The sequence below is a fragment of the Sphingopyxis witflariensis genome (genome assembly GCF_002205635.1).
Taxonomy (GTDB): Bacteria; Pseudomonadota; Alphaproteobacteria; order Sphingomonadales; family Sphingomonadaceae; genus Sphingopyxis; species Sphingopyxis witflariensis.
On the sequence record NZ_NISJ01000008.1, the window covers coordinates 82,672 to 186,320 of the forward strand.

The 103,649-nt window shown below is 64.1% G+C and carries 113 protein-coding genes and 1 tRNA gene (1 of these 114 running past the window's edge); 55 read left to right on the forward strand and 59 right to left on the reverse strand.

Annotated features, from left to right (window positions below; all coding sequences use genetic code 11):
- The 5 genes from CDQ91_RS14505 to CDQ91_RS14525 form a co-directional block, all read left to right on the forward strand.
- Positions 1-1,090: the 3' end of a phage tail length tape measure family protein gene (locus CDQ91_RS14505; protein WP_088473446.1), read on the forward strand. It extends 1,373 nt beyond the left edge of the window; the window shows 1,090 of its 2,463 coding nt (coding positions 1,374-2,463); its start codon lies off the left edge, out of view; its stop codon occupies positions 1,088-1,090.
- Positions 1,087-1,614 carry an HK97-gp10 family putative phage morphogenesis protein gene (locus tag CDQ91_RS14510; RefSeq protein ID WP_088473447.1) on the forward strand — a complete coding sequence of 176 codons (528 nt, stop codon included), beginning with the start codon at positions 1,087-1,089 and terminating at the stop codon, positions 1,612-1,614. The genes CDQ91_RS14505 and CDQ91_RS14510 overlap by 4 nt, the downstream gene beginning before the upstream one ends.
- Positions 1,615-1,618: 4 nt before the next feature.
- The gene (locus CDQ91_RS14515) at positions 1,619-1,933 is read left to right on the forward strand and encodes a hypothetical protein (RefSeq protein ID WP_088473448.1); all 315 of its coding nucleotides are present in this window, start codon (positions 1,619-1,621) and stop codon (positions 1,931-1,933) included.
- A 69-nt stretch (positions 1,934-2,002) separates the two neighbouring features.
- Complete coding sequence (locus CDQ91_RS14520) at positions 2,003-2,311, forward strand: TM2 domain-containing protein (protein ID WP_201791904.1); 309 nt, start codon at positions 2,003-2,005, stop codon at positions 2,309-2,311.
- Positions 2,312-2,624: 313 nt separating this feature from the next.
- A complete protein-coding gene (locus tag CDQ91_RS14525; protein WP_088473450.1) occupies positions 2,625-3,179 on the forward strand; it encodes a hypothetical protein in 555 nt (184 codons plus the stop codon).
- 509 nt (positions 3,180-3,688) lie between these two features.
- Here the strand turns inward: CDQ91_RS14525 and CDQ91_RS14530 are convergent.
- Complete coding sequence (locus CDQ91_RS14530; protein ID WP_088473451.1) at positions 3,689-4,336, reverse strand: outer membrane protein; 648 nt, start codon at positions 4,334-4,336, stop codon at positions 3,689-3,691.
- A 230-nt stretch (positions 4,337-4,566) separates the two neighbouring features.
- Here CDQ91_RS14530 and CDQ91_RS14535 point away from each other — a divergent pair, with 230 nt between their 5' ends.
- From CDQ91_RS14535 to CDQ91_RS14545, 3 genes are read left to right on the forward strand one after another with little or no spacing between them, the layout of a single operon-like run.
- Positions 4,567-4,839 (forward strand): hypothetical protein, encoded by a 273-nt coding sequence (locus CDQ91_RS14535; RefSeq protein ID WP_088473452.1) that lies wholly within the window; start codon positions 4,567-4,569, stop codon positions 4,837-4,839.
- A complete protein-coding gene (locus CDQ91_RS14540; protein ID WP_088473453.1) occupies positions 4,836-5,138 on the forward strand; it encodes a helix-turn-helix transcriptional regulator in 303 nt (100 codons plus the stop codon). The genes CDQ91_RS14535 and CDQ91_RS14540 overlap by 4 nt, the downstream gene beginning before the upstream one ends.
- A gap of 39 nt (positions 5,139-5,177) precedes the next feature.
- Positions 5,178-5,549 (forward strand): helix-turn-helix domain-containing protein, encoded by a 372-nt coding sequence (locus tag CDQ91_RS14545; RefSeq protein WP_088473454.1) that lies wholly within the window; start codon positions 5,178-5,180, stop codon positions 5,547-5,549.
- A 129-nt stretch (positions 5,550-5,678) separates the two neighbouring features.
- Here the strand turns inward: CDQ91_RS14545 and CDQ91_RS14550 are convergent.
- The 4 genes from CDQ91_RS14550 to CDQ91_RS14565 all read right to left on the reverse strand — a co-directional run bounded on the left by CDQ91_RS14550 (position 5,679) and on the right by CDQ91_RS14565 (position 7,407).
- Positions 5,679-5,755 (reverse strand) — tRNA-Arg (locus tag CDQ91_RS14550).
- A 35-nt stretch (positions 5,756-5,790) separates the two neighbouring features.
- Positions 5,791-6,270: a DUF1178 family protein gene (locus CDQ91_RS14555; protein WP_088473455.1), complete on the reverse strand. Its 480-nt coding sequence runs from the start codon at positions 6,268-6,270 to the stop codon at positions 5,791-5,793.
- A 2-nt stretch (positions 6,271-6,272) separates the two neighbouring features.
- Entirely contained in the window at positions 6,273-6,533 is a 261-nt protein-coding gene (grxC, locus tag CDQ91_RS14560; RefSeq protein ID WP_088473456.1) for a glutaredoxin 3, read from the reverse strand.
- A gap of 4 nt (positions 6,534-6,537) precedes the next feature.
- On the reverse strand, positions 6,538-7,407 hold the full coding sequence (locus CDQ91_RS14565) for a ComF family protein (RefSeq protein ID WP_088473457.1): 870 nt from the start codon (positions 7,405-7,407) through the stop codon (positions 6,538-6,540).
- Positions 7,408-7,416: 9 nt separating this feature from the next.
- On the opposite strand from CDQ91_RS14565, the gene CDQ91_RS14570 reads away from it, so the two are divergent.
- Positions 7,417-8,301, forward strand: a complete 885-nt coding sequence (locus CDQ91_RS14570) for a class I SAM-dependent methyltransferase (RefSeq protein WP_237245994.1) — start codon at positions 7,417-7,419, stop codon at positions 8,299-8,301.
- Between the two features lie 31 nt (positions 8,302-8,332).
- On the opposite strand, the gene CDQ91_RS14575 is transcribed toward CDQ91_RS14570, so the two are convergent.
- The gene (locus CDQ91_RS14575) at positions 8,333-8,734 is read right to left on the reverse strand and encodes a (deoxy)nucleoside triphosphate pyrophosphohydrolase (protein WP_088473458.1); all 402 of its coding nucleotides are present in this window, start codon (positions 8,732-8,734) and stop codon (positions 8,333-8,335) included.
- Between the two features lie 193 nt (positions 8,735-8,927).
- Between CDQ91_RS14575 and CDQ91_RS14580 the strand changes: the two genes are divergently transcribed.
- A complete protein-coding gene (locus tag CDQ91_RS14580; protein WP_088473459.1) occupies positions 8,928-9,098 on the forward strand; it encodes a Flp family type IVb pilin in 171 nt (56 codons plus the stop codon).
- Positions 9,099-9,237: 139 nt separating this feature from the next.
- On the forward strand, positions 9,238-9,420 hold the full coding sequence (locus CDQ91_RS14585; RefSeq protein ID WP_088473460.1) for a Flp family type IVb pilin: 183 nt from the start codon (positions 9,238-9,240) through the stop codon (positions 9,418-9,420).
- Positions 9,421-9,503: 83 nt separating this feature from the next.
- Here CDQ91_RS14585 and CDQ91_RS14590 read toward each other — a convergent pair whose 3' ends face one another.
- The 5 genes from CDQ91_RS14590 to CDQ91_RS14610 all read right to left on the reverse strand — a co-directional run bounded on the left by CDQ91_RS14590 (position 9,504) and on the right by CDQ91_RS14610 (position 15,116).
- Positions 9,504-11,015, reverse strand: coding sequence for a M48 family metalloprotease (locus tag CDQ91_RS14590; protein ID WP_088473461.1), 1,512 nt, complete (start codon positions 11,013-11,015; stop codon positions 9,504-9,506).
- A 173-nt stretch (positions 11,016-11,188) separates the two neighbouring features.
- The gene (locus CDQ91_RS14595; protein ID WP_088473462.1) at positions 11,189-12,136 is read right to left on the reverse strand and encodes an acetyl-CoA carboxylase carboxyltransferase subunit alpha; all 948 of its coding nucleotides are present in this window, start codon (positions 12,134-12,136) and stop codon (positions 11,189-11,191) included.
- Between the two features lie 10 nt (positions 12,137-12,146).
- Positions 12,147-13,079: a tyrosine recombinase gene (locus CDQ91_RS14600; RefSeq protein ID WP_088473463.1), complete on the reverse strand. Its 933-nt coding sequence runs from the start codon at positions 13,077-13,079 to the stop codon at positions 12,147-12,149.
- Positions 13,072-14,901, reverse strand: a complete 1,830-nt coding sequence (locus CDQ91_RS14605) for a hypothetical protein (protein ID WP_088473464.1) — start codon at positions 14,899-14,901, stop codon at positions 13,072-13,074. The genes CDQ91_RS14600 and CDQ91_RS14605 overlap by 8 nt, the downstream gene beginning before the upstream one ends.
- The gene (locus CDQ91_RS14610) at positions 14,901-15,116 is read right to left on the reverse strand and encodes a hypothetical protein (RefSeq protein ID WP_088473465.1); all 216 of its coding nucleotides are present in this window, start codon (positions 15,114-15,116) and stop codon (positions 14,901-14,903) included. Before CDQ91_RS14610 ends, CDQ91_RS14605 begins: the two co-directional genes overlap by 1 nt.
- 37 nt (positions 15,117-15,153) lie before the next feature.
- Between CDQ91_RS14610 and CDQ91_RS14615 the strand changes: the two genes are divergently transcribed.
- Positions 15,154-15,717 carry a shikimate kinase gene (locus CDQ91_RS14615; RefSeq protein WP_088473466.1) on the forward strand — a complete coding sequence of 188 codons (564 nt, stop codon included), beginning with the start codon at positions 15,154-15,156 and terminating at the stop codon, positions 15,715-15,717.
- A complete protein-coding gene (gene aroB, locus CDQ91_RS14620; RefSeq protein WP_088473467.1) occupies positions 15,705-16,817 on the forward strand; it encodes a 3-dehydroquinate synthase in 1,113 nt (370 codons plus the stop codon). The genes CDQ91_RS14615 and aroB overlap by 13 nt, the downstream gene beginning before the upstream one ends.
- On the opposite strand, the gene CDQ91_RS14625 is transcribed toward aroB, so the two are convergent.
- From CDQ91_RS14625 to radA, 4 genes are read right to left on the reverse strand one after another with little or no spacing between them, the layout of a single operon-like run.
- Entirely contained in the window at positions 16,803-18,689 is a 1,887-nt protein-coding gene (locus tag CDQ91_RS14625) for a cation:proton antiporter domain-containing protein (protein ID WP_088473551.1), read from the reverse strand. The genes aroB and CDQ91_RS14625 overlap by 15 nt on opposite strands.
- Before the next feature lie 2 nt (positions 18,690-18,691).
- Positions 18,692-19,123 carry an iron-sulfur cluster assembly scaffold protein gene (locus tag CDQ91_RS14630; RefSeq protein WP_088473468.1) on the reverse strand — a complete coding sequence of 144 codons (432 nt, stop codon included), beginning with the start codon at positions 19,121-19,123 and terminating at the stop codon, positions 18,692-18,694.
- Entirely contained in the window at positions 19,120-19,671 is a 552-nt protein-coding gene (locus CDQ91_RS14635) for a CvpA family protein (protein WP_088473469.1), read from the reverse strand. Before CDQ91_RS14635 ends, CDQ91_RS14630 begins: the two co-directional genes overlap by 4 nt.
- Positions 19,672-19,681: 10 nt before the next feature.
- Positions 19,682-21,043, reverse strand: coding sequence for a DNA repair protein RadA (radA, locus tag CDQ91_RS14640; RefSeq protein WP_088473470.1), 1,362 nt, complete (start codon positions 21,041-21,043; stop codon positions 19,682-19,684).
- Positions 21,044-21,238: 195 nt separating this feature from the next.
- Between radA and fsa the strand changes: the two genes are divergently transcribed.
- From fsa to CDQ91_RS14655, 3 genes are all read left to right on the forward strand, one after another.
- On the forward strand, positions 21,239-21,889 hold the full coding sequence (fsa, locus tag CDQ91_RS14645; RefSeq protein ID WP_088473471.1) for a fructose-6-phosphate aldolase: 651 nt from the start codon (positions 21,239-21,241) through the stop codon (positions 21,887-21,889).
- 219 nt (positions 21,890-22,108) lie between these two features.
- Positions 22,109-22,912 (forward strand): enoyl-CoA hydratase-related protein, encoded by an 804-nt coding sequence (locus tag CDQ91_RS14650; protein ID WP_088473472.1) that lies wholly within the window; start codon positions 22,109-22,111, stop codon positions 22,910-22,912.
- An 8-nt stretch (positions 22,913-22,920) separates the two neighbouring features.
- Positions 22,921-24,423 carry an acetyl-CoA acetyltransferase gene (locus CDQ91_RS14655; RefSeq protein ID WP_088473552.1) on the forward strand — a complete coding sequence of 501 codons (1,503 nt, stop codon included), beginning with the start codon at positions 22,921-22,923 and terminating at the stop codon, positions 24,421-24,423.
- Positions 24,424-24,537: 114 nt separating this feature from the next.
- Here CDQ91_RS14655 and amaB read toward each other — a convergent pair whose 3' ends face one another.
- Positions 24,538-26,037, reverse strand: a complete 1,500-nt coding sequence (amaB, locus tag CDQ91_RS14660; RefSeq protein ID WP_201791906.1) for an L-piperidine-6-carboxylate dehydrogenase — start codon at positions 26,035-26,037, stop codon at positions 24,538-24,540.
- 141 nt (positions 26,038-26,178) lie between these two features.
- Between amaB and acs the strand changes: the two genes are divergently transcribed.
- Positions 26,179-28,116 carry an acetate--CoA ligase gene (gene acs, locus CDQ91_RS14665; RefSeq protein WP_164499263.1) on the forward strand — a complete coding sequence of 646 codons (1,938 nt, stop codon included), beginning with the start codon at positions 26,179-26,181 and terminating at the stop codon, positions 28,114-28,116.
- Between the two features lie 105 nt (positions 28,117-28,221).
- Here the strand turns inward: acs and CDQ91_RS14670 are convergent, their stop codons facing one another.
- From CDQ91_RS14670 to CDQ91_RS14700, 7 genes are all read right to left on the reverse strand, one after another.
- Entirely contained in the window at positions 28,222-28,953 is a 732-nt protein-coding gene (locus CDQ91_RS14670) for a proteasome-type protease (RefSeq protein WP_088473474.1), read from the reverse strand.
- 35 nt (positions 28,954-28,988) lie between these two features.
- Positions 28,989-29,792 carry a transglutaminase family protein gene (locus CDQ91_RS14675; protein ID WP_088473475.1) on the reverse strand — a complete coding sequence of 268 codons (804 nt, stop codon included), beginning with the start codon at positions 29,790-29,792 and terminating at the stop codon, positions 28,989-28,991.
- A gap of 9 nt (positions 29,793-29,801) precedes the next feature.
- Positions 29,802-30,743, reverse strand: coding sequence for an alpha-E domain-containing protein (locus CDQ91_RS14680; RefSeq protein ID WP_088473476.1), 942 nt, complete (start codon positions 30,741-30,743; stop codon positions 29,802-29,804).
- Between the two features lie 220 nt (positions 30,744-30,963).
- Positions 30,964-32,406 carry a circularly permuted type 2 ATP-grasp protein gene (locus CDQ91_RS14685; protein ID WP_088473554.1) on the reverse strand — a complete coding sequence of 481 codons (1,443 nt, stop codon included), beginning with the start codon at positions 32,404-32,406 and terminating at the stop codon, positions 30,964-30,966.
- Positions 32,407-32,676: 270 nt separating this feature from the next.
- Positions 32,677-35,412: a preprotein translocase subunit SecA gene (gene secA, locus CDQ91_RS14690; RefSeq protein ID WP_088473477.1), complete on the reverse strand. Its 2,736-nt coding sequence runs from the start codon at positions 35,410-35,412 to the stop codon at positions 32,677-32,679.
- Positions 35,413-35,523: 111 nt separating this feature from the next.
- Positions 35,524-35,793 (reverse strand): hypothetical protein, encoded by a 270-nt coding sequence (locus tag CDQ91_RS14695; RefSeq protein WP_088473478.1) that lies wholly within the window; start codon positions 35,791-35,793, stop codon positions 35,524-35,526.
- A 92-nt stretch (positions 35,794-35,885) separates the two neighbouring features.
- Positions 35,886-36,578, reverse strand: coding sequence for an energy transducer TonB (locus CDQ91_RS14700; RefSeq protein ID WP_088473479.1), 693 nt, complete (start codon positions 36,576-36,578; stop codon positions 35,886-35,888).
- 120 nt (positions 36,579-36,698) lie between these two features.
- Here CDQ91_RS14700 and CDQ91_RS14705 point away from each other — a divergent pair, with 120 nt between their 5' ends.
- On the forward strand, positions 36,699-37,505 hold the full coding sequence (locus tag CDQ91_RS14705) for an SDR family oxidoreductase (protein ID WP_088473480.1): 807 nt from the start codon (positions 36,699-36,701) through the stop codon (positions 37,503-37,505).
- Between the two features lie 123 nt (positions 37,506-37,628).
- On the opposite strand, the gene CDQ91_RS14710 is transcribed toward CDQ91_RS14705, so the two are convergent.
- Together CDQ91_RS14710 and CDQ91_RS14715 are read right to left on the reverse strand one after the other, a co-directional pair.
- A complete protein-coding gene (locus CDQ91_RS14710) occupies positions 37,629-38,339 on the reverse strand; it encodes a head GIN domain-containing protein (RefSeq protein WP_088473481.1) in 711 nt (236 codons plus the stop codon).
- 43 nt (positions 38,340-38,382) lie between these two features.
- Positions 38,383-39,141 (reverse strand): head GIN domain-containing protein, encoded by a 759-nt coding sequence (locus CDQ91_RS14715; RefSeq protein ID WP_088473482.1) that lies wholly within the window; start codon positions 39,139-39,141, stop codon positions 38,383-38,385.
- Positions 39,142-39,266: 125 nt separating this feature from the next.
- Here CDQ91_RS14715 and CDQ91_RS14720 point away from each other — a divergent pair, with 125 nt between their 5' ends.
- The 5 genes from CDQ91_RS14720 to CDQ91_RS14740 all read left to right on the forward strand — a co-directional run bounded on the left by CDQ91_RS14720 (position 39,267) and on the right by CDQ91_RS14740 (position 44,134).
- A complete protein-coding gene (locus CDQ91_RS14720) occupies positions 39,267-39,743 on the forward strand; it encodes a GreA/GreB family elongation factor (protein WP_088473483.1) in 477 nt (158 codons plus the stop codon).
- Entirely contained in the window at positions 39,740-39,919 is a 180-nt protein-coding gene (locus CDQ91_RS14725; protein WP_088473484.1) for a hypothetical protein, read from the forward strand. The genes CDQ91_RS14720 and CDQ91_RS14725 overlap by 4 nt, the downstream gene beginning before the upstream one ends.
- 7 nt (positions 39,920-39,926) lie before the next feature.
- The gene (locus tag CDQ91_RS14730; RefSeq protein ID WP_088473485.1) at positions 39,927-41,105 is read left to right on the forward strand and encodes a BaiN/RdsA family NAD(P)/FAD-dependent oxidoreductase; all 1,179 of its coding nucleotides are present in this window, start codon (positions 39,927-39,929) and stop codon (positions 41,103-41,105) included.
- Between the two features lie 66 nt (positions 41,106-41,171).
- Positions 41,172-43,058 (forward strand): DEAD/DEAH box helicase, encoded by a 1,887-nt coding sequence (locus CDQ91_RS14735; protein ID WP_088473486.1) that lies wholly within the window; start codon positions 41,172-41,174, stop codon positions 43,056-43,058.
- Positions 43,059-43,156: 98 nt separating this feature from the next.
- Positions 43,157-44,134, forward strand: coding sequence for a quinone oxidoreductase family protein (locus CDQ91_RS14740; protein ID WP_088473487.1), 978 nt, complete (start codon positions 43,157-43,159; stop codon positions 44,132-44,134).
- Positions 44,135-44,283: 149 nt separating this feature from the next.
- On the opposite strand, the gene fghA is transcribed toward CDQ91_RS14740, so the two are convergent.
- The 9 genes from fghA to CDQ91_RS21885 form a co-directional block, all read right to left on the reverse strand.
- Positions 44,284-45,132, reverse strand: coding sequence for an S-formylglutathione hydrolase (gene fghA, locus CDQ91_RS14745; RefSeq protein WP_088473488.1), 849 nt, complete (start codon positions 45,130-45,132; stop codon positions 44,284-44,286).
- Positions 45,129-45,635 (reverse strand): prolyl-tRNA synthetase associated domain-containing protein, encoded by a 507-nt coding sequence (locus CDQ91_RS14750; RefSeq protein WP_336579974.1) that lies wholly within the window; start codon positions 45,633-45,635, stop codon positions 45,129-45,131. Before CDQ91_RS14750 ends, fghA begins: the two co-directional genes overlap by 4 nt.
- A gap of 3 nt (positions 45,636-45,638) precedes the next feature.
- A complete protein-coding gene (locus tag CDQ91_RS14755; RefSeq protein ID WP_088473489.1) occupies positions 45,639-46,019 on the reverse strand; it encodes a VOC family protein in 381 nt (126 codons plus the stop codon).
- Positions 46,020-46,069: 50 nt separating this feature from the next.
- Positions 46,070-46,939 (reverse strand): formyltetrahydrofolate deformylase, encoded by an 870-nt coding sequence (purU, locus tag CDQ91_RS14760; RefSeq protein WP_088473490.1) that lies wholly within the window; start codon positions 46,937-46,939, stop codon positions 46,070-46,072.
- On the reverse strand, positions 46,939-47,322 hold the full coding sequence (locus tag CDQ91_RS14765; protein ID WP_088473491.1) for a VOC family protein: 384 nt from the start codon (positions 47,320-47,322) through the stop codon (positions 46,939-46,941). The genes purU and CDQ91_RS14765 overlap by 1 nt, the downstream gene beginning before the upstream one ends.
- A 7-nt stretch (positions 47,323-47,329) precedes the next feature.
- Positions 47,330-48,442, reverse strand: a complete 1,113-nt coding sequence (locus CDQ91_RS14770; protein WP_088473492.1) for an S-(hydroxymethyl)glutathione dehydrogenase/class III alcohol dehydrogenase — start codon at positions 48,440-48,442, stop codon at positions 47,330-47,332.
- Positions 48,443-48,557: 115 nt separating this feature from the next.
- Positions 48,558-49,937, reverse strand: a complete 1,380-nt coding sequence (locus tag CDQ91_RS14775) for an L-serine ammonia-lyase (RefSeq protein ID WP_088473493.1) — start codon at positions 49,935-49,937, stop codon at positions 48,558-48,560.
- Positions 49,938-50,191: 254 nt separating this feature from the next.
- A complete protein-coding gene (locus CDQ91_RS14780) occupies positions 50,192-50,806 on the reverse strand; it encodes a superoxide dismutase (protein WP_088473494.1) in 615 nt (204 codons plus the stop codon).
- A 147-nt stretch (positions 50,807-50,953) separates the two neighbouring features.
- Positions 50,954-52,492: a sensor histidine kinase gene (locus CDQ91_RS21885; RefSeq protein WP_088473495.1), complete on the reverse strand. Its 1,539-nt coding sequence runs from the start codon at positions 52,490-52,492 to the stop codon at positions 50,954-50,956.
- A 182-nt stretch (positions 52,493-52,674) separates the two neighbouring features.
- Between CDQ91_RS21885 and CDQ91_RS14790 the strand changes: the two genes are divergently transcribed.
- The gene (locus tag CDQ91_RS14790) at positions 52,675-53,469 is read left to right on the forward strand and encodes a response regulator (RefSeq protein ID WP_088473496.1); all 795 of its coding nucleotides are present in this window, start codon (positions 52,675-52,677) and stop codon (positions 53,467-53,469) included.
- A 58-nt stretch (positions 53,470-53,527) separates the two neighbouring features.
- On the opposite strand, the gene CDQ91_RS14795 is transcribed toward CDQ91_RS14790, so the two are convergent.
- Complete coding sequence (locus CDQ91_RS14795; protein WP_088473497.1) at positions 53,528-54,082, reverse strand: sigma-70 family RNA polymerase sigma factor; 555 nt, start codon at positions 54,080-54,082, stop codon at positions 53,528-53,530.
- A gap of 243 nt (positions 54,083-54,325) precedes the next feature.
- Between CDQ91_RS14795 and CDQ91_RS14800 the strand changes: the two genes are divergently transcribed.
- From CDQ91_RS14800 to CDQ91_RS14815, 4 genes are all read left to right on the forward strand, one after another.
- Positions 54,326-54,580: a NepR family anti-sigma factor gene (locus tag CDQ91_RS14800; RefSeq protein ID WP_088473498.1), complete on the forward strand. Its 255-nt coding sequence runs from the start codon at positions 54,326-54,328 to the stop codon at positions 54,578-54,580.
- Entirely contained in the window at positions 54,580-55,215 is a 636-nt protein-coding gene (locus tag CDQ91_RS14805; protein ID WP_088473499.1) for a sigma-70 family RNA polymerase sigma factor, read from the forward strand. Before CDQ91_RS14800 ends, CDQ91_RS14805 begins: the two co-directional genes overlap by 1 nt.
- A gap of 82 nt (positions 55,216-55,297) precedes the next feature.
- Positions 55,298-56,476, forward strand: coding sequence for a PQQ-dependent sugar dehydrogenase (locus tag CDQ91_RS14810; RefSeq protein WP_088473500.1), 1,179 nt, complete (start codon positions 55,298-55,300; stop codon positions 56,474-56,476).
- On the forward strand, positions 56,473-57,222 hold the full coding sequence (locus CDQ91_RS14815) for an esterase/lipase family protein (RefSeq protein WP_088473501.1): 750 nt from the start codon (positions 56,473-56,475) through the stop codon (positions 57,220-57,222). The genes CDQ91_RS14810 and CDQ91_RS14815 overlap by 4 nt, the downstream gene beginning before the upstream one ends.
- A 3-nt stretch (positions 57,223-57,225) precedes the next feature.
- On the opposite strand, the gene CDQ91_RS14820 is transcribed toward CDQ91_RS14815, so the two are convergent.
- From CDQ91_RS14820 to CDQ91_RS14835, 4 genes are all read right to left on the reverse strand, one after another.
- Entirely contained in the window at positions 57,226-57,741 is a 516-nt protein-coding gene (locus tag CDQ91_RS14820) for a GNAT family N-acetyltransferase (RefSeq protein WP_088473502.1), read from the reverse strand.
- 255 nt (positions 57,742-57,996) lie between these two features.
- Positions 57,997-58,476, reverse strand: coding sequence for a GNAT family N-acetyltransferase (locus CDQ91_RS14825; protein WP_088473503.1), 480 nt, complete (start codon positions 58,474-58,476; stop codon positions 57,997-57,999).
- Positions 58,473-58,874: an acyl-CoA thioesterase gene (locus tag CDQ91_RS14830; protein ID WP_088473504.1), complete on the reverse strand. Its 402-nt coding sequence runs from the start codon at positions 58,872-58,874 to the stop codon at positions 58,473-58,475. The genes CDQ91_RS14825 and CDQ91_RS14830 overlap by 4 nt, the downstream gene beginning before the upstream one ends.
- 154 nt (positions 58,875-59,028) lie before the next feature.
- Entirely contained in the window at positions 59,029-60,279 is a 1,251-nt protein-coding gene (locus CDQ91_RS14835; RefSeq protein ID WP_088473505.1) for a threonine ammonia-lyase, read from the reverse strand.
- A gap of 59 nt (positions 60,280-60,338) precedes the next feature.
- On the opposite strand from CDQ91_RS14835, the gene CDQ91_RS14840 reads away from it, so the two are divergent.
- The 4 genes from CDQ91_RS14840 (at position 60,339) to CDQ91_RS14855 (ending at position 65,471) form a co-directional block, all read left to right on the forward strand.
- Positions 60,339-61,217: an NAD(P)-dependent oxidoreductase gene (locus tag CDQ91_RS14840; RefSeq protein WP_088473506.1), complete on the forward strand. Its 879-nt coding sequence runs from the start codon at positions 60,339-60,341 to the stop codon at positions 61,215-61,217.
- 182 nt (positions 61,218-61,399) lie between these two features.
- Positions 61,400-63,037 (forward strand): amidohydrolase, encoded by a 1,638-nt coding sequence (locus tag CDQ91_RS14845; RefSeq protein ID WP_088473556.1) that lies wholly within the window; start codon positions 61,400-61,402, stop codon positions 63,035-63,037.
- Between the two features lie 4 nt (positions 63,038-63,041).
- Positions 63,042-64,304, forward strand: coding sequence for an NAD(P)/FAD-dependent oxidoreductase (locus CDQ91_RS14850; RefSeq protein ID WP_088473507.1), 1,263 nt, complete (start codon positions 63,042-63,044; stop codon positions 64,302-64,304).
- An 18-nt stretch (positions 64,305-64,322) separates the two neighbouring features.
- Positions 64,323-65,471, forward strand: coding sequence for an alpha-hydroxy acid oxidase (locus CDQ91_RS14855; protein WP_088473508.1), 1,149 nt, complete (start codon positions 64,323-64,325; stop codon positions 65,469-65,471).
- Between the two features lie 113 nt (positions 65,472-65,584).
- On the opposite strand, the gene CDQ91_RS14860 is transcribed toward CDQ91_RS14855, so the two are convergent.
- Positions 65,585-66,343, reverse strand: coding sequence for a TorF family putative porin (locus CDQ91_RS14860; RefSeq protein WP_088473509.1), 759 nt, complete (start codon positions 66,341-66,343; stop codon positions 65,585-65,587).
- 256 nt (positions 66,344-66,599) lie between these two features.
- Here CDQ91_RS14860 and ispG point away from each other — a divergent pair, with 256 nt between their 5' ends.
- A complete protein-coding gene (ispG, locus tag CDQ91_RS14865; protein ID WP_088473510.1) occupies positions 66,600-67,751 on the forward strand; it encodes a flavodoxin-dependent (E)-4-hydroxy-3-methylbut-2-enyl-diphosphate synthase in 1,152 nt (383 codons plus the stop codon).
- Positions 67,752-68,177: 426 nt separating this feature from the next.
- Positions 68,178-68,609 carry a hypothetical protein gene (locus CDQ91_RS14870; protein WP_201791905.1) on the forward strand — a complete coding sequence of 144 codons (432 nt, stop codon included), beginning with the start codon at positions 68,178-68,180 and terminating at the stop codon, positions 68,607-68,609.
- Between the two features lie 15 nt (positions 68,610-68,624).
- On the opposite strand, the gene CDQ91_RS14875 is transcribed toward CDQ91_RS14870, so the two are convergent.
- The gene (locus CDQ91_RS14875; protein ID WP_088473511.1) at positions 68,625-69,521 is read right to left on the reverse strand and encodes a beta-1,6-N-acetylglucosaminyltransferase; all 897 of its coding nucleotides are present in this window, start codon (positions 69,519-69,521) and stop codon (positions 68,625-68,627) included.
- 265 nt (positions 69,522-69,786) lie between these two features.
- On the opposite strand from CDQ91_RS14875, the gene CDQ91_RS14880 reads away from it, so the two are divergent.
- Positions 69,787-70,269 carry a GNAT family N-acetyltransferase gene (locus tag CDQ91_RS14880; RefSeq protein WP_088473512.1) on the forward strand — a complete coding sequence of 161 codons (483 nt, stop codon included), beginning with the start codon at positions 69,787-69,789 and terminating at the stop codon, positions 70,267-70,269.
- Between the two features lie 9 nt (positions 70,270-70,278).
- Here the strand turns inward: CDQ91_RS14880 and CDQ91_RS14885 are convergent, their stop codons facing one another.
- The 3 genes from CDQ91_RS14885 to CDQ91_RS14895 form a co-directional block, all read right to left on the reverse strand.
- On the reverse strand, positions 70,279-70,476 hold the full coding sequence (locus CDQ91_RS14885) for a hypothetical protein (protein WP_088473513.1): 198 nt from the start codon (positions 70,474-70,476) through the stop codon (positions 70,279-70,281).
- Positions 70,477-70,488: 12 nt separating this feature from the next.
- Positions 70,489-71,622: an acyltransferase family protein gene (locus CDQ91_RS14890; protein WP_237245996.1), complete on the reverse strand. Its 1,134-nt coding sequence runs from the start codon at positions 71,620-71,622 to the stop codon at positions 70,489-70,491.
- A gap of 239 nt (positions 71,623-71,861) precedes the next feature.
- The gene (locus tag CDQ91_RS14895) at positions 71,862-73,379 is read right to left on the reverse strand and encodes an acyl-CoA carboxylase subunit beta (protein WP_088473515.1); all 1,518 of its coding nucleotides are present in this window, start codon (positions 73,377-73,379) and stop codon (positions 71,862-71,864) included.
- Positions 73,380-73,457: 78 nt separating this feature from the next.
- Here CDQ91_RS14895 and CDQ91_RS14900 point away from each other — a divergent pair, with 78 nt between their 5' ends.
- The 3 genes from CDQ91_RS14900 to CDQ91_RS14910 all read left to right on the forward strand — a co-directional run bounded on the left by CDQ91_RS14900 (position 73,458) and on the right by CDQ91_RS14910 (position 75,840).
- Complete coding sequence (locus CDQ91_RS14900) at positions 73,458-73,958, forward strand: thioredoxin family protein (RefSeq protein WP_144036785.1); 501 nt, start codon at positions 73,458-73,460, stop codon at positions 73,956-73,958.
- Positions 73,959-73,968: 10 nt separating this feature from the next.
- Positions 73,969-74,748 carry an SDR family NAD(P)-dependent oxidoreductase gene (locus tag CDQ91_RS14905; RefSeq protein WP_088473517.1) on the forward strand — a complete coding sequence of 260 codons (780 nt, stop codon included), beginning with the start codon at positions 73,969-73,971 and terminating at the stop codon, positions 74,746-74,748.
- A gap of 189 nt (positions 74,749-74,937) precedes the next feature.
- Positions 74,938-75,840, forward strand: a complete 903-nt coding sequence (locus tag CDQ91_RS14910; RefSeq protein ID WP_088473518.1) for a DMT family transporter — start codon at positions 74,938-74,940, stop codon at positions 75,838-75,840.
- 145 nt (positions 75,841-75,985) lie between these two features.
- On the opposite strand, the gene CDQ91_RS14915 is transcribed toward CDQ91_RS14910, so the two are convergent.
- Positions 75,986-76,942, reverse strand: a complete 957-nt coding sequence (locus CDQ91_RS14915; protein WP_088473519.1) for an L-threonylcarbamoyladenylate synthase — start codon at positions 76,940-76,942, stop codon at positions 75,986-75,988.
- Between the two features lie 53 nt (positions 76,943-76,995).
- On the opposite strand from CDQ91_RS14915, the gene CDQ91_RS14920 reads away from it, so the two are divergent.
- From CDQ91_RS14920 to CDQ91_RS14950, 7 genes are all read left to right on the forward strand, one after another.
- Positions 76,996-78,738 (forward strand): acyl-CoA dehydrogenase family protein, encoded by a 1,743-nt coding sequence (locus CDQ91_RS14920; RefSeq protein WP_088473520.1) that lies wholly within the window; start codon positions 76,996-76,998, stop codon positions 78,736-78,738.
- A gap of 109 nt (positions 78,739-78,847) precedes the next feature.
- Positions 78,848-81,136, forward strand: coding sequence for an EAL domain-containing protein (locus tag CDQ91_RS14925; protein ID WP_237245997.1), 2,289 nt, complete (start codon positions 78,848-78,850; stop codon positions 81,134-81,136).
- A 712-nt stretch (positions 81,137-81,848) separates the two neighbouring features.
- Complete coding sequence (locus tag CDQ91_RS14930) at positions 81,849-83,789, forward strand: ribonucleoside-diphosphate reductase subunit alpha (RefSeq protein ID WP_088473522.1); 1,941 nt, start codon at positions 81,849-81,851, stop codon at positions 83,787-83,789.
- A gap of 122 nt (positions 83,790-83,911) precedes the next feature.
- Positions 83,912-84,976 (forward strand): ribonucleotide-diphosphate reductase subunit beta, encoded by a 1,065-nt coding sequence (locus tag CDQ91_RS14935; RefSeq protein WP_088473523.1) that lies wholly within the window; start codon positions 83,912-83,914, stop codon positions 84,974-84,976.
- A gap of 187 nt (positions 84,977-85,163) precedes the next feature.
- Complete coding sequence (locus CDQ91_RS14940) at positions 85,164-85,388, forward strand: hypothetical protein (RefSeq protein ID WP_088473524.1); 225 nt, start codon at positions 85,164-85,166, stop codon at positions 85,386-85,388.
- A gap of 111 nt (positions 85,389-85,499) precedes the next feature.
- Positions 85,500-86,510 carry a hypothetical protein gene (locus CDQ91_RS14945; protein ID WP_144036786.1) on the forward strand — a complete coding sequence of 337 codons (1,011 nt, stop codon included), beginning with the start codon at positions 85,500-85,502 and terminating at the stop codon, positions 86,508-86,510.
- Between the two features lie 141 nt (positions 86,511-86,651).
- A complete protein-coding gene (locus CDQ91_RS14950) occupies positions 86,652-86,966 on the forward strand; it encodes a GIY-YIG nuclease family protein (RefSeq protein ID WP_088473526.1) in 315 nt (104 codons plus the stop codon).
- 51 nt (positions 86,967-87,017) lie between these two features.
- Here CDQ91_RS14950 and CDQ91_RS14955 read toward each other — a convergent pair whose 3' ends face one another.
- Positions 87,018-88,013: an IS30 family transposase gene (locus CDQ91_RS14955; protein ID WP_088472978.1), complete on the reverse strand. Its 996-nt coding sequence runs from the start codon at positions 88,011-88,013 to the stop codon at positions 87,018-87,020.
- 74 nt (positions 88,014-88,087) lie between these two features.
- On the opposite strand from CDQ91_RS14955, the gene CDQ91_RS14960 reads away from it, so the two are divergent.
- Together CDQ91_RS14960 and CDQ91_RS14965 are read left to right on the forward strand one after the other, a co-directional pair.
- A complete protein-coding gene (locus CDQ91_RS14960; RefSeq protein WP_088473527.1) occupies positions 88,088-88,402 on the forward strand; it encodes a GIY-YIG nuclease family protein in 315 nt (104 codons plus the stop codon).
- Between the two features lie 249 nt (positions 88,403-88,651).
- Complete coding sequence (locus tag CDQ91_RS14965) at positions 88,652-89,371, forward strand: hypothetical protein (RefSeq protein WP_088473528.1); 720 nt, start codon at positions 88,652-88,654, stop codon at positions 89,369-89,371.
- Positions 89,372-89,402: 31 nt separating this feature from the next.
- Here the strand turns inward: CDQ91_RS14965 and CDQ91_RS14970 are convergent, their stop codons facing one another.
- On the reverse strand, positions 89,403-89,888 hold the full coding sequence (locus tag CDQ91_RS14970) for a hypothetical protein (protein WP_237245998.1): 486 nt from the start codon (positions 89,886-89,888) through the stop codon (positions 89,403-89,405).
- A 175-nt stretch (positions 89,889-90,063) separates the two neighbouring features.
- Between CDQ91_RS14970 and CDQ91_RS14975 the strand changes: the two genes are divergently transcribed.
- Positions 90,064-90,582: a DUF4440 domain-containing protein gene (locus tag CDQ91_RS14975; RefSeq protein WP_088473529.1), complete on the forward strand. Its 519-nt coding sequence runs from the start codon at positions 90,064-90,066 to the stop codon at positions 90,580-90,582.
- Positions 90,583-90,684: 102 nt separating this feature from the next.
- Positions 90,685-90,834, forward strand: coding sequence for a hypothetical protein (locus CDQ91_RS21475; RefSeq protein ID WP_164499260.1), 150 nt, complete (start codon positions 90,685-90,687; stop codon positions 90,832-90,834).
- A gap of 99 nt (positions 90,835-90,933) precedes the next feature.
- Here the strand turns inward: CDQ91_RS21475 and CDQ91_RS14980 are convergent, their stop codons facing one another.
- A complete protein-coding gene (locus tag CDQ91_RS14980) occupies positions 90,934-91,191 on the reverse strand; it encodes a DUF2171 domain-containing protein (RefSeq protein WP_088473530.1) in 258 nt (85 codons plus the stop codon).
- Positions 91,192-91,343: 152 nt separating this feature from the next.
- Here CDQ91_RS14980 and CDQ91_RS14985 point away from each other — a divergent pair, with 152 nt between their 5' ends.
- Both CDQ91_RS14985 and CDQ91_RS14990 read left to right on the forward strand, forming a co-directional pair.
- On the forward strand, positions 91,344-92,069 hold the full coding sequence (locus CDQ91_RS14985; protein ID WP_088473531.1) for a hypothetical protein: 726 nt from the start codon (positions 91,344-91,346) through the stop codon (positions 92,067-92,069).
- Positions 92,050-92,238, forward strand: a complete 189-nt coding sequence (locus CDQ91_RS14990; protein WP_088473532.1) for a hypothetical protein — start codon at positions 92,050-92,052, stop codon at positions 92,236-92,238. The genes CDQ91_RS14985 and CDQ91_RS14990 overlap by 20 nt, the downstream gene beginning before the upstream one ends.
- Here the strand turns inward: CDQ91_RS14990 and CDQ91_RS14995 are convergent.
- The 4 genes from CDQ91_RS14995 to mnmA all read right to left on the reverse strand — a co-directional run bounded on the left by CDQ91_RS14995 (position 92,235) and on the right by mnmA (position 95,710).
- Positions 92,235-92,708 carry a thermonuclease family protein gene (locus tag CDQ91_RS14995; RefSeq protein ID WP_144036787.1) on the reverse strand — a complete coding sequence of 158 codons (474 nt, stop codon included), beginning with the start codon at positions 92,706-92,708 and terminating at the stop codon, positions 92,235-92,237. The two genes, CDQ91_RS14990 and CDQ91_RS14995, sit on opposite strands and share 4 nt — an antisense overlap.
- 362 nt (positions 92,709-93,070) lie before the next feature.
- Positions 93,071-93,763: a DsbA family oxidoreductase gene (locus tag CDQ91_RS15000; protein ID WP_088473533.1), complete on the reverse strand. Its 693-nt coding sequence runs from the start codon at positions 93,761-93,763 to the stop codon at positions 93,071-93,073.
- A gap of 305 nt (positions 93,764-94,068) precedes the next feature.
- On the reverse strand, positions 94,069-94,497 hold the full coding sequence (locus CDQ91_RS15005) for a hypothetical protein (RefSeq protein WP_088473534.1): 429 nt from the start codon (positions 94,495-94,497) through the stop codon (positions 94,069-94,071).
- Between the two features lie 73 nt (positions 94,498-94,570).
- The gene (gene mnmA / locus CDQ91_RS15010; RefSeq protein ID WP_237245999.1) at positions 94,571-95,710 is read right to left on the reverse strand and encodes a tRNA 2-thiouridine(34) synthase MnmA; all 1,140 of its coding nucleotides are present in this window, start codon (positions 95,708-95,710) and stop codon (positions 94,571-94,573) included.
- 144 nt (positions 95,711-95,854) lie between these two features.
- Here mnmA and CDQ91_RS15015 point away from each other — a divergent pair, with 144 nt between their 5' ends.
- The 3 genes from CDQ91_RS15015 (at position 95,855) to CDQ91_RS15025 (ending at position 97,015) form a co-directional block, all read left to right on the forward strand.
- A complete protein-coding gene (locus CDQ91_RS15015) occupies positions 95,855-96,238 on the forward strand; it encodes a hypothetical protein (RefSeq protein WP_088473536.1) in 384 nt (127 codons plus the stop codon).
- A gap of 2 nt (positions 96,239-96,240) precedes the next feature.
- Positions 96,241-96,540, forward strand: coding sequence for a CtrA inhibitor SciP (sciP, locus tag CDQ91_RS15020; RefSeq protein WP_088473560.1), 300 nt, complete (start codon positions 96,241-96,243; stop codon positions 96,538-96,540).
- A 184-nt stretch (positions 96,541-96,724) separates the two neighbouring features.
- Positions 96,725-97,015, forward strand: coding sequence for a hypothetical protein (locus CDQ91_RS15025; RefSeq protein ID WP_088473537.1), 291 nt, complete (start codon positions 96,725-96,727; stop codon positions 97,013-97,015).
- A gap of 210 nt (positions 97,016-97,225) precedes the next feature.
- Here CDQ91_RS15025 and CDQ91_RS15030 read toward each other — a convergent pair whose 3' ends face one another.
- The 6 genes from CDQ91_RS15030 to CDQ91_RS15055 form a co-directional block, all read right to left on the reverse strand.
- Positions 97,226-97,870: a GNAT family N-acetyltransferase gene (locus CDQ91_RS15030; RefSeq protein WP_237246000.1), complete on the reverse strand. Its 645-nt coding sequence runs from the start codon at positions 97,868-97,870 to the stop codon at positions 97,226-97,228.
- A 191-nt stretch (positions 97,871-98,061) separates the two neighbouring features.
- Positions 98,062-98,703: a nickel uptake transporter family protein gene (locus CDQ91_RS15035; protein ID WP_088473538.1), complete on the reverse strand. Its 642-nt coding sequence runs from the start codon at positions 98,701-98,703 to the stop codon at positions 98,062-98,064.
- The gene (locus CDQ91_RS15040; protein WP_088473539.1) at positions 98,703-99,026 is read right to left on the reverse strand and encodes a DUF3325 domain-containing protein; all 324 of its coding nucleotides are present in this window, start codon (positions 99,024-99,026) and stop codon (positions 98,703-98,705) included. The genes CDQ91_RS15035 and CDQ91_RS15040 overlap by 1 nt, the downstream gene beginning before the upstream one ends.
- Positions 99,023-100,588: a PepSY-associated TM helix domain-containing protein gene (locus CDQ91_RS15045; protein WP_088473540.1), complete on the reverse strand. Its 1,566-nt coding sequence runs from the start codon at positions 100,586-100,588 to the stop codon at positions 99,023-99,025. Before CDQ91_RS15045 ends, CDQ91_RS15040 begins: the two co-directional genes overlap by 4 nt.
- Entirely contained in the window at positions 100,585-100,893 is a 309-nt protein-coding gene (locus CDQ91_RS15050; RefSeq protein WP_088473541.1) for a hypothetical protein, read from the reverse strand. The genes CDQ91_RS15045 and CDQ91_RS15050 overlap by 4 nt, the downstream gene beginning before the upstream one ends.
- Before the next feature lie 3 nt (positions 100,894-100,896).
- The gene (locus tag CDQ91_RS15055; RefSeq protein WP_158213690.1) at positions 100,897-102,918 is read right to left on the reverse strand and encodes a TonB-dependent siderophore receptor; all 2,022 of its coding nucleotides are present in this window, start codon (positions 102,916-102,918) and stop codon (positions 100,897-100,899) included.
- Between the two features lie 208 nt (positions 102,919-103,126).
- Between CDQ91_RS15055 and CDQ91_RS21040 the strand changes: the two genes are divergently transcribed.
- Positions 103,127-103,453, forward strand: a complete 327-nt coding sequence (locus CDQ91_RS21040; protein WP_144036788.1) for a hypothetical protein — start codon at positions 103,127-103,129, stop codon at positions 103,451-103,453.
- Between the two features lie 103 nt (positions 103,454-103,556).
- Here CDQ91_RS21040 and CDQ91_RS21045 read toward each other — a convergent pair.
- Positions 103,557-103,649, reverse strand: a 93-nt coding sequence (locus CDQ91_RS21045) for an integrase catalytic subunit (protein ID WP_144036679.1), incomplete at its 5' end; no start/stop codon positions are given.

Sequence of the window (103,649 nt, forward strand, 5' to 3'; positions counted from 1 at the left end):
GCATCTGGGCAGCGCGATAAACAGCCTCTTCGGCGGATTGCCCGCGAAGGTGATCGGCTGGATCGGCCAAATGGTGCAGGGCATCGGGTCGTGGATGGGCGCCAAGCTCAACGCCATCTGGGAGGGCGTCAAAGCGAAGGTCGAAGCCGTCAAGGGCTGGTTCTATGGCTTGTATGACGCGGTTGTCGGCCACAGCTACATTCCCGACATGGTCGACCAGATCGGCCAGCACATGCAGCGCCTCGACGCCGAGATGGTCAAGCCGGTCAAAGCTGCGACCAGCAAAGCGGCCGAAGCGTTCCGTGAGCTTCAGCAGACGGTCGCCGGAATTCTGGCACGGCTATTCCCCGAGCAGGCACTCCGCATCGATTTCGAGAATGAGCGGGCTGCGCTGGATGCCTATCACAAAGCCGGGAAGCTCTCGGCCGATGAACATGCCGCCGCCGTCCGCGCCCTCAATCGCGAATATGCGGGCCTGCATCGCGACCGGCCCGGCGGCGTTGACGACGATCCGACCGCAATAACCCTGTCGCGGGGCTCAACATCGATCGAGGACACTTCGGCGCAGATCAGCGATCGTTTCGGCGAGGACATGGAGCGGATCAACGACGCGATCCAGAAGATTGACCTGAGCCCGCTGCAACAGGTCGGGGTTCGCGCTCTCGACACATTGACCGAGACGCTGGTCACCGCCGGCATTGAGTTCGGGAACCTCCGCGAACTGGCCCACCGGGCGATCCAGTCCATCCTCGCGGACCTCCTTCGGCTGGCGATCCAGAAGCTCATCACTCGCCCCCTCGCCATCGCAATGGGCCTCCCGATCGACGGGGCGCTTGCCAGCGGCGGCCCCGCAATGTCGGGCCGCACATATCTGGTTGGCGAAAAGGGTCCGGAGCTGTTCACACCACGCCAATCGGGACAGGTCATCCCTAACCATGCGTTGCGAGACGCGCCGGATCGCGGCGCCAGAGATGGCGGCCGCAGCAACACCTTCGTCTGGAACGTGACGACACCCAACGCAGACAGTTTTCGGAAGAGCCAGAGCCAGATGCAGCGCGATGCACGGCGACTGCTTTCGGCAAAGCCATGAGCACCGGGTCATCACGCTTCAAATTCGAAGGCGGCAAAGAGCTTGAGAAAGCATTGCGCGAGATCGGCAAGACGGCGACTGCCCGGAATATCGCCACCCGCGCCCTCAAGGTCGCTGCCGAGCCGATCGCCGAGGAAGCCCGGCGCCTGGCACCCGAGGACAAGGGCAACCTGCGCGAGGCCATCAAGATCGGCACGAAGGCCAACATGGGCCGGGGCCGCTCGCTGCGGAGCAAGGACGACACCGTCTATACATTCATTGGCATCGACGGATCGGTCCTGCCCCCCAAGGAATCGAAGACCCGGCGCAACAAGCGCAAAACGCGCTTCCTGCAGAACAGCGGCGGCGTTGCGGCATACTCGATCTTCGTGGAATATGGGACGGAGAGCATGGCGCCCCAGCCCTTCATGCGACCCGCGTTCGAACGGGAAAAGCACAAGGCCGTCGAACGCATGGCACCAGCACTATGGGACGAAATCGCCAAGGCCGCAGCCCGGGCGGCGAAGAAATCAGCGAAAGGATGACGATATGACGAACAAGACGATCATCGATCCGGAAGGACTGAAGAAACTCAGCGAAACGATGGGCGCCTTGCACGACCATCTTGTCCAGGCCGGTCTCGCACCGGACCCGGAAGGGCTATCCGAATTGAGCCGCGCGATGGCCAAACTTGTCGAACGCATGTTCCCGAATGGATTGCCCGCCGGTCTTCCCAGCATCAATATCGGCTCTCCCCAGCTCGTCGAGCAGCCCTATCGGGGGCAAGGCATCATCGAAGCCGAACTTAAGCGATCGGGGCTGCTCGACGAGGGGGAGCCGATCGAGGCCGCCAACGACGATTGATTACTTGCGATCTTCAGCAATAGCTGTGAGGTTGAGCCATTAGACATCGGGGGATGTCATGGGAGGGAAATGATGGCGCTTTCAACTGGTCAATTACAGCTTATCGAACAGCGAGTGACAAATGACGGCCCAAGCACTGCAATTGCCTATCTGCTCTGGCTGTTCCTCTGGTTTGTGAGTGGCCATCGGTTTTATTTGGGGCGCCCCGCCAGCGCGATTCTACAGATTTTATCTTACTTCATCTTGGTCGGTTTCATTTGGGTTCTTATCGACGCGTTCCTGATTCCCGACATGTTGCGCAAGAAACGCGCCGAGATGCGCCAAGGCCTTATGGTCGAAATGATGGCCATGAACGGCGCGGAACCGGCGCTAGCATGAGCGCGGAGTTTTGGGCCATAATTGGTGTCGGCGCCGTCCTTTGGTTGACGCTGATCGCAACTAATCGCCACCTGGAGGAAACGAACCGCCGCCTCCAGACATTCTGGGAGGAATGGCTTTTTCCGACCCGCAAGCCCTAGCTCTACCTCTCTTGTGACCGGGGAGGGCGGATTCGGAAGCTAGTTCCATTCACAGGTCGTCCATGGGTGGTGGAGCGCCGGCCTGTGCATAACTTGGTCAGAATAATTCTTTTCGGTATCTCGATATTGACTCAGTTCCTTTCGTCGGGCAGCCCGACCAACGGGGAGGGAATATGGATCATCATTTAGAAAAGTTGTTGGTTTCAACAGGAACATGGGGCCTGTTTGAGACGGACTGGCGCGCTCAATGTGAGGCGTTCGGTGAAGATTTCGATCAGTATGCTGTTGGGTCCCTACCGGTTTTGCGCGCTATCGCAACGGAATCGCCCAAAGACGCTGGCGTTTTTGCTCTCCGCGGTGATGACGGTAGCTATGCAGCGATCGCACAAGTGAACAGTACACTTCTGCCTGGCTATGAGGGTAAGGTTTTGCGCGTGCGACATCTCCTTCTGTCCCCGACGCTTGATTACGGCGAACTCTCCCTCGAAGATTATGCGAACATCATGGGGCGAATGTTCTCGCGCACAGTTTACCTTGCTGCATCCGAGATGCCTTCCGCGCATGTGAAATTCCATCTACGTAGTCCTGCGGATCGACAATTTTTTTCGTCCGCTTTATCCATGCTTAAGGACTTCGCTATATTCAGCAGCGTTGCAATGCGCGGCGCATGGTTATATCTAACCCTCAACATTGCGCCGACGAAGGGTGCTAACGGAGAAGTGGGATGAACGTCAAAGCTATGGACACGGCCTTTGTGGCCGTATTTGCGCATGCGATTAGGTCACAAGGGCTGTCGTCGCTGAAGCGCACTTCCATGTTTGGATCCAATGATAAGCCGGTCGAAATGAAGAAGGCCGCATAAGCACAATTCCAGATTTAGCCGCCAACCCACCCCGTCGAGCCCCGCGCCCGGCGGGGTTTTTCACGCCCGTCACTTGCATGTAACAATCCGTCTGCTTAGAGGCGCCAACCTGTCCCGCAGTTCCTTGCGGGCTGGGCCCTTTTTTCTGATACCTCTCCCCCTTGCCCCGCCCTTACCGGCGGGGCTTTTTGTGAGTCCCGCATTGAACCAGCGCCGCCTTCATCCGAATTGACTCCCACTCCATTTGCTATCATCGCAGAGAACCCGTCGGTCCCTGCGACCCAAAGATCGGCGGGGCGAGATTGCCTCTGTGGGTTGTAATACGCGCATGAGGCCGGAAGGGCCCCGCCTGTCCACTGGCGGGGCCTTTCTGATTTAGAAGCGGACGCCGACGCCCACGACGCCTTGGTGGCGGCTGAACCCGAGCGCGAGGCTTTCGGTCCCGTCGGCCAGCTTATAGTCCTTGTAATCGCTGTAGCGATATTCGGCCTTCGCGAAGATGTTGCCGCTCAGCCGGTGTTCGATGCCAGCGCTCAGCCGGTAACCGTCGCGCGCATCCGAATCGGAAATGTTGTTCGATGCGTCGAGCTCATCGGTGTAGCTGACCCGCGCTTTGCCGTTCACATATGCGGCGCCGACATAGAACAGGGTCGACTTCGCGACCGCAGTACCGATGCGAACGCCCGCAGCCAGGTTGCGCTTGAGCGAGAAGCAAGCCGCATCATCGCCGAACACTTCTTCGCACCGCTTGTTGTCGGCGAAGTCGGCCGACACCTCGAAGCCGAGATAGATGCTGTCCGACATTTTGGCATCGTACCCAATGGTCCCGCCATAGGTCACGCCACTTGTCGATTCACCGACTGAGAAGTCATCTTCAGGTGCGGCCGTGTCTTTATAGGAAAGCTTCCCCCGCGTGCTGTCGAAACCGACGTTGGCCTCAACACGAAGGCCCGGAAAATCTTGCGCCTGTGCTGGCGCGATGCTGACAGCGACGACGGCCGCAGCAATTGCATACTTGAACATATATTCCCCCCACTTCGTTGATGGTGCGAGGGCGGATAGTCCTATTCTAACCCGCGGGAAAGCTGAGATTGGAACGAAAGCATTCAAAATGGCAGCAATGCACAGATGAGTTCGCGGTTGTCGCTTGTGGCGCCCCGTCTCAAAACCGGGGTGTCAGCTGGCCGGACATCTCGATAGCATCGCTCCAAATTGAGGGTCACGATTCGGATGGCCCCAGATTGAGAGGCCCCATGCCCCATACCACCCGCATCGAGCGCATCCCGAACTGGCCGGCGATGATGACCCGCAAGCTGGCGGCCGATTATTGCTGCCTGAGCGAGGCGCAATTCGAGCGCGAGATTATCGCCGGTCGCCTGCCGGTCCCCGTCATCCTTGGCGGGCGCGATCATTGGCACAAGCCGACGCTCGACAAGCACCTTGAGCGCATCGTCAACGGCGATCCATATGATTGGCGCGCCGACAGTCCACTCTATGCCGATGATCCGAAATATAGGCGGAAATGATGATCGAGCTTTTGACCGAAAAGGAAGCCGCCGCACGGCTGAGGATCAGCGAAAGAACGCTGCGCGACATCCGAGGCCGCGGCGAAATCGCCTATGTCAGGATAAGCGCGCGCAAGATCCTTTATCGCCTTGAGGATTGCGACAACTACATCGCGTCGCGCGTCCGCCAGAACACTCCGTTGCAACCCACCGAAAGGCGAACCTCGAGGAAGCGGGCCGACGGGATCATTCCCTTCTCGCAGCTAATGCGCGAAAAAAAGGAGCGTGGCCGTGGCGAAAGACCTCAAGGAAGTGAGTGAAGCCCGTATCGCACAGCGTGCCGAACAGTTGCGCCGCCGATGAGCGACCAGAGCCATATCCTACCCGAGCATGACGTCCGGCCATATTCCGTCGCCCAACTCGCCGATCGGTGGGGATGCAGCGGCAATGTCGTCCGCAAGCTGATCAACCAGGGTGAGCTGCAATGCTTCCGTATTGGCAGCCTCATCCGCATTCCTGCGGCCGAGGTCCAGCGATTCGAGACGATCGCGCCAGCACCGGAACCGGTCATCGATATTGCGCCCACCGACACTATCGCGCCCACCCCGAACGCTCCGAAGAGGCGAAATATCCCACGCGCGCCACGCGCCAAAATTCGCCCAAAGAGGATCGGTTCGACCAGCGTGGAAGAGGCGCGAGCATATCTGCTCGGATTTCTCGAAAAGAAGTAGCCGCCATGTTCCATCCATGTTGCATCGAGTCACCGAAACGCACTGAAAATCAGCGAAAATCGTTGAAACTCCGTGTTACATGGAGAAAGTCAGAAGAGGGGCGATTTAATCGCTAAGTCATTGAAAATATGGTGCACCCGGCGGGATTCGAACCCACGGCCCCCAGATTAGGAATCTGATGCTCTATCCTGCTGAGCTACGGGTGCGCCGGGGTCCGTGTAGCGGCAGGGCGCTGGCAGCGTCAATTGGCGAGATCGGGTGGAATGATCGGGACGAGCAACGGCATCGCCGCAATGCCGTCGTCGCGCAGCGCCTCGGCCTCTTCGGGTGAGGCCTGTCCGTGAATTAGGTCCTCGGCCGCGCGGCCCTCGTGCATCGCGCGCGCCGCATTGGCGAAATCGCGCCCGACCCAGCGCGACTGGGGCAGCATCTCGGCCTGCTTGGCCGCAATCTCTGCCATCAGCTGACGCACCAGTTCGGGTGAGAACCCACCAGCCGGCTCCTGCGCCGGGCCGCTGCCAGATTTCGCGGGCACGCTGACCTGCCGGTTCGACTTGGCGCCGACGCGCGGCGCCATCACCGCCTTTTTGACTTTGCTGTCACCGCAGACCGGGCAGGAAATCAGCCCGCGTGCCTGCTGGTCGGCGAAGCTGTCGCTGCTCGCGAACCATGCCTCGAACCGGTGATCGCCGGCGGCGCAGCAAAGGTCGAAGACGATCAAGGTCAGGCCATCCCGAGCAAGGGATCGAGACCGCCGCGCGCATCGAGCGCCGCCAGATCGTCGCTGCCACCGATATGTTTTCCGTCGATAAATATCTGCGGCACGGTACGGCCACCGCGCGCGCGATCAACCATCTTATCGAAACCTGCGCGGTCCATCGTCACGTCAATCTCTTCATATTCGGCGCCCTTGCGGTCGAACAATGCCTTGGCCCGCGTGCAATAGGGGCAGAGGAATTTGGTATAGATTTCTATCTTTGCCATGCGGCTATCCTGTCATCCTTTCGTCATCGATATCGGAATCCAACGACGCAAAGTCAAATATGTTGCTTGTCATCAGCGCATCGGGAACGACGCGGGCCCAGGTGAGCGCCGATACGCGCGCCGCGCCGCCGCGCCGTAGCACGCGCGCTGCCGCGCGCAAGGTCGCCCCGCTCGCGTGAACATCGTCGATCAGCACCAGATGCCGTCCGGCCACCCGATCTTTCGCCTCCGCCGCCAGCGCGAAAGCCCCGGCAACGATGCGCTCGCGCTCGCGGCGGCCCTTGCCGCGCAGCACCGCCGTCGCCTTGGTTCGCAGCAGCAGATGATGATCATGCGCTACGCCAGTCGCCTTCGTCAGCGCATCCGCGACCAGCGCCGCCTGGTTGAACCCGCGCGACCACAGCCGCCAGCGATGGAGCGGCACGGGGACGAGCAGCATCGCCTCTGGCGCACCCAATGCGACGACGCGCCGCGCCATCAACTGCGCCATCAGGCGGGCATGACCGAGCCGGCGGCCATATTTGAACCGCAGCGCGACGGTGCGCGCCACCGGTCCATAGGCGACCGCCGCCGGTGCGCCATCGAAGGGCGGCGGGCTGGCAAGGCAGGCGCCGCACGCGATCGCCACGTCCGGCAAGGCCGTCGGCAGCGGGATCGAGCAATGCGAACAGGCCGGGCCATCGAGAAAATAGAGCGATGACCAACAGGTCAGGCAAAATTGCCGGTCTTCGCCAACAATGACGCCGCAGCCGGGGCAACGCGGCGGCAGGGCATAATCGACGACAGCGCGTGCCGCCTTGCGCAGAGCGCGCAACAGCCCCTCTCCAGCCCTCGCCGGCACATCGATTTCGGCGTCCCCCGTTTGCGTCGCCATGACGGACTTGTGAAGCATCGCCCGGGGCGGCACAAGCGCGGCATGTCGCAGTCCCAAAGCCCGCTCTTTTCTCCCCTCCGCACCCGCGCCCAGCGCGACCGTATGGCGCGTCAGCCCGCCGGAGCCAATTTCCTCGCACCGATCATCGCCGACACCCTGCTCGACCGGCTGACGATGGTGACTCGCGAATTTTCACGGTGCTTGCTTGTCGGCGCGCATGATCCGTCGCTGATCGCGCATCTGAACGGCACCGGCACCGAACTGACGATAGCCGAGGCAGGCCCGAGACTGGCCGCGGAAAATGGCGCATTGGCGGTCGAGGCCGATGCCATCGACCTGCCGTTCGGCAGCTTCGATCTGATCCTATGGCCCGGCGGGCTCGACAGCATCAACGATGTGCCCGGCGCGCTCGTCCGCCTGCGCGCGCTGCTCGCGCCCGACGGGCTGCTGCTCGGCGCATTCGTTGGCGACGGCAGCCTGCCCCGGCTGCGCCGCGCCGTGATGGCCGACGGCGTGCGTTCGATCGCGCGGATGCATCCGCAGATCGACCTCGCCGCAATGGGCAATTTGCTCCAGCGGGTCGGCTTCGCGCTGCCTGTGGTCGATGTCGAAGCGTTGACGGTGCGTTATGGAAACATGTTCGCGCTGGTTCGCGACCTGCGCGCGGGCGGCCTGTCGAGTCGGCTGTCCCCGGCCCCGGCCCCGTTGACGCGCGAAGAGGCCGCGCGAATCGCCGCTGCCTTCGCGGCCGAGGCCGACCCCGACGGCCGCATCGGCGAACAGTTTCGCCTCGTCCATTTCAGCGGCTGGGCGCCGCATCCCGACCAACCGCAACCTGCACGGCGCGGCAGCGGCACCGCGTCGCTGAGCGAAGCGCTGAAACCGCAGAAATGAACGTCACCCTTCGCAGGGACGAAGGGTCAGATCAAACCAGTGCCTCGAGCAAGCCGATCAGCGGCTCGTCGGCCGGCGGCATGGCAAGGCCATGGAGTTCGACCGGACGCACCCAGCGCAGCGCGCTTGCATGCTGCGCCACCGGCGTCCCACGCCATTTGCGGCAGACATAGAGGAGCAGGAGCAAATGCTTGTCGCCCAGCGGCTCGCTGGCGAAACAGGCGGGAGCGAGGCAGGCGTGATCGACGTCAATCGCCAGCTCTTCCTCCAATTCGCGAATCAGCGCCTGTTCGGGCGTTTCGCCGGGTTCGATCTTACCGCCGGGAAATTCCCATAATCCGGCCATCGACAGGCCTTCGGGGCGCTGCTGCACCAACAGGCGACCATCGCGGTCGACCAGCGCCGCCGCAACCACAATGAGACAATTTTCCAACGACTTTCCCTGCTGCGAAACCGACAAATTATTAACCCTCCTGTGCGACGACGGGCACGATCGGGAACTCTAGGGCCAGAATCCCCGGATTGCACGGCTGAGGTTTCAGGCGATCGGGACCAGACCGATCGAAGCCAGGCGAGCGCCGTGCTGTCCAGGAATGCTGCGCCCGGTTCGAGACAGGGGCGGAACGATGAAGATATTTGCCGGGATGATGCGGTCGACCAAGGCCGCGACAGCGATCGAATATGGCCTGATCATCGCGCTGATTTTTATCGCTGCGATGGCGACCATCGCGGCTGTCGGCGAAGAGACGGGCAAGATGTGGCGCCATGTGGGATCGGAGATTGATGCCGCAATGTAGGCCGCTAGGCGGACAGACATCCGCCCGATGCATCGACATGCGACCAAGTTAAGAATTTCAAAACCTATTCGACCTAGACCGGCAGCGTTGACCACGACCAGACCGTCAACAGGGTAAGTGACTTGTCAGGAGACCAGACATGAAGTTCATTAAAAAGTTCGGGCGCGACACCAAGGCCGCGACCGCCATCGAATACGGCCTGATCGCCGCTCTGATCGCCGTTGGTTTGATCACCACGCTTGGCCTCGTTGGCGGCGAAGTGAACACGACCTTTGACAAGGTCAAGACCGGCCTGAGCGCCGCCAATACCAAGGCTCCGTAAAGCCAGGCAGATTCAGCGCCTGCCTCGGCAGGCCAAAAAAGGGCGGTGGAGCGATCCACCGCCCTTTTCTTATACGCTTCGCATTATCGGGCCGCGTAAACGACCAGCTTCACCTTCTGCCCCGGAGTCAGGCGGCGGGTGGCCGACAGCCGGTTGAGCACCTGGAAGCGCTCGGCCTTGTAATTGCTGTACGCCATGCGCTGGGCGAGCGTGGCGACCGTATCGCCGCGCCCCACGGTCACGACATCGATACGCCGCGGCTTGATCGCCGCCGCTTCGGCCGTACTCAGCCGCCGGACGCTGTTGAACATCGAATTGAACACGCTGGCCCCGCCCGCTTTTGTCAGCGCGACGAAGTGAAAGGCGCTGCTCCGCGAAAATTCATAGGCAAAGACGGTCACATCAACCTGCCCCGACTGGCTATTCGCCCGTGCAGTCGAATAATAGGCGGGAATGCCGTTCACCGTCGTCCGCTGCAGGCTGCTCGGGCTGATCGACGTATTGCCCGCGACCCCCTTGAACACCGCCGAAACATAGGAATTCATATCGCCGCTATACGGCCCGGTCGAAAATTGCGCCTGTCCGCCATTGCCGCTGACCATCACCGCGCTGGCGCCGTTCTGCATCCCATAGCCGTTCGGAACAGCGAAGCGCAGCTTGAGGTCGGGGTGCAAAAACTCATTGCCCTCGACCACGCCCTGCGCCGGATCGTCGCCGTACAGCACATTGTCGACCGAGGCGAGGAAGGCATCGGCGTTGCGCTTCCCCCCGGCCCCGCCCACGCGGGTCGCCAGCGTTTCGGCATTGCGAACGCGCGATGCGGGGTCGGGGTGGGTGCTCGCCCATTCGGGCAGCGAGCGCGCGTCGCCGCCCGCCAGCCGCGCTTCGAGGCTGGTCTGGTTGGCGAGGCTGGCGAGCATCGTCGACAGCGCCATCGGATCATAGCCCGCGCTGCGCAGATATTGGACGCCAAGCTGATCGGCCTCCAATTCCTGCCCGCGCGAAAAGCCCAGCGTCGCCATTTGTGCGACCTGCATCGCATTATTCTGAAGCAATCCGCCCAGCCCGCCGAGCAGGCCGCCATTGTCACCGATCGCCCCGCCCAGCACCGCGCCCAGCACGCCGAGGATCTGGTTGCGCGTCGCCGCCGACTGGCGTTTCTTGCTGTGCCGGGCCGCCACATGACCAACCTCATGCCCCAGTACGCCTGCAAGTTCGGCCTCGTCGTTCATCAGGGCCATCAACTGACGGGTGACATAGACATAGCCGCCGGGGATCGCGAAGGCGTTGTTCACAGGTGAGTTGAGCAGGGTCACGGTGAAGTCGCTGGGCGAGCGCGACAGGCCCGACTGAACGGCGATATTCTGACCGATCCGGTTGACGTAGCTCGCCTGCGGCCCCGTATAGGCACCGCCAAATTCCGCCATCAGCTCGGGATGCGCCTCACTCCCCTGCTTGCGGTCGGTGGCCGATATACTCGTCGCGGTCTGGATCGCCTTGAGCTGGGCATCGGCCACGCCTGTAAAGGCCAGACTGCCCAGAGCCGCCGATGCCACCAGCTTGATAGCCAGACCTTTTTTTTTCTTCCGAGTCATCGACGTGCCTCCCTTATGCTCTCATTGTCAGGGAATATCCCCGATTCGCCACAAGGCAAGCCACGGATGAACCACGGCATGCCGGCTTTGTGTAGTGGAACGCGATATGGCCGTTCGGGTTCCGGCCCCGGCGATCGGCCGGCCCCCGCAATCCCGGTTGGACGATGAGCCGGTCAGGCGCGGCCCATGGCCAGGAATTTTTCCTCACGCGCTGCGAGCAGCGTATCGCGCGGCAGGCCCGACAGCGTGTCGAGTTCTGCGGCGATCGCATCGCCAAGCGAGGCAATCGCCACATCGGGCGCACGGTGGGCGCCGCCGACGGGTTCGGGAATGATGCGGTCGATCACTTTCAGCGCCAGCAGATCCTCCGCCGCCATCTTCATCGCCGCCGCCGCATCGGCCGCCTTGTCCGACGTGCGCCACAGGATCGACGCGCAGCCCTCGGGTGAAATCACCGAATAAACCGCATGTTCGAACATCAGGACACGATTCGCCGCAGCCAGCGCAATCGCACCGCCCGACCCGCCTTCGCCGACGACCGCGGCGATCATCGGTACGCCCAGCGCAAGGCATTGCTCGGTCGAGCGTGCAATCGCTTCAGCCTGCCCACGTTCTTCGGCCTGAATTCCCGGAAAAGCCCCCGACGTATCGACCAGCGTCACCACCGGCAGGCCGAAGCGATCGGCCAACTGCATCAGCCGGATCGCCTTGCGATAACCCTCGGGCTTCGCCATCCCGAAATTATGCTTCATGCGCGACGGAATATCGTCGCCCTTTTCATGGCCGATCACCATCACGCGGCGACCGCGAAAACGCGCGAGCCCACCCATGATCGCCTGATCGTCGCCGAAATTACGGTCGCCAGCCAGTGGCATCCAGTCGTCGAACAGACCCGCGACATAATGTTTGAAATGCGGCCGGTCGGGATGGCGCGCGACCTGCGTCTTCTGCCACGGCGTCAGCCGCGTGTAGATATCACGCAGCATTTTCGCCGACTTGGCCTCCAGCCGCGCAATGTCATTGTCGATGTTGAGCGTCGGGTCGTCGCCCATCTCGCGCAATTCGGCGATCTGGCGGTCGAGCGCCGCGACGGGTTTTTCAAAATCCAGAAAGGCTGTCATCGTCGGACCGCTAAGCCGATGGCGCCGCAACGTCAACGTCTGGCGGCGCGTCATGCCCTGTTGCCATGCGCGCGAGCGGGTGCCGCCGGTTGACCAGCTCGACGAGTCGGCGGCTGTCGACATGGGTATAAATCTCGGTCGTCGCGATGTCGGCATGGCCGAGCATCAGCTGCAAGGCGCGCAAATCCGCGCCGCCCTCCAGCAAATGGGTAGCAAAGGCGTGGCGCAGCACATGCGGGCTGACCCCCGCAGGATCGAGCCCTGCGCGCGCCGCCAGCTCGCGCAGCATCTGGAAGAGCCGCACCCGCGACAGATGCGCCTTGCCCGACGGAAACAGCCAGAGAGATCCATCGGCCAGCAAGAGTATCCAGCGGTCAAGGGTCGCGCGCGACCGCTCGGACAGCGGCACCAGCCGCTCCTTGTCGCCTTTCCCCCGCACGATCAGATATTCGCGCTCGCCCGTGAGCGCGCGGCGCGGGAGCGACACCAATTCACTCGCGCGCAGCCCCGACCCATAGAGCAGCTCAAGCAGCAACAGCATGCGGACCGCCGCGGCGGGCGGCGCCTCACCCTCGGCCTCCTCGCCCGCCTGCGCGAATAGCCGGTTCACATCGTCATGCGTCAATATGCGCGGCAGCGGCCGCCGCGTCGTCGGCCGCGCGATGTCGAGCGCAGGATTGTCGGCGCGCTCACCCTCGTCGAGCAGGAAAGCAAAAAACTGGCGCAGCGCCGATAATTTGCGCGCCGCGCTGCTCGCCGCCAGGACATGATAATCGGCCATCAGCTTGCGCAGGCCCACCGCATCGGTGTCGGACAACGCGCCCCTGGTCCATTCGGCTGCCTGCTCAAGGTCGCGGCGATAGGCCGCCAGTGTGTTGCGCGATGCGCCGCGCTCGGCGGCCATCATCTCCAAAAAGCGCTCGATCAGCGGCCCGTCAGACACGCACCAAAGCTTCGGCCGCGATCATCCGCGCTTCGTTCGCCAGCCCGACTTCGCGCAGCGCCCGGACGATATAATAAAGATGATAGGGCGGCATTTTCGACCAGTCGCCCTGCATCCCCGCCGCCGCGAGCAACGCGACCATCCCCGGTTCGCGGCGTTCGGCTGCGGACATGATCGCACGCGACCAACGCGTCTGTTTGCCGAAATTGACCTCAAGGTCGCTCGCCGCCGACGCGGTATCACCTGCATCAATCCGGCCAAGCCCGGCCAAGCCCGCGAGCAGGAACTTCGATCGCAGCGAATCGGCGCTGTCGTCACTGCCCGCGAAATCGCCGATGCGGCCCGCCGTCGTCCCATTGAGCGGCTGCGGCGATCCGACCGCGAGTACGCCCCACGCACGGCTGCCCACCGAAATCTTTGGCGCCCACGCCATCGCGTTGCGGTCATAGCCGCCCGCGAGCATCGATCCCAAAAGCTGCCAGGGATCATCGCCGACCTCGGTGCTCACCGGCAGCGCCGCCGCAGCGCGCGCGGTCGCGACCATAGCGGCATAGGTTTGCGCAGGATTTGCACCCCACAGGCCTTCCATCGCGGCATAGCGATCGGCGCCGCGCGGCGCGCCAAAGGCGCTGCGCAGCTGGCTCGTCTGGTTCGCGAGCGCGTCGCCCGGTTCTTCCTCGCTCGCCGCCGCGCTGAGCAGCGAGACATAGGCTTCGCTCGACAGCACGCCGCGCGCCGCAGCGTCGGGCGCGGCGGCGACGCGGTTCGCCATCTCGGTCATCGGCGCGAGCACGGTCCAGCCCTGCATATAGGCGGGTGCCGATGCGCGCAGCGGGTCGGGGATCGGAATCGCCGTCGCAGTCGCCATACCGAATCGCCAGCTGGTCAACCGGTCGACCTTGTCCCACTCGATCGTCGTCGAGCGCCGCCCGGCGCCCGTTGCCCCGAGCACGCGCTCGGCCAGCAATATGTCGAAATTCGAAATCTTGCCGCTCGACCGGACACGCCCGATCGCCCAGCCCGCCGGCCCCGCGTCGCCCTGCAGACCCGAACAGATTGCGGACGACAGCCTCCACCCCTGTTCGTCACCATGCGCAAGGCCTGCGGGAACATAGGGACACAGGCCCGCCGGATCGGCATTGGCCAGATAGGTTTGCTGCGCAATCGACACCAGCCGCGGGCTCGCACGGTCATAATCGACCGACTGCACGATCCAGCGCGCTGCGATCGATTCGCCCATGCGCAGCAACAGCGCCGCGCGATCGGCAGCGAGGTCGGCGCCGTTGATCGTCGCGGGCGTGTCGATGGCCGAAGTCAACGACCGACGGAGCAAAATCTGTCCCCAGCGCGACGCCATCGTCCCGCGCGTACCGCGCATGATCGCGGCGGCATATTGGCCGCGCACGCCAAATGCGTCGGGCGCAAGACCGCCGGTTTCGGGGGTCAGCGGGCCGATGCGCGTCAGCAAACGGCGCGCGCCCGGCGGCAAATCATATTTCAGCGTGCCGGGCGCAACCTCTTCGCCGTCTTCACCCTCTTCGTCGGTCGCGGCCGCGGTGGTGGCCAACGGCGCGGCGCTCGTCCCGCTACCGCCGACCGTCGGCGTGACCGACGGTGCGGTGGTTCCCGCCTTGGGCGTCGATGTCGGAGTGGGGGTGGACGAAGGCGTCGGCGAGGGTCGCGGCGCGGGCGCCGGGGTGTCTGCGGGTTTGCCGAAGCCCTCGGGCAACAGCGATTCCTGCGCGAGCGCAGGCAGCACCAGCGCGGCAGCGAGCGCGGCGCCTGACAGGCCGAGGCTCAGCGAAATCATTTTTTTCTTCATCACGGAGCGCTTTCGGCAATCTTGTCGGTCACATCAACCTCAATCATTCGTGGCGCAATCGGCCGACCCATGTAGAACAGCAGTAACCAGAAAGCCGCCAGCAACAGTGCCAGCACGATCAACCGTGCAATCCAGCGGCCTTTTCCCGATCTGTCCTTCGCGTGCAATATCCCATGCCCACAGCTCATCGCGTTGCCGCCACGATGCAAAAACATTGTCCCGCGCGGTGCGGGCGGTATAGCCGCGCACACCATGACGCGAAACCCGAAAAGCCCGACATCAGCGATCCCGCCGTCGATCCGCCAGCGGCCGATCGTGCTCGTCGGGTTGATGGGGTCGGGAAAATCGACGATCGGGCGCCGTCTGGCGGCGCGGCTGGGCATGGCCTTTGCCGACGCCGATGACGAGATTGAACATGCCGCGGGGATGACGATTACGGAAATGTTCGCCAAATTCGGCGAAGCGCATTTCCGCGACGGCGAGCGCCGCGTGATTGCGCGCATCCTCGAGGGCAAGCCGCTGGTTCTCGCGACCGGCGGCGGCGCCTTCATCAATGCCGAAACCCGCGCGCTGATTCTGAAGAGCAGCCTTTGCATCTGGCTCGACGCCGACATTCCGACGCTGGTCGAGCGCGTCGGGCGCCGCAGCCACCGCCCGTTGCTGAAGGATCGCGACCCCGCCGAAGTGCTCCGCGAACTCGCGGCGGTCCGCAACCCCATTTATGCCGAGGCACATCTGCGCGTCAGTTCGGCGAGCAATCCGCACGAACATACGGTGCAGGCGATTTTGGAGGCTCTCGCAACATGCAAGAAGTAACCGTCGATCTGGGCGCGCGCAGCTATCCGATTTTGATCGGCGACGGCCTGATTGCCGAAATCGGCGCGCATGTCGCACCGCTGCTGCGCCGCCCGCGCACGATGGTCGTCACCGACAGCCATGTCGCGCCGCATTATCTGGCAACCGTCGAAGCCTCGCTGACGGCCGCAGGGATCAGCGTGTCATCGCTCGTCCTCGACCCGGGCGAAGGCAGCAAAAGCTGGGCCGGCCTTGCGCGCCTGACCGAATGGCTGATCGGCGAAGGTGTCGAACGCAGCGACCATGTTGTCGCGCTGGGCGGCGGCGTGATCGGCGACCTCGTCGGTTTCGCGTGCAGCATCGTCAAGCGCGGCTGCGCCTTCATCCAGGTTCCGACCACCCTGCTTGCGCAGGTCGACAGCAGCGTCGGCGGCAAGACTGCGATCAATGTGCCCGCGGGCAAGAATCTGATCGGTGCCTTCCACCAGCCCGCGCTGGTGCTGATCGATCCGGTGACGCTCACCACCCTGCCCCGCCGCGAACTCGCTGCGGGCTATGCCGAAGTCGTCAAATATGGCCTGATCGACGACGCCGCTTTCTTCGGCTGGTGCGAGGAGCATGGCGCCGCGCTGCTCGACGGCGATAGCGAGGCGCGCCACAAGGCGATTGCCCATAGCGTTACCGCCAAGGCGCGCATCGTCGCCGCCGACGAGCGCGAGACGCAGGACGTCCGCGCGCTGCTCAACCTCGGCCACAGCTTCGGCCACGCGCTGGAGGCCGAGACCGGCTATTCGGACAAATTGCTCCACGGCGAAGCGGTCGCGGCGGGCATGGCGCTCGCGCATCGCTTTTCGGCCGCGAACGGCCTGTGTTCCGCCGCCGACGCCAACCGCGTCGCGGCACATCTCGCCGCCATCAGCCTGCCGCACGACCTCGCCAGCGCCGGGGTGACCGCCGATGGCGCGACGCTCGCGGCGCATATGGCGCATGACAAAAAGGTGCGCGGCGGCAAGCTGCCGCTGATCCTGACGCGCGGAATCGGCCAGAGCTTCGTCACCGACGAATATGGGCTCGATGTCGTCGCGGCCTTCCTCGATGCCGAAAGCTCAGCGCGCGGCTGATTGGCCGGCGCGTTCGGCTTCCTCTTCCTTCGCGGCCTTGGCCGCGAGGCGCCGCTGGCGCAATATTTCGAGGACGCTCGCCGCCTCGCGTCCGCCGCCGGGCTTGAAGCGATGGTCCATGCCCGCCGACAGGTCGCCGTCGACCATCTGCGCATCGAAGCGCGTCTGGTCCATATGGCGCAGCGCAGTCTCGACATCCTCCATTTCGCGCGGATCGACGCCCAGCTGTTCCAGCGCCATCAGCCCGAGCGCGATCGAGCTTTCATAGACTTCTCGCACCGCCCCGCTCGTCCCTGCGCCGTCGATCGCCATCAGCTGGCGGCGATCAAAGACGCGCATCAGGACTTTTGCCTGCGGAAAGGCATCGACGATCGGCTTGAGCGTCGCGGCATCGACCGATGCGTCGTCGATGCAGTAAATGATCAGCCGCGCCTCATCGGCGCCCGCGCGGCGCAGCAGATCGGGGCGCAGCCCGTCGCCGAAATAGACCTTGGTATCGAAACGCCCCGACCGTTCGATCTGGGCGGGCTTCTTGTCGATCAGCGTCACCGAACAGGCGACGCCGTGCAGCATCTGCGCGACGGTCTGACCAAAGCGGCCATAGCCGATCACGATCGCCGACCCGCGCGGCGCGTCCTTCGGGTCTTCCAGCTCCGGCCCATCGCGGTCGGGTGCAAATTCCAGATTGCGCGCGAACAGCATCAGGAACGGCGTCGTCACCATCGACAACGTGACGACGGCGCTGAACAGGCTCGCCGCTTCGGGCTCGATCAGCAGCGCGTCGGACGCCTGGGTAAAGAGCAGAAAGCCGAATTCGCCGCCCTGACTGAGCAACAGGCCAAGCCCCAGCGCGGACTTCCACGTCTTGCCGAACAGGCGCAGAATGACCGTAAGGACCGACAGCTTCACCACGACGAGCCCCGCCGCCAACCCGACGACGAGCAATGGGCGCTCCATCACCGCGCCAATATCGAGCACCATGCCGACCGCGAGGAAGAAAAGCCCGAGCAGGATCAGACGGAAGGGTTCGACGTCGGCCTCTATCTCGTGCCGGTAAGGCGAGTCGGCGAGCATGACGCCCGCGATGAACGCGCCGAGCGCCGGCGACAGGTGCAGGCTGTGCATCAGCGCCGCGCTCGCCAGCACGGTGAGCAGGCCGACGACGACAAACAATTCGCGCTCGCCATAGCGGCCGATGATACGGAGCAGAGGGTTGAGGATGAAGCGCCCCACCAGTACCAGTCCGACGATCGCCAGCACCGTATAAAGCGCCATCATCGCCCCCGGCGGCGCCGAGGGGTCAGCGGGCGCGCGTGACAGCGCCGCGACGATGGTGATCATCGGGACGATCGCGAGATCCTGGAACAGCAGGATCGAAAAGGCCTTCTCGCCAAAGGGCGAGTTGATCCGGCCCGAGCTTTTAAGCCCGGGGAGCACCTGAGCGGTCGACGACAGCGCGAGCGGCAGCCCGAGCGCGAGCGACGCCTGCCAGCTGAAGCCCAGCGCCAGAAAGATCAGTCCGGTCAGGATCAGCCCGGTGACCACGACCTGCGCGAGGCCGATGCCGAAAATCGCGCGGCGAAGCTCCCACAGGCGTCTTGGATGGAGTTCGAGCCCGACAAGGAAGAGCAGAAAGGCAATGCCAATTTCGGCAAAGGCGAGTTTCGATTCGCCGCCACCGACCAGCCCCAGCCCATGCGGACCGACGAGCGCACCCGCGACGAGATAACCGAGCACCGCGCCGAGGCCGAGACGGCGGAAAATCAATACAAATAGCGTCGCGACCCCGAGCAGGATCGCGCCTTCGATCAATTGCGCATCGGCAGCATTCTCGGCAGCGACCTCTACGGCGGCGGACGCGAGGCCGAGCATCGTCATGCCCCGACCACCTGCTCCTGAAGCGCCTGGATCGCCGCATCGAAGGGCAGCAGGATCGCACCGTGCCGCGCCGGATAATCGCGTGCCGGAGCGAGCAGGTCGAAGCCCGGCCATTCGGGCGGCGTGCTGTCCGATCCGCCGAACCATGCCGCGATCGCATCGCGCGCGGCGCGCAATTCGGTGAGGTCGCGGCCCGGTGCATGGCGCGCGAGCAAGGTCGCCGCTGCCTGCCCCAGCGCGCAGGCTTCGACATGCATGCCGACCGTCGTCACGCGCCCGGCGGCATCGGTATCGAGGTCGAGGAGGATCGCGCTGCCGCACAAGGGCGCGCGCGCGCTGACGCGCAGCCGCGCATCGGGATTCGGCAGATGCTCGGCCGCCGCGACCGCCAGCGACAGGATGTCGCGGTTATAGAGCGGCGCGCTCATTGCCCGCCCGCGTTCTGCCGGGCCGCATCGGCCTCGGCCGCGCGGGCCTCGGCGCGGCGGTCGGCGATCACCTTGCTCATCGCCTGACTCGTCGCGCTCAGCGCCGGATAGCTGCGGCTGTCGGTCAGCCACGCCGGACGCTGGGCATTGCCATAGCCGATGTCGTAAAGCAGCGTCGCGATCATAAAGCCGATGGTCGCGACGATCAGCCCCTTCACCGCGCCGAAACCGGCGCCGAGCCCGCGATCGAAACCGCCGACGATCGACGCGCGGCTGCGCTGTCCCATCGCCCGCCCGCCCCATTTGGTAAGGATGAACACCCCGCCGAACAGCAGCACAAACGCCAGCATCGCGGCGCCGCCCTCGGTCCCGACCCAGTCGCTGACGAAATCGGTCACGACCGGGTGAAAAAAGCGCACCGCCGCGATCGCAAGTATCCAGGCAAGGAGGCTCACGACCTCCTGCACCAGCCCGCGCATGAAGCCGAGCACCGCGAAGCCGCCGACCAGCGCCAGCACGGCAATATCCAATGATGTCAGACTTCCCATTTGCCGTGCGCTAGTCGCGCCCAAGCATCAGGTCAACGAGTTCGCCGAGCCGTCCGAAGCCGCTGACGCTGATCCCCTTCACCGCCTTCATCCCCTTGGGACCCCAGCCGGTTGAAAAACCGAGCTTTGCCGCCTCGCGCAGGCGCAGCCCGTCGTGCGAAACCTGCCGCACCTCACCCGACAGCGACAATTCGCCAAAGACGATCGCATCGGCGGGTACCGGCCGCTCGGTGAACGCCGAAATCAGCGCCGCGGCGACAGCGAGGTCGGCGGCGGGATCGGTCAGCCGGTAACCGCCCGCGATGTTCAGATAGACTTCGGCCGCCCCCATTTGCAGGCCGCAGCGTGCTTCCAACACAGCAAGCACCATCGCGAGCCGTCCGCTGTCCCAGCCGACCACGGCGCGCCGGGGCGTGGCCCCGCTCGCCAGCCGCACGGTCAGCGCCTGCACCTCGACCAGCACCGGGCGCGTGCCTTCCAATGCGGGGAACACCACCGATCCGGGCACATCGCGGCTGCGGTCGGTCAAAAACAGGCTCGACGGGTTCGACACCTCGCCCAAACCCTCCTCACCCATTGCAAAGACGCCAATCTCGTCGGTGCCGCCGAAGCGGTTCTTCACCGCGCGCAGGATGCGATATTGATGGCTGCGCTCGCCCTCGAACGCCAGCACCGTGTCGACCATATGTTCGAGAACCCGCGGGCCCGCGATCGTCCCGTCCTTGGTGACATGGCCGACGAGCACGATCGCCGCGCCGCCGTCCTTGGCGTAACGGATCAGCTCCTGCGCACTCGCGCGGACCTGGCTCACCGTCCCCGGCGCGCTGTCGATCAGGTCGCTGTGCATCGTCTGGATCGAATCGATCACGACGAAATCGGCCGACTTCCGGTCAAGCGTCGCAAGAATGTCGCGCACCGAGGTCGCGCTCGCCAGCGCGACCGGCGCATCGCCAAGCCCCAGCCGCTGGGCGCGCAGCCGCACCTGCGCGGCGGCTTCCTCGCCGCTGATATAGACGACCGACTTGCCCGACTTCGCCAGCCGTCCCGCCGCCTGCAGCAGCAAAGTCGACTTGCCGATCCCCGGATCGCCGCCGATCAGCGTCGCCGATCCCGCGACAAAACCGCCGCCCAGCGCGCGGTCAAATTCGGCGATTCCGCACAGCATGCGGTCGGGCATCTTGCTGTCGGCATCGAGCGTTTCAAGCACCAGCGTGCGCCCGCCCTTGCTGAGGTCATGCTTCGCCGAAAAAACGGTTTCTCCCGCCTCCTCGACCAGCGTGTTCCATTCACCGCAATCGGCGCACTGCCCCTGCCAGCGATAGGTCGCGGACCCGCAATTCTGGCAGACATATTGACGTTTCGCTTTGGCCATGGGGCTTCGCTTAGTCAGAACAAACAACGAACGCCAGCATTTTCAAACCAGCGTCATTGCGAGGAGCCGAGCGACGCGGCAATCCAGAGCCTGCGTAAACCGCCCTGGATTGCTTCGCTTCGCTCGCAATGACGAAGAAAGGGCTTTAGGGGGATCGACAACGACCGAATCGCCCCCCGAAAGGAAGCTTGCGCCATGAAATTCTTCGCCGACACCGCCGAAATCGCCGACATTCAAGAGCTCGCCGCGACCGGCCTGCTCGACGGCGTCACCACCAACCCGTCGCTGATTGCCAAGTCGGGCCGCGATTTCAAGGAAGTGACCCGCGAAATCTGCGCGCTGACCAACGGCCCCGTGTCGGCCGAAGTCGTCGCGCTTGACCATGTAACGATGATGAAAGAGGCCGAAATCCTCCGCAAGATCGCCGACAATGTGTGCATCAAGGTGCCGCTGACGATCGACGGGCTCAAGACCTGCAAGGCGCTGACCAGCGACGGCACGATGGTCAATGTGACGCTCTGCTTCTCGGCCGCGCAGGCGCTGCTGGCCGCCAAGGCGGGCGCGAGCTTCGTTTCGCCCTTCGTTGGCCGTCACGACGACAATGGCTTCGACGGCATGCAGCTGATCGCCGACATCCGCCTGATCTACGACAATTACGACTATGACACCGAGATCCTCGTCGCGAGCGTCCGCCACGGCATCCATGTCCTCGAGGCCGCCAAGATCGGCGCCGACGTGATGACAGCCCCGCCGTCGGTGATCAAAGGCCTGTTCAAGCATATCCTGACCGAAAAGGGCATCGAAGGCTTCCTCGCCGATTGGGCGAAGACCGGCCAGTCGATCTGATCGAACACGCGTCTTTGCGAGGAGCGTAGCGACGCGGCAATCTCCAGCCATCAGCTTCGAACAAGGTCCATGGCTGGAGATTGCTTCGCTTCGCTCGCAATGACGAGAGTTTGATAGCCGCCACCCTTTCCAGTTGACGTAAACGTTAACTTCGGTCGATAGTTTTCCCTGACAGTCGGGATTCGCCTTGTCGCGATCCCGGCCAATGGGAGAGATTTGATGACCGACACCGCCGCACCCGCCGTCCTCACGGAGCGTCAGGGCCATATATTGATCGTCACGATCAACCGGCCCGAGGCGCGCAACGCGATCAACGCCGCGATCCATGTCGGCGTCGGAACCGCGCTCGAAGAGGCCGAAAACGACCCCGAAGTGCGCGTCGTCATCATCACCGGCGCGGGCGAAAAAAGCTTTTGCGCCGGCGCCGACCTCGTTGCGCTGTCGCGCGGCGAAATGCTCCAGCCCGCCGACAAAGCGCAGCAGGCATGGGGGTTCGCGGGCATGACCGCGCACCCGATTTCGAAACCGATCATCGCCGCAGTCAACGGCTTCGCCTTTGGCGGCGGCTGTGAAATCGCACTGATGAGCGACCTGGTCGTCGCCGCCGATCACGCGCAATTCGGCCTGCCCGAAGTCAAGGTCGGGCTGTTCGCAGCCGCCGGGGGCGCGTTCCGCATCGTCAAGCAATTGCCGCAAAAGATCGCGATGGAGCATCTGCTCACCGGCGATCCCTTCGATGCGCAGGCCGCATTGCGTTATGGCTTTGCCAACCGCGTCGTTCCCCTCGCCGACCTCCTGCCCACCGCGGTCGCGCTCGCCGAAAAGATCGCGGGCAACGCCCCGCTGTCGGTGCAAGCGTCGAAGCGCGTCGCGCTCCGCATCGCCGACGGCCAGATCGCCGGTGACGACGCGCATTGGGCCGACAACAGCCGCGAACGCAAAAAGCTAATGGCCAGCGAGGATGCGCGCGAAGGCCCCCTCGCCTTCGCCCAGAAGCGCAAGCCCGAGTGGAAGGCCCGCTGACCATGATCATGACCGATCCCGAACGCATTCCCGTCATCATCGGTGTCGGGCAGGTCAATGACCGGCCCGAAGACCCCGATCAGGGGCTCGACTCGCTCGGGCTGATGGTCGCGGCGCTGAAGGCGGCCGAGGCCGACGCCGGCGGCGGATTGCTGGCCGATCTCGACAGCCTCGCGATCGTCGACCAGATCAGCTTTCGCGACCTTGGCAATTTGTGCGAGCCCCTCGCTACCGCGATCGGCGCCACCCCGGCGGTCAATTATCAGTCGGCCGCGCCGCATGGCGACACCCCGGTGCGCCTGCTCAACGAGGCGGCGAACCGCATCGGCGCGGGCGAAATCAAACTCGCCGCAATCGTCGGCGGCGAGGCGCTGCGCACCGCCGCCGGCCGCGCCGCCAAGCGCGCACAGGGCGAGGACAAAAGCTATAATGCGGTGCGCGCGGTGTCGAACCGCCGCGAGCCCAATTATGCGCAAGCCCACGGCCTGTCGGCGCCGGTCGACGTCTATCCGCTCTATGAAAATGCGACCCGCGCCGCATGGGGACAGGACCTAGCCGAAGCGCAGTTTGAAAGCGCCGAAATCTGGTCGCGTTTCTCCGAAGTCGCCGCCGCAAACGACGGCGCGTGGATCCGCAAGCCCGCGAGCCCCGACGACATTCTGACCATCAACGAGCGAAACCGCCCGATCGCCTTTCCCTATTCAAAGCTGATGGTCGCCAACAGTTCGGTGAATCAGGGCGCGGGCTTCATCGTCACGAGCATCGCCGAAGCGTGGCGGCGCGGCATCCCCGAAGACCGACTGATCCATATCGGCATGGGCGCGGCGGCAAAGGAGCCCGCGAACATCCTCCACCGCGACCGCTACGACGGCAGCGTCAGCATGGAGACGAGCATCAACCGCACGCTCGACCTCAACGGCATGAGTGTCGCGGATTTCGACCATGTCGAACTTTACAGCTGCTTCCCTTGCGTCCCAAAAATGGCGCGGCGTACGCTCGGCTGGCCGTTCGACCGCCCCGCCACCGTGTTCGGCGGGCTGACCTTCGGCGGTGGCCCGATCGCCAATTATATGAGCCACGCGATCGTCTCGATGGTCGAAAAGCTGCGCAGCGAAGGCCGCTATGGCTTTCTCTTCGCCAATGGCGGATTCGCGACCGACAATCATTGCATCGTGCTGGGCAAACAGCGCATCGCCGCCGCAAACTTCCCGCAGGATTTCGACTATCAGGCCGAAGCCGACGCGGCGCGCGGCGCGGTGCCCGAACTGGTCAAGGATTATGCGGGCGCCGCGACGATCGAAAGCTACACCGTCTTTTACGGTCGCGACGGCAGCCCCAAGGCCGGAGTTGTCGTCGCTCGCACCCCCGAAGGCGCGCGGACGCTGGCGCATGTCGATGTGAGCGACGGCGCAATGCTGGCGTTTCTGACCGACGGGACGACGGAGCCGGTGGGTACGGCGGGTCAGATTGTGTCCCTGGGCGAAGAGCGCTTCGGCTGGCGGACGGCCTAAAGAACCCAATCTTTCCGTTCGTGTCGAGCGAAGTCGAGACACCCGCCGGGATAATGCAAGGCCGATGGGCATCTCGACTTCGCTCGATGCGAACGGGGTTTGGAGGTTGTCGCGCTATTCGATTTCGAACGACACCCCCTGTGCCAGCGGCAGCGCGTCCGAATAATTGATCGTGTTGGTCGCCCTCCGCATATAGGCGCGCCACGCATCCGATCCGCTTTCGCGCCCGCCGCCGGTTTCCTTCTCGCCGCCGAACGCCCCGCCGATTTCGGCGCCCGAGGTGCCAAGGTTAACATTGGCAATGCCGCAGTCGGAGCCGCTGGCGGCGAGGAAGCGCTCGGCTTCGGTCAAATCGCGGGTGAAGATCGCCGACGACAATCCCGCGCCGACCGCATTGTGCTGGCCGATCGCCGCATCAAGATCGTCATAGCGCATGACATAGAGGATCGGCGCGAAGGTCTCTTCGAGCACCGGCCCGGTCTGCGACGGCATTTCGACCAGCGCGGGCTTCACATAATAGCTCGCCCCCTCGCAGACCCGCTCGCCGCCGAAAACGACACCGCCGGCGGCACGGGCTGCGCTCAGCGCCGCCTCCATCGCCTCAAACGCCGCGCGGTCAATCAACGGCCCAACGAGCACCTCGCCCTCCAACGGATTGCCCACCGCAACGCTGGCATAAGCCGCCTTCAACCGCCCAACGAAGCCCTCGTAAATACTGTCGTGAACGAACAGGCGCCGCGTCGTCGTACAGCGCTGTCCCGCGGTCCCCATCGCGCCAAAGGCGATGCCACGTAAAGCCAGATCGAGGTCGGCCGACGGTGCGACGATCGCGCCATTGTTGCCGCCGAGTTCGAGGATCGCGCGGGCAAAGCGCGCCGCGATCCTCGGCGCCACCGCGCGGCCCATCCGCGTCGATCCGGTCGCCGACACCAGCGCAACGCGCGGGTCGTCGACCAGCGCCTCGCCCACCTCGCGTCCGCCGATCAACAGCTGCGCCAGCCCCTCAGGCGCATCGCCGAAGCGCGCCACCGCGCGATCGAAAATCGCCTGCACCGCCAGCGCAGTCAGCGGGGTCTTTTCCGAAGGCTTCCACACGACGCTATTGCCGCACACCAGCGCCAGCGCCGCATTCCACGCCCACACCGCGACCGGAAAGTTGAACGCCGAAATCACCCCGACGACGCCCAGCGGATGCCATTGCTCCATCATCCGGTGCCCCGGCCGTTCGGTCGCGATCGTCAGCCCGTATAATTGCCGCGAGAGGCCGACCGCGAAGTCGCAGATGTCGATCATCTCCTGCACTTCGCCTGCCCCTTCGGACGCGATCTTGCCCGCCTCGATCGTCACCAGCTGCGCGAGATCATCCTTCGCGGCGCGCAATTCCTCGCCCCACAAGCGCACCAACTCACCGCGCCGCGGCGGCGGCACATGGCGCCAGCTGCGAAACGCTGCGGTCGCACGCTCCAGTCGTTCGTCGATCACCGCCGCATCGGCAACGCGCACTCGCCCGACCTCTTCGCCGGTCAGCGGGGTCACCGACGGCATCGATCCGTCGGCCCAGAGCGCAGGGTCGACCCCCAGCCCGCCGAGCAGCCGTCCGATCTTCTGGCCCATTTCCCTCATTATTCGTCCCTCCGTCGGCAGTCCGGCCGCCCCTTGCCTCTTGCGACAATCGGCCTATCGCACCATGAGCGCATTGCAAAGCCAAGCGGGAGAGTCGTCAACGTGTCGTCCGAATTGCCCCCCTCCGAACCCCTGATCCCGGTCCCGGCCGATGCCGCCGCGAACACGCACTGCACCGCCGCTGACTATGACCGGCTCTATGCCCAGAGCATCGCCGATCCCGACGCCTTCTGGGCCGAACAGGCCAAGCGCATCGACTGGATCAAGGCGCCGACGAAGATCGCGGGCTGGTCCTTCGATCCCGTCGAGATCAAATGGTATGAGGATGGCGTCCTCAACCTTTGCCACAATGCGATCGACCGCCATGTTGCCGCCGGCCATGGGACACGCACCGCGATCATTTTCGAACCCGACGCCCCCGACGGCGAGACGCGTACGATCAGCTATTCCGCGCTGCTCGCCGACGTCATTCGCATGGCGAACACGCTGAAAAAGCTGGGCGTCCAAAAGGGCGACCGCGTCACCATCTATATGCCGATGATCCCCGAGGGCGCGGTGGCGATGCTCGCCTGCGCGCGCATCGGCGCGGTCCACAGCGTGATCTTCGGCGGCTTCTCGCCCGAGGCGATCCACGGCCGCATCGAGGATTGCGCGAGCGACTGGGTGATCTGCGCCGACGAAGGCCTGCGCGGCGGCAAGACGATTCCGCTGAAGGCCAATGTCGACAAGGCGCTCGAACGCATTGATGTGAAGGCCGTGCTCGTCGTCGCGCACACCGGCGGCGACATCGCAATGAAGGAAGGCCGCGACCATTGGTACGACGCGCTCTCATCCGAGGTCGGCGACACCTGCCCGTGCGAACCGATGAATGCCGAAGACCCGCTTTTCATCCTCTACACCTCGGGCTCGACCGGCAAGCCCAAGGGCGTGCTCCACACGGTGGGCGGCTACAGCGTCTGGACCGCCAGCACCTTCCATTATGGTTTCGACTATCGCCCCGGCGAGGTCTTCTGGTGCAGCGCCGACATCGGCTGGGTCACTGGCCATAGCTATGTCGTCTATGGCCCGCTGCAGAATGGCGCGACCAGCCTGATGTTCGAGGGCGTCCCCAACCATCCCGGGCACGACCGTTTCTGGCAGGTCGTCGACAAGCATCAGGTCAACATCCTCTACACCGCACCGACCGCGATCCGCGCGCTGATGCGCGAGGGCGACGATTATGTGACCCGCCATGACCTCAGCTCGATCCGCCTGCTCGGCAGCGTCGGCGAACCGATCAATCCCGAAGCGTGGCGCTGGTATCATCAGCTCGTCGGCAAGGGTCGCGTCCCCGTTGTCGACACATGGTGGCAGACCGAAACCGGGGGCATCATGATCACCACTCTCCCCGGCGCGCACCCGATGCAGCCGGGCAGTGCGGGGCGTCCCTTTTTCGGCATCCGCCCGCAGCTCGTCGATGCCGAGGGCGGCGTCCTCGCCGACGAACAGATCGGCGGCGCGACCGAGGGCAATCTCTGCATCACCCACAGCTGGCCGGGACAGGCCCGCACGCTTTACGGCGCCCATCAGCGCTTCGCCGAAACCTATTTCTCGACCTATAAGGGCAAATATTTCACCGGCGACGGCTGCCGCCGCGACAGCGACGGCTATTGGCGGATCACCGGCCGCGTCGACGATGTCATCAACGTTTCGGGCCACCGCATGGGCACCGCCGAGGTCGAAAGCGCGCTGGTGCTCCACGCGTCTGTAGCCGAGGCCGCGGTCGTCGGCTTCCCGCACGACATCAAGGGTCAGGGCATCTATGCCTATGTCACGCTCAATGCCGGGGTCGAGCCGACCGACGCGGTTGCCGCCGCACTCAAACAGCAGGTCCGCACCGAAATCGGCCCGATCGCAACCCCCGACCATATCCACCTGACACCGGCGCTCCCCAAGACGCGCTCGGGCAAGATCATGCGCCGGATTTTGCGCAAGATTGCCGAGAATGATTTCGGGTCGCTGGGCGATACATCGACGCTGGCCGATCCGAGCCTGGTCGACGGGCTGATCGAAGGGCGGAAGAACAGGTAATCTTACTATCGTCATCCCGGACTTGATCCGGGATCCATTCCGACGGCGCAGCTGTGGACCCCGGATCAAGTCCGGGGTGACGATGATAAATACGCTATCGCTGCGTCAGAAATGAAAGTCCGGCAATTCGGCCAGCGCCATCCCCAGCGCCTCGGCCCAGCCGTCGGCGACGCTTTCGAAATAGGGATCATTGCGCTCGAACCGCCGTTCGCGGACCGTCGTAAAATCGTCGCGCTCGTGAACGCGAAGGTCGATCGGCAAATCGACCCCGGCATTGGCGCGGATCGTCGAATCGAATGAGACACAGAGCAGCTTCACCGCATCCTCGAACGACATCGCGGGGTCATAGGACCGCACGATAATCGGCCGCCCATATTTCGTCTCGCCGATCTGGAAGAAGGGGTTATCTTCGCCCGCCTCGATGAAATTGCCTTCGGGATAGATGAGGAACAGCCGCGGTTCGGCGCCCTTGATCTGCCCGCCGACGATCAGTGAAGCGCGAAACAGCGATTCGGCGGCCGGCCCCTCGGGATTGTGGCGCATCACAATCTGGCGCAGCGTTTCGCCGATGACAGTCGCGACCGCGAACATCGACGGCGCCGCAAGGATCGACGGGTTACGCTCTTCGGGCGCCTTGGTGCGTTCGTCGAGCAGGCTCACCACTGCCTGCGTCGTCGCCAGATTCCCCGCTGACATCAAGGTGATGACACGCTCGCCCGGGACGTGCCAGCTGCGCATCTTGCGGACCTGCGAAATGTCGTCGACACCCGCATTGGTGCGGGTGTCCGACATGAACACCAGCCCCTTGTTCAAACGCATGCCGACGCAATAAGTCATGTTTTTCCGGTTTCCTGAGGTTGCCCCGGCCCGGCTTATTGCTGGACCTGCAACTGAACAACCAGATTTTCCTGCGCCGCACCATAGCGCATCCCGCGAACCGGGGCGGCATCGCGATAATCGAGCCCGGTGGCGACGCGGATATAGCGCTGGTCGGGTGAATGGCCGTTGCTGACGTCGAAGCCGATCCAGCCGATATGCTCGAAATGCGCCTCGGCCCACGCATGGGTCGCGTCCTGATGGGTACGATCGTTCATCATCAGATAGCCCGAAACATAGCGCGCCGGATGGCCAAGGTGGCGCATCGCGGCAATGAAGATATGCGCATGATCCTGACACACCCCGCCTTCGCCACCCAGCGCTTGCTCGGCGGTCGTCTCGGCATCGGTCATCCCGATCCGGTAGGCCAGCCGGTCGATGATCAGCGCCGACAGCGCGTGGGCGCGCTCGATCTCGCTTGCATAGTCACGCCCCAGCTGCGCGGTCAGCGCGCGCACCTGCCGCCCCGCGCGCGTCAGCGCAGTCGGCCGCAGGAAAGTCCACAGCGGCATCGCGCCGCGGTGCGGACCGATCACCCCGTCCCATGTTTCCAGCTCGACCTCGCCGTGACAGCGGATGACCAGCTCGCGCGCGCCGCCCGCGACGGCGATCAGGTCGACGCCATTGCCATGATGGTCGGTGTAGTGAAGCTGCTGCGCGCCGCCCTCGACGTCGATTGTCCAGTCGATCACGCGCTGCTGCCCCGGCCTGTCCTTGGGCATGAGCTTGAGCTGCTGCAACGCATAGCCGACGGGGGCGTCATATTGATAACTTGTGGTGTGTTCGACGCGCAGTCTCATGAGCGGACCCTATTCCACAAACCGGTAATCGCGCTCGATCTGCCGCGCTAGCGCGGCGGTAGCGCGAAGAAAGCCGGTGACATATTCGTGCAGCCCGCCGTCGAAGATCGACTGGATCGGCCCGGCGAGCCTTTCGCGGTTCAGCGCCGCTGCCATCCGCCCCGCCTCGGTCGGCTCGCCATAGCCCTCGGCCAGCTGTCCCAGATTATCCTCCATCCGCTCGCAGCAAAAGGCCAGGCTGCGCGGCATCTGGCGATAGAGGATCAGGAATTCGGCGATCTTCAGCGCGCTGATCTCGGCGCCGTAAAGCCAGCGATAGGCGCGGTGCGCCGACACAGACCGCAGGATCGTTTCCCACTGCACATTGTCGATCGTCGTGCCAATATGCGCAACAGAGGGCAGCAGCAGATAATATTTGACGTCGAGGATGCGCGCGGTGTTGTCGGCGCGTTCGAGCAGGGTGCCGAGCAACGAGAAATAATAGCCGTCGTTGCGCAGCATCGTCCCGTTGATCGCACCGCGCACCTGCGCGCTTTGCTGACGGATCGTCGTCAGCACGTCGGGCAGATCATCCTCGCGCACCGGCCGCTTGAGCAGCGCGACGAGCGTCATCCAGCTCGTATTGACAGCCTCCCACGTCTCGCGGGTCAGCGCGGTGCGCGCGGTGCGCGCATTGTCGCGCGCCTGCTTGACCACCGATATGATGCTCGACGGATTCGCGGGATCGCGCAGCAGGAAATCGATGACGCGCGCCGAACTATAGTCGCCATGCGTCGCCTGAAACGCCTGATTGACCCCTGCGGTGACCAGCACCGATTTCCACTCGGCGGGCGCGGTCGCCGACCGCGTGAGCGCGATGCGAAACCCCGCGTCGATCAGCCGCGCATTATTCTCGCTGCGTTCAAGGTAGCGCGCCATCCAGAAGAGCGAGCCTGCGGTTTTGCCTAGCATGGGGCACCGCCTCGCATGGTGAGTGCATTTCCTCCCCTCCCGCCAGCGGGAGGGGCAGTGAGACTTGGTTCGGCGCAGCCGGGCCTAGTCGCAACGGGGTGGGCATCACCGCAGCGTCCACGGCCCACCCCGCTGCGGCTAGGCAGCAAGCTGCCAAGCCTCGCTGCCCCTCCCGCTGGCGGGAGGGGACTGGAACTAGCACGCGACACAAGCACCGCCATCAATCCTCCAACACCCACGTATCCTTCGTCCCGCCACCCTGGCTCGAATTCACCACCAGCGACCCGCTGGTCATCGCAACGCGGGTCAATCCCCCCGGCGTAATCGTCACCCCCTGCGGCGACATCAGGACAAAGGGTCGCAAGTCGACATGGCGCGGCGCCAGCCCCTTTTTGGTGAAGATCGGCACGGTCGACAGCGACAGCGTCGGCTGCGCGATATAATTTCCGGGGTTAGCCTCCAGCTTGGCGCGGAACGCCGCAAGCTCCTTTCTGCTCGCCGCGGGACCGACGAGCATCCCGTAGCCGCCCGACCCGTGGACCTCCTTGACCACCAGTTCGGGCAGGCGATCGAGCACTTCGCGCAGATGATCGGGCTCCGAACAGCGCCACGTCGGCACATTGGGCAACAGCGCCTTTTCGCCGGTGTAGAATTCGATGATGTCGGGCATGTAACTGTACAGCGCCTTGTCGTCGGCGATGCCGGTGCCCGGCGCATTGGCGATGGTGATGCCGCCGGCGCGATACACGTCCCAGATACCTGGAACGCCGAGCATCGAATCGGGACGAAAATTCAGTGGGTCGAGATAATCATCGTCGACGCGCCGATAGAGGACGTCGATCGCCTTATACCCCTGCGTCGTCCGCATCGCGACGCGCCCGTCGACGACGCGCAAATCATGCCCTTCGACCAGTTCGGCGCCCATATGGTCGGCGAGGAAGCTATGCTCATAATAGGCGCTGTTGTGGATGCCCGGGGTCAGCACCGCGACCGTCGGGGTGCCCTGACATGCGGGCGGCGCGCAGGCGGCCAGCGATTTCAGCAGGTTGATTGGGTAGTCGCTAACCTCGCGCACCGGAATTTTCGCGAACAGCTCGGGAAACATCTGGAGCATCGTTTCACGATTTTCGAGCATGTAAGACACGCCCGACGGAGTGCGGGCATTGTCCTCCAGCACGTAAAATTCATCGGCGCCGGTGCGCACGATGTCGGTGCCGCTGATGTGAGTATAGATGCCTCCCGGCGGGTCGAGCCCCATCATCATCGGCAGAAAAGCCTCATTCCCCGCAATCAGCGAGGTCGGCACGCGGCCAGCGCGCAGGATTTCCTGACGGTGATAAATGTCGTGGAGGAACGCGTTGAGCGCGCGCACCCGCTGTTCGATCCCGCGCGACAGGCGGCGCCATTCGCTGGCCGAAATGATGCGCGGCACGACGTCAAAGGGGATCAGCCGCTCGTCGGCGTCCGCCTGACCATAAACGTTGAAAGTAATCCCCGTGGTGCGGAAAAAGGCTTCGGCCTGCTGGGTCTTGCGCTGGATGCGCGCCGCATCCTCAGCCTCGAACCACCCGCAATAATCTCGATAGGGCGACCGGGTTCCACCCTCCTGGCTCATCATCTCATCGAAAAAAACGGAAATGCGCCAGCCCTTTCCACGCAACATGCCATCATCCGGCCGCGCGCGGCGCGACCCCTTATGTTCCAGCTGCTGCGTCACTTGGCCGCTACGTGGCCACCAAGCTTATGGGAAGGGATGCTAATCGCGCCTGCGTGCCTTGGCAAGCGGCGTCATAGGGTCATTTGATACGACAACAGGATCGCCTGCCGCCACCTTTCGTTCGTCATGCCGGACTTGATCCGGCATCCATTCCAGCGGCGAGGAATGGACCCCGGGTCAGGCCCGGGGTGACGAAGATAAAGAGGAGTCGTCGCGTCAAATCACCCCGTGGCAATGCTTATATTTGCGGCCCGAACCGCACGGGCACGGCGCATTGCGGCTGAGTTCGAGGTCCGCATAGGGATTTTCACCCTGCGGCATATCGGGGCGCGGGATCTGCATCGGCGGCAGCGTGTTGGCGATCACCCCGATCGATCCATCATCGATGTCGGCGCTGTTGTCGTCGCCGGTGAAGGGATCGATATGCGTGGTCAGAAAGTCCGGCAGCTCGGGAAGCGGCATCGGTTCGGGTTCGTCCATGCGCAGCTCGAGCCGGGCGATGGTCCGCGTCACATCCTCGCGAATGTTCGACAACATGCGTTCGAACAGCGCAAAGGCTTCCTGCTTATATTCGTTGATCGGCTGTTTCTGTGCATAGGCGCGCAGGAAGACCACCTGACGCAGCGCATCGAGGGTCGAAAGATGCTCTTTCCAGTGATGGTCGAGCGTCTGAAGCAGCACCGATTTCTCGATACCCTTCCATGTCTCCTCGTCGACCTGCGCCGCCTTTTCGGCGGCGACGGCATCGGCCTGTTCCTGGATGCGCAGCTCGAACATTTCGGGGTCGACGGCGTCTTCCTCCATCCAGGCGTCGATCGGCAGGTCGAGGTCGAGGATATGCTGCGTCCGCTCCTTCATCTGCTCGATATTCCACTGCTCGGGATAGCTGCCCGCCGGGCACGCGTCGGCGACGATCGCATTGACCGTTTCGGCGCGCATCGCGATCATCACCTCGTCGACGGTTTCGCTGTCGATGATCTCGCCGCGCTGTTCGTAAATGACCTTGCGCTGGTCATTCATGACATTGTCATATTCGACGACCTGCTTGCGAATGTCATAGTTGCGCGCTTCGACCTTCTTCTGCGCGGTCTCGATCGCCTTCGACAGCCACTTCGATCCGATCGCTTCGCCATCCTCCAGATTCTTGTTCATCATCTTGGAGAAGAGCGTGTCGGGACCGAAAATGCGCAGCAGATCATCGTCGAGGCAGAGGTAGAATTTGCTGAGGCCCGGGTCACCCTGACGACCCGAACGGCCGCGCAGCTGGTTGTCGATACGGCGGCTTTCGTGGCGCTCGGTCGCCAGCACGAACAGCCCGCCCGCTGCGACCACCGCTTCGCGTTCGGCGGCGACCTCGGCGTGGATACGCGCAATGCCGGCCTCGCGCTCGGGGCCTTCGGGCACATCCTTCAGTTCGTCGTCGATGCGAAACTCTTCATTGCCACCGAGTTTGATGTCGGTGCCACGGCCCGCCATGTTGGTCGCGATGGTGACCGCGCCGGTGCGCCCCGCCTGCGCGACGATATGCGCCTCGCTCTCATGGAAGCGCGCGTTGAGGACGCTGTGCGCGACGCCTTCCTTTTCGAAGAAGGTGGACAAAAGCTCGGACTTTTCGATCGACACGGTGCCGACCAGCACCGGCTGGCCGCGGTCCTGCGCCTCGCGGACCGTGCGCGCAATCGCGCCGAACTTGTCGGTGATATTCTTGTAGAATTCATCCTCGTCATCCTGCCGCGCGATCGGCCGGTTAGTCGGGATGGTGACGCAGTTCATCTTGTAGATGTCGAAGAATTCGGCCGCCTCGGTCGATGCGGTGCCGGTCATGCCCGAAAGCTTCGGATACATGCGGAAGTAATTCTGGAAGGTGATCGATGCGAGGGTCTGGTTCTCGGGCTCGATATGCACGCCCTCCTTCGCCTCGACCGCCTGATGCAGGCCGTCAGACCAGCGGCGCCCGTCCATCATGCGGCCGGTGAATTCGTCGATGATGACGACCTTGTCGTCCTTGACGATATAGTCGGTGTCGATGCGGAACATCACGATCGCCTTCAGCGCCTGATTGACGTGATGGACGATCTGGGTGTTTTCGATGTCGTAGAGATTATTGCCCTGAAGCAGGCCGGCGTCCTCGAGCAGGCGTTCGACATGCTCGGTACCGTCTTCGGTCAGGTTGATCGATTTGGACTTTTCGTCCTTCTCATAATCATCCTCGCCGAGCTTCAGCACCACCTCGTTGACGCGGATATACAGCTCCGACTTGTCGTCGGTGGGGCCAGAGATGATCAACGGCGTACGCGCTTCGTCGATCAGGATCGAATCGACCTCATCGACGATGCCGAAGTTGAATTCGCGGTGGACCATCTGCTGGCGGTCGAACTTCATATTGTCGCGCAGATAATCGAAACCCAGCTCGTTGTTCGTCGCATAGGTGATGTCGGCGTTATAGGCGTCGCGGCGCTGCATTTCGTTGAGGTTCGGGACGATGATCCCAGTCGACAGGCCCAGGAAGCCATAGACCGCGCTCATCCACTCGGCGTCGCGGCGGGCGAGATAATCGTTGACCGTCACGACATGGACGCCCTTGCCCTCGATCGCGTTGAGATAGGCGGGCAGCGTCGCCATCAGCGTCTTGCCTTCGCCCGTCGCCATTTCGGAAATCTCGCCGCGATGGAGGACGATACCGCCGATCATCTGGACGTCGAAATGGCGCATCTTCAACGTGCGCTTTGCCGCCTCGCGCACCGTCGCAAAGGCTTCCGGCAGAATATCGTCGAGCGTCTCGCCGCCTGCCAGCCGGTCGCGGAACAACTGGGTCTGTCCGCGCAGCGCGTCGTCGTCGAGCGCTTCCAGCGCGGGTTCGAAGCTATTGATCTTCTCAACGATCTTGCGGATCGAGGCGACATAACGGTCGTTGGACGAACCGAAAAGGCTCTTGGCGAGGCCAGCAAACATAGAAATTTCCTTGGATATTTATACGGTTATCGCGGCCGGACGGCCGTCAGAATATGGATCAGGGCCCCACATGTCGGGGCGGCGTCCGCACGCGGACGCGGGACGGCGCGGCTATTCGAGCGCGCGGTCGCTGCCGGTGAGAAATCCGGGAAGATGCGGCGCGGCGGCTTTGCGCGTCTTGCGGCCGGAGCCGCTGGACGTGCGCCGCGTCGGGGTGGTTGCGGCCGGGCGACGTTCGCTGTCGCCGATCTCCGCCTGCGCGCCCGTCTCGGCGAGCAGGACAAGCGCCCCCATCGCCGCCGGGACGGCAGGCGCGGCAACGGCCCGGTCGGCGGTCGCCAAGCCGGTCAGCAATGCCAAAAGGGTCAGCAACAACCGCAAGAAAAGCCCCTCATTACGTCGAACGCACCAGTTATAGCGCGCTCTACGCTGAACATAGGGTGAAAGCCCCGCAACGTCTAGCATTCACGACATCATTTCGGCGGCGTGTCTTCCGCACCGATATCCTCGACGATGACATCCATCGTCATACGATAGCGTCTGGCCACCGGCTTTCCATCCCGATCATGCGGCGGCGGATAGGGCGCAGCCGCCCGGATTTCCACACAGGGATCGCCGACGTCCGATTGATCCGCCCCCTCGCCGACAAGCCCGTGAATACGTACGTCGCAGCGCGCGACGGCCCCCGTGGCATCGACAAGATAGTCGAGCGCCATATTGCCCGATTCGGCAAAGGGAAAGGGCTCGCCCATATCCGGTCCGGTTTCGGGAAGCGACCAGCGCACGCGATTGCTGTAAGTGCCTCCCAAGGCTCTGCCCGCAGCATCCCTGCCCGGTTCGAACCGCGCGCGGATCATCACCAGTTCGCAGGTCCTGGCGTCGAGGACGGCATGACCGCTGCTGGAAATAATATCGCATTTCTGCGGCACGCCGCTCGCATCATAGGTCAGGCGGAAACCCGTCGCCCCCTCACGCCGCTCGCGCATGGCGATCGCCGGATAGTCACCAGTGGTTACCCATGTCCCGGGATTGCTGGCGGGCCTGCCTTGAACAGCAAGGCTGGCTGTTGAGGGTGGCGCAGGAGGTGCCACAACGGAGGGCGCAGCGAGCCCGGCCACAAACAGAAACGAAAATCCTCCAAACAGCATTGCCCGCTTCTCCCCCATTTCAGCCCGTATCGCTTGCGCCTGACAGTCCCACGAAAGCTTGCCAAGCCCCAATTGCCGCTTGACGCGCGACACGGCTTCGCACCATCTATTGACAAGAATGTAAAGAGGGAGAGTGCAATGGCGCGGAAGGCGATTTTCATCACGGGCGGCGGATCGGGGATCGGCCGCGCGGTCGCGCGCCACTTTGCGGGTCAGGGCTGGTTCGTCGGCATCGCCGACGTCAATGTGCAGGGAATCGACGAAACCGCGGCACTGCTGCCCGACGGCGCGTCGTCGCGTCACGTCATGGATGTGCGCGACCGCGACCAGTGGAACGCCGCGCTCGACGCCTTTGCCTCGGCCAGCGGCGGGCGGCTCGATGTTCTGTTCAACAATGCCGGCATCGGATCGGGCGGCCAATATCTGGACATGGACCCCGCCGAGGCAGACCGGCTGATCGCGATCAATTTCGGCGGCGTCGTCAACGGCGTCTATTGCGCGATGCCTCTGCTGCGCGCGACGCCGGGGTCGACGATCCTCAACACCGGATCGGCATCGGGCTTTTATGGCGTCGCAGGCCTTGCCGTCTACTCAGCGACCAAATTCGCGGTGCGCGGGCTGACCGAGGCGCTGGAGATCGAATTTGCGAAAGAGGGCATCAAGGTCCGTTCGCTGATGCCGGGCTTCATCGACACACCGCTGCTCGATCAGGTCAGCGCCGACAGCAACGAACCGGCGCGCGAGCGTCTGTCGGCCGGCGGCTTCGAAATCGCCCCGGTCGAACGCGTCGCCGAGGCGGCGTGGGAGGCGGTGCATGGTGACCGGGTCCATACGCCGGTGGGCAAGATGGCCAAACGCATGGCGCGCATCGCGCGCTGGTTCCCCGGACTAATCATGCGCCAGGCGAAGAAGATCGATCGGCTGGGCGCGGTTTCGGGGCACTAGCCTCTCAGGCGCGAAATACCCCATTTCCGTTCGCGTCGAGCGAAGTCGAGACGCCCATCGTCTGCGCAAGGCCTCACGGCATCTCGACTTCGCTCGATGCGAACGGGAAAGTAAAAGTTCCGCTTACTTCCCAGTCCCGCACATCACCGTGCCGCTGCCAATATTGCGAACCGTGCACACCGGCTTGCCGAGCACTACCGTTTTTCCGACTCCGCGCGCCGTGATCGCGGCGGTCTTGACCGCGCGCAGCATATGCTCGCCCGCGCCCTCGCTGTCGCTGGTCAGCGCATCGACCGCCAGAGCGGCGGCATCGACCCTGCCCGCGCCCGACAGGTTCATCTGCGCCTGCTTGACCTTGCCGCCCAGCGTCATCGCACCATTGCCGACCATCGCGACCGACAGCCGGTCGCTGCTTATCGTGCCAACCGACACCCGCCCCGGGCCGCGCAGTCCGATCGCAACGCGCGTTCCCTTCAACCGGTCGATCTGCAACGATCCCGCGCCGGCCAGCATCGCCGAACGCAGATTGGCGGCGTTGATACGGATCGTCACCGCGCCGCGCGGCGTCCGGCGCTTTTCATCGCCGGCGAATTTGCGTTCGCTGATCACCAGCCTGCCGTCGCGCGCTTCGATGCTGATCCGATCAAGCGCGTCCTGCGGTCCGGTCGCGACGGCACTCACTGGTGCGCGTGTCGTCACTTCGACCGCGACATCGGCCATAACCTCGATCGCTTCGAAGCTGGTCAGTCCATAGCGTTTTTCCGCTGCCGTCGCGGGGCTGGAAACAAGCAGTGTCGCGGCCGCGATCGCGGCCCATCGCAGGTCATGGGTCATGACGCCGCTCTAGCCGCTTCGCCGCGGCGGCGCCATGCAATCGTCATTTGCAGGTCGCGGTGCCCGAACCCACCTGCTTGGTCGTGCAGGTCGCGCCGCCGCCGATCTTCGCATCGCCCGATCCCAGGATGCGGACATCGGCCGTGCCCGTCGCCTGTGCCTCGACATTACCCGACCCGGTGATGGAAACAGCAAGATTCGTGGCGACCAGACCCTCGGCATCGACATCACCCGCGCCGGTCACGCTGACATCACCCGCCCCGATCGTTCCGCCAGCGATTTCGACATCGCCCGCCCCCGACAGGGTGATTTCGGCGCGCTTGCCGCTGAGCTTCGCGATCTTCAGGTCGCCTGACCCGGTCAGTTCGGCCTCGACCGCGTCGCCTTCAATGCGGTCGGCGTCGATCGACCCCGATCCGGTCAGCCGCACCGCACTCAACCGTGGCATGGTGATGGCGATATCCAGATCATTCTCGTCGCGGCTGCCTAATTGGAAGCCCTCGCGCTTGCGTCCGATCGTCAGGCGCGTCCCGTCGAGCTTGATCTCCAGCCGGTCGAGCGTCTCCTTGCGACCGCGCGCGGTAATCGAAAAGGCGTCGCCTTGGCGAATGGTGACATCGTCGGGCCCGGAAACCTCAACGCCGGTGAAGCCGGCCAGCGCATAGGATTGGCTGACGATCGGTCCGACTTGAGCGGGCGGCCCCGCTTCATTCTGCTCACCTTGCTTCTGATCGCCCGGTGCCGTGCCGCCGCAACCCGTCACAAGCGCCAGCGGCAAAATCGCCATCATCCAGTTCCGCATCGCAAATCTCCTTTGTGTATTGTAAACATAACACACGATGATCGAGGCTGTCCAGCAGCCCTGCCATCTTGTCGCCACCTTCGCAGTACAAAGGCGCTTCTTCCCCTCGACCAGTGAGACCAACGATGAGCGTAGCGTTTCGCCGCGAAAGCGACGACGAGCATAAGGAACCGGCGTTCGAGCTGCCCATCGCGGTCGGCCCCAACCTGGTGACCCCGCGCGGCAAGCGCCTGCTCGGCGAAGAAATCGTCCGACTGAACGCGCTGGTCGCCGCGACCGCCGAAGAAGAGCCGCGCAACAAGCTCCAGCGCCAGCTGCGCTACTTCGCCACCCGCGACATCACGGCAGAGATTCAGGCCCCGCCCGCCGACGGCAGCGTCGGCATCGGCGCGCGCGTGACCTATCGCTTCAACGGCGCCGAACGCACGATCACCATCGTCGGCGGCGACGAGGCCGATCCGGCGCGTGGCCACATCGCGTTTTCGGCCCCGCTCGCCCGCGCGATGATGGGCGCCGAAGCGGGCGAGAGCGTCGCCTATCAGGACCGCGAGGATGCGATTGAAATCCTCGCCGCCCACGCCGACCCGGAGGTACAGGCATGAAGGACAAGTTCGAACGCCATCGCCAGCCATGGACCGCGGCCGAGATCGACAAGCTCCACACGCTCGCCAAAAAGGGCATGGCGCTCAAAGCCATCGCCAAGGCGCTGACGCGTAGCGAGGAATCGGTGAAAGACCGCGCCAAGGCCGACAGCCTCCCGATCGCGAAGCTGCGCTAGGCCCCCTATGTCCATCCCTGACTTTGACGCCATCGTGCTGGGTGCCGGCGCGGCCGGTCTGATGTGCGCCGCGACCGCGGGACAGCGCGGGCGGCGCGTGTTGTTGCTCGACCATGCCGATGCGGTCGGCAAGAAGATCCTGATTTCGGGCGGTGGGCGCTGCAACTTCACCAATGTGAACACCGCACCCGACCGCTTCATCTCGGCGAACCCGCATTTCGCCAAGTCGGCGCTCGCGCGCTACACGCCCGCCGATTTCATCGCGCTGGTGAACGCGCATGGCATCGCGCACCACGAAAAGACGCTGGGCCAGCTCTTCTGCGACGGATCGGCGAAACAGATTGTCGCGATGCTGCTCGACGAAGCGGCCAAAGCCGGGGTCGATGTCCGTGTCGGCCAGCCGGTCGGCGAAGTGACCCACGCCGACAGCCGTTTCGGCGTTCAGTTCGGCGACACCCGCTTCACCGCCCCCAACCTGGTCATCGCGACCGGCGGCCCGTCGATCCCCAAAATGGGCGCAACCGGCTTCGCCTATGACCTCGCACGCCAGTTCGGATTGAAGGTCGTCGAGCCGCGCCCCGCGCTCGTCCCGCTGACATTGGGCGGCGACGATGTGCTGTTCCGCGAGCTCTCCGGCATCGCCGCGCCGGTCGCGGCGCGTGCGGGAAAGGCGGTATTCCGCGAAGCCGCGCTCTTCACCCACCGCGGGCTGTCGGGTCCGGCGATCCTCCAGATCAGCAGCTATTGGCGTCACGGCGAGCCGGTGACGATCGACTTCCTCCCCGACATGTCATCGGGCTGGCTGCTCGACGCCAAGCGCAACCGTCCGCGTGCGACCGTGCGTGCGGTGCTCGGCGCACAGCTTCCCGACCGGCTCGCCGAAACGCTTGCCGAACGGCTGGCGCTGCCCGGCGAACTCGCCGCCCAGACCGACCGCAAATTGACCGATGCCGAGGCGCGTCTCGCGCGCTGGAGCTTCCATCCCAATGGCACCGAAGGCTTTGCCAAGGCCGAGGTGACCGTGGGTGGAATCAGCACCGCGGGGCTGTCATCGCAATCAATGGTGGCCAAAACCATTCCCGGCCTGTATGCGGTCGGCGAGGCCGTAGATGTCACAGGGTGGTTAGGCGGCTATAATTTTCAATGGGCTTGGGCCAGCGGACACGCTGCGGGCCAGGCGATTTGAACCCGATTTAACCCCTTGTCCCTCTGCCCCCACCCACTTGGGTGACGGCAATCTATTGAGATCATAATGTCTTTTGAAAATATGTCCCCCGTCCTTTCGGACGCGCTCAGCGCGCGCGGCTATGAAGCCCTCACCCCCGTCCAGTCCGCCGTGATCGAATCAGAAGCGCAGGGCCGTGACCTCGTCGTGTCGGCGCAAACCGGCTCCGGCAAGACCGTCGCCTTTGGCCTCGCGATGGCCGATCAGCTGCTCGAGGGCGATAAAATGCCCTTCGCGACCTCGCCGCTCGCGCTCATCATCGCACCGACCCGCGAACTCGCACTCCAGGTCAGCCGCGAGCTCAGCTGGCTCTATGCCAAGGCGGGCGCGCGCATCGCGACCTGCGTCGGCGGCATGGACGCCAGCAAGGAACGCCGCGCGCTCAGTCAGGGCGTACAGGTCGTCGTCGGCACCCCGGGCCGCCTGCGCGATCACCTCGAACGCGGCGCACTCGACCTCTCGGCGCTGCGCGTCGCGGTGCTCGATGAGGCCGACGAAATGCTCGACATGGGCTTTCGCGACGATCTCGAGGAAATTCTCGACGCCACCCCGGCGACGCGCCGCACCCTCCTCTTTTCGGCAACGATGCCCAAGCCGATCGTTCAGCTCGCCAAGCGCTATCAGCAAAATGCGCTGCGCATCTCGACCGTCGGCGAAGATCGCGGCCATGGCGACATCGCCTATCAGGCCGTGACCGTCGCCCCCGCCGACATCGAAGGCGCGGTGGTCAACCTGCTGCGCCTGCATGATGCCGAGACCGCGATGCTGTTCTGCGCGACGCGCGACAATGTCCGTCGCCTCCACGCCAGCCTCGTCGAGCGCGGCTTCGCCGCCGTCGCTTTGTCGGGCGAGCATAGCCAGAACGAACGCAACCACGCGCTGCAAGCGCTGCGTGATCGCCGCGCCCGCGTCTGCGTCGCGACCGACGTCGCCGCACGCGGCATCGATCTTCCGACCCTCAGCCTCGTCGTCCATGTCGAAATCCCCCGCGACGCCGAAGCCCTGCAGCACCGTTCGGGCCGCACCGGCCGCGCGGGCAAAAAGGGCACCGCGGTCATCATCGTTCCCTATCCGCGCCGCCGCCGCGTCGACGGCATGCTGCGCGGTGCGCGGATCGAGGCCGAATGGATGGACGCCCCGACCGCCGCCGACGTGCGCAAGCGCGATCAGGAACGCCTGATCGAGAAATTGCTTGCCCCCGTCGAGCATGAGCCGGAGGATCTGGAACTCGCGCAGCGCCTGATGGCCGAACGCAGCGCCGAAGATATCGCCGCGTCGCTCGTCCGCGCGCACCGCGCGCTGATGCCGCCGCCCGAGGATCTGCTCGATAACAGCCCGCGCGGCCGCGACAGCGCCGGCCGCCCTGAGCGCGGAGAGCGTTTCGAACGCCCCGAGCGTGGCGCTGGCGGCGAACGCGAAGGCTTCGAGGATGCCGTCTGGTTCAAGATCAACATCGGCCGCCACCAGAATGCCGATCCGCGCTGGATCCTGCCTTTGCTCTGCCGCCGTGGCCATGTGACCAAGGGTGAGATTGGTGCAATCCGCATCGGCCCCAAGGAAACGATGTTCAACATCCCGCGCGCGATCGCCGATCGCTTTGCCGAGGCGGTGCTGCGCAGCGCCAATGCCGATGGCGAGGATGACAGCGGCGTCGCGATCACCCCCGCACCCGACGGCCCGACCTATCCGCCGCGCCGCGATAAAGGTGGCCATCAGGGCGGCCCGCGCGACGGCGCTCCGCGCTCGACGCTGGGCCGCGCGCCCGGCGGCGACCGCGGCTTCGGCGATCGTTCGGGCCCGCGTGGCCCGGGCGGCTTCGGCGATCGCGCTGGTCCCCGCGGCCCGGGCGGCAAGCCGCCATACAAGGCGAAGCCCTTTGGCAACAAGGGCGGACCGCGCAAGCCCACCCGCTAAGCGTCTTCAACCCCTCCCCGGGGGAGGGGCTTTGATCGCACCGCCCTTGCGCCGCCCTCCCCGCCGCCCCAAATGGGCCGGACAGCAGGAGAGCAGCGATGCAAGCGATCGAAGCCTTTATCGAAAGCCAGGGCGGCCCCGAGGTCATCGACTGGCGCACGGTCACATTGGGCAAGCCCGGTCCGGGTGAAGTCCTGCTCCGCCAGACTGCGGTCGGGCTCAACTATCTCGACACCTATCACCGCGACGGCACCTATCCGATCGCGCTACCCGGCGGGCTCGGCGTCGAATCGGCCGGCGAAGTCATCGCCGTCGGCGAAGGCGTCACCGGCTTCAAACCCGGCGACCGCGCCGCGACCTTCGGCCCCGAACGCAACGCCTATGCCAGCGCGCGTATCCTCAACGCCGCGTCGCTGTTCAAACTCCCCGCAAATATCGACGATGAAACCGCCGCCGCTGCGCTGCTCAAAGCGTGCACGGTCGAGATGCTCGTCGAACGCTGCGCCAAGGTCGAGGCCGGCTGGCCGGTGCTCGTCCACGCCGCCGCAGGCGGCGTCGGGCTGATCCTCGTCCAGTGGCTGAAATCGGTCGGCGCGACGGTGATCGGCACTGTCAGCACCGAAGCCAAGGCGCACGCCGCGCGCGAAGCCGGCGCCGACCATGTGCTGATGTACAAGCAGGATGATGTCGCCGCGCATGTCCGCGAGATCACCGACGGTCAGGGCGTGCCCGTGACCTTCGACGGCATCGGCATGGCAACATGGAATGTCTCACTGAAAGCCACTGCGCGGCGCGGGCTGATCGTCAGCTATGGCAATGCCGGCGGGCCTGTAACCGGGGTCAATCTCGGCATCCTCGCCCAGCATGGCTCGCAATTCGTTACCCGCCCGACGCTGTTCGACTATTATCTCCACCCCGGCGAGCGCGCCGCCGGCGCCGCGCGGGTGTTCGAGATGATCGCATCGGGCGCGGTGCAAATCACCGTCGGCCAGCGTTACGGGCTGCAGGATGCAGCAAGGGCGCATGCCGATCTGGAGGCGGGGCGGACAACGGGTTCGACTTTGTTGATACCCTAAACATCCCTTCCGGCTTGATTTGTATCGTCATTGCGAGCGAAGCGAAGCAATCTCCAGCCGTCAGCCCTGCGCACGATCGATGACTGGAGATTGCCGCGTCGCTTCGCTCCTAGCAATGACGAGGATAATCAACGCAAAGTCATTGCGGTCTAAGCCTTCAACCGCTCCGCATGCCATGCAACATGCTCGGCCATGAAGCTCGAAATGAAATAATAGCTGTGATCATACCCCGGCTGCATACGGATCTCGGCCTTCTGCCCAGCCAGCTCGCACGCTTCGACCAGCAAATGCGTCTTCAACTGCTCTGCCAGAAAACCATCAGCCTCACCCTGATCGACCAGCAGGTCGGGCACCCGCGCCCCGCCCGCGATAAGCGCGCACGCATCATAGACGCTCCACGCCGCGCGATCCTCGCCCAGATAATTCGACAGCGCCTTCTCCCCCCACGGACATTGCAAAGGCGCGACGATCGGCGAAAAGGCAGACACGGAACGGAAGCGATCGGGCGTCCTCAGCGCTACGGTCAGCGCGCCATGCCCGCCCATCGAATGGCCGCTGATCGCCTGCCGCGTCATATCGGCGGCAGGAAACTCGCGCAGGATCAGCGACGGCAGCTCATCCTCGACATAGGATCGCATTCGGTAATTCGCCGCCCACGGCTCTTCGGTCGCATCGACATAGAAGCCCGCGCCCAGCCCGAAATCCCACGCACCCTCCGGATCGTCGGGGACGCCCTCACCGCGCGGGCTGGTGTCGGGCGCGATGAAGATGACGCCATGCTCGGCGCAGGCGGCGCGATATTCGCCCTTCTCCATCACATTGGCGTGGGTGCAGGTCAGCCCTGACAAATACCAAAGCACCGGCAGCTTCGCGCCCGGCGCATGATCGGGGACAAAGACCGCAAAACTCATGTCGGTGCCGGTGGTGGTACTAGCGTGCTTATAGACGCCTTGCGTCCCGCCATGGCTGCGATTGGTCGAAAGGATTTCGAGGGTCATTTGGGTTCCTGCACGGGAATGGAGACAATGATTGGCGCATGCCCCCAATGGCGTAGCAGGTCCAGTATCGCCACCCCCGAAAGCCCGAGTGTCGCGGTGTTGCGCAGCGGATGGACATTAACCGGATCGGACACCGCCAGCCCGACGTCGAGAACGACCGCGATGCTTCCGGGTGCCGCGTTGATCGCGGCGAGCGGGGTCACCGATCCGGGCGCAATGCCGAGCAGACGCTCCATATCCTCGGCTTTGCCAAAGCTCACGCGCTTGCTGCCGATCGCGGCGGGCAGGGCCTTCAGGTCAACGCGCGCTTCGGCGGGCACCGTGACGAGCCAATATGCTCCGCCAGCATCCTTCAGAAACAGATTTTTGGTATGGGCCCCCGGCATGGCGGCGTGCACCGCGTCGCTCTCGGCGACGGTGAACACCGCATCATGTTCATGGGCGGCGAAGGGGACCGCGAGCGCACCCAGGTCCGCCAGCAATCCCGCTTCGCCGCGCATCATGGGTCAGACCATGCGGTGCATGACGCAGACCTTGTTGCCGGTCGGGTCGCGCAGATAGGCGAGATACATTTTCATACCATTGCCTTCGCGCACACCCGGCGGGTCTTCGATCGCCTTGCCGCCAGCAGCGACGCCCGCCGCATGCCATGCGTCGGCCTGTTCGGGACCGGTCACGGCAAAGCCGATGGTGCAGCCATTGCCAGCCGTTGCCGGTTCGCCGTCGATCGGCGGGGTGACAAGAAACAGTCCGCCATTGTGCATATAGATGAGGCGGCCCTTGTCGTCCTGGATCGCCGGCTTGCCGCCGAGCGCCTGGAAGGTCGCATCATAAAATTTCTTTGCCGCGTCGAGGTCGTTCGCCCCGACCATATTATGGCTGTACATCGCTCTCTCCTTTTTTCGTTGCGAATCGCTACGGAACTGTGCGCGCTGTCTCAGCGAAAAACCACTGTCTTTCGCCCGTCGATCAGCACGCGCTGTTCGGCAACCCAGCGCACCGCTTTCGCGAGCACCTGCGCCTCGATATCGCGGCCGGTGCGGATCAGATCCTCGACGCTGTTGCGGTGGTCGACCCGCTCGACCGCCTGTTCGATGATCGGCCCCTCATCGAGGTCACCGGTGACGAAATGCGCGGTCGCGCCGATCAGCTTGACCCCGCGCTCATGCGCGCGATGATAGGGTTTCGCGCCCTTGAATCCCGGCAGGAAACTGTGGTGAATATTGATGCAACGCCCCGCGAGCTTTGCCGACAGCTCGCTCGACAGCACCTGCATATAGCGTGCGAGAACCAGATAGTCGGCGCCAGCATCGGCCATGACCTGCAGGATCGCCGTTTCCTGTTCGGCACGGTTCGCATCGCTGACCGGTAAATGATGAAAGGGCACCCCATGCCATTCGGTCAGGCGCCGCAGATGCTCATGGTTCGACACCACACCCGCGATATCGATCGCCAGATTGCCCGTCGACCAGCGATGGAGAAGGTCATTGAGGCAATGGCTCCCCTGCGAAACCGCAATGACGAAGCGCGGCTTGGCGGCGCTGTCGCTGATTCGCGCGTCCATCGCAAAGCGTTCAACGATCGGAGCAAAGGCCGCTTCGATCCCGGCGAGATCATCCGGAAAGGCCGGCCCCGCACCACGAAATGCGACGCGCATAAAAAAGCGTCCCGAATCGAGGTCGGCATATTGCTGGCTGTCGAGGATGAAGCCGTCACGCTCTGCGAGCAACCCGGTCACCGCCGCAACGATGCCGACCGCATCGACGCAGCTGAAGGTGAGGACAAAGGCGGGCGATTGCGTTTCCATCAGGCGACCCGGTGCGTTGCGCACAGCTTGTTGCCCGCAGGATCGCGCAGATAGGCCAGATAAAGCTGCCGGCCCTCGGTTCCGTGGCGGATGCCCGGCGGATCCTCGATCATCCTGCCGCCGTTCGCCGCACCCGCAGCATGCCACGCATCGACCGCATCGGTCGACGCGGCCGCGAAGCCCAGCGTTCCGCCATTGGCACCATGCGCCGCTTCGCCGTTGAGCGGCTTGGTAATCAGGAAGCGTCCGCCGGCATGCGAATAGATCAACCGGCCCCATGCATCGACGGTCCCCGGCGGGACGCCGAGCGCACCCAGTGCTGCATCATAGAAACGGCGCGCGGCTTCGATATCGTCGGCGCCCAGCGCGACATGGCTGAACATGCCGGCCTCAGAAGACGACGACGGAGCGGATGGATTCGCCCGCATGCATCAGGTCGAAACCCTTGTTGATCTCTTCGAGGCCCATGACGTGGGTGATCATCGGATCGATCTCGATCTTGCCCTGCATATACATGTCGACAATCTTCGGCACGTCGGTGCGGCCCTTCGCGCCGCCGAAAGCGGTGCCGCGCCAGTTGCGCCCGGTGACGAGCTGGAACGGTCGCGTCGCAATCTCCTTGCCCGCCTCGGCGACGCCGATGATGATCGAGGTGCCCCAGCCGCGATGGCAGGCTTCGAGCGCGGTGCGCATCACCTCGGTATTGCCGGTGGCGTCGAAGGTGTAATCGGCGCCGCCGTCGGTCATCTGGACGATCGCCGCGACGACTTCCTCGCGGCTCATGCCCTTCGAGTTGAGGAACTCGGTCATGCCGAACTTGCGGCCCCATTCCTCACGCGAGGGATTGATGTCGACGCCGATGATCTTGTCGGCGCCCGCGAGGCGCGCGCCCTGGATCACGTTGAGCCCGATGCCGCCGAGCCCGAAAATGACGACATTGTCGCCGACCTGCACCTTGGCGGTGTTGATCACCGCACCGACGCCGGTGGTCACGCCACAGCCGATGTAGCAGCTCGACTGGAACGGCGCGTCCTGACGGATTTTCGCGACCGCAATCTCGGGCAGCACGGTGAAGTTCGAGAAGGTCGAACAGCCCATATAATGGAAGATCGGCTGGCCCTTGTAGCTGAAGCGCGTCGTGCCGTCGGGCATCAGCCCCTTGCCCTGCGTCGCGCGGATCGCGGTGCAGAGGTTGGTCTTGCCCGACAGGCAGCTTTTGCACTGGCGGCATTCGGGGGTGTAGAGCGGGATGACATGGTCGCCGGGGACGACGCTGGTGACGCCCGCGCCGACTTCGCGCACAATGCCCGCGCCCTCATGGCCGAGCACGCTCGGGAAGATGCCTTCGCTGTCGAAGCCGTCGAGCGTATAGGCATCGGTATGGCAAATCCCCGTCGCCATAATCTCAACCAGAACCTCGCCCGCCTTCGGCCCCTCAAGGTCGAGTTCGACGATCTCAAGTGGCTTCTTGGCTTCGAACGCTACGGCGGCACGGGTCTTCATGGCTTCGATCCTATTCTTCCTGTTCTCCGGCACAAGCCGGGGTCCAGATGTCATCCCCAAATGCGGCGTCCATGGGCCCCTGCTTACGCCGGGGAACGAACTGGCCGCGATGCTATCAGCACTCCACGACGCTGACCGCAAGCCCGCCTTTCGATGTTTCCTTATATTTGTCGCGCATGTCGCGCCCCGTCTGCAACATTGTTACAATGACGGTATCGAGGCTGACCACATGTGTCCCGTCGCCGATCATCGCGATGCGGCTCGCGTCGATCGCCTTGATCGAGCCCATCGCGTTGCGTTCGATGCACGGAATCTGGACCAATCCGCCGATCGGATCGCAGGTCAGACCGAGATTATGCTCCATGCCGATTTCAGCGGCATTTTCGACTTGCGCGTTCGTCCCGCCCAGCGCCGCGGTCAGCCCCGCCGCCGCCATCGAGCAGGCGACCCCGACCTCGCCCTGGCAACCGACTTCGGCGCCCGAGATGCTGGCGTTGCGCTTGTAGAGCGCGCCGACCGCCCCTGCGGCGAGCAGGAAGGTGCGTACCCCGGCGTTATCGCCGCGATAGCCGCGCCGGTAGAAGCGGATCACCGCCGGAATGATCCCCGCGGCGCCATTGGTCGGCGCGGTGACGACCTTGCCGCCCGCGGCATTTTCCTCATTCACCGCCATCGCCCACAGATTGATCCAGTCCATCATCGCGAGCGGGTCGGTCAGATTGGCCTCGTGCCGGTTGCGGATGTCGTCGGCGATCTGCGGCGCGCGGCGCTTGACCTTGAGCCCGCCGGGCAAAATGCCGGTGCTCGAACAGCCGGCATCGATCGATGCGTCCATCGCATCAGCGATCGCATCAAGCCCGGCCTCGACTTCGGCGAGCGGGCGGTGAACGAGTTCATTTTCGAGCATCATTTCGGCGAAGCTCTTGCCCGATGCGGCCCCCATCGAAAGCAGGTCAGCACCCGAGGTGAAAGCGAAGGGCAATGCCACTTCGTCCTCGGCGCCGCGACTGTTGCGCCCCGCCTCATCCTCGTCGACGACGAAGCCGCCGCCGATCGAGAAATACATGCGTTTTGCGAGGATCTCGCCGTCGCCGTCGCGTGCGGTGAAACTTACGGCGTTGCTGTGAAAGGGCTGGCGCTGGCGCATCTGGAAATGCAGGTCGCGCGCCGGCTGGAAACGCACGCGCTGACGCCCGAGCAGATAGAGACAGCCTTCGCTTGTCGCACGATCCCAATGCGCACGGATCGCGGTGAGGCTGGTGCTGGCCGGAATCTCGCCCGCCAGACCCGCAACGATCGCGGTGTCGGCGGCGTGGCCCTTGCCGGTCAGCGCGAGCGAGCCATAAAGATCGGCTTCGACATGCGCGGTGCGATCGAGCAGTTGTTGTTCGTCGAGCCAGACAGTGAAGCGGCGCGCCGCGACCATGGGACCGACGGTGTGCGAGCTCGAGGGGCCGACACCGATTTTAAAGAGTTCGAAGAGGCTGATCGTCATGGCGGCGCTATAGGAGAAGCCATGCCATCGGGATAGGCCCGCGCAGGCCAATTTTCGCTACGGCTTGCAATAAATCCTCCCTGTCGCGGAGCGATGGAGAGGGGGACCACCGAAGGTGGTGGAGGGGCAGCGACCTTGCGTCATTGCCCCTCCGTCAGCGCTGCGCCTCCGACGCAGTTTATCCTGAGCGCCTGCAAGGCAGTCGAAGGGCGCTGCCACCTCCCCACGGCTGCGCCGCAAGGAGGATCTTCGGCTTAGGCCGGGTAGGTCCAGGTCGTGTCGCTTGCGAGATTCTTCGCCGCAAAATCCCAGTTCAGCAGCTCATCGACCACCGCATCGACATAGGCCGGACGCAGATTCTTGCGGTCGATATAATAGGCATGTTCCCACACATCGATCACGACCAACGGCTTGATCCCCGTGGTCAGTTCGGTGCCCGCGTCATGCGTATCGGTAACCGACAGCGTGCCGTCGCGCGAGACGAGCCATGCCCAGCCCGACGCGAAATGATTGACCGCGGTTTCCTTGAGCTTCTTTTTCAGATCGTCGAGCGAGCCGAAATCGCGCTCAATCGCGGCGAGCAGGTCGCCTGCGGGCGCAGTCTTGGTCGGCGACAGGCTTTCCCAGTAAAAAGCGTGGTTCCACGACTGGGCGGCGTTGTTGAACAGGCCCTTGTTGCCCGCGCCTTCGGCGTGGTGGACGATTTCCTCGAGCGACTTGTCAGCGAGTTCAGTGCCCTCGATCGCGGCGTTGACCTTGTCGACATAAGCCTTGTGATGCTTGCCGTGATGCGTCGCGAGCGTGTCGGCCGAAATATGCGGCGCCAGCGCGTCCTGAGCATAAGGCAGGGGAGGATGGGCGATCGTCATGGCAGTCTCCGTCATTATCTTTGAGGGTTCGGGGCCTTTAACTCGGGATGACCCCATGCGGTTGCAACCCCGGTACGCGGAATTTTTCAGACAAAAGAAGCGTCTCGTCGATCCCCGGCGCACTATGCCGCGCCCATCGGGGACGCGTCAGGCCTCGCGCCATTTCGCGGGCAACGCGATTTCGCACACCAGCCCGGTCGGTTCCCAATGGCGTTCGATCGTGCCGCCCAGATTGTTGCGCACGCTGCGTTCCATCAGCAGCGTACCGAAACTGGTGCGCTCGGGCGGGCCGATCGGACCGCTGCCGCCGCTCTCGGTCCAGGTCAGCCGGAACAGGCGCGGTTCGCCACCATCGGCATCCTGCGTCCAATGCACCTCGACGCGGCCTTCGTCGCTGACGAGCGCGCCATGTTTGACCGCGTTGGTCGCGAGTTCATTGAACAGCAGCGCCATCGCAACCAATGCATTTTCGGGAAGCAACAGGTCAGGGCCCGACCAGCGGATGCGCGGAAAGGCCGCCTGAACCTCGCGCATCAGCGCATGCATCGACCCGGTCATGAAATTGGCGCCGAGCAGCACATTTTGCGCGCGGTTGAGCGCGTCGAGGCGGCTGCTGATCCGCTCGACATAATCATCGACATCGCGCGCGGCGTGGCGGGTGAGCGAGATGATCGCGCTGACCGTCGCGAACAGGTTGCGCATCCGGTGGTGCAGTTCGCGCATCAGCAGATTGGCATTTTCCTGCCGGCTTTTCTGTTCGGTGATGTCGACATTGATCCCGGTCAGCATCGCATCGTTCGACCGGACATCCCAGTCGCCGCGCCCGGCGATCCAGCGCACCCCGCGTTCGGGATGCATGATACGATATTCGGTCGCATAGGGGGTGCCGTTCGCGATCGATTCGCCCAGCACCGCCGCCACCGCATCGCGGTCGTCGGCGTGGACGCGGGCGAGGAAGCCGTTGATGTCCGCGAGCGCCGTCTCGAAATCGGCGCCCCACAGGTCAGCGACGGCGCCGCGCCAGGTCAGTCCTTCGGTCCTGGGATCGACCTGCCAAGTCGCCACTCCTGAAAAATCGAGCGCCCGTTCGAGCATCTGGCGTGCGTCATCGCGTTCGGCAGCGGTCCGGCGCAGATCGGCCTCGGCCATGATGATCGCCGCGAAATCGCCGAGCCGCGCCAGTTCATGCCCGGTCAGCGCCGGCCGCTCCTTGCGGTCGATCACGCACAGCGTACCCAGGATCGCGCCATTATAGGCGCGCAGCGGCATCCCGGCATAGAAGCGGATGGCCGGATCGCCGGTGACGAGCGGATTGTCCCGAAAGCGCGGATCGCCGACGACGTCGGTAACGACCAGCGGTTCGCCATCGGCCAGAACATACTGGCAAAAACTGATTTCGCGCGGGGTTTCGGTGACGCCGAGGCCGTGCGCCGACTTGAACCACTGGCGGCAGTCGTCGACCAACGACACGAGCGCGATCGGCGCGTCGAACAGGTCGGCGACCAGCTTCGTCACCCGGTCGAACGCCGGCTCCGGCGCCGTATCCAAGATGCGATATTCGCGAAGCGTATCGAGCCGCAGACGTTCGGCCTGTGCTGCCCCCCTGTCACCGCCGTCCGCCAAATGCCGCCCCTTGCTCGCTTGTGATGCGGTTGCATCCTTATTCATCCGGGGCAGCTGTGCCATGAATATGGTTCCTGCAAAAGCACCCTCGCCACATGGCTTGCGCGCTGGCTTCACTGCGTCCCGCCCGAGTCTACGCGCCATGACATGACAAGTTGCAGTCATTCGGGCCGTCTCTTGCCCCTTTGCCCGGAACCCGATTGCTCCGGGGCGCGTATGACATAATATCAACGGGAGGATCCTAAATGCCATTGGGCGAAGAAATCCGCGGGCACCTGCCCTTCCTGCGCCGCTACGCACGCGCGCTGACCGGCAGCCAGCATCATGGCGACAATTTTGTTCACACGACGCTGGAGGTCATCGTTGCGGCGCCGGACGAGTTCAATGTCGGCAACGGAACGCGAATCGATCTCTATCGTCATTTTCACCGCATCTGGGAAAGCGCCTTTATCGAAGACGGCGAGGGCAGCGACGATGGCGAAGACCCGCTCGTCCGCGCCGCCAACCGCCGCCTCGCGCGCATCACCCCGCTCGGGCGACAGATTTTGTTGCTGACCGCACTCGAAGGTTTTTCGGTCGAGGAGGCTGCGATCATCACCGGCACCGACGTCGCGACGGTCGAAGGCCTGCTTGCCGAAGCGGTCGGTGATCTCGATCGCGAATCGCGCACATCGGTGCTGATCATCGAGGATGAGCCGCTGATCGCGATGGAACTCGAAGCGATCGTCCGCGCGCTCGGCCACAAGGTGGCGGGCATCGCGACGACGCATGAGGATGCCGTCGCGGCGTTCGCGGCAACCGACGCGGGCCTCATCCTCGCCGATATCCAGCTCGCTGACGGATCGTCGGGAATCGATGCGGTGGAAGATATATTGGCGCTGGCACCCGTTCCGGCGATCTTTATCACCGCCTTTCCCGAACGACTGCTCACCGGCCACCGGGTCGAACCGACCTTCCTGATTTCCAAGCCTTTCCGCGAAAACACCGTGCGCGCGGCGATCAGCCAGAGCCTGCTCTTCACGCCGCAGCTTGCGGCATAGCAGTCCCCCTTCTCCCCTCCCGCCCGCGGGAGGGGAAGCACGTCAACCAAGACCAGCCCTAGTCCCCGCTCGGGCCGTTCGCGGTGAGCTCATCGACATCGTGCATGATCGCGGCAAATGCCTCGCTTCCCGGGGCGAGGTCATCGCTACGTAGCGGCATCGTCCCGCTGTCCAAAATCACCTGCAGCGCGATGCGCCCGCGCGACACGCGGCTTTTCATCGTGCCGACCGCGCAGCCGCAGATCTCGGCGCCCTCTTCGTAACTCAGCCCGCCGGCCCCGATCAGCACCAGCGCCTCGCGCTGATCGACCGGCAGCATCAGCAGCGCGCGCTGCACATCGGCGAGGTGGAGGCTGTCGTCCTGATCGTCGGGGGCGACCAGCAATCGCTCGGCGGCCTGCTCGTCATATTCGGCGGTGAATTTCTTGCGCCGCATCTGCGACAGGAAGCAATTGCGCAGGATGACGAAGGCCCAGCTCTTCATGCTCGACGGCCCCGGCACATATTGCGCGCGCGCCTTCCATGCCTTCAGCATCGTTTCCTGGACCAGATCATCGGCGAGGTCGGCATTGCCACAGAGGCTGCGACCAAAGGCGCGCAAGTGCGGCAGCATGGCCGCCAGCTCGCGCTTGAAGCTGTCATCGTCGAGGGGTTGGGGTATTAAATCGCTGATAAACTAACCTTTGTTGCGAAATTCTCTATCATTGACGCCGTACAGGCTTAGCGCCTCGTTCGGCCGATGCAAAGCCTAAGCACAAATCGCTGTCTCCATCCGCGACTGTGCCCTCCCCGCAACACTATATCGCAAAATTAAGGAACGGCGGGAACTTGCGCCCTCTTGTGTCGTTGCTTCGACATGGCAACCCACGGCAACAACAGGATCAACGGCAAAGGCGGCCTGCACGCGGCAACCGATGCCTCGCGCCGAGCGCTGGGAAGTTTTCCCGGCACCGGTGGCGATCAGTGGCATCGCACGCTGACCGGGCGCCAGTCGCCCGAACCGGTCAGCGCCAAGCTGCGCATGATCTATGGCAATATCGTTGCCGAAAAGCTGCCCGACAATATGCTCGACCTTCTGTCCCAACTCGACCAGAAAAGCCCGAAGCAGTAATGACCCGCGCGACCGCTGCGACGCAGGCGGAGGCTGGCACCAGCCTCGCCGACAGCGAATTCAAGACGCTCCTCGCCAACGTCATCCCTCATTTGCGCGCCTATGGCCGCAGCCTGTCGGGCAGCGCTGACCTCGCCGACGATCTGACGCAGGACACGATGGTCAAGGCATGGGCGTCGCGCGATCGCTTCGAACGCGGCACTTCGATCAAGGCATGGACCTTCGTCATCCTGCGCAACACCTTCCTGTCGCAGATGCGCCGCAACAAATTTCGCGGCGAATATGACGAGAGCGCCGTCGAACGCACGCTGTCGACCCCCGCCAGCCAGGAAGACAGCGGCGAAATGGCCGACTTGCAGCGTGGATTGATGGAATTGCCGCAGGACCAGCGCGAAGCGCTGATCCTCGTCGGCGCGGGCGGCATGTCTTATGAGGAAGCCGCGCAAATCTGCGACTGCGCGCTCGGCACGATGAAAAGCCGCGTGTCGCGCGCGCGCGCCGCGTTGGAAGAGATTATGACCAGCGGGCAATTTTCGCAGAAGCGCGCCGATGCGCCGCCCGCCAGCGAGGCGATGGACGCAATCATGGACAGCGTCGAGACGATCGCCGCGCGGCGCGAGGCCGAGGGCCGCTGAGGCGCACGATCATCCGCTCGACTTTGCCATGCCGACGCGCCAAAATGGCGCATCCATTCTCTCAGCAAAGCGAGTTCCCCCGATGATGAAGCTCCCTGCTCTCGTGCTGTCCGCCACGATGGTCATCGCCGCCTGTTCGGCGGGCACGACCAGCAGCAACGCTGCGCCAGCCGATACTGCGAAACTCGACGCCTCGGGCGCACAGCCCGCTACCCCGGTCGCCAATGCGCCGTTCACGGTGCAGGATGTCGCGCATTTCAAGGAACCGTGGGCGATGGCGTTCATCCCCGGCACCCGCCTCGCGCTCGTCACCGAAAAGGCGGGCAAGCTCAAACTCTGGCAAGAGGGCGGCGCGGTGCTTGATGTCGCGGGCGTGCCGAGCGTCGCCTATGGCGGTCAGGGCGGCTTCGGCGACGTCATTCTCGCACCCGACTTTGCGACCAGCGGCCACATCTATCTGAGCTGGGTCGAGGCGGGCGACGGCGGCACCTTCGGCGCCGTGGTCGCGCGCGCCAAACTCGAACAGGGTGACGCGCCAAAGCTGACGGGCCTCCAGACCATCTGGACCCAGAGCCCCAAGGTCACCGGCCGCGGCCATTTCTCGCACCGCCTCGCTTTCTCGCCCGACGGCAAATATCTGTTTATCGGGTCAGGCGAGCGCCAGAAATTCGACCCCGCGCAGGATATGGATGCCAATCTCGGCAAGATCCTCCGGCTGAACCCCGACGGCAGCATCCCCACCGACAATCCCTTTGCGGATCGGGGCGGCGTCGCGGCGCAAATCTGGTCGCTCGGCCATCGCAACATCCTCGGCCTCTCCTTCGACGGCAGCGGCAAGCTGTGGAATCAGGAAATGGGGCCGAAGGGCGGCGACGAGGTCAATCTGGTCGAGGCGAAAGCCAATTACGGCTATCCGATCGTCTCGAACGGCGACCATTATGACGGCAAGACCATTCCCGACCACCCAACCCGGCCCGAATTCGCCGCGCCGAAACTCTGGTGGAACCCGTCGGTCTCGCCAGGCGGGCTCGTCTGGTATGGCGGCGAGGTCTATCCCGGCTGGAAGAACAGCCTGCTCATGGGCGCCCTGTCGGGCGAGGGGCTCATTCGCATGGCCATCGATGGCGACACGCTCCACAAATCGGACCGCTGGGACCTCGGCACCCGCATCCGCGAAGTAGAGGTCCGCGACGACGGCACCGTCTGGCTGCTCACCGACGGCGAGGACGGCAAGCTGGTGAAGCTCGTCCCGAAGCAGTGATCCGCAGCTTCCTCACCCGCCGAGCCGAATGGCCCGCGCGCATCCCCGACCCCGACGCCGCGCCGCCACTCAAGCTGCTGTGGCGCGAGATCGGGGGGCTCGCGCGCGCGATTGCCGGGCGCATCCGCCCGATGCCCCCCGAGCCCAATCCCGACAGCGACCATCCGCCGGTGATGGTGCTGCCGGGATTTCTGTCGGGCGACTGGGCGACCAAGGCTTTGCGCGCCGACCTGCGCCGTGCCGGTTTCCGCTGCTATGCCTGGGGCCTCGGCTTCAACCGCGGCGCGACCCCCGATATCATCGAGCGCATCGACGGCCGGGTGCAGTGGATCATCGACCGCACGGGTCACGCACCCGCACTCGTCGGCTGGAGCCTCGGCGGCATTTACGCCCGCGAATATGCCAAGCATCATCCGGGCAAGGTGGCGCGCGTCGTCACCCTGGGCTCGCCCTTCTCGGGAAGCCGCCGCGCCAACCGCGCATGGCGGCTCTATCACCTCGTCGCGCGCCACCCGGTCGACAATCCGCCGATCGACTTCCACCCCGCCCCGCGCCCCGAAATGCCGACCTTCGCGCTCTGGTCGAAGCATGACGGGGTCGTCGCGGTGAACAGCGCGCGCGGGCAGCGTCACGAGAGCGACCGGCAGGTCGAGGTTGACTGCGGCCATATGGGCTTCGCCTATGCCCCGACCTCGGTGGCGGCGATCGTCAAGGCGCTGACCGAAGAAGTGGCAACACCGGACTAGCGGTCAGCACACGTCGATCCGATAGGCCGGTGCGGCGCGCCACGACAGCAGCATCCGACCCGGACGCCGCCCCGCCAGCCCCGTAGGCACGAAACCGACGCGGCGCAGCAGCGCGCGCGACCGGTCATTTTCCGGACGACATTCGGCGACGATCGCGCAGCCCGGCCGCGACGCGACGAGCGCGTCGATCACTGCGCGTACCGCTTCGGTCGCGATACCGCGACCGCGGGCCCGCGCGGCGAACCAGTAACCAATCTCATATTGCCCCGCGCGGCTGTGGACGCCGATCACACCGTTCAGCTCGGTACCGCTGGCGTCGCGCACCGCATGAAAGACATCGCCGCCGCCCGATCCGGCGATCAGCGCGCGGGCAGCGGCTTCGGTGAAGGGGGTGGGCAGGAAATGGACCTGCGAGGTCACCGTTTCGTCGGTGATCGACGCCAGCGCGCGCGCATCATCGGCGTGCAACGGCGCGATGCGGCAATTTTCGGTCGACAGGGCAAGCAATGTATCGGTCATGTCGCGTCTTCTTCAAAAGCGCGCGCCGTGGCCGGGGTGGTGGTGGTTTGATGATGACCATTCGCCTGTCCGAACACGGCGGCGATGGTCATAAGATGATGCCATGCCGCTCCTAGATAAAGGAGCGCCAATAGGCCTTGAATCGAAGGGATTGGTCGTTGGTCATCATGGGCGGACCTATCAGTGACGCTTGGCGGGATCAAGCCCGAGGTGACGAATGATCAGAAACGGCCAAAAAATCGGTACTACCGCGCGCTAAAGCACCCGCTGCATCAGATGCGAGCCCGGCCCATAGGGATCGGCGGCGACATAATCGAAGCCCTGCCGGTGCCAATAGCTGTCGGCCCCCTGAATCGCGACCAGCCGCACGTCGCGGCAGCCTTCGACTTCGGCCTGATGCACAACAAAGGCAGTTGCCGTCGCCCCCGCGCCGGTTCCTCGCGCCGCTGGCAGCAGCGCGATGTCGTGGAGATAATAGCTGTCCGACGTCGGAATCGAATCCATCCGCACCCCAAGCTTCGGCGGCGCGGCATCGCGCGGCCAGGGGTGGCCGATCAAATAACCCAAAGCCTCGCCATCGCGATCGAGGATCGCACAGCCCGCGGGATAATGCGCGAGGCGATCGACGAAGGTTTCCAGCGGCTCGGTAAAGTCGCCATGCACCGCGTCGGAAATGCGAACGACCGTCGGCAAATCATCCGCGCGCATCGGCCGCCACACGCCCGCGCCGCTCATGCCGCATCGCCGAGAAAGGGCGCGACGACGTCGGCGGTGACGCGCAATGGCCGGCCGCTCGCCTTGTCGAGCAGCGCCCACACGGTCCGCGCCCGCACATGGACTTTGCCATCGGCCCCGGTGAATTCCATGAAACGGTCGAACTTCGCGCCCTGCGGTTTGTCGGCGACCCACGTCCGCGCGGTCACGCTTTCGCCGGGCCCCAGCGCGCGCAGATAGTCGATCTCGTGGCGCACCACGACCCATATATAGGCGTCCTTGTGGCTCTGCGGCGCCGCGGCGTCCCAATGGCCGGTCGCGACCTGCTGGATCCACTGGACCCAGACGGCATTGTTGACATGGCCAAGCTCGTCGATCGCGTCAGGGGTGGCGGTGAGGTTGAGAGTGAAGCTTTTCATGGGCGATGCTTAGCGCAAAACAGCTGCAAGACTAAAGTCGTCGTCATTGCGAGCGAAGCGAAGCAATCTCCAGCTATCCAGCTTGCCCTACGCCGAGGGCTGTGGATTGCCGCGTCGCTTCGCTCCTCGCAATGACGAGGAAGACTCTTAAGCTCTACGCCAATTCCACCGTCGTCACCATATAGCCCGCATCGCGCAGCGCGGTGACGAGGCTGTCGAGATGCTCGCGGTCGCGCGCTTCGCATTCGATGTCGGTGATCAGCCCCTTGGCGGGGAGCGTGGTGAAGATGCGCTGGTGATAGATTTCGATGATGTTGACCTGTTTCTCGTCGAACAGCTTCATCACCTTGAACAGCGCACCGGGGCGATCCTGCAACCGGATGCGCAGCCGCGCGATGCGGCCCGAACGCGCGAGATCGCGCAGCAGCACGTTCGCGAGCAGCCGCGTGTCGATATTGCCGCCCGTGAGTACCAGCCCGACCTTGCGGCCCTTAAACTCTTCGGGATGCGCGAGCATCGCCGCGAGCCCCGCCGCACCCGCACCCTCGACCACCGTCTTTTCGATCTGGAGCAACAGGCTGACCGCGCGTTCCAGATGGCGTTCAGCGACGAGGACAATGTCGTCGTTCAGCGCGGCCACCAGCTTGCGTGTATATTCACCGGGTTCCTTGACCGCGATCCCCTCGGCCAGCGTGTCGCCCTCGCACGCCATGTCCACACCGTTAAGTTCGGCGTACATCGACGGATAAAGCTCGGCCTGCACGCCCACCAGGCGCATGTCATTCTTGATTCCGCGCGCCGCGGTGCCCATGCCCGCAAGCAGCCCGCCGCCACCGATCGGGACGATCAGCGTGTCGAGTTCGGGGACGTCCTCGAGCATTTCCAATGCGACCGTTCCCTGCCCCGCCGCGACGTGCGGATGGTCGAAGGGATGAACGAAAGTCAGTCCGCGTTCGACTTCCAGCTCACGCGCATGCGCCGAGGCATCGTCAAACTTCTCGCCGAACAGCACGATCTCGGCGCCATGGCTCGCGGTCTGCGAAATCTTCACTTGCGGCGTCGTCTTCGGCATCACGATGGTGACCGGAACGCCGAGGCGCTTGCCATGATAGGCGAGCCCCTGCGCATGATTGCCCGCCGATGCCGCGATCACGCCGCGCGCCTTCGCCTCGTCGCTGAGCAGCAGCAACGCGTTCAATGCGCCGCGCTCCTTATACGCGGCGGTGAATTGCAGATTCTCGAACTTCAGCCACACTTCGGCGCCGACCAGTTCGGACAGCGTCTGCGAATGGAGCGTCGGGGTGCGGATCACCGCGCCGTTAATTCGCTCCGCCGCCGCGCGCACATCGTCCAATGTGATCGCCGGATAGTCGGCGGTAGCGGTCAGGGTGAGTTGATCTGTCATAGCGATAGAGGCCCTACCCCATCTGGCGCGCCGCGCAAACTATGCTTATGAACTCCCCCATGAACGAACAAAAATTGCGCGTAAGCTTCATCGGAACCGGCGTCATGGGCGGACCGATGGCGGGCCACCTCGTCAAGGCGGGGCACGACCTCACCGTTTACAACCGCACCCGCGCCAAGGCCGACGCCTGGGTCGCGCAATATGGCGGCGCGGCGGCGGCAACGCCCGCCGAGGCGGCGAAGGACGCCGATGTCGTCCTCGCCTGCGTCGGCAATGACGATGATCTCGCGCAGATCACGCTCGGTCGCGACGGCGCCTTCAAGGCGATGCGCAAGGGCGCATTGTTCGTCGATCACACCACCGTTTCCGCCCGCATCGCGCGGCAATTGTCGGTCGAAGCCGAAACCCTCGGGCTGTTCAGCATCGACGCTCCCGTCTCGGGCGGAGAATCGGGCGCACAGGCGGGAACGCTCTCGATCATGTGCGGCGGCAGCAAGGCCGCGTTCGACGCCGCCGAACCGGTGATGCGCGCCTATGCCGGACGCATCGTCCATATCGGCGGCCCCGGCGCAGGGCAGACGACCAAGATGGTCAACCAGATCGCGATCGCCGGGGTGATCCAGGGCCTCTCCGAAGCCCTGCGTTTCGCGCAGGCGTCGAAGCTCGACACCGACAAGGTGTTCGAGGCGGTATCGGGCGGCGCGGCGGCAAGCTGGCAGATGCTCAACCGCTGGGGCACGATGTCGAAGGATGAATTCGACTTCGGTTTCGCAGTCGACTGGATGCGCAAGGACCTCGGCCTCGCGCTCGACGAGGCGCGCGTCAACGGCGCGACGCTGCCGGTCGCGGCGATCGTCGATCAATTTTATGCCGATGTGCAGGACATGGGGCATGGGCGAAGAGACACGAGTTCGCTGGTGACGAGGTTGCCGAAGTGAGCGGCGGGATCGTGCAAAGCCCTCCCCTCCCGCAGGCGGGAGGGGCAGTGAGACTTGCCAGCTCGCTGGCTAGTCGCAACGGGGTGGGCAGACTGCGAGAGCGGTTGGCCCACCCCGTTGCGACTAAGCCCGGCTTCGCCGACCTAAGTCTCCCTACCCCTCCCGCCTGCGGGAGGGGAGCAATCCTTACCGCCCTCGCCGCTTTAACCCTCGCCACCCCCGCACACGCCGACACGTTGGTCGACAATGTTAACGGCGTTACGCTCGACAAGGACGGCAAGCTCGTCCGCTTCACCGGGCTCGTCATCGACACGCAGGGCAAGGTCAAGCAGCTACTCGACCGCAAGGACAAGCGCCCCGAGCGCCCCGATTTCAAGGAGGACGGCAAGGGCCGCACCCTGATCCCCGGGCTGATCGACGCGCACGGCCATGTCATGGGGCTGGGTTTCCAGCTGATGCTGCTCGACCTCAGCGAGACCAAATCTCTCGCCGAGGCGCAGGCGGCGATCCGCCAATATGCCGCCGAAAATCCCGAAATGCCGTGGATCATCGGATCGGGCTGGAACCAGGAAAAATGGGGCCTCGGCCGCTTTCCCACCGCCGCCGACCTCGACGCCGCAGTGCCGAACCGCCCGGTGTGGCTGGCGCGCGTTGACGGCCATGCCGGCTGGGCGAACAGCGCCGCAATGGCATCGGCCAAAATCACCGCCGCGAGCAAGTCGCCCGATGGCGGCCGGATCGAGATGGCGGGCGGCAAGCCGAGCGGGGTCTTCATCGATGCCGCGATGAGCCTCGTCGACGCTGCCAAGCCCAAGCCGCTCGCGCGCGATCTCGACCGCGCGCTCTATCTCGCGCAGCAAAAGCTCATGGAGCAGGGCGTCACCAGCATCGCCGACATGGGCACGTCGATCGCCGACTGGCAGGCGTATCGCCGCGCCGGCGACAAGAAACAGCTCGCGATCCGCATCCTCTCCTACGGCGGCGACATCGATAATATGGCGCTGATCGCCGGGGGCGAACCGACCCCGTGGCTTTATGACGACCGCCTCCGCATGGTCGGCGTGAAGCTCTATCTCGACGGCGCACTCGGCTCCCGCGGCGCGTGGTTGAAGGCGCCCTATAGCGATGCACCGGGACAAAAGGGCCTGCCCCTCCTCACCCCCGCGCAGCTGCGCAACAAAATGGTCCGCGCGTCGATGGACAAATTTCAGGTCGCGATCCACGCGATCGGCGACGCGGCCAATGCCGAAGCGCTCGACGCAATCACTGACCTCACCGCCGACCTGCCCGGCGAGCGCCGCTGGCGGATCGAACATGCGCAGATCATCGACCCCGTCGATATCCCGCGCTTCGCCCAGCTCAAGGTCATCGCCTCGATGCAGCCGGTCCACCAGACAAGCGACCGCCTGATGGCCGAAGCGCGTCTCGGCCCCGATCGCCTGAAAGGCGCCTATGCCTGGCGCAGCCTCGCCAGCGCCGGCGCCCGCCTCGCCTTCGGGTCCGACGTCCCGGTCGAAAGCGCCAATCCCTTCCCCGGCATCGCCGCCGCCATCTCGCGCACCGACGCTGCGGGCCAGCCCTTTGGCGGTTGGCACCCAGAGGAGACGGTGAGCCGCGAAGTCGCCCTCGACGGCTTCACGCGCAACGCCGCTTATGCCGCCTTCGCCGAGGACCGGCTCGGCACGCTGATGCCCGGAATGCGCGCCGACTTTCTGATCGTCGAGGCCGACCCGATGCTCGCCAGCCCCGACGAGATCCGCCGCATGGTCCCGCTGGAAACCTGGATCGGCGGCTATCGCTATTATAAGAAAAAGGACTGACGGCATGGCGATCGACCGCCGCCGGATGCTGGGCGCGCTCGCCGCCGTTCCCGCCGCGTTCGCGCTCGGCGCCGCGAAGAAGGAGCCCAAGCGGAAGGATCCACCCGAACCGCGCGCGTCGCGTCGCCGCAAGGGCGCCAAGGCACCCGAAAGGCATGTCGATGTCGCGGTGATCGGTGCCGGTGCGCTCGGCGCGTGGACCGCCTGGCACCTCGTCCGCGCCGGGCAGAGCGTGCGGCTGTTCGACGCCTATGGCCCCGGCGGTGGCCGCGCCGCGTCGAGCCTGTCGTCGATGATGCTCGATCCCGTTCAGGGTGGCGACGCACTATATGCCGCGCTGGCGGCAGAAAGCCTTGGCGCGTGGCAAAAACTGTCCGACAGCGCGAGCCTGCCGATTGTCACCCGCTGCGAAGCCATAACCACGCTGGCCGCCGCCGACGCGATGGCCGATCTGCGCGACACCGACCGCGAGAGCGGAGCGAAGCTGCGCCATCGCTATCCCCAGATCGCGTGGCGCGAGGATGAAAGCGCGCTGATTGCCGAAAAAGGTGCGATCCTCGCCGGGCAGCGCGGCGTGCTCGAAACCATCCTCGACGCACAAATATCGGTCGAGGATGTCGTGATGCCCGCGCCGCTCCGCGACAAGAAACGCGACGTCTATGTGCTGCCCGATGGCGGCACCGCGCGCAGCATCGTCTATGCCTGCGGCGCGTGGCTGACCGAGTTGTTCCCGCAGACGTTGACGCCGCAGCGATTGTCGGCAGTGCGCCAGCAAATCTTCCACTTCGGCCCCGGCCAGGGTGACACGCAATTCCGTCCGCCCGCGATGCCCGCCCTGATCGACCGCGCCTATGGCTTTCACCTGATCCCCGATGTCGAGGGCGCCGGGGTACGCTGCTGGCGGAGCGCCGCTGATGCCAGTGTCGATCCCGACAGCTTCGACCGCCGCGCCGACGAACGCGCGCTGGCCGATATCCGCCAGTGGATTGCCGGCCGCCTGCCCCACCTCGCCACCGCGCCGGTGATCGCAAGCGCCGCCGTGCATGATTGCCGCACCACGACCGGCGACCTGCTGCTCGACCGGATGCCGAACCAGCCGCGAACATGGGTCGTCGGCGGCGCTGCGGGCCGCGCGTTTGCGCTCGCCCCCGCGATCGGCGCGCGGGTCGCCGCGCATGTCGCCGATGCCGCGCGCCCGATCGAGCCGCGCTGGGCCCTCGCGCGGCTGACGGGGGGCGTGATTGCACCGCCCCCGCCGCCATCCTGATTTTTCTGGGGGGATCAAATGCGCCTCAACCAATGCCACAATATCGACGATTTCCGCGCGCTCGCGAAGCGGCGCCTGCCCTGGCCGGTGTTCGATTATATCGACGGCGCCGCTGATGACGAGGTGACGCGCCGCCGCAACCGCGCCGCGTTCGACGATTGCGACCTGATCCCGCGCGTTCTGGCCGGTGTCGACAGCGTCAACATGACCACCACCCTGTTCGGGCGCGAGATGGCGATGCCGCTGTTCCTGTCCCCGACCGCGCTCCAGCGGCTGTTCCACTGGCAGGGCGAGCGCGCGGTGCTCCGCGCCGCGGCCAATGCAGGGACGATGGCCGGGATCAGCAGTCTCGCGACGATCAGCCTCGCCGAAGCTGGCGCGCTCACCGACGGCCCCAAGCTGTTCCAGCTGTATGTCCATCACGACGAAGGCCTCAACCGTGCGATGCTCGACGCCGCGCGCGACGCAAAGTTCGACGCCGTCGCGCTCACCGTCGATACGATCGTCGGCGGCAATCGCGAGCGCTGTCTGCGTTCGGGCTTCACCTCCCCGCCGCGCTTCACCTTGGGCAATATGCTGAGCTATGCCGCCAAGCCCGGCTGGGGCCTCAACTATGTTCTGCGCGAGAAGTTCAGCCTGCCCAACCTCGCAACCCATGTGTCGGAGGGATCGAGCGTCCCCAAATCGGTCGCCGATTATTTCACCACCATGCTCGACCAGAGCCTCGACTGGAAACGCGCCGAGGCGATCCGCAAGCAATGGGACGGCCCCTTCTGCCTCAAGGGCATCGCTGCGGTCGAGGATGCCAAACGCGCCGCCGACATCGGCGCGACCGCGATCATGGTATCGAACCACGGCGGGCGCCAGCTCGACGGCAGCATCTCCCCCTTCGACGCGCTTGCCGAGATCGTCGATGCGGTCGGCGACAAGGTCGAGGTGATCTGCGACGGCGGCATCACGCGCGGAACGCATGTGCTCAAAGCGCTGTCGGTCGGCGCCAAGGCCTGTTCGGGAGGCCGCCTTTACCTCTATGCGCTCGCCGCCGCGGGCGAGGATGGCGTTGCGCGCGCGATCGCGCTGCTCCGCGCAGAAATGGAGCGCGGCATGAAACTGATGGGGGCAAAATCCCTCGCGGATCTCGGCCCCCATAATCTGCGCTGGCGCTGATCTCGCCTGTTCCCGGCAAAACCCGGGACACAGAAGCCCTGCTCACACGAAAAAGGGGGCGGCCTCCCCCGAAGCCGCCCCCTTAACGCATGGTCCTTTGCTCCGTCAAGCGATCAGAAAGATGCGCCGAGGGTAAAGACCACGGTTGGATCGTAAAGTGTATCGACGGCCTTGACGCCCGTCTTTTTGACGTCGGTATCGACATATTGGACCGAGAAGGTGAACGGGCCGGCGGGAACCGAAGCGCCGATAACCCAGTCGATATAATTGCTGTCGGGTGCGACGAGGCCCAGCGAACCGTCGGTATAACCGACCGCGGCCGACAGCGTCACCGGCGTGTTGGGCACGCCAAAGCCGGCGCCGAGGTTCAGATAGATGCTGTCGTCGTCGCCGAGCGAGCTCTGCTTCGGCGCATAAGCCACCTGCCCGGTTACCGAGAGCGGACCGATATCGTGCGACAGCTTGCCGATGCCTTCGAAATAATCGGTCGGGGCGCCGCCGTCATGGCTACCCGGATAGGTGTAATAGGTGACGCCCAGATCGACAGTCGTCCCCGATGCGATTTCGGTGTTGAAGCCGCCATAGACATCGAGTTCGAACTTGCCATAGGCGGTGCTGTTGGGAAGCGAAGAGCCCCAGACGCCAACATAAAAGCCGCTGTCATGGCTGGCGGTCAGCGTCGGCTGCACCGCGACTTTTTCGTTCGACAGCGAGACGCCGCGGAAGCGATAGTCAGAGGTGACCGCAATGCCGCCCGAAAGCGTGAACGGGCCGATAGCTGCGGTGTCTTCTTCTTCCTGGGCGAAAGCCGGAGTCGACATGGCCGAAGCCGCGAGCAGCATGCCGAAGCATGCTTTGGTGAGAAACTTCATGGGTGATCCCCCTAGTGAATGAAACGGATCGTCCCACCTGCAGTAAGCGTCCATACCTCTTGTTGCGGGCCTGTGACGACGAACGCATTCGAAATTGCCGATTTTGCTGCAATGCACAAATGAAAATTGCGCGAGGGCCATAATCAGCGATCAACTGTGGCTTTTCCGCAACAGCGGGCACATCCGCGCTTGTTCTTTGCCAAGCCGCGGCCGGACGGCTAAAGAGCGCGCATCTCTCCTCTGTCGAGCAGCAACCATGAGCGATCACAATCCCGGCCTGCGCCCCTGGCGCGACATTGCGCGGCGGACCAGCCGCCAGATCATGGTCGGCGCCGTCCCCGTCGGCGGCGGCGCGCCGATCAGCGTCCAGACGATGACCAACACGCTGACCAGCGACGCAGTGGCGACGATCGACCAGATTCGTCGCTGCGAAGAGGCCGGCGCCGACCTGATCCGCGTCTCGTGCCCCGACGTCGAATCGACCGCGGCGCTTGGAAAGATCGTCCGCGCCGCGCGCATCCCGATCATCGCCGACATTCATTTCCACTATAAGCGCGCGCTCGAAGCCGCCGACGCCGGCGCGGCATGCCTGCGCATCAACCCCGGCAATATCGGCTCATCCGAGCGCGTCGGCGAAGTCGTCCGCGCCGCCAAAGCAAATGGCTGCGCGATCCGCATCGGCGTCAACGCGGGCAGCCTCGAAAAAGACCTGCTCGAAAAATATGGCGAGCCATGCCCCGAAGCGCTCGTCGAAAGCGCGCTCGACCATATCAAATTGCTCCAGGACCATGATTTCCACGATTATAAGGTCGCGGTAAAGGCGAGCGACGTCTTCCTCGCGGTCGCGGCTTACGCCCAGCTCGCCGACGCGGTCGATTGTCCGTTGCATCTTGGCATCACCGAAGCGGGCGGGCTGATCGGCGGCACGGTGAAAAGCGCGCTCGGCATCGGCAACCTCCTGTGGGCCGGGATCGGCGACACAATCCGCGTCAGCCTCTCAGCCGAGCCCGAGGAAGAGGTCCGCGTCGGCTATGAAATTCTCAAATCACTGGGCCTCAGAACGCGCGGCGTCCGTGTCGTCTCGTGCCCCAGCTGCGCACGCCAGGGTTTCGACGTCATCCGCACCGTGCAGGCTCTCGAAGAGGCGCTAAGCCACATCAAGACCCCGATGTCGCTCTCGGTCCTCGGCTGCGTCGTCAACGGCCCCGGCGAAGCGCGCGAAACCGACATCGGCATCACCGGCGGCGGCAACGGCAAGCATATGGTGTTCCTCTCGGGCGTCACCGATCACCATGTCGAGGACGCCGACATGATCGCACACATCGTCAAGCTCGTTGAAGCCAAGGCGGCCGAGATCGACGCGGGCAGTTCGGTGAGCATGGACACGCTCCACGGCAAGGCGGCGTAAGGCGAGACGATCACCAGCGGACTGCGATGTCGGCTTTGGGGTGGGAAGCTGACATGAAGATCCTCCCTGTCGCGAAGCGATGGGGAGGGGGACCGCCGCCGCAGGCGGTGGTGGAGGGGCAGCGACGTCAGCGCCCATAGCCCCTCCGTCAGCCCTTCGGGCTGCCACCTCCCCATGCCTGCGGCACAGGGAGGATCGAAAGGCCGCAACCGGTCGTTTCCGAACATTTACCATTCCCGTTCGTGTCGAGCGAAGTCGAGACACCCATCGAGATAGCGCCAAGCCGATGGGCATCTCGACTTCGCTCGATGCAAACGGAATAGGAGAGGCCCAAACCTCAGGAATCGGCCATCCCTCAGACACAATCGCTTTTACATCACTGTCAGCAAAGACTAGCTTCGCTGCACATTGCAGGAGCAACCGGACATGACGGAAAAACCCGACCCCATCGACCGCCTCGTCCAACTGCTCCTCCTCATCGCTGCCATCACAACAATCGCCAACGGCACCTTCATGCTGGTCAAGCCGCTCGAATGGTATGTCTTCGTCCCCACCGTCGTCACCACCGGCCCACCCAACGCACATTTCATCCGCGACATTGGCCTCGCCTATCTCGGTTCCGGCCTGATCCTGCTTTACGCGACCGCCAACCCCGCCCTCCACTGGCGCGCCGCAGCAGTCGGCGGGCTGTGGCTGGCGCTCCACGGCCTGCTCCACATTTATGAAGTCGCAGCGGGCATCTGCGGCCCCGCGACCTTCTGGGCCGATGCGCCCGCGGTGATCGGCCAGCCTTTGCTCGTCATTGTCGCGCTCGCCATCATCTTCTCCCGCCACAAACGGGCAAGACGCGCGGGCTGACCCGCGCGCCTCTCGTCAGGCCGGCTCGAGCGTCCGGTCCTGCGGCCGCAGCTTCGGCTCCTCGACATAGAGATTCGCCGCGGGCGTCTTCAAATGCGCCTCGAGCAGGTCGAAAATCGCCGCATCCTCCTCTTCGTTGAACTTGCGCGCGAACAGGTCGGGGCTCAGCGTCAGGCGCAGCGCGTCGGCGGCAACAAAGGTGCGCGGGCGCAATTTGATCTCGCCATCGGGGATCCAGTCGATCGTGCGCAGATCATCGTTCATCACCTCGCCCTGCGCACCGCTGTTCATCATCAGCGTCTGGAAAAACGCCTCGTCGGGGATGAAGCTGCGGCGGTAAAAGGATTTGAACCGGTCGGCGCTCGGGTGATGGACCGCAAATTCGCAGAAGCCGCGCGTCACCGCTTTCCACTGCGTCCCGATAAAGGGCGTTGCCCCCTTCAGAAAGGCGCGCGGCAGGCGGGTGCGGTACATCCGCCCGCGTGCCTCGATGAACATATGGCTGACGCGGTTCAGCGTGTCGGGCCGGATCGCACGCTGGTCGAGCACCCGAATATATTGGCGGTGCGGGTGGGCGCGCAGGAAGTCGGCGATATAGGCCTGCGACTTCAGCGGGAAATCCTGTCCGCTGAGGTTGATATAATGGCTCCAACTGCTGTTCATCGTCAGCAATTTGGCCATTCCGCGCAACTCGGCCTCGACCAGACTATAGCCGCCCCACAGCGCCTTTTGCGATTCGATGATCGCCACGCCCTGATAGGGTTTCAAAAATTCGGCGATATCGGCGGCGAGTTCGGGGCCCGAGCTTTTGTCGACATGGATCACATAGCTGTTGCCGGGGGCATAGATCGCGCGAAACATCCGCTTAAACTGTTCGGGAAAGCGGTGGAGGAGGATGAAATAGCCGATCATGAAACCATGCCTTTCGGATCGCCGACCCGGGCTGTCAGCCTTCCGGAATCGCGACCATTTCCTGTCCCGGAAAAACCCAACCAAAGTCATTTTGATCGAAAGGAGACATTGCCCGACAGATGTCCTGCCGCGTTGCGACGCGGCCTGGTCCAGCGGCATTCTTTCCATATGGGGTAGCAGGCGGCGATTGTAAGGGCGGCGCCATTGCCCATCGGGCGTCGCCACCGCTAAGGAAGCCGCGACCTTCCCCTGCACAGGATAAGCCGTGACCCTCTCGATCCGTCCCGCCACGCCCGACGACCTGCCGCTGATCGCGCAATTCATCCGCGATCTCGCAGACTATGAAAAGCTCGCCCACGAAGTGCGCTTCGACGAAGCGACGCTCGGCGAGAAACTGTTCGGCGCGCGTCCCTATGCCGAAGTGGTGATCGGCGAGCTGGACGGTGCGCCGCAGGGCTTCGCGCTCTTCTTCCACAATTTCTCGACCTTCGAGGGGCGCCCGGGCATCTATCTCGAAGACCTGTTCGTCCGCCCCGAAGCACGCGGATCAGGGCTCGGCAAGGCGCTGCTCATCCACCTTGCGGCGCTCTGCACCGAACGCGACTGCGCACGGCTCGAATGGAGCGTCCTCGACTGGAACGCCCCGGCTATCGGCTTTTACCAAAGCCTCGGCGCGCGGATGATGGACGAATGGACGGTGATGCGCGTCGATGGCGACGCGCTCACATCGCTCGCCGCCTCCGCCTGAAGGTCGCGCTCAGCGCTTGCGCGCGAACCAGATCATCACGACGCCGACGACCGCCAGCATGACGCCATTGCGCGTCCATGTCGTGTCGCCGAGCATGAAGCTGCTCGCCGGCCAGCGCACAATGTCGAGCCCCTGCAGCGCCCATAATCCGCCGACCAGCAGCATCGCGACCCCGACGATCGCCAATATGCCCTTTAACGCCCCCATGCCCGCTCTCCCCTATATGCGCTGCAGTCCGATCAACGGCCGCAGCCATCCGATGGTGCGCCCGATCGTATAGAAAAGCCAGCATCCCGCCACAGTCGCCACGACGAGGATCAGGAAGGATGGCAGCGCCGCCACTCCGGCCTGCAACAGGTACCAGCCGGTGACGACGATGATCGTCTGGTGGATGATGTAAAAGGGGAAGACCGCCTCGGCGAGCGTCGTGCGCCAAGGGTGGTCGCGGTTCCAATATGCGTCGGCGATCCCGACGAGCGCGACGATCGTCGCCCAGCCCTGCAGCAGCCGCGCGATGTGGAACGGCATCGACACCCAGTCGGGCGCAGGCGTATTGCCCGACCAGTTCCACTCGACCCATGCGACGAAAGCAAACGCCGCAAGGCCGATGACCAGCCCCGCGCGCCAGCAGCGCGCGACCGCCGCGAACAGCGCCGACCGCACCCGCAGCAGCCAGCCGATCGCAAAGGGAATCAAATAGTGAAGGTGCGATGGCCCGTCGTCGAACAGCGCGTGCGTCTCGTCATGATCGGGGAAGAGCGCGAGGATCAGCAGCCATGCGGCGAGCGGGACGATCAGCATGCCCCAACCGCCGAGCCATCGCACCGCGCCATCGGCGACCATCGCTCGCACCCGCTCGGGCACCCACGCCAATACCGCCGCCGCGAGCAGCGTATAAACCCACAGGTAAACGACGAACCACAGATGCTGCCACGTCGGCAGGATGATCCCGTCGAGCGCGCCAAAGCGGAAATAATCATGCCACCAGAAATGCGCGAGGCCATGGGCATAGCCATGCTGCCCCATCAACTCGATCCACGGCTGCGGCGGGATGACGACGATGATGCCAAAGACCAGCGGGATCAGCAGCCGCGCGCTCCGCGACCGCACGAAGGCCCCCGCACCGCCCAGCTTCGCGAACAAGGCGGCGCTGGCATAGCCCGACACGAGGAAAAGCAAGGCCAGCCGCCAGCTGTTCGTCGCCAGCATCGGGATCGCCACCCAGTCGATCGGCGCCGCGATCTTCACATGCCAGCCCCACGGCACGAAATACATGCCGATATGATAGAGGATGAGCAGGCCAAACGCCCCGATCCGCAGCCAGTCCATGCCGAGGTGACGTTGCGTGGTCACAGACGATCCCTCCCCTCCCGGACGCCCCACCCAAACCCGCTCGCCCTGAGCTTGTCGAAGGGCCGTTCTTCCCTTCTGCGGAAGCTAGAAGAAAAAGCGGTGCTTCGACAAGCTCAACACAAATGCTTGGGCTATTCCCCGACCCTTCGTCATCCCGGACTTGATCCGGGATCCATTCTCGCGACGTTGCTTGGATCCCGGATCAAGTCCGGGATGACGACAGTGGGGCCGAAGCTGCGCTATCCCAACACCCGCCACGCCAGCTCGGCAAACTCGCACAGCAAGGGCCGCGTGTCGCGCGGGTCGATGATGTCCTCGACCCCATATTTCTCCGCCGTCCTGAAGGGCGAACGCACCCGGTTCAATCGCTCGCGGATCGCCTCCAGATGCGCCGCCGGGTCCTCGGCGGCCTCCAGCTCGCTCTTATACGCAACCTCGACCCCGCCCTCGATCGGCAGGCTGCCCCAGTCGCCCGACGGCCAGGCGAAACGATATTGGAAGCGCTCGGCGTTCGACATCGCGCTCCCCGCTATCCCGTATGCCCGCCGCACGACGACCGATGCGAGCGGCACCGTCGCGCGATAAATCGCGTTCATCGCCTGCACGCCGTAACGGATCGTCCCCGCCCGCTCGGCCTCGCCACCGATCATGAAGCCTGGGTTGTCAACGAGATGGACGATCGGCAGGCGAAACTGGTCGGCCATTTTGACGAACCGCTCAGCCTTCTCGCTCGTCTTTGCGTCCCATGATCCGCCGAGGTACGATGGGTCGCTCGCAAGCACCGCGACCGGATAGCCGTCCAATCGCGCGAAGGCGGTGATTGCCGCCCGCCCCCAACGCGCACCCATTTCGAAGAAACTGCCCTTGTCGAACACCGCATCGGCGATGCGCCGCATCGAGTAAACCTGCTTCGGCTCGCGCGGCACCGCCGACAGCAAGCTCTCCTCGCGCCGGTCCACCGGATCGCTGCAAGGCGTCCGCGCCGCCCGATCATGGATCGACGACGGCAGATAGGAGAGGAAGCGCCGCGCCGCCGCGAACGCCTCGGCCTCGCTCGCGACCTCATCATCGACGACGCCGTTGCGCGTGTGGACGTCGCTTCCGCCCAGCTCCTCGCGATCGAGTGTGTCACCGATCGCCGCCGCGACCGCCGGGCCCGCTGCAAACAGCTGCGACAACCCGCGCACCATGATGCTGTAATGGCTTGCCACGACGCGCGCCGCACCAAGCCCCGCCGTCGGCCCCAAAGCCAGTGCGACCACCGGTACCGTGTCGAGATTGGCGATGATCTCATGCCACCCCGGCACATGCGGGATATAGGTATAGCCCATATCTTCGAGCGTCTTGACCGACCCGCCGCCGCCGGTGCCGTCGATCATGCGGATCAGCGGCAGGCGATATTCATGCGCCATCGCCTCGCACTGGATGAATTTGCGGTGCAACGCGGCATCGGCTGCGCCGCCGCGCACGGTGAAATCATCGGCCGACGCGACCACCGGCCGCCCGTCGATATTGGCGCGGCCAAAGATGAAATTGCTCGCGGCAAGATCTTCGAGTTCGCCGTCGGGGCCATATGTCCCGCGCCCGGCGATCTTTCCGATCTCGCGAAAACTGCCTTCGTCGACAATCCCGGCAAGCCGCGCCCGCGCGTCCATCTTGCCGCGACCATGCTGGCGCGCGACCTTTTCCGCGCCGCCCATTTTCTCGGCCATCGCACGCCGCGCGGCCAGCTCGTCGATCTCGTTTTTCCAGCTCATGGGGCGAAGGCTAACTGACGTTGACGGAAACGTCATGCAAAACCTTGCCCACCCCTTTTGCGCTGCTATCGTCAGGCGATGACACGCAAAACCACACTAGCGCTCGCCGCCGCTTTCCTCGCCTTTTCCGCCCCGCTCACCGCCGCCGAGACCGCCACGCGCACCATCGCGGGCGTCGAGGCCCCTTTCAAAACCACCACTTTCACCGAAAATGCCGACCCCATGGCGGCCATCGACGCCGCGCTGTCCGCCGCGCGCCAGTCGGGCAAGCATGTGCTGCTGGTGATGGGCATGAACGATTGTCACGACAGCGCCTGGTTCGCCAATCTGATCGCGAGCGATCGCTTCGCGCCGGTCCGCGAACGCTACCACATCGTCTACGCCGACATCGGCATGCCGCACCGCGGCATCGTCCGGAACCCCGAAATACCCAAACGCTTCGGCTTCAAGATCAAGGGCACGCCCACGGTTGCGATCCTCGATGCCGACGGCGAGGTTCTCAACCGCAGAGCGGCGCCCAAATGGCGCAATGCCGCGAGCCGCAGCGACGACGAAATCTATAATGAATTGATGCAATAGGGAGAGACATATGGCCGACATCCAGCTCGCGGGGCGCACCGCGCTCGTCACCGGCGCGTCGCGCGGCATCGGGCGCGGCATCGCGATCGCGCTCGCCAAGGCGGGCGCCGATATCGCGGTCAATTACACCCGCGACGAGGAGGCCGCCGCCGAAACCGTCGCCGCGATTCAAGCGTTCGGCCGCAAGGCCAAAGCCTATCGAGCTTCGGTCACCGACGAAGATGCCTGCGCCGCAATGGTGGCAAGCATCGCCGCCGACCTTGGTCCGATATCGATTATGGTCAACAACGCCGGCATCGCGAGCCGCGGCAAGACGGTCGCCGACACCGACGCCGCCGAAGTCGAAAAATTGCTCGCCGTCCACGCCGTCGGCGCGCACCGCCTGTCGCGCCTCGCGCTGCCGCAGCTGCGGAGCCACGACCGCAGCGATATCGTCATCATCTCGAGCGTCGCGACCCTGAGCCACGCCGCGAACGGCGCGCCCTATAATATGGCGAAGGCGGCGGGCGAAGCGCTCGCACTCACCCTCGCCAAGGAAGAGATGAAGAACGGCGTCCGCGTCAATATCGTCGCGCCGTCGCTGACCGTCAGCGACATGGGCGAGAAGCTGTCGCGCGCGATCACCGGGCAGGACGACATCCACCATCTCGACGCCAAATTCCCCTTCGGCCGTGTACCGACGCCGGACGATGTCGCGGCGGCGGTGCTGTGGTTTGTGAGCGACGCAAATCCTTATTGCTCGGGGCAAAAGCTCAACATCGACGGCGCGGGGATGGCGAGTTTTCGCTGACAAAAGCAATCCTCCCTGTCGCGAAGCGATGGGGAGGGGGACCGTCGCCGCAGGCGATGGTGGAGGGGCAGCGACCGCAGCCCCAAAGCCCCTCCGTCAGCGCTTCGCGCTGCCACCTCCCCATGGCTTCGCCACAGGGAGGATCTTTCCTCCCCTCAAGCCAGCAGGTCGGATACAGCAGCCCCCCATATGCGCCCCGATTCGCCATCCCCGCTCATCCCCTTTCTGATCGCATGCGCCGGCATCGCGACCTATTCGGCAATGGATGTGCTGATGAAGGGGCTGTCGATCGACATCGGCGCCTATAACACCGTGCTCTGGCGAAATGCGGCCGGGACATTGCTGTGCGGCCTGATCTATTTCGCGACGCGGCCAAAGATGCCCGACCGCGCGACGATGCGGATCCACGCCGTCCGCTCCTTCTTCGTCGCGGGAATGGCACTCTTCTTCTTCTGGGCGCTGGCAAGGCTACCGATGGCCGAAGCCATCGCGCTCGCCTTCGTCGCACCCTTGCTCGCACTCTATATGGCCGCCATCTTTCTCGGCGAACGGATCGGGCGGCGCTCGATCGCGGCGTCATTGCTCGGGCTGATGGGCATCATCGTTATCGTCACGGGCAAGCTTGGGACCGGCCATTATGCCGACGACGCGCTCTGGGCAGTCGGCGCGGTGTTCCTGTCGGCTGTCTTCTATGCCTATAATCTCATCCTCGCGCGGCGGCAGGCGAAGATGGCCGAGCCGCTGGAGATCGCCTTTTTCCAGAATTTCTTCGTCGCGCTGATCCTTGCCCTCGGCGCGCCCTGGTTCGCGGTCGTCCCCGATATCGCGCAGGCGCCCAACATCCTCGGCGCCGCGACCCTCGCGATCCTGTCGCTGCTATGCCTCAGCTGGGCCTATGCCCGCGCCGAGACGCAGATTCTCGCGACCACCGAATATACCGGCTTTTTGTGGGCGATGCTGTTCGGCTGGATTTTCTATTCGGAGCCGGTGACGCTGCCGACGATCGCCGGCGCGATGCTGATCGTCGCGGCGTGTCTGATCGTGGCGAGCAAGGTGCCGCACAAGGATCCGGTCGATCCAGCAGCGGCCTAGAGAAGTTCTCCCGTCCCGCTTGCGGGAGGGGCAGCGAGACTTGCAAACTTGTTTGCTAGTCGCAGCGGGGTGGGCCTGCTCGACCTCAGACGCTCGCTTATGGCTCGCCCCACCCTAGCCCCTCCCGCAAGCGGGAGAGGAGATATTACACCGCCGCCCGGCTCAACCTGTCATTGATCGCCGCACCCAGTCCCTCGGCCGGGATCGCCGCGACCGCAATCTGCGCCTTCACGCTCGCGGCCCCGGCGTGCAGCGCATCGAACAAGCGCGCCGCCGCTTCGGTCAGGTCGCCCACCGCGCTCAGGCTATAGTCGCCCACGACCGCGCCGAACCCGATCCCAAACTCATCAACCGCGAAAGCACGCGCCCCCAACCGCACCGGCTTGCCCGGCGCATAATGGCTCGCGAGCATCCCCGGCGCGACGATGTCGGAACCCTTCACGCCTGTCACCGACAACCCACTCGCTTCCGCCAGCATCTCGGCGGTCACCGGCCCCGGCCGCAGCACTTCGACCGCACCGTCCTTCACCCGCGCGATTGTCGATTCGACCCCCGCCAGGCAGGCACCGTCGTCGATCACCATCGCGATTCGCCCGTCGAGGCTGGCCAGCACATGCGCCGCCGTCGTCGGGCTCACCCGCCCGCTCGCATTGGCGCTCGGCGCCGCGAGCGGCGCACCGCTCTCCGCCAGCAAAGCCTGCATCGCGCGGTGTCCAGGGACACGGATCGCAATTGTATCGAGCCCAGCCGTCGCGATGCTCGCGACCGGGCAGTCCGCAGTGCGTGGCACCACCAAAGTCAGCGGCCCCGGCCAGAAACGCACCGCCAAAGCGCTCTCGACGTCGCCGAACACCCCCAGCGCCTTCGCCGCCGCAAGGTCGGGGACATGCACGATCAGCGGGTTGAAATCGGGCCGGCCCTTCGCGGTATAAATGCGCGCGACAGCGTCAGCATTGCGCGCGTCGGCGGCGAGGCCATAAACCGTTTCGGTCGGCACCGCGACCGGCTGCCCCGTCGCTACCAGCGCCGCCGCGCGCGCAATCGCCTGCGCGCCGTAAGGGCGGACAAGAGTCTTCACGCTGTCGTTTGAGCCTTGGGTCATGCCGCGCTATAGCGCGCGCGAATGCGGAATCACCAGCAAAGTCGGGACCGAAAATGACGTATACGCCGCCCACCACCGAACAGCTTTTCGTTCTGAACCACATCGCGCGCGTCGACGCGATGGCAGCCCATGACAAATTCGCCGCCGCGACCCCCGACATGGTCGAGGCGATCGTCGCGGGCATCGGCGATTTCGCGGCAGAGGTTTACGCCCCGCTCAACCGCGTCGGCGACGTCACCAACCCCAAATGGAGTGACGGCAAGGTCACCATGCCCCCGGGCTTCAAGGAAGCCTATAAGGCGTTCGTCGACAATGGTTGGGGCAGCATCGACGGTCCCGAAGCCTATGGCGGCCAGGGCCTGCCCTTCACCCTCGCGACCGTGGTGATCGAGGCGCTGGGCACCGCCGACATGGGCTTCACCCTCTGCAACATCCTGACCCCCGGCGCGATCCACGCGCTGATGGCCTATGGCACCGAGGAACAGCGCCAGACCTGGCTTCCCAAGCTCGTCTCGGGCGAATGGAACGGCACGATGAACCTGACCGAGCCGAGCGCGGGCAGCGACGTCGGCGCACTGCGCTCGACCGCCGAGCCGGTGACCGAAGGCCCGAACGCCGGGCTCTACAAGGTCAAGGGGCAGAAGATTTTCATCACCTTCGGCGAGCATGACCTCACCGACAATATCGTCCATCTCGTCCTCGCGCGCACGCCGGGCGCGCCCGAAGGGACGCGCGGCATCTCGCTGTTCCTCGTCCCCAAATATCGCCTCGATGCCGACGGCAAGCCGACGATCTCGAACGGCGTCCATTGCGCGTCGATCGAGCATAAACTGGGCATCCACGCCTCGCCAACCGCGGTGATGGTCTATGGCGAGGACGAAGATTGCCTCGGCGAAATCGTCGGCGCCGAAATGGGCGGGATGCGCGCGATGTTCGTCATGATGAACAACGCCCGCCTGATGGTCGGCTGTCAGGGCGTCCAGATTGCCGAGCGCGCGACCCAGCAGGCGCAGCGTTTTGCCGCCGAGCGCGTTCAGTCGGCGCTCGCGGGCGGCACCGACCGCAACCCCGTCGCGATCGACCAGCACCCTGACGTGCGCCGCATGCTGTGGCGGATGCGCGCACAGACCGAGGCGGCGCGTGCGCTCACCTATTATGCCGCAGCGCAGATCGATTTCGGCAAATTGGGCGACGAAGCCGCCGCGATGCGCGCCGAAATCCTGATCCCGCTGGTCAAGGCGCATGCGACCGACATTGGCTGCGAGGTCGCGAGCCTCGGCGTTCAGGTTCATGGCGGCATGGGCTTCATCGAGGAAACCGGCGCCGCGCAACATTATCGCGACGCGCGCATCGCCCCCATTTACGAGGGCACCAACGGGATTCAGGCCGCCGATCTGGTCGGGCGCAAGCTCGGCATGGCGGGCGGCGACCTCGTCCGCGGGCTGATCGACGATATTGCGCACGGCGCCGCCGATTTCCCCGAATTGCAACAGCTTGTCGACGCATGCCGCGGGGTCACCGACTGGATGGGCAATGCCAATATTCCCGACCGGCTTGCGGGCAGCTATCCCTATCTGACCATGCTCGCCACGGCGACCTGCGGCTGGCTGATGGCGCTCCAGCACAAGGCGGCGCGCGCCGAACTCGATGCGGGGCAAGGCGATGTCGCCTTCCTCGAAGCGAAAATCGCCTCGACGCGTTTCTACCTGCAACAGATCGTGCCCGCGGCGACCGGCCTCGCCGCCTCGGCACTGGCCGGCGACGCCGCGCTCGCACCTTTGCCGCACCTCGCGTGAAAACCCGGGAACGCGGGGCAGCCCCGCGTTCCCGACAGGGCTTTGTTCATAATTAACGCGATGATAACCATCAACGACTAGGCACGTCCGGAAATATCTGGAGACGTGCGTGTTGAAGCTGGGCAATAGGATGATTGTCAGTTGGCGAACCCTCGGGTTGGCCCTGCTGCTCAGCATCATTGTCGGCATCACTGCCGCGGGCGAGCCGATCGACCGCATGATCGAAACCGCAGTCGGCCGGGTCGCCTGGCGGCCCGTATCAGGCGAAACCGTCGTTGTCGCGATCGACGACAAGACGCTGCAAACCGTCGACAACCAGGATTTCAACGTCGCCAACCACGCGCAATTGATCGGCGCGGTCGATGCCGCCGGTGCCAAGCGCCTGTTCGTCGATTTCTCCTACGAACGCCGGGCCAAGGACGCCGACTTCCCCAAACTGATCGCGGCCGTGAAGCATATGGACGACCGGATCGTCCTCGCCGTTCCGTCGCGCAGTTTCCAGGGGACCGAGGCGATCGTCGATAATTGGCCCGATCCGGCGTTCGGAACCCGGGCGAAGCAAGCCTGCATCTGCTGGGAGTATGAATTCTGGCAGGTCTGGAAAGTGCCGCTCGCGGTCATCGCCGATGGCCGCCTTTTGCCCAGTTTTGCGGCGATGCTCGCCAATCGGCCGGTCGATCGACCGGCACAATTCACGCTCGACTATTCCTATAACACCCGCACGATTCAGCAATATAGCGCGATCGACATCATGGACGGCAACGCCGGGACGTCGCTGCGCGGCAAAGATGTGATCTTCGCGGCGGCATCCACAGCCTCGCTCGACCAACATTATCTGCCGGGTCATGACAAGGTGCCCGGGGCCTATATTCACCTGATCGCTGGCGAAGCGCTCAAGCGCGGCGACCCCGTCAATATCGGGTGGCTCCCGGGCTTTGTCGCCGCCGTGTTCATTCTCCTGGCGGCGCTCGGCTATCGCGGCGGGCGCTGGTACGCGCGCATGGCGATGGCCACGACGGGCCTCCTCATCGCCGCCAAGATATTTCTCAGCCTGTCGCTGATCTCGACGCAGGTCGGCGCGGCCTGCTTCTTTATCGCGGCGCTCAGCGCCAATGTGTCGCGCACCCGCCGCCGCAAGTCGGCGCAGCGGGAAAATCCGGTGTCGGGCCTGCCGAATTTCGAGGCGCTGCGTTCGCAGCCGGCATTCGACAGCGCCACCATTGTCGCGGCAAAAATCGTCAACTTCGAGGATCTGGCCGCCTTCATCCCCGGCGACGGCATCGGCAAGCTTGTCGAACAGGTCACGCGTCGCCTGCAACTGGCGTCGCAGGGCACCACCCTCCACCACGATCTCGACGGCACCTTTGCCTGGCTGGTCCCCTATTATCAGCACAGCCAGATCGAATCGCAGCTGGCGGGCCTGGCCGCGCTGTTCAATGCCCCGCTGACGATCGGCGATTTGCGCGTCGATGTCGCCATCGCTTTCGGGGTCAACGACGAATTCGAAGGATCAAACGCCCAGCGCCTTGCTGCGGCGCTCGTCGCGACCGAACGCGCGATCCGCACCCGTTCGCTGTGGACCAAATATACGCCGCGGCAAAAGGATGATGCAGGCTGGCAATTGAGCTTTCACTCACAGCTTGAGGATGCCCTCACCGGCGGCGACATATGGGTCGCCTTCCAGCCGCAATATTCCATCGCGAGCCACAAGCTTGTCGGTGTCGAGGCACTGGCGCGCTGGACGCACCCGGTCCGCGGGCCGATCCCGCCCGACGAGTTCATCCTCCAGGCTGAAAAAAGCCAGGATATATATCGCCTGACCCTGTTCGTCATGGATCAGGCGGTCCGGTCGGCCGCCCAATTCCATAGCCGCGGTCTCCGGATCAACATGTCGGTCAATCTGTCGGCGGCGCTGCTCGATCACGCCGACCTCGTCGGGACGATCCGCGTCATGCTGACCGCCCACCATCTTCCGCCCGAACTGCTGACGATCGAAATCACCGAAACCGCGCAGATCGAAAACAGCCGCCATGCGCGACAGACGCTCGCCCAGCTGCGTCGCGCCGGCATCCGCCTGTCGATCGACGATTATGGCACCGGTCAGTCGAACCTCGAATATCTGACCGAGATCGAAGCCGACGAAATCAAGATCGACAAGCGATTCGTGATGACCATGCGCGATTCGCAGCGCAACTTCGAAGTGGTGAAATCAACAATCGATCTCGCCCATCGCCTCGGTGCCGTCGCGGTCGCCGAAGGCATTGAAAATGCACCGACAATGGCGCTTCTCGAACAGCTTGGCTGCGACGTAGGCCAAGGTTATCACCTTGGTAAACCACAATTATTTTCCGAACTTTTGGCGACGCTGTCGTCTCCTCCCCACAGCCGCTCGGCATAACTGCCAAACTGGCAACAATGCCCATGCGAAAGACTCGATTAACCTTACCAAATATGGTAAACAGCTTGTTAACTGTTCTTCGTGGGCAGTGGCGACAGGAGAATTATTATGGGTTGGTTTTGGAGATGGGTTGGCGGCGGCGGCTCCGGTAACGGTGGTAGCTCGGCGTAAGCCAGACCGAATTTGCGAACAGGGCCTCGGCGTCGCCGGGGCCCTTTTCTTTTGTCCGTCGTCCATGGCGCCCTTGCCGCCTTCATGCCACTGCGGCCTTGACAATGACGGACCTCTATAGGGGGCTATCCGCCGGGCCCGCCGACCTCAAAATTTTCACTCCGACCGGCGCCTCGTGCCAATCTGCCGCGAAGTCGCGGAAAGGCGATAGTTTCGCCCGCAAACCACGCCCCGCGCGCGACAGACCGAATCAAAATATCGACGAACCGAGTCCCCATATTGTCATTTACCGTCTTGCATCACAGCGCCGACGTGGCACTATAGATGGTGGGTCAACCACGGGGGCACCCCAAGAATTAGTATCAGGCTGCAAGTGGCGGATTTCCGTCGTCCATCCCATATGGACACGGGAAAACCCTTTGTGCGCCCAAAAATATGTCCCACGCGGGGCGGTTTAGATGCTAAGACCGGGGCTTCGTCCCGAGTCGAACAAGACAGGAACATTGCGCCCGATGGCGCAGGTCAAACGGGGACGAATTCGATGGATTTTCGGGAAACGGAACGGGTGGAGACGAGCGACGTGGCGACGATGGAACTGGCAAAAAATGACGCTCCGGCCGCGAACGAATCGACCGCCGATTCGTCGGCGACGGCGAAGCTCAACGACAGCGGTGCGGCCAAGGTCCACGCGCGTCGTTTCAACGTCGTGACCGACAAGATCCGCGATGCGCTGCTCACCGATTTCGGCAAGGAAACGCTGGAGGATCGCTACCTCCTCCCCGGCGAATCATACCAGGATCTCTTCGCGCGCGTGGCCGACGCCTATGCCGACGATGCCGAGCACGCCCAGCGCCTCTATGACTATATCTCGAAGCTGTGGTTCATGCCCGCGACCCCCGTTCTCTCGAACGGCGGCACCGGCCGCGGCCTGCCGATCAGCTGCTACCTCAACTCGGTCCCCGACAGCCTCGAAGGCATTGTCGAGACGTGGAACGAGAATGTCTGGCTCGCCTCGCGCGGCGGCGGCATCGGCACCTATTGGGGCAGCGTGCGCGGTATCGGCGAGCCGGTCGGTCTCAACGGCAAGACCAGCGGCATCATCCCCTTCGTCCGCGTGATGGACTCGCTCACCCTCGCCATCTCGCAGGGTAGCCTCCGCCGCGGTTCGGCCGCCTGCTATCTCGACATCAGCCACCCGGAGATTGAGGAGTTCCTCGAAATCCGCAAACCCTCGGGCGATTTCAATCGCAAGGCGCTCAACCTCCACCACGGCGTGCTGATCACCGACGAGTTTATGGAGGCCGTCCGCGACGGCACCGAGTTCAACCTGCGCAGCCCCAAGGACCAGAGCGTCCGCGGCAGCGTCGACGCGCGCTCGCTGTTCCAGAAGCTCGTCGAAACGCGCCTCGCGACGGGCGAGCCCTACATCATCTTCATCGATCAGGTGAACCGCATGATGCCCAAGCATCACCGCGATCTGGGCCTTAAGGTCACCACCTCGAACCTGTGCAGCGAAATCACGCTGCCCACCGGCCGCGACCATCTGGGTCAGGATCGCACCGCGGTCTGCTGCCTCTCGAGCCTCAACCTCGAAACCTGGGACGAGTGGAATAGCGACAAGGGCTTCATCGAAGATGTGATGCGCATGCTCGATAACGTCCTGCAGGACTATATCGACCGCGCCCCGCCCGAAATGGCGCGCGCCAAGTACAGCGCCAGCCGCGAACGCTCGGTCGGCCTCGGCGTGATGGGCTTCCACAGCTTCCTTCAGGCACGCGGCCTGCCCTTCGAAGGCGCGATGGCGAAATCGTCGAACCTGCGCGTCTTCAAGCATATCCGTGCGCAGGTCGATCAGGCATCGATGCTGCTCGCCAAGGAACGCGGCCCCTGCCCCGACGCCGCCGATCAGGGCGTGATGGAGCGTTTCAGCTGCAAGATGGCGATCGCGCCGACCGCGTCGATCTCGATCATCTGCGGCGGCACCAGCGCGTGCATCGAGCCGATCCCGGCGAACATCTACACCCACAAGACGCTGTCGGGCAGCTTCTCGATCCGCAACCCGCACTTGGAAGCCCTCCTCGTCGACAAGGCGAAGAACAGCGACAATATCTGGAACTCGATTCTGGAGAAGGGCGGCAGCGTCCAGCATCTCGACTTCCTGACGACGGATGAGAAGGACTGCTTCAAGACGAGCTTCGAGATCGATCAGCGCTGGCTGCTCGAACTCTCGGCCGACCGCACCCCCTATATCGATCAGGCGCAGTCGCTGAACCTGTTCATCCCGGCCGACGTCGAGAAATGGGACCTGCTCATGCTCCATTATCGCGCGTGGGAACTCGGCATCAAATCGCTCTATTATCTCCGCTCGAAATCGGTGCAGCGCGCCGGCTTCGCGGGCGGGGTCGAGGCCGACAACACCGCCGAAGCCCCGGTGTATCAGCTGGAGAGCACCGACTACGACGAGTGCCTGGCCTGCCAATAAAGTAGCGCGCTCCCTGTTCCCCGGCGAAAGCCGGGGCCCAGAGCGCCCTTACGCCAAGCCAGACTGGACCCCGGCCTTCGCCGGGGCACACGAAACAAGAGATCGAACCGAGGAAGCCCGCCATGCCCCTTCTAGAAGCCCGCAAAACCTACAAGCCCTTCGAATATCCGTGGGCGTTCGATTTCTGGAAGCGCCAGCAGCAGATCCATTGGGTTCCCGAGGAAGTGCCGCTGGGCGAGGATTGCCGCGACTGGGCGCAAAAGATCAGCGATCACGAACGCAACCTGCTCACGCAGATTTTCCGCTTCTTCACCCAGGCCGATATCGAGGTGCAGGATTGCTACCACGACAAATATGGCCGCGTGTTCAAGCCGACCGAAATCAAGATGATGCTGACCGCGTTCAGCAACATGGAAACCGTGCATATCGCGGCCTATTCGCACCTGCTCGACACCATCGGCATGCCCGAGAGCGAATATGGCATGTTCCTCGAATATGACGAGATGCGCGCCAAGCACGACTATATGCAGCAGTTCGGCGTCGACAATGACGAGGATATTGCGCGCACCCTCGCGATGTTCGGCGGCTTTACCGAAGGCTTGCAGCTCTTCGCCAGCTTCGCGATGCTGATGAACTTCCCGCGCTTCAACAAGATGAAGGGCATGGGCCAGATCGTCAGCTGGTCGATCCGCGACGAAAGCCTCCACTGCGAAGGCATCATCAAGCTGTTCCACACCTTCACCAAGGAACGCGACTGCCTGACCAAGGCGGTGAAGGAAGACATCATCGACACCTGCCAGAAAACGGTGCGGCTCGAGGATGCGTTCATCGACCTCGCGTTCGAACAGGGCCCGGTCCCCGGCATGACGCCCAAGGAAATCAAGCGCTACATCCGCTACATCGCCGACTGGCGCCTCGGCCAGCTCGGCTTCGCACCCATCTACATGATCGAGGAACACCCCCTCCCCTGGCTCGCCCCGCTGCTCAACGGCGTCGAGCACGCCAACTTCTTCGAAACGCGCGCGACCGAGTATAGCAAGGGCGCGACCCGCGGCGAGTGGAACAATGTCTGGTCGAGCTTCGACAGCCGCAAAAAGGCCAAAGACAGCGACACCGCCCCCGCAATCAATGACGCCGAAAGCGACGGCGAGGACATGTTCAAAGCCGCCGGCATCGCCGCCGAATAAGCCATCCTCTTAACCCCTCCCGCAAGCGAGTTTCAGGTCGGTCATGCCCCCGGCATGACCTAAACAGTCCGGGGGACTGTTTACCTGAAACTGGGCAGCGAGACTTGCGAACTTGTTCGCTAGTCGCAGCGGGGTGGGCTAATGAGCCACAAAACACCCCCCCGCCAAAAAAAGCAGAAGAACCCAAATGACCGAAAAACAGAAGCTCATCATCCTCAGCCAGCCGCAGCGCGCGACGCTCGAAGGCCTGTCGAACCGCCGCCCCCAACTCCCCACCGACCCGATCCGCGACGAACTCGTCACGCTGGGACTGGTGGTGAAGCAGGGCGCGAAATGGGCGCTGACCCCACAGGGCAAGAAGGTGCTGGCGGCAGGCTCGAACCGGCGCAATGCGGGCGGATTTTCGGTTTAGAAATCGCAAAAGGATATCTAGTTAACGTTACTGCGGGCCGAACCTAGGTATCTTGAATGATTTGATGCGTGGATTTACCCTCGCCCTTCACGAGGGAGAGGGGTTAAGACTTTGCCTGATATTGTCAGTTTCAAATTTGAGGGAAAGCTCGCGAGCGAAAATCGCATGGACTTCTATGAAGTTTCGCGATTTCAGTACGCTGCTTCACGCTTAGCGGTAAAGCTAGATCACTTTCGCCGTAACGGGAATTTTCCTGATAGGGTTACTCGCCAAGCGAATATGGAGATCGATTTAAGACCCTATGAAGTAGGGTCTTTCGTTATCGAAGTCGTGGCCCCCGCATTAGCAGCAGCCGCGCCTCTACTAATTGAGCTACCCCTAAGCTCTCTCTGGACTTACGTTGTAGAACGCGTGTTCAGGCCAGTAGAAGACGACAATCTTCGACAAGCACTTTCAACCCAGCGCGAACTGTTAGAACTCTTCGAAAATAGGATTGCCGGCCAAGAGCAATTAATGCAGCGGACGTTGGACCTGCTTATGGAAACCCGCGCCCGAGGCGAGGCGCTAAGTGATCAGAATAACGAGCTGTACGAAAGGCTATTGGCTGAAACGACGCGTCGGGCATATCTCGAAGGAAGGCAAGACGAACTTAGGCAAATATCTGACGAGCAGGATGCGCGTCTGATGAAGATGGCAACGCCTCTTCTAAAAGAAATGTCTGTGCCTCTTCGCCGAAGCGCGCAGCGTGCTAAAATTCTCGTTGGAGACGAAAAAGGTCAAATCCCCATTCTTTCTGCCAATCGAATGCAGATCGAAGAGGTAGAGTTGAGCGTCGTTGATCCGGAGATTCAAGTCGTTTTGATTGGCATAGTTCAATATAACAAGGAAACTGGATGGGGAAGATTCAGGAATCCAGAATGGAATGGCCTTGCTTCATTTTCCGTGTCCGCAGATCGAAAAGATAGGCTTCGCAGAGACCTTCTGGAAGCAATGGATCTTCCAGAAACCTATGTCTCTGCGTATTACGTAAAAACGCCTCAAGGAGAAAATCTACGACTCATTGTCGTTGATATCGTCGATATTGAAAGAGCGGAAGCTGGTCTTCCTCAATATGACCTGTAGTTTAGGTGACAGGTGCAACAACTCTCACCCGCGCGTGGATGCCGGATCAAGTCCGGCATGACGATAGAAATGTCCATTCCAACCCCATCTTCGTCACCCCGGACTTGATCCGGGGTCCATCGCCGCCCTAGCCTCCACCCCATGCACGCCGACTTCCAGCCCTGCGCCTATATCATGACCAGCGCGCGCCAGGGCACGCTCTACACCGGCGTGACCTCGCACCTGATCCAGCGCATCGTCCAGCACCGCGACGGCAGCTTCGACGGCTTCACAAAACGCTACGGCGTCAAAACGCTCGTCTGGTTCGAACTCGCCGGAACGATGCACGGCGCGATCACGCGCGAGAAGCAGATCAAGAACTGGCAGCGGAAGTGGAAGATCGACCTGATCGAGGCGGCGAACCCGGAGTGGCGCGATCTGGCTGAGGAATTGGGATTGCCGCCGCTGGGTGAGTGATGCCCGCTGGCCGCACCTCCCCCCGTTATCCCGGACCGCCCCCCTCATTCGTCACCCCGGACTTGATCCGGGTGTGGATTCACATTTGAAGTGCAACGTGCGGAAGGTTTCGGCTGGGGTTTTGAATCCGAGGCATTTTCTGGGTGTGTTGTTGTAGTTTGCGATGATGGCGTCGATGGCTTTGGCTGACAAGTCGTCGAGGTTGGTTTTTCGGGGCAGGTTGCGGCGCAGCCTGCCGATGGCGTTTTCGACACCGCCTTTCTGCCATGGAGCGTGCGGATCGCAGAAGTAGGCGTTGAGGCCGAGCTGCTGTTCGATGCGGTGATGGCGGGTAAATTCGGTGCCATTGTCGAAGGTGATCGAGCGTCGCAGCGCGGCTGGCAGGGGTCTCAGCATCCCGACGAGCGCGTCGGCGACGGGATCGGCCTTGAGGCTGGCCTGACGCAGGGCGATGGCGATCCGCGAGTGGCGTTCATGGGCGATCAGGATCGCCTGTCCCGAAGTGGAGAAGAGCATGGCATCGGCCTCCCAATGGCCTGCCTGCTTGCGGGTGGCGATGCTGTCGGGGCGGTCGTGGACCGAGAGACGGTCGGTATAGCGCGGCCAGCCGCCCTTGGTGCGCCAGCCGCGCTTGTACTTGGCGCGCGGGAGGTAGAAGCGCCAGCGCCGGTCGTTGGTGCGTTTGAGCTGGGCATAGACGAAGCGGTAGATGGTCTCATGGCTGATGACCTGATGGCCTTGTTCATGGGCCAGACGCCCCGCCACCTGCTCAGGCGACCAGCCCTGCGCGAGCCGGTCGAGCACTTGTTCACGCAAGGCATCGTCACGCTCGAGCCGCGTCCCGGTCCAGCGCCGAGCATCGGCCTGCGCCTGCGCATAGGCAGGCTGGTAACCGACCTTGGCTCCACAGTTGCGCTTCAACTCGCGCGCGATGGTCGACGGCTGGCGATCCAGAGCTGTAGCGATCTGCCGGATCGATTGCTCGTCTTCATAAAGACGGGCAATCGAACAGCGCTCCTCAATCGATAACTGACGGTATCTCGACATGGCAACACCTGTGTGAGGTGTTGCACTTCGTTTGTGAACTCAGGGGGGTCCATCGCCCCCCTAGCCTCCACCCCATGCACGCCGACTTCCAGCCCTGCGCCTATATCATGGCCAGCGCGCGCTACGGCACGCTCTACACCGGCGTCACCTCGCACCTGATCCAGCGCATCTGCCAGCACCGCGACGGCAGCTTCGACGGCTTCACAAAACGTTACGGTGTCAAAACGCTCGTCTGGTTCGAACTCGCCGGGACGATGTACGGCGCGATCACGCGCGAGAAACAGATCAAGAATTGGCAGCGGAAGTGGAAGATCGCGTTGATCGAGGCGGCGAACCCCGATTGGCGCGATCTGGCGGAAGAACTGGGACTGCCGCCGCTGGGTGGGTGAGGCCTACTGCCCGTACCTCTCTCTTCGTCATCCCGGACTTGATCCGGGATCCATGCGGCGGCGCGGGAATGGACCCCGGATCAAGTCCGGGGTGACGAAAGAGGGGGTGGCGCTTCTTATCGTCTTGTCTTCGCGCCCTCACGCAAAATCCAACCTCCGCACCGCGCCGCACGCCCCCAAATCCTATTTCGTACGCCCCACCCCAAAAACCTCTGTCCTACATTATTCGCTTATGCTCCAAACTGGCAGATGAGCCACATCACCCCCTCGCCCGACGCGGCCCCCGCCCCCACGTCTCAATCCGCGCTCGACGCGCACGGCCACGACCCCGCCGCCTATGACTGGGTGCCGGTGCTGAAAAAGCGCCGCAAGGACGGCTGGTCGCCCGACCGCCAGCGCGCCTTTATCGAGGCGCTGGCCGACTGCGGATCGGTCATCACCGCCGCGCAATGTGTCGGCATGTCCGAATCCTCCGCCTATCGCCTGCGCCGCGCGCCGGGGGCGGAGGCGTTCGACCGCGCCTGGTCGGCCGCGATCGATGCGGCGTCGAAGAAATTGCTCGATGCCGCCTTCGAACGCGCGCTGGTCGGCACCGACGAGCCGGTGTTCGACCGTAAAGGCCGCCGCATCGGCCGCCGCCTGCGCCAGAGCGACCGCTTGCTGATGTTCCTGATCCGCGCCTATGGCCCAGATCGGTTTCGGGACGTCGCCGCCCGCCGAACCGAGCCGGCCCCAGCCGCTACCCCGGTAGCCGAGGCGTTGGTCCATCTGCACCCCGCACCGCCCGCTGCTCCCGAAGCGTTGATGGCCCCCGACGATCTCGCGGTGGCGCTGGAAATTGCCGATATGGGCGACGGGGTGCTGCCGCACTGGTATCGCGACGACCGTGGCGAAGCGGTCCCGGCAACCCCGGCCTCCGAACCCCCGGCGATGCCGATGCAGGATGATCATGGGGCTGAACTTGACTGAACTTTGGCACCGCCAGAGCGCCTCCCGCCGCTCAATTCATCGCCGACCCCGCCGGAAACCCCCGCATCCCCGCCACGGCGAACTGCACCGCGCCGCGCACCGCCTCGGGCGAATCCTCGAGCAGATAGAGCTTCACCAGCTCGCGCGTCACCTCGCTGTCGTCATCGACGACCAGCCGCAGCGACGCGATGCCGATCTCGCTGCGCACAATGACGACGTCGCGGATCAGCGACAGCGGCCAGCTTTCGTCGCCGCGGTACAGCCGTGCGCCATCGTGGAAGATATAGCGGTTCCGCTGGCGCCACAGGCGCGCAAAATGCGCGAGGCCGACCGCCGCCGCGACGATCAGCGCCGTGACCACCAGATCGCCGAACAACAGGCCCAGCAGGATGCCCTCCACATCGTCGCTCCACCCCAGCACATCGAGGCGATGCGCGACCAGCCCGACAATCGCCAGCGCGCACAGCAACTGCCCCACCAGCAGCGGCTTCGCCTTGAGCCGCCCCATCACAATCATTCTCGAACCCCAATGCGTCATCGCTGCACAAGATAGCAGCGCCGCCGCGCGATGCCAGTGCAAGCCGCATCCCCGCGAAAATCCGCCCGCGCCGAACCGGATGCAGCCGCGCGACTGATCACTTGCCTCACCGCACCCTTACTGTATGATGCCAGCAACACAGCAGGAAGTCACCATGTCCGTCACCGCCCTCACCCTCGCCGCCGCTCTCGCCACTACGGCGCCCGCCGCTGCCGCCATGCCCCAGGGCGAAGCGCTCACCCGGCAGATCGCCGAAAATGACACGCGCCTCTTCCGGGCGGTCTTCGAAGGGTGCGATCCGCGAGCGCTCCCCGACCTGCTTACCCCCGGTTACCGCATGATCCATGACAAGGACGGGCTCGCGATCGCCGACCGCGCCGCCTTTGTCGCGAGCATGGAAAGGCAATGCGCCGCGCGGGCACCCGGCGGCGACAATGCGGGTTACCGGAATCGCCGCCAGCTCGTCCCCGGATCGCGTACTATCCGTCCGATGGGTGACTGGGGCGCGCTCGAAGAGGCGTCGCATATCTTCTTCGAATGGAATGCGAAGGAAAGCCGCTGGGACATGGTCGGCGGCGCGCGATACATGCACGTCTGGCAATGGATGCCGACCGAAGCCCGCTTCCGCCTGTCCGAAAGCCTCAGTTACGACCATGGCGCCGCGGCGCCCTAAGCCCCATAAGACCGGCCGCCGCGCGCGCACGGCGAAATGCCCGCGCGGCTTTGAACCCGCCCGCCCATCCATGCTATGCTGGCCAGCGAAAGGAGAAAGCCCATGCAGGCCGTAACCGAAGGCGACCGCCGCAAGGAGGTCCGCGTGCTGCTCGACCAGATTCGCACGCATCCCGAACGCGACTGGACGCAGGCGCGCCAGCGCATCACGATCCTCAACAAGCTGATCGGCGGCGCGGCCAAGCCGCACTGATCACGCACAGGAAAATGGCCCGCCCCGAGGGGCAGGGCGGGCCAGTTTCAGTGCCGACGCGCCCGATTGCGCCGCCGGCTCTCTGTTATCTCAGAATCGCTATTCGGCCTCTTCGAACAGGCTGGCCGCATTGGCGGCGGTCGCCGAAAGGCGCACTATGTCGCCGTCGACCGATGCGACGAGGCCGGCGGGCAGATAATGATGCTTCGCGCCTTCGCCATCCTCGGCCTGCGGGCTGTCGGCCTTGGTCAGCTTGATGCGTTCGCCGTCGAGATGGTCGACGGTGCCGACATGGACGCCGTCGGCGCCGACAACATTCATATTTTCCTTGATCGCGCTATGGTCATGCTCGGCCATTGTCATTCTCCTTGGCGCAGCCCGGGAGGAATCGCCCTCGGGCGCCATGCCGATCATACGCCCCGACGTGGCTTTCGATCCACCCCGTCCGACGACCCGCCCCAAAGCCGCGCCCGCTTCCCATTCGCGGCGCAAAGGCCTAGCCTGACGCCATGCGCATCCCCCTGACCCTCGTCGCCCTCGCGCTCCTCACCGCGCCGCTGCCCGCTGTGGCTTGTTCGGTGGTTCCCGGCTACCGCGTCCCGACCAATATGGAGCTGGTCGAAAGCGCCGACCTGATCCTGCTCGCCACCGTGTCGGATGGCGACTTCGCCCCCGACAGCACCTCCGAACAGCAGATACAGATTCAGCCCGTCGCAGCGCTGAAGGGCGCAATGCCCGCCGAGCCGCTCGCCATGCCGGGGATGATCGCGGCCGGTGCCGATGCGCTGCTCAGCAATCCCTATGAGCTCAAGGAGGCGCACCCGCAAAGCCTCGCCGGCGCCTGTGCCCGCTATATGTTCCCGCGCGGTTCGCGCGTCCTCTTCTTCCTCAGCTGGCAGGACGATCATTGGCGCGCCGCGGGCGGCCCGTTCAGCCGCTGGGCCGAAGATGTGCTGACCGACGAGGCACCCTGGTTGCAGGTCGTGCGGATTTACGCCGAAGCCGCAGGACTTCCGGCGACCGAGCGCATCGCCTATCTGACCGCGCGCCGCGCCGAATATGGCGCCGAGGACGACAATCCGATGGCGCAGCTGATCGCTGCCGACATCGACCGCCAACTCGCCGGGCCGAATGCGCCGCTGAACGAAGAACTGCCCGCGATGGGGGATGCGGCGGACGCAGCGCAGGCGGCCGCCGAGGCAGAGGCCGCCGCCGTTGCCAGCGCGGATCGCTGAGGCATCGATCCGGCTGCCGACCTATGTTTACAGCTTGATCCAGCCCGTCACCGGGATCGCGGTCATCACCCTCGCGCTCGGCTTTTACCTTTTCGCCTTCATCTTCAAACCGTCGCTCGGGCGCGGCGCGGTCCACGATGTCTTACGGAGAGCGCCGGGCGACGATTAACACCATCCGCGCCGACGCCCCTCCCACGGCCGCGCCAGCCCTTCGGCGACCAGCACCGACCCGACGCTCGTCCCGCCGCGCGTCACGATGCGCAGCTTGCGACCGTGAACATCGCTGTCGCGGCCTATGCCCTCGAAGCTGAACGCACCATCATTCAACCATCTGCGCAGCCGCTCGGTCGCGGCTTTGCCAAGCACCGCTTCTTCGGCACAGCGCGCGGGGTGGGTTTCGGGGGTATCAATGTCGGCGATCCGGTATTTCTCACCCCCGAACCAGAAGGTATCGCCATCGACCACGCAATTTTGCCCGCCGCCGTTCGGACACAGGCCAAAGCGCACTGACAGCGCATCCGTCGCCGACGCGTCGCCGCGCATGAGCGGCGTGAAGGACGCGACCAAAGCATTGGCCATCGTCCGGTCCGGAGCATATTGAAAACCCGCCAGCGCCGCGACGAAAACGATTGCCATCATCTGCGTCAGCCACAACTTCGATCGAGCACGCCCTTGCAGATGCGGCAACCTGTGGCGGCGAATGGCACGGGGTTGCGGATAGGGAAAATTGGGTCCGGACATGCCGCAACCCTACCGGCGGCGATCCAGCTAACCCCGCCAAGCTCGCTCCGCTATGACGGGCAAAGCGGTTCAATCGCGCCCGGTACGGCGCCGTTTCCGATCGTTTGAGTAAGAAACGCTTTCATTCCCGCAAAGGGGCTTCGCTTTCGGGAACGCTTGGGATTGCGGGCATGACCAGCTCCATGGCTGGGCCCGCCCGGCACGACGCCCCGACGGGCAAGGACATACCGGTTCAACGCGCGCTGCGACGGCGCAGCCCCTCAGGCGGCGGTCGCCAGAACCTTATTCTCGATCACGCGAATGAAAGCCTCGGGGTCCTGCGCTCCCGGCACCAGCATCCGCCCGCCGAGGATGAAGGCGGGGACGCCGGTGATATTCTGGTCGATCCAATAGGCTTCCTCGGTCCGCACCATCTCGCCAAACTCGCCCGATGCGAGGATCGCCGCCGCACGATTGCGATCGAGCCCGACCGACGCCGCGATTTCGATTAGAACCCCATGGTCGCTGACGTCGCGATTGTCAGTGAAATGGGCGCGAAACAGCGCAAGCTTCAGCGCGGTCTGCACGCCCGTCGCGGCAACCTGTTCGGGATCCTCCAACGCCCCCGCCCACGTCAGCAGCCGATGCGCGTCAAAGCTGTTGCGCATGCGAAATTCGGGGCCGCGGTTGAAGGCGAAGCCCAGATCGGCCGACACCGCCGCGAGCCGACTCGTATTGGCGCGGCTCTGCTCGGCGGTGATGCCATATTTGCGCATGACATGTTCGGCAGCATCCTCGCCCTCGGGCGGCATGTCGGGGTTGAGTTCGAAAGGATGCCACTGAACCCGAAAGTCCAGTCGCCCGGCAAAATGCGCCATCACCTGTTCGAACTTCAGCCAGCCGATGATGCACCAGGGGCACATGACATCGGACACGATATCGACGGACAGGCGCGGCACGCGCGTTTCGGTCATGGCATTTCTCCCGCGAAGAATGCCCGTCATATCGCGCCGCGCTCATGCGGTCGAGCGACGATCCTCACTCGACCGCCGGTCGCCCTTGCGGCGTTCCGGTCCCTTATAATCGCGACTGGTCCCTACCCGTCGATCTTCCGACCGCCGGTCTGTCAATATCCGCTGCTCTACTTCGGACTGCATATGCTTCCCCCTCCACCACAAAGGAAATCAAGGAGCGACCCGAGCGGGCTTACATCACAAAAAGGTTAAAGAATGGCCGTCAGGCTAGGGAATTCGCCATTTCTGATGGACCATCCCATTATTTATACAGAATTGTCAGTCACCGCTCCGGATTCATTTCGACCGACGGCGGAGCGTGACAAGACCCACCAGCTGCCGATCATCAGCCCGACCGACAACGCCTCGACGATCATCGCCTGGATGATCGCGAAATTGACCATATCACCCATCATCGCCCCAAGCAGGCGGCCGAGCAGCGCGGTGCCGTAAAGCGCCGCAGGGACCAGCAGCGCACGCGACCAGCCGGGGACCAGCGCCCCGATCGCCGCCGCACCCGCTGACACCAGGAAAAAGGCCGACAGGTCGGCGCGGATAGTGTTCGTCGCGACGCCCTCGACGATGATGCCGAAACTTTCGGTATAGCTCGCGGGGTTGAACACCCCGCGCAGGCCGATGATGGCGAATAGGGCCGCCCATAGCAGGACGGCGCCGCGCATTACCCAGTTGATCATGGCTCTTCTCCCTTGTTGCCGCAAAGGCTGCGGCATCGGCGGGGAAAGTTCAATCAATTCCGCATGCGGCGGTTCAGGCGGCTACCGGATAGGTTTCGTCGATCCAACCGCCGCCGAGCACGCGACTATTGTCCGCAGCGTCATAAAGCACAGCCGCCTGTCCCGGCGCGACGCCAAATTCGGGAGCAGCGAAGACAAGTCGATCGCCCTCGACGCGCGCCGGCACTGGCCGCGCCATGCTGCGCACCTTTGCCATCACGTCGCGCCCGTCAACCCCGTCCAGCCAGTTCGCCTCGCCCAACCGCGCGCCCGACACCGCGAGCGCGCTGCGCGGGCCGACGACGACCTGTTTCGCGGCGGCATTGAGGCGGATGACATAGAGCGGTTCGGCCTGTCCGCCGATCTCGATCCCGCGGCGCTGGCCGACCGTGTAATGAACGAGCCCCTTGTGCGCGCCCAGCACGGTGCCGTCGACATGGACGATCTCGCCCTGATCGTCGGCCTCGGGGCGCAGCTTACGAACCAGCGTCGCATAATCGCCATCGGGGACGAAGCAGATGTCCTGGCTGTCGGGCTTGCCCGCGACGCCGAGGCCGAGGTCGCGCGCAATCTCGCGCACAACGCTCTTCTCGAGCCCGCCCAGCGGAAAGCGCAGAAAGTCGAGCTGGTCCTGCGTCGTCGCGAACAGGAAATAGCTCTGATCGCGGGCCGGATCGACCGCGCGGTGCAGTTCGGCGCCGTTCGGCCCCATCATGCGGCGCACATAATGGCCCGTCGCGAGACAATCGGCGCCCAGATCCTTCGCCAGCGCGAACAGGTCGGTGAATTTCACCCCCATATTACAGCGCACGCAGGGGATCGGGGTCCGGCCGTTCAAATATTCGTCAGCGAACTGATCGATCACCGTGTCGCGAAAGCGGCTTTCATGGTCATAGACATGATGCGCGAAGCCCAGCCGGTCGGCGACCGCGCGCGCATCCTTGATATCCTGCCCGGCGCAGCAAGCCCCGACGCGCTTCGCTTTCGCGCCATGATCATAGAGCTGCAACGTCACGCCAATGACTTCGGCGCCCGATCGCGCGGCGAGCGCTGCGACGACGCTCGAGTCGACTCCGCCCGACATGGCGACGACGATTCGCCGGTCTTTCAACGGCATCGCCAGCTGAAAGTCGGCCTGTGCAAGGCCGGCGGGGGAGGAAATCGTCTCAATCATGATCGGCGCCATCTAGGGATGCGGCGATCAAAAATCCAGCTTTTCCGGGCATCGTGTCAAAATATTGACGCGGGTTAAGCTTCGCTAACAAGCCATGAAATGGGCATTTACTGGACCTTAGGTGGTTCGGCCTAGACCAGTCTCATGAACCTCAATCCGTCCGATCATCCGCGCCTTGCCGGTGCGGCCAGCCTGTCGAAGCCCGGCTTTGACATTGTCTCGGCCGTCGCAAGCGCGCGTCAGGCGATGCTGCCGACGGTGCGCTTGCTCCGCGCGCAGGCGACTCGTGAGGCCTATCGGGCGCGCGTTAACGCGCGCCTCGAAATATTGGGCGGACGCGGTTCGATCGGGGAACAAATCGCACCGCGACCCGTTCGCTTCTTCGAACTGTCCGACGAGGCGAACGCCCTGCCCGAAATTATGAACAGCCTGTTTACCAGAGGGTTTCAGCCGATGTTGAGTCCCTTGCCTTTAGAGCCGAATGCGTCGGTCCCCCCGACATCCCCCGACGTTGAAAACATGGAATGAGCATGATCGAGAACCAGAAAATCCGGCCCGCTCAGGTTATCGGCCCGCTAGGCGAACCGCTGACCTTGGACTCTCTGCCCCCGCCCACCACCACCCGCTGGGTGGTCCGCCGCAAGGCGGAGGTTGTGGCCGCGGTCAATGGCGGCCTCCTGACCGTCGACGAAGTGTGCGAACGCTACAGTCTGACGCTCGAGGAGTTCGCCGGCTGGCAGCGATCGATCGATCGCAGCGGCATGCCGGGACTACGCGTCACGCGCATCCAGCATTATCGCGATCTCTACGAGCGCCAGCAGCGCTTCTGATCGCGGCATTGCATCACGAGACGAAGAGGGCGCTTCCCGCGCCCTCTTTTTTTGGCCGCCTCCCGCAAGATCGGACCGATGGTCCAAAAATATATATTCATTTACAATGACTTGTGTTTTTTGTTGCAACCCCTTCGTTCACCCCCGCGTTAAGCTCCCGAGTCAACATTGGGAGTCACTCATTATGCGCAAGATGTTCATCACCCTCGCCGCCACCTCCGCCCTCGCGCTCGGCGCCTGCCAGAGCCCGCAGGCCGACAAGGTCGAGGATCAGGCCGAAGCCCAGGCCGACGTCATCGACGCGCAGGCCGACGCGATGCCCGAAGGCCCGGCAAAGGAAGCCATGGAAACCAAGGCTGACGTCGTCGAAGAGAAGGGCGAAGAAAAGGCCAACGCGATGGACGACAATGGCGAAATCGCTCCGTCCGAAAGCGGCATGGGCGAAACGCAAAAGAACGACGCCGCCAAGAAATAAGGGCTGCCTCCCCTAAAGGGCAGGGTGAAGGGCGCCGGATGCGATTCCGGCGCCCTTTGTCATACCCGGCATTTTTTCACAAACCGACGCAATCTGTGATCCTGGTCACTATTGAGTCACCATTTTGCGGTAAAAGAACTGCGTGGACCGGAAACGGCTCTACGGACTTTCCCTTCCGCCGCTCCCAGCGACCCAAAGCGGCGGAAGGGACTAGCCCGCTCCAACCGCGGGCGCACCCATCTCACCTTCGAGCGTCCGCAGCACATCCTGCACCCCGCGCGCGCCCTCATCGGCGCGCAGCACCGCGATGGCTCCCGCCACGTCGAGCAGATATTCGGCGACCCCCGCCCCCTCGGTCCTCCATATCGCCCCCAGTGATTTGACCAGCTTCGTCGCGGCGTAATTTTCGGACAATATGTGGACGTCGAGCACCGTCAGCCCCTCGGCAAGGCATTGGACGAGCAGCGCCGCGGTCATCATTCGCGCCAAACCCTTGCCCTGAAATTCATCAAGCACCGCGACCGAATATTCGCCCGCGCGTCCGCCGTGGCGATAACGCACCGCATGCACCGCACCGATCGCCGGCTGCCCCGGACATTCGGTGCAGATCGCACCCCACGCGATATGGTCGTGCCCATCCACATCGACGAGCCGCTCGATCACATCGTCGGGCAACTGAGCCACCGGCGAGAAAAAGCGCAAATAGCGCGATTCGGCCGACAGTTTCGCAATTCCTTCGCGCAGCAGATCCTCATCATCGGGGGTGATCGTGCGCAGGCACACCACGGTGCCGTCGCTCAGCACGCTGCACACGATGATATTGTCGATTGGCCGTCCGGGCGCATCCATCATCATCCGCTCGCCTCCCACTCTGGACTACAAGCTAGCCGCCCAGGCCGCGCCTGACAATTCACCCATCGCGCGACAAGGACGCCTTTGAAATATTCCTATATGGTTTGTTTATTCGACCTAAAGAACCATTATTGGAGCTACGATGGAACAGGAAATCCTCCCGCCCCTCTCCGTAAGGACGGACCGGGCCCGCGTTATCGCACGAACGTCAGGGTCGAGATGTGCTGTAGCTTGCCGACGGGCTTTCCCGCCACCATGCCCGCCGCGTCTTCCTTGTGCGAAACGGCCAGAATATAGCGCCCCTTCCCCATGTCGGGCACCGCGACCCGCCCCGCGGCATCTGCCTCGAGCGATTTCTGCCAATGATCGGGCGAAATGATATTTACCTTCGCGCCCGCGACAGGACGCCCGCGAAACTGAACGGTGAACTCGTCGGCACCGGCACGGACCGGGGTGAACTCCAGATCGAGCTTCGAAATGCTCTCGCTGCGGCCTGCGCGCGCATAGAAGATCGCACCAGTCATGCCGCCATCCGACTCCCAAGGATCGAAAACGCTATCGTCGCGGACCCGAACATCACCCGCCTTGCCAAGCGCCGCTTCGAGATGATTGGCGCGGCGCGTGGTCACGGCCGGTTGCGCCGGGTCCGACAGGAAGACCAGCGGCGTCTTCAACCGGTGCAGTTCGGGATCGCCGGCGGCGGGGACAGGCTCGGCCGGTTCGCCGAGATAGATCCGCGCGGCGCCCGCGCCATCGCGCTCTACCCACACTTCATGGGCGGCGGCCGGGACTGTGGGGGCGGTTGCGGCAAGGATGAACGGCAAGGCATAGCGCATCAATTTTCTCCTCTGGTGGGGGTTGTCGATTTTTTCTTTGAAGCGGAATTCGTGCCGCGCCCGCAGACGCAAAGCCATGCGACCACGCTCCATGCACCGATGCTGAGATGGCCGAACCATGCGATGGCGCCATAGGCGGCGCCGAACGCAAAACCGTCAAGCACGAGCACCGCGAACAGCAGCGCATAGCCGCCGACGCGCGCGCGGCGCGATGCGGCAGGGGCAAGCTTGCCCCCCGCCATATCCGCTTGGTGCCGCGGCATGGATATGGAGAGAAGCGCAAAGCCGCAGAGCGCGAGCAGGGTGGCAAACAAATCTATCACGCAGCCACCACCGTTTCTTGCGCCTGCGACGCCCGCCGCTTGACGCGCGCCGACCGCGGACGCGCCGCCTTGCGCGCCGCCCAGCCAAAGCCCGCCGCCAGCAACAGCATGACGGCATCGAACGCAACGAACAGCCAGTCACCCGCAACAAGGCTCGCGAACAGGTTGCGCGGGGTCGTCAGCGCGTTGACGAACGGGACCGCCGCGAACAGCAGCGCCGCAAGGGCAAGCGCCTCGATCCACGCGCGCTGCGCCGGGCGGACCAGTGCCCAGATCAGCACCGCCACCCAGGCGATGAACAGGCTATGGACTTCCCAGTCGGCGCGCGCCTCCATGCGCAGCGGCAACAGGCGGTTGGCAAGGAAATAGGACGCGAGCCCTGCCCCCAGCCCCGCGATCGCCGCAACGTTCAGCCGCTCCACCAGACGAAAGCCGAAATGCGGCCGTTCTGGATCGGGAAGCCGCGTTCGGCGCTTGACCGTCCACAGCACGAGGCCACTGCCGACCATGATCGTGCCGCCGACCCCCGACAGGAAATAGAGCCAGCGCAGCCCCCATTCGGCAAACCGCCCGGCATGGAGCCCGATCATCACGCTCTCGGTCTCGAGCGCCGCGCCCTTGGACACGCTCGCGTCGAGCCGCCGTCCGGTGGTGCCGTCGAGCGTCAGCGCCGGCCCGCGCGAGCCGATCGCATCCTCGGGCGCACGCGTCAGCGAGACCGTCGCGGTGGCATCGCCGGGGTTGGAAACGCTCAGAAAGCCGACCCCCGCGCCATGCCATTCGGCCGACGCCGTCCGCATCATCGCCCCGACGGGCGCGAGCGGCGCCGCTTTCCCGCTGCGTTCGACCTCGTCGGATCGCGCGAAGACCGCCTCGAAGAAGCTGTCGGGGCTCGCATAATTGGCGGCGATTCCCCACGGCATATAGAGCGTCGCGAGCGTGACCAGCCCGGTGAAGGTGATCATCAAGTGAAAGGGCAAGGCCAGCACCGCGGTGACATTATGCGCGTCGAGCCAGCTGCGCTGCCCCTTGCCGAAGCGGAGCATGAAGAAATCGGCGAAGATTTTCTTGTGCGTGATCACCCCCGACAGGATCGCGATGAGCATGAACATCGCCGCGATGCCGACCATATAGCGCGCCCAGATCACCGGCAGATAATGAAGGTCGAAGTGGAAGCGATAGAGGAAGGTTCCGCCGCGCGTCTCGCGCGCCTCGATCCGGTGCCCCTGCCCGTCCAGCGTCGCGCTGGTGTCGCGACGACTTCCGCGCGGGCGGTCGCCCTCGGGCTGCCAGAAAACCTGCGTCGTCGCGCTCCGGCTGTTCGGCGGGGTGATGAACCAGCGTTTGGCGTCGGGTGCGGTAGTCTGGAGGAAGCGCACCGCCCCCTCGGTCGCGACAACCGGATCGGGACGCCCCGCGACCTCGGGCTGCATCCAGCGGGTGATCTCGTCCTGAAAATAGGCTGCGGTGCCGGTCGCGAACATGGCGAACAGCAACCAGCCCAGCAGCAACCCCGTCCAGGTGTGGAGCCAGGCCATAGATTGACGGAGGCTCTCCTTCACAGCCGTCCTCCCGTCGCAATCGAAATCCAGAGCCCGCCGCCGAGGAGAATCCCTGCCCCGATCATCGCCAGCCAGAGCCGCGCGACCGAGCGCACCGCGAAGGCGGCCAGTGCCAGCACCGCGAACAGCGCGAAGGAAGCGAGCGTCGCCGCGACGCTCGCTTCCTCAGGCCGCATCGGAAGCAGACGCGCGAGGCAGGCGATGCCGAGCGACGTCAGCACATAGTTGGCGGGGATCGCCGCAAGCGCGCGCGCCGCCACATTCCAGCGGCTGACGCCCCTCGGCCGGGATGCCTTGGTCGCCATCGCTCAGAACCGCCGCGCGAGGCTGATCATGAAGGTACGCGGCTCGCCCGGGGTCGTGCGGGTCAGCGAAGCGGTCGGGAAATAGCGCTCGTTGAAGATGTTGCGGATATTCGCCTGCACCGACCAGTCATCGAAGCGGTAAAAGAGCGCTGCATCGACCAGCGCATAGCCCTTGAGATAGAAGGGCGTCGAAGTCGCCGAGGCGGTGCTCGCCGGCCGGTTGCTTTCATGATGCACCCCCAGCCCCGCGCCGAGATTGGCGAGCGGCCCCTGCTGGATCGTGTAACGACCCCACAGGTTGACGATGTGGCGCGGTACGCTCGACAGGCGCGCGCCGACGAGCAGCCGGGAGTCAGACGTCACCTTGGCATCGAGATAGCTATAGGCGGCGGTCAGCTCGACCCCGGGCATCGGGCGCCAACCGCCCTCCAGCTCGATCCCGCGCGTCCGCTGTTCGCCGGTCAGCACATAGGTGTTCGGCGCCGCGGTCGGTGACAGATCGGATGTCGCGACATTGGTGCGAGTCAGTTCGAACAGGGTCGCCATCGCGCGCAGCGATCCGTCGGCGCGCGCGACCCTGATCCCGGCCTCATAATTGACCCCGCGTTCGGGCGGCAGTGTCGATCCGTCGGACGCACGGTAGCTGCCCTGCGGATTGAAGGATTTGGCATAATTGGCATAGAGCGACACCGACTCGCCGAGCATCAGCGTCGCGCCGGCCCGCGGACTGAAGGCGGTGTCGACCACCTCGGGATTGGCGGTGCCATTATTGGTGATCGCGCTCGACGCCCGGTCCCAGCGCCCGCCGAGGGTGACAGTCAACCGCTCGCCGACTTTGATATGGTCCTGAAGATAGAAACCGCGTTGCTTGGTGACGCTGGCATAGGTCGTGCCGGGCACCGCGGGGTTGGGCGCGCTGACCGTGCCATAGACCGGGTTATAAAGGTCGAGCCAATAGGGGCCCGGATCGAAGACATTGGTCTGGTCGCTGTCGCGATGGCCATAATCGAGCCCCGCGAGCACATAATGGCTGAGCGGTCCGGTCGCGAACCGCAGGCTGAGGTTGGTGTCGACGCGGAAATACTCGCCATTCTCCTCGAACGGGCCGTAATAGAAGCGGCCGACCGAGCGGAAGTCAGGTGAGATGCTGCTGATGAACAGCCAATTGTCCCAGCTGTTGTGGAAATCCTGATAGCGCAGCGACTGGTGGACCGCGATCGCGTCGCTGAACTTATGGTCGGCGACATAGCCGACGCTCCAATAATCATTGTCCTGCACCGCCGGATATTTTCCGTCGTTGATTGAGCGCTTGATTGAAACCGGCCCGTTGGGATTGGGCAGCGCGGTGCCATAGGCGGTCGTTGGCGACCAAGGGTTGATCTTGTCGTCGACATAGCGGCCAAGCAAGGTGACGCTCGTGTCGGGGCCCGGTTTCCAGGTCAGCGAGGGCGCGAGGAAAATCCGTCGCTGTCCCGAATAGTCGACGAAGAAATCCTGGTTGCGATAGACCGCGGTCAGCCGCGCGAGCAGACTGCCGTCGGCGACGAGCGGCGCGTTGCCGTCGACCTGCATCTCGAACAGATCATAGGATCCGCCGGCGATCGACATGTCGAGGAACGCCTCGTCACGCGGCCGCTTGCTGACGAGGTTGACGATCCCCGATAGCGGCCCCTGTCCGAACAGCCCCGAGGCCGGCCCCTTGACCACCTCGACGCGCTCGAGCGCGGCGATCTCGGACGTCCCATAACCGGTGTCGTCGAGCAATCCGTCTAGATAGGTCGCGCCCGACGTGGCGTTGAAACCGCGAATATTGAATCCGTCGAAAAAGCCGTAGCTGTTGTTGCGCGACACACCGGCGACGTTGAACAGTGCGTCGCCCAGCCGACGTACGCCCTGATCCTCCAGCAGTTGTTCGGACAGGATCGAGATGGCCTGCGATGTTTCAAGTACCGGAATATCGGCCTTGGACGCAATCGCGCCCTCGTGGACGCGGTGCCCGCTGACGACAATATCGTCGCGACGCATCGGCACATTTTCCGTATCCGCCTCGTGACCGCTTGCCGGAACGGCGGAAAGACACAATATTACAACGGCCGGAAGGCCAAGACCAAGATGCGCCACCATTACCCCTTTTCGATGATTCGGGTCGCACCTAACGATATTGAGAATTAATCGCAACTATGTTGCGAGTGATTCTTGATTGCCGTGTTAACTCGAAGAGGAGGGCAATCGAATGGGCTTCATGGTCGCGAACTTCCAATTGAAGCGGTCGGCGAGCGCTGCCGACGAGACTTGGTTGCAGACGACGATCTGCGACGCCCACCGGCGACAATGTCCATATGACGTAATCCGCGTGCACTCACTGCCGCGTCAGCGCCGCAATGCGATATTGCGCGATGCTGAAGATTGCGAAGTTACCCATGTGAAGGCCGACATCATCATGATCGAGCGACAGCTTGCCAACTCCGAGCGTCGAATCATGCCTGAACTCATCGAATGCGAATGGCGCCCCGTGCAGGACAAACATAACGAATATATGTCGCCCTTTGCACTACTATAGGACTGCCATTTAGCGCCGTCTGCTGACGGCCGCCGAAATGCAGTGCCTCTGATAGTACGACGGGTACACTGACCGGCCCCCACCGAGTGGTCCGGGTGGATTGTTAGTGCATTGACGCCTCCCTCGCCAGTGTTGGCCGTAGGTGGAGCGAAGCGGAACCGGAGGGCAACACTGGCGAGGGAACGGCCTCCGGCGC

Bases quoted from the DNA above. Each gene is read 5' to 3' on its own strand.
- CDQ91_RS14525 (WP_088473450.1), top strand. From the start codon at position 2,625: ATGGATCATCATTTAGAAAAGTTGTTGGTTTCAACAGGAACATGGGGC.
- CDQ91_RS14680 (WP_088473476.1), bottom strand. From the start codon at position 30,743: ATGCTAGGCAAAACCGCAGGCTCGCTCTTCTGGATGGCGCGCTACCTT.
- CDQ91_RS14795 (WP_088473497.1), bottom strand. From the start codon at position 54,082: ATGCTGCCGCACTTGCGCGCCTTTGGTCGCAGCCTCTGTGGCAATGCC.
- fghA (WP_088473488.1), bottom strand. From the start codon at position 45,132: ATGACCCTCGAAATCCTTTCGACCAATCGCAGCCATGGCGGGACGCAA.
- CDQ91_RS14765 (WP_088473491.1), bottom strand. From the start codon at position 47,322: ATGTTCAGCCATGTCGCGCTGGGCGCCGACGATATCGAAGCCGCGCGC.
- secA (WP_088473477.1), bottom strand. From the start codon at position 35,412: ATGTTTGCTGGCCTCGCCAAGAGCCTTTTCGGTTCGTCCAACGACCGT.
- CDQ91_RS14950 (WP_088473526.1), top strand. From the start codon at position 86,652: ATGCACGCCGACTTCCAGCCCTGCGCCTATATCATGACCAGCGCGCGC.
- CDQ91_RS14615 (WP_088473466.1), top strand. From the start codon at position 15,154: ATGACGCGAAACCCGAAAAGCCCGACATCAGCGATCCCGCCGTCGATC.
- grxC (WP_088473456.1), bottom strand. From the start codon at position 6,533: ATGGCAAAGATAGAAATCTATACCAAATTCCTCTGCCCCTATTGCACG.
- CDQ91_RS14610 (WP_088473465.1), bottom strand. From the start codon at position 15,116: ATGTTTTTGCATCGTGGCGGCAACGCGATGAGCTGTGGGCATGGGATA.
- CDQ91_RS14750 (WP_336579974.1), bottom strand. From the start codon at position 45,635: ATGATGCGCGGCGAAGCGGGATTGCTGGCGGACCTGGGTGCGCTCGCG.
- CDQ91_RS14515 (WP_088473448.1), top strand. From the start codon at position 1,619: ATGACGAACAAGACGATCATCGATCCGGAAGGACTGAAGAAACTCAGC.
- purU (WP_088473490.1), bottom strand. From the start codon at position 46,939: ATGGAAACGCAATCGCCCGCCTTTGTCCTCACCTTCAGCTGCGTCGAT.
- CDQ91_RS14970 (WP_237245998.1), bottom strand. From the start codon at position 89,888: ATGATTGTGATGGGGCGGCTCAAGGCGAAGCCGCTGCTGGTGGGGCAG.
- radA (WP_088473470.1), bottom strand. From the start codon at position 21,043: ATGGCCAAAGCGAAACGTCAATATGTCTGCCAGAATTGCGGGTCCGCG.
- CDQ91_RS14910 (WP_088473518.1), top strand. From the start codon at position 74,938: ATGCGCCCCGATTCGCCATCCCCGCTCATCCCCTTTCTGATCGCATGC.
- CDQ91_RS14700 (WP_088473479.1), bottom strand. From the start codon at position 36,578: ATGGGGGAGAAGCGGGCAATGCTGTTTGGAGGATTTTCGTTTCTGTTT.
- CDQ91_RS14730 (WP_088473485.1), top strand. From the start codon at position 39,927: ATGTCCATCCCTGACTTTGACGCCATCGTGCTGGGTGCCGGCGCGGCC.
- CDQ91_RS14625 (WP_088473551.1), bottom strand. From the start codon at position 18,689: ATGCTCGGCCTCGCGTCCGCCGCCGTAGAGGTCGCTGCCGAGAATGCT.
- CDQ91_RS15000 (WP_088473533.1), bottom strand. From the start codon at position 93,763: ATGACCGAAACGCGCGTGCCGCGCCTGTCCGTCGATATCGTGTCCGAT.
- CDQ91_RS21885 (WP_088473495.1), bottom strand. From the start codon at position 52,492: ATGGCACAGCTGCCCCGGATGAATAAGGATGCAACCGCATCACAAGCG.
- CDQ91_RS14875 (WP_088473511.1), bottom strand. From the start codon at position 69,521: ATGATCGGCTATTTCATCCTCCTCCACCGCTTTCCCGAACAGTTTAAG.
- CDQ91_RS14885 (WP_088473513.1), bottom strand. From the start codon at position 70,476: ATGGGGGCGTTAAAGGGCATATTGGCGATCGTCGGGGTCGCGATGCTG.
- CDQ91_RS14870 (WP_201791905.1), top strand. From the start codon at position 68,178: ATGACGGAAAAACCCGACCCCATCGACCGCCTCGTCCAACTGCTCCTC.
- CDQ91_RS14605 (WP_088473464.1), bottom strand. From the start codon at position 14,901: ATGAAGAAAAAAATGATTTCGCTGAGCCTCGGCCTGTCAGGCGCCGCG.
- CDQ91_RS14715 (WP_088473482.1), bottom strand. From the start codon at position 39,141: ATGCGGAACTGGATGATGGCGATTTTGCCGCTGGCGCTTGTGACGGGT.
- CDQ91_RS14920 (WP_088473520.1), top strand. From the start codon at position 76,996: ATGACGTATACGCCGCCCACCACCGAACAGCTTTTCGTTCTGAACCAC.
- CDQ91_RS14755 (WP_088473489.1), bottom strand. From the start codon at position 46,019: ATGTACAGCCATAATATGGTCGGGGCGAACGACCTCGACGCGGCAAAG.
- CDQ91_RS14930 (WP_088473522.1), top strand. From the start codon at position 81,849: ATGGATTTTCGGGAAACGGAACGGGTGGAGACGAGCGACGTGGCGACG.
- CDQ91_RS14565 (WP_088473457.1), bottom strand. From the start codon at position 7,407: ATGGCGACGCAAACGGGGGACGCCGAAATCGATGTGCCGGCGAGGGCT.
- CDQ91_RS14905 (WP_088473517.1), top strand. From the start codon at position 73,969: ATGGCCGACATCCAGCTCGCGGGGCGCACCGCGCTCGTCACCGGCGCG.
- CDQ91_RS14900 (WP_144036785.1), top strand. From the start codon at position 73,458: ATGACACGCAAAACCACACTAGCGCTCGCCGCCGCTTTCCTCGCCTTT.
- CDQ91_RS15005 (WP_088473534.1), bottom strand. From the start codon at position 94,497: ATGATCAACTGGGTAATGCGCGGCGCCGTCCTGCTATGGGCGGCCCTA.
- CDQ91_RS14980 (WP_088473530.1), bottom strand. From the start codon at position 91,191: ATGGCCGAGCATGACCATAGCGCGATCAAGGAAAATATGAATGTTGTC.
- CDQ91_RS14650 (WP_088473472.1), top strand. From the start codon at position 22,109: ATGACCGACACCGCCGCACCCGCCGTCCTCACGGAGCGTCAGGGCCAT.
- CDQ91_RS14725 (WP_088473484.1), top strand. From the start codon at position 39,740: ATGAAGGACAAGTTCGAACGCCATCGCCAGCCATGGACCGCGGCCGAG.
- CDQ91_RS14850 (WP_088473507.1), top strand. From the start codon at position 63,042: ATGGCGATCGACCGCCGCCGGATGCTGGGCGCGCTCGCCGCCGTTCCC.
- amaB (WP_201791906.1), bottom strand. From the start codon at position 26,037: ATGGGCCAGAAGATCGGACGGCTGCTCGGCGGGCTGGGGGTCGACCCT.
- CDQ91_RS14740 (WP_088473487.1), top strand. From the start codon at position 43,157: ATGCAAGCGATCGAAGCCTTTATCGAAAGCCAGGGCGGCCCCGAGGTC.
- CDQ91_RS14855 (WP_088473508.1), top strand. From the start codon at position 64,323: ATGCGCCTCAACCAATGCCACAATATCGACGATTTCCGCGCGCTCGCG.
- CDQ91_RS21475 (WP_164499260.1), top strand. From the start codon at position 90,685: ATGCAGGCCGTAACCGAAGGCGACCGCCGCAAGGAGGTCCGCGTGCTG.
- CDQ91_RS14830 (WP_088473504.1), bottom strand. From the start codon at position 58,874: ATGAAAAGCTTCACTCTCAACCTCACCGCCACCCCTGACGCGATCGAC.
- CDQ91_RS14975 (WP_088473529.1), top strand. From the start codon at position 90,064: ATGTCCGTCACCGCCCTCACCCTCGCCGCCGCTCTCGCCACTACGGCG.
- CDQ91_RS21040 (WP_144036788.1), top strand. From the start codon at position 103,127: ATGGGCTTCATGGTCGCGAACTTCCAATTGAAGCGGTCGGCGAGCGCT.
- CDQ91_RS14580 (WP_088473459.1), top strand. From the start codon at position 8,928: ATGAAGATATTTGCCGGGATGATGCGGTCGACCAAGGCCGCGACAGCG.
- CDQ91_RS14770 (WP_088473492.1), bottom strand. From the start codon at position 48,442: ATGAAGACCCGTGCCGCCGTAGCGTTCGAAGCCAAGAAGCCACTTGAG.
- CDQ91_RS14540 (WP_088473453.1), top strand. From the start codon at position 4,836: ATGATGATCGAGCTTTTGACCGAAAAGGAAGCCGCCGCACGGCTGAGG.
- CDQ91_RS14675 (WP_088473475.1), bottom strand. From the start codon at position 29,792: ATGAGACTGCGCGTCGAACACACCACAAGTTATCAATATGACGCCCCC.
- CDQ91_RS14685 (WP_088473554.1), bottom strand. From the start codon at position 32,406: ATGTTGCGTGGAAAGGGCTGGCGCATTTCCGTTTTTTTCGATGAGATG.
- CDQ91_RS14955 (WP_088472978.1), bottom strand. From the start codon at position 88,013: ATGTCGAGATACCGTCAGTTATCGATTGAGGAGCGCTGTTCGATTGCC.
- CDQ91_RS14860 (WP_088473509.1), bottom strand. From the start codon at position 66,343: ATGAAGTTTCTCACCAAAGCATGCTTCGGCATGCTGCTCGCGGCTTCG.
- CDQ91_RS14835 (WP_088473505.1), bottom strand. From the start codon at position 60,279: ATGACAGATCAACTCACCCTGACCGCTACCGCCGACTATCCGGCGATC.
- CDQ91_RS14705 (WP_088473480.1), top strand. From the start codon at position 36,699: ATGGCGCGGAAGGCGATTTTCATCACGGGCGGCGGATCGGGGATCGGC.
- CDQ91_RS14935 (WP_088473523.1), top strand. From the start codon at position 83,912: ATGCCCCTTCTAGAAGCCCGCAAAACCTACAAGCCCTTCGAATATCCG.
- CDQ91_RS14670 (WP_088473474.1), bottom strand. From the start codon at position 28,953: ATGACTTATTGCGTCGGCATGCGTTTGAACAAGGGGCTGGTGTTCATG.
- ispG (WP_088473510.1), top strand. From the start codon at position 66,600: ATGAGCGATCACAATCCCGGCCTGCGCCCCTGGCGCGACATTGCGCGG.
- CDQ91_RS14825 (WP_088473503.1), bottom strand. From the start codon at position 58,476: ATGAGCGGCGCGGGCGTGTGGCGGCCGATGCGCGCGGATGATTTGCCG.
- CDQ91_RS14790 (WP_088473496.1), top strand. From the start codon at position 52,675: ATGCCATTGGGCGAAGAAATCCGCGGGCACCTGCCCTTCCTGCGCCGC.
- CDQ91_RS14520 (WP_201791904.1), top strand. From the start codon at position 2,003: ATGATGGCGCTTTCAACTGGTCAATTACAGCTTATCGAACAGCGAGTG.
- CDQ91_RS14530 (WP_088473451.1), bottom strand. From the start codon at position 4,336: ATGTTCAAGTATGCAATTGCTGCGGCCGTCGTCGCTGTCAGCATCGCG.
- CDQ91_RS14630 (WP_088473468.1), bottom strand. From the start codon at position 19,123: ATGAGCGCGCCGCTCTATAACCGCGACATCCTGTCGCTGGCGGTCGCG.
- CDQ91_RS14810 (WP_088473500.1), top strand. From the start codon at position 55,298: ATGATGAAGCTCCCTGCTCTCGTGCTGTCCGCCACGATGGTCATCGCC.
- CDQ91_RS14840 (WP_088473506.1), top strand. From the start codon at position 60,339: ATGAACGAACAAAAATTGCGCGTAAGCTTCATCGGAACCGGCGTCATG.
- CDQ91_RS15050 (WP_088473541.1), bottom strand. From the start codon at position 100,893: ATGGCGACCAAGGCATCCCGGCCGAGGGGCGTCAGCCGCTGGAATGTG.
- CDQ91_RS14595 (WP_088473462.1), bottom strand. From the start codon at position 12,136: ATGACAGCCTTTCTGGATTTTGAAAAACCCGTCGCGGCGCTCGACCGC.
- mnmA (WP_237245999.1), bottom strand. From the start codon at position 95,710: ATGATTGAGACGATTTCCTCCCCCGCCGGCCTTGCACAGGCCGACTTT.
- CDQ91_RS14735 (WP_088473486.1), top strand. From the start codon at position 41,172: ATGTCTTTTGAAAATATGTCCCCCGTCCTTTCGGACGCGCTCAGCGCG.
- CDQ91_RS14995 (WP_144036787.1), bottom strand. From the start codon at position 92,708: ATGATGGCAATCGTTTTCGTCGCGGCGCTGGCGGGTTTTCAATATGCT.
- aroB (WP_088473467.1), top strand. From the start codon at position 15,705: ATGCAAGAAGTAACCGTCGATCTGGGCGCGCGCAGCTATCCGATTTTG.
- CDQ91_RS14780 (WP_088473494.1), bottom strand. From the start codon at position 50,806: ATGACGATCGCCCATCCTCCCCTGCCTTATGCTCAGGACGCGCTGGCG.
- CDQ91_RS14940 (WP_088473524.1), top strand. From the start codon at position 85,164: ATGACCGAAAAACAGAAGCTCATCATCCTCAGCCAGCCGCAGCGCGCG.
- CDQ91_RS14535 (WP_088473452.1), top strand. From the start codon at position 4,567: ATGCCCCATACCACCCGCATCGAGCGCATCCCGAACTGGCCGGCGATG.
- CDQ91_RS14655 (WP_088473552.1), top strand. From the start codon at position 22,921: ATGACCGATCCCGAACGCATTCCCGTCATCATCGGTGTCGGGCAGGTC.
- CDQ91_RS15015 (WP_088473536.1), top strand. From the start codon at position 95,855: ATGAACCTCAATCCGTCCGATCATCCGCGCCTTGCCGGTGCGGCCAGC.
- CDQ91_RS14960 (WP_088473527.1), top strand. From the start codon at position 88,088: ATGCACGCCGACTTCCAGCCCTGCGCCTATATCATGGCCAGCGCGCGC.
- CDQ91_RS15025 (WP_088473537.1), top strand. From the start codon at position 96,725: ATGCGCAAGATGTTCATCACCCTCGCCGCCACCTCCGCCCTCGCGCTC.
- CDQ91_RS15030 (WP_237246000.1), bottom strand. From the start codon at position 97,870: ATGATGATGGATGCGCCCGGACGGCCAATCGACAATATCATCGTGTGC.
- CDQ91_RS14635 (WP_088473469.1), bottom strand. From the start codon at position 19,671: ATGGGAAGTCTGACATCATTGGATATTGCCGTGCTGGCGCTGGTCGGC.
- CDQ91_RS14965 (WP_088473528.1), top strand. From the start codon at position 88,652: ATGAGCCACATCACCCCCTCGCCCGACGCGGCCCCCGCCCCCACGTCT.
- sciP (WP_088473560.1), top strand. From the start codon at position 96,241: ATGATCGAGAACCAGAAAATCCGGCCCGCTCAGGTTATCGGCCCGCTA.
- CDQ91_RS14510 (WP_088473447.1), top strand. From the start codon at position 1,087: ATGAGCACCGGGTCATCACGCTTCAAATTCGAAGGCGGCAAAGAGCTT.
- CDQ91_RS14915 (WP_088473519.1), bottom strand. From the start codon at position 76,942: ATGACCCAAGGCTCAAACGACAGCGTGAAGACTCTTGTCCGCCCTTAC.
- CDQ91_RS14585 (WP_088473460.1), top strand. From the start codon at position 9,238: ATGAAGTTCATTAAAAAGTTCGGGCGCGACACCAAGGCCGCGACCGCC.
- CDQ91_RS15035 (WP_088473538.1), bottom strand. From the start codon at position 98,703: ATGCGCTATGCCTTGCCGTTCATCCTTGCCGCAACCGCCCCCACAGTC.
- CDQ91_RS14720 (WP_088473483.1), top strand. From the start codon at position 39,267: ATGAGCGTAGCGTTTCGCCGCGAAAGCGACGACGAGCATAAGGAACCG.
- CDQ91_RS14775 (WP_088473493.1), bottom strand. From the start codon at position 49,937: ATGACGATCAGCCTCTTCGAACTCTTTAAAATCGGTGTCGGCCCCTCG.
- CDQ91_RS14805 (WP_088473499.1), top strand. From the start codon at position 54,580: ATGACCCGCGCGACCGCTGCGACGCAGGCGGAGGCTGGCACCAGCCTC.
- CDQ91_RS14590 (WP_088473461.1), bottom strand. From the start codon at position 11,015: ATGACTCGGAAGAAAAAAAAAGGTCTGGCTATCAAGCTGGTGGCATCG.
- CDQ91_RS14545 (WP_088473454.1), top strand. From the start codon at position 5,178: ATGAGCGACCAGAGCCATATCCTACCCGAGCATGACGTCCGGCCATAT.
- CDQ91_RS14800 (WP_088473498.1), top strand. From the start codon at position 54,326: ATGGCAACCCACGGCAACAACAGGATCAACGGCAAAGGCGGCCTGCAC.
- CDQ91_RS14710 (WP_088473481.1), bottom strand. From the start codon at position 38,339: ATGACCCATGACCTGCGATGGGCCGCGATCGCGGCCGCGACACTGCTT.
- CDQ91_RS14820 (WP_088473502.1), bottom strand. From the start codon at position 57,741: ATGACCGATACATTGCTTGCCCTGTCGACCGAAAATTGCCGCATCGCG.
- CDQ91_RS14895 (WP_088473515.1), bottom strand. From the start codon at position 73,379: ATGAGCTGGAAAAACGAGATCGACGAGCTGGCCGCGCGGCGTGCGATG.
- CDQ91_RS15055 (WP_158213690.1), bottom strand. From the start codon at position 102,918: ATGCGTCGCGACGATATTGTCGTCAGCGGGCACCGCGTCCACGAGGGC.
- CDQ91_RS14985 (WP_088473531.1), top strand. From the start codon at position 91,344: ATGCGCATCCCCCTGACCCTCGTCGCCCTCGCGCTCCTCACCGCGCCG.
- fsa (WP_088473471.1), top strand. From the start codon at position 21,239: ATGAAATTCTTCGCCGACACCGCCGAAATCGCCGACATTCAAGAGCTC.